This window comes from Trichococcus flocculiformis (genome assembly GCF_900113645.1).
Classification (GTDB): Bacteria; Bacillota; Bacilli; order Lactobacillales; family Aerococcaceae; genus Trichococcus; species Trichococcus flocculiformis.
On record NZ_FOQC01000008.1, the window covers coordinates 1 to 81,481 of the forward strand.

Annotated in this window: 76 protein-coding genes and 2 other annotated features; of the genes, 57 read left to right on the forward strand and 19 right to left on the reverse strand. The window is 43.3% G+C overall.

Going from position 1 to position 81,481, the window contains the following annotated elements; translation table 11 throughout:
* Positions 1-950: 950 nt before the first annotated feature.
* The 9 genes from BMZ71_RS04895 to BMZ71_RS04935 all read left to right on the forward strand — a co-directional run bounded on the left by BMZ71_RS04895 (position 951) and on the right by BMZ71_RS04935 (position 8,767).
* Positions 951-1,742: an amino acid ABC transporter permease gene (locus BMZ71_RS04895; RefSeq protein ID WP_086988798.1), complete on the forward strand. Its 792-nt coding sequence runs from the start codon at positions 951-953 to the stop codon at positions 1,740-1,742.
* A complete protein-coding gene (locus BMZ71_RS04900; protein ID WP_086988797.1) occupies positions 1,739-2,557 on the forward strand; it encodes a transporter substrate-binding domain-containing protein in 819 nt (272 codons plus the stop codon). Before BMZ71_RS04895 ends, BMZ71_RS04900 begins: the two co-directional genes overlap by 4 nt.
* Positions 2,558-2,572: 15 nt before the next feature.
* Positions 2,573-3,283, forward strand: coding sequence for an amino acid ABC transporter permease (locus tag BMZ71_RS04905; RefSeq protein WP_086988796.1), 711 nt, complete (start codon positions 2,573-2,575; stop codon positions 3,281-3,283).
* Positions 3,280-4,026, forward strand: a complete 747-nt coding sequence (locus BMZ71_RS04910; protein ID WP_068561119.1) for an amino acid ABC transporter ATP-binding protein — start codon at positions 3,280-3,282, stop codon at positions 4,024-4,026. The genes BMZ71_RS04905 and BMZ71_RS04910 overlap by 4 nt, the downstream gene beginning before the upstream one ends.
* Before the next feature lie 13 nt (positions 4,027-4,039).
* A complete protein-coding gene (locus BMZ71_RS04915; protein ID WP_068561120.1) occupies positions 4,040-5,260 on the forward strand; it encodes an aminotransferase-like domain-containing protein in 1,221 nt (406 codons plus the stop codon).
* Between the two features lie 11 nt (positions 5,261-5,271).
* Positions 5,272-6,243, forward strand: coding sequence for an NAD(P)-dependent oxidoreductase (locus tag BMZ71_RS04920; protein WP_086988795.1), 972 nt, complete (start codon positions 5,272-5,274; stop codon positions 6,241-6,243).
* Positions 6,244-6,269: 26 nt separating this feature from the next.
* On the forward strand, positions 6,270-7,022 hold the full coding sequence (locus tag BMZ71_RS04925; RefSeq protein WP_086988794.1) for an amino acid ABC transporter ATP-binding protein: 753 nt from the start codon (positions 6,270-6,272) through the stop codon (positions 7,020-7,022).
* Between the two features lie 12 nt (positions 7,023-7,034).
* Entirely contained in the window at positions 7,035-8,228 is a 1,194-nt protein-coding gene (locus BMZ71_RS04930) for an MFS transporter (RefSeq protein ID WP_086988793.1), read from the forward strand.
* A 95-nt stretch (positions 8,229-8,323) separates the two neighbouring features.
* Positions 8,324-8,767 (forward strand): Lrp/AsnC family transcriptional regulator, encoded by a 444-nt coding sequence (locus BMZ71_RS04935; protein WP_068561124.1) that lies wholly within the window; start codon positions 8,324-8,326, stop codon positions 8,765-8,767.
* Between the two features lie 309 nt (positions 8,768-9,076).
* On the opposite strand, the gene BMZ71_RS04940 is transcribed toward BMZ71_RS04935, so the two are convergent.
* Together BMZ71_RS04940 and BMZ71_RS04945 are read right to left on the reverse strand one after the other, a co-directional pair.
* Positions 9,077-9,847 carry a DUF1828 domain-containing protein gene (locus BMZ71_RS04940; RefSeq protein WP_086988792.1) on the reverse strand — a complete coding sequence of 257 codons (771 nt, stop codon included), beginning with the start codon at positions 9,845-9,847 and terminating at the stop codon, positions 9,077-9,079.
* A gap of 22 nt (positions 9,848-9,869) precedes the next feature.
* On the reverse strand, positions 9,870-10,307 hold the full coding sequence (locus BMZ71_RS04945; protein WP_086988791.1) for a DUF6978 family protein: 438 nt from the start codon (positions 10,305-10,307) through the stop codon (positions 9,870-9,872).
* Between the two features lie 408 nt (positions 10,308-10,715).
* Between BMZ71_RS04945 and fic the strand changes: the two genes are divergently transcribed.
* The 5 genes from fic (at position 10,716) to mmuM (ending at position 17,427) form a co-directional block, all read left to right on the forward strand.
* Positions 10,716-11,318, forward strand: coding sequence for a protein adenylyltransferase Fic (gene fic, locus BMZ71_RS04950; protein ID WP_086988790.1), 603 nt, complete (start codon positions 10,716-10,718; stop codon positions 11,316-11,318).
* A gap of 365 nt (positions 11,319-11,683) precedes the next feature.
* A complete protein-coding gene (zwf, locus tag BMZ71_RS04955; RefSeq protein ID WP_086988789.1) occupies positions 11,684-13,222 on the forward strand; it encodes a glucose-6-phosphate dehydrogenase in 1,539 nt (512 codons plus the stop codon).
* A gap of 493 nt (positions 13,223-13,715) precedes the next feature.
* Entirely contained in the window at positions 13,716-14,462 is a 747-nt protein-coding gene (locus BMZ71_RS04960) for an SDR family oxidoreductase (protein ID WP_086988788.1), read from the forward strand.
* Positions 14,463-14,823: 361 nt separating this feature from the next.
* Positions 14,824-15,051: a binding site (T-box leader), on the forward strand.
* A gap of 56 nt (positions 15,052-15,107) precedes the next feature.
* The gene (locus BMZ71_RS04965) at positions 15,108-16,517 is read left to right on the forward strand and encodes an amino acid permease (protein WP_086988787.1); all 1,410 of its coding nucleotides are present in this window, start codon (positions 15,108-15,110) and stop codon (positions 16,515-16,517) included.
* Entirely contained in the window at positions 16,507-17,427 is a 921-nt protein-coding gene (gene mmuM, locus BMZ71_RS04970; protein WP_086988786.1) for a homocysteine S-methyltransferase, read from the forward strand. The genes BMZ71_RS04965 and mmuM overlap by 11 nt, the downstream gene beginning before the upstream one ends.
* A gap of 261 nt (positions 17,428-17,688) precedes the next feature.
* Here mmuM and BMZ71_RS04975 read toward each other — a convergent pair whose 3' ends face one another.
* From BMZ71_RS04975 to BMZ71_RS04990, 4 genes are all read right to left on the reverse strand, one after another.
* On the reverse strand, positions 17,689-17,928 hold the full coding sequence (locus tag BMZ71_RS04975; RefSeq protein WP_086988785.1) for a type II toxin-antitoxin system HicB family antitoxin: 240 nt from the start codon (positions 17,926-17,928) through the stop codon (positions 17,689-17,691).
* Between the two features lie 227 nt (positions 17,929-18,155).
* Positions 18,156-18,545 (reverse strand): type II toxin-antitoxin system HicB family antitoxin, encoded by a 390-nt coding sequence (locus tag BMZ71_RS04980; protein WP_086988784.1) that lies wholly within the window; start codon positions 18,543-18,545, stop codon positions 18,156-18,158.
* A 46-nt stretch (positions 18,546-18,591) separates the two neighbouring features.
* Positions 18,592-18,774 carry a type II toxin-antitoxin system HicA family toxin gene (locus BMZ71_RS04985; RefSeq protein ID WP_086629134.1) on the reverse strand — a complete coding sequence of 61 codons (183 nt, stop codon included), beginning with the start codon at positions 18,772-18,774 and terminating at the stop codon, positions 18,592-18,594.
* A gap of 218 nt (positions 18,775-18,992) precedes the next feature.
* Positions 18,993-19,847 (reverse strand): aldo/keto reductase, encoded by an 855-nt coding sequence (locus tag BMZ71_RS04990; protein ID WP_086988783.1) that lies wholly within the window; start codon positions 19,845-19,847, stop codon positions 18,993-18,995.
* 212 nt (positions 19,848-20,059) lie between these two features.
* On the opposite strand from BMZ71_RS04990, the gene BMZ71_RS04995 reads away from it, so the two are divergent.
* The 11 genes from BMZ71_RS04995 to BMZ71_RS05045 all read left to right on the forward strand — a co-directional run bounded on the left by BMZ71_RS04995 (position 20,060) and on the right by BMZ71_RS05045 (position 32,562).
* The gene (locus BMZ71_RS04995; RefSeq protein ID WP_086988782.1) at positions 20,060-20,560 is read left to right on the forward strand and encodes a hypothetical protein; all 501 of its coding nucleotides are present in this window, start codon (positions 20,060-20,062) and stop codon (positions 20,558-20,560) included.
* 137 nt (positions 20,561-20,697) lie between these two features.
* Positions 20,698-21,369 carry a zeta toxin family protein gene (locus BMZ71_RS05000; protein ID WP_086988781.1) on the forward strand — a complete coding sequence of 224 codons (672 nt, stop codon included), beginning with the start codon at positions 20,698-20,700 and terminating at the stop codon, positions 21,367-21,369.
* Entirely contained in the window at positions 21,362-21,523 is a 162-nt protein-coding gene (locus BMZ71_RS14815) for a hypothetical protein (RefSeq protein ID WP_086988780.1), read from the forward strand. Before BMZ71_RS05000 ends, BMZ71_RS14815 begins: the two co-directional genes overlap by 8 nt.
* A gap of 154 nt (positions 21,524-21,677) precedes the next feature.
* Complete coding sequence (locus BMZ71_RS05010) at positions 21,678-22,439, forward strand: DeoR/GlpR family DNA-binding transcription regulator (RefSeq protein ID WP_086988779.1); 762 nt, start codon at positions 21,678-21,680, stop codon at positions 22,437-22,439.
* Positions 22,436-23,248 carry a Cof-type HAD-IIB family hydrolase gene (locus BMZ71_RS05015; RefSeq protein WP_086988778.1) on the forward strand — a complete coding sequence of 271 codons (813 nt, stop codon included), beginning with the start codon at positions 22,436-22,438 and terminating at the stop codon, positions 23,246-23,248. The genes BMZ71_RS05010 and BMZ71_RS05015 overlap by 4 nt, the downstream gene beginning before the upstream one ends.
* Before the next feature lie 412 nt (positions 23,249-23,660).
* Entirely contained in the window at positions 23,661-26,810 is a 3,150-nt protein-coding gene (locus BMZ71_RS05020) for a DEAD/DEAH box helicase (RefSeq protein ID WP_086988777.1), read from the forward strand.
* 373 nt (positions 26,811-27,183) lie between these two features.
* Positions 27,184-27,876, forward strand: coding sequence for a MerR family transcriptional regulator (locus tag BMZ71_RS05025; RefSeq protein ID WP_245734387.1), 693 nt, complete (start codon positions 27,184-27,186; stop codon positions 27,874-27,876).
* Positions 27,869-28,222, forward strand: coding sequence for a hypothetical protein (locus BMZ71_RS05030; protein ID WP_086988775.1), 354 nt, complete (start codon positions 27,869-27,871; stop codon positions 28,220-28,222). The genes BMZ71_RS05025 and BMZ71_RS05030 overlap by 8 nt, the downstream gene beginning before the upstream one ends.
* A 529-nt stretch (positions 28,223-28,751) precedes the next feature.
* The gene (locus tag BMZ71_RS05035; protein ID WP_086988773.1) at positions 28,752-30,338 is read left to right on the forward strand and encodes a type I restriction-modification system subunit M; all 1,587 of its coding nucleotides are present in this window, start codon (positions 28,752-28,754) and stop codon (positions 30,336-30,338) included.
* The gene (locus BMZ71_RS05040) at positions 30,338-31,549 is read left to right on the forward strand and encodes a restriction endonuclease subunit S (RefSeq protein ID WP_086988772.1); all 1,212 of its coding nucleotides are present in this window, start codon (positions 30,338-30,340) and stop codon (positions 31,547-31,549) included. Before BMZ71_RS05035 ends, BMZ71_RS05040 begins: the two co-directional genes overlap by 1 nt.
* An 83-nt stretch (positions 31,550-31,632) precedes the next feature.
* Entirely contained in the window at positions 31,633-32,562 is a 930-nt protein-coding gene (locus BMZ71_RS05045; protein ID WP_086988771.1) for a site-specific integrase, read from the forward strand.
* A gap of 30 nt (positions 32,563-32,592) precedes the next feature.
* Here BMZ71_RS05045 and BMZ71_RS05050 read toward each other — a convergent pair whose 3' ends face one another.
* Positions 32,593-33,759, reverse strand: coding sequence for a restriction endonuclease subunit S (locus BMZ71_RS05050; RefSeq protein WP_086988770.1), 1,167 nt, complete (start codon positions 33,757-33,759; stop codon positions 32,593-32,595).
* A gap of 86 nt (positions 33,760-33,845) precedes the next feature.
* On the opposite strand from BMZ71_RS05050, the gene BMZ71_RS05055 reads away from it, so the two are divergent.
* The 13 genes from BMZ71_RS05055 (at position 33,846) to BMZ71_RS14820 (ending at position 50,835) form a co-directional block, all read left to right on the forward strand.
* Positions 33,846-37,004: a type I restriction endonuclease subunit R gene (locus tag BMZ71_RS05055; protein ID WP_086988769.1), complete on the forward strand. Its 3,159-nt coding sequence runs from the start codon at positions 33,846-33,848 to the stop codon at positions 37,002-37,004.
* A 35-nt stretch (positions 37,005-37,039) separates the two neighbouring features.
* Positions 37,040-37,792 carry a hypothetical protein gene (locus BMZ71_RS05060; RefSeq protein ID WP_086988768.1) on the forward strand — a complete coding sequence of 251 codons (753 nt, stop codon included), beginning with the start codon at positions 37,040-37,042 and terminating at the stop codon, positions 37,790-37,792.
* A gap of 46 nt (positions 37,793-37,838) precedes the next feature.
* Entirely contained in the window at positions 37,839-39,992 is a 2,154-nt protein-coding gene (locus tag BMZ71_RS05065) for a DEAD/DEAH box helicase (protein WP_086988767.1), read from the forward strand.
* A gap of 34 nt (positions 39,993-40,026) precedes the next feature.
* The gene (locus tag BMZ71_RS05070) at positions 40,027-41,859 is read left to right on the forward strand and encodes an McrB family protein (protein WP_218142767.1); all 1,833 of its coding nucleotides are present in this window, start codon (positions 40,027-40,029) and stop codon (positions 41,857-41,859) included.
* Complete coding sequence (locus BMZ71_RS05075; RefSeq protein ID WP_086988766.1) at positions 41,856-43,160, forward strand: McrC family protein; 1,305 nt, start codon at positions 41,856-41,858, stop codon at positions 43,158-43,160. The genes BMZ71_RS05070 and BMZ71_RS05075 overlap by 4 nt, the downstream gene beginning before the upstream one ends.
* Before the next feature lie 545 nt (positions 43,161-43,705).
* A complete protein-coding gene (locus BMZ71_RS05080; RefSeq protein ID WP_086988765.1) occupies positions 43,706-45,052 on the forward strand; it encodes a reverse transcriptase domain-containing protein in 1,347 nt (448 codons plus the stop codon).
* An 88-nt stretch (positions 45,053-45,140) separates the two neighbouring features.
* Positions 45,141-45,467: a nucleotide pyrophosphohydrolase gene (locus tag BMZ71_RS05085; RefSeq protein ID WP_086988764.1), complete on the forward strand. Its 327-nt coding sequence runs from the start codon at positions 45,141-45,143 to the stop codon at positions 45,465-45,467.
* Between the two features lie 72 nt (positions 45,468-45,539).
* On the forward strand, positions 45,540-46,439 hold the full coding sequence (locus BMZ71_RS05090) for a LysR family transcriptional regulator (RefSeq protein ID WP_086988763.1): 900 nt from the start codon (positions 45,540-45,542) through the stop codon (positions 46,437-46,439).
* 93 nt (positions 46,440-46,532) lie between these two features.
* Positions 46,533-47,498 carry an aldo/keto reductase gene (locus tag BMZ71_RS05095; RefSeq protein WP_086988762.1) on the forward strand — a complete coding sequence of 322 codons (966 nt, stop codon included), beginning with the start codon at positions 46,533-46,535 and terminating at the stop codon, positions 47,496-47,498.
* Between the two features lie 198 nt (positions 47,499-47,696).
* Positions 47,697-48,428 carry a YcjF family protein gene (locus tag BMZ71_RS05100; protein WP_086988761.1) on the forward strand — a complete coding sequence of 244 codons (732 nt, stop codon included), beginning with the start codon at positions 47,697-47,699 and terminating at the stop codon, positions 48,426-48,428.
* A 149-nt stretch (positions 48,429-48,577) separates the two neighbouring features.
* Entirely contained in the window at positions 48,578-49,411 is an 834-nt protein-coding gene (locus tag BMZ71_RS05105; RefSeq protein ID WP_086988760.1) for a dihydrodipicolinate synthase family protein, read from the forward strand.
* 294 nt (positions 49,412-49,705) lie between these two features.
* Positions 49,706-50,371, forward strand: a complete 666-nt coding sequence (locus BMZ71_RS05110) for an NAD(P)H-dependent oxidoreductase (protein ID WP_086988759.1) — start codon at positions 49,706-49,708, stop codon at positions 50,369-50,371.
* A 296-nt stretch (positions 50,372-50,667) separates the two neighbouring features.
* Complete coding sequence (locus BMZ71_RS14820) at positions 50,668-50,835, forward strand: hypothetical protein (protein ID WP_177187497.1); 168 nt, start codon at positions 50,668-50,670, stop codon at positions 50,833-50,835.
* A gap of 228 nt (positions 50,836-51,063) precedes the next feature.
* On the opposite strand, the gene BMZ71_RS05115 is transcribed toward BMZ71_RS14820, so the two are convergent.
* The gene (locus BMZ71_RS05115) at positions 51,064-51,651 is read right to left on the reverse strand and encodes a histidine phosphatase family protein (RefSeq protein WP_086988758.1); all 588 of its coding nucleotides are present in this window, start codon (positions 51,649-51,651) and stop codon (positions 51,064-51,066) included.
* Between the two features lie 170 nt (positions 51,652-51,821).
* On the opposite strand from BMZ71_RS05115, the gene BMZ71_RS05120 reads away from it, so the two are divergent.
* From BMZ71_RS05120 to BMZ71_RS05135, 4 genes are read left to right on the forward strand one after another with little or no spacing between them, the layout of a single operon-like run.
* Positions 51,822-52,868: a GNAT family protein gene (locus tag BMZ71_RS05120; RefSeq protein ID WP_086988757.1), complete on the forward strand. Its 1,047-nt coding sequence runs from the start codon at positions 51,822-51,824 to the stop codon at positions 52,866-52,868.
* On the forward strand, positions 52,846-53,226 hold the full coding sequence (locus tag BMZ71_RS05125) for an ASCH domain-containing protein (protein WP_086988756.1): 381 nt from the start codon (positions 52,846-52,848) through the stop codon (positions 53,224-53,226). Before BMZ71_RS05120 ends, BMZ71_RS05125 begins: the two co-directional genes overlap by 23 nt.
* Positions 53,227-53,234: 8 nt before the next feature.
* The gene (locus tag BMZ71_RS05130) at positions 53,235-53,756 is read left to right on the forward strand and encodes an AAA family ATPase (RefSeq protein ID WP_086988755.1); all 522 of its coding nucleotides are present in this window, start codon (positions 53,235-53,237) and stop codon (positions 53,754-53,756) included.
* Positions 53,757-53,776: 20 nt separating this feature from the next.
* Entirely contained in the window at positions 53,777-54,010 is a 234-nt protein-coding gene (locus BMZ71_RS05135; protein ID WP_086988754.1) for a DUF3850 domain-containing protein, read from the forward strand.
* A 241-nt stretch (positions 54,011-54,251) separates the two neighbouring features.
* Here BMZ71_RS05135 and BMZ71_RS05140 read toward each other — a convergent pair whose 3' ends face one another.
* Complete coding sequence (locus BMZ71_RS05140; RefSeq protein ID WP_086988753.1) at positions 54,252-55,145, reverse strand: MurR/RpiR family transcriptional regulator; 894 nt, start codon at positions 55,143-55,145, stop codon at positions 54,252-54,254.
* 257 nt (positions 55,146-55,402) lie between these two features.
* Between BMZ71_RS05140 and BMZ71_RS05145 the strand changes: the two genes are divergently transcribed.
* From BMZ71_RS05145 to BMZ71_RS05160, 3 genes are all read left to right on the forward strand, one after another.
* Positions 55,403-56,779, forward strand: a complete 1,377-nt coding sequence (locus BMZ71_RS05145; RefSeq protein ID WP_086988752.1) for a 6-phospho-beta-glucosidase — start codon at positions 55,403-55,405, stop codon at positions 56,777-56,779.
* An 87-nt stretch (positions 56,780-56,866) separates the two neighbouring features.
* Positions 56,867-57,108: a binding site (T-box leader), on the forward strand.
* Between the two features lie 58 nt (positions 57,109-57,166).
* Positions 57,167-58,195, forward strand: coding sequence for a 3-deoxy-7-phosphoheptulonate synthase (locus BMZ71_RS05155; RefSeq protein WP_068561166.1), 1,029 nt, complete (start codon positions 57,167-57,169; stop codon positions 58,193-58,195).
* 455 nt (positions 58,196-58,650) lie between these two features.
* Positions 58,651-59,574: an ROK family protein gene (locus BMZ71_RS05160; RefSeq protein ID WP_086988804.1), complete on the forward strand. Its 924-nt coding sequence runs from the start codon at positions 58,651-58,653 to the stop codon at positions 59,572-59,574.
* A 105-nt stretch (positions 59,575-59,679) separates the two neighbouring features.
* Here the strand turns inward: BMZ71_RS05160 and BMZ71_RS05165 are convergent, their stop codons facing one another.
* Entirely contained in the window at positions 59,680-61,872 is a 2,193-nt protein-coding gene (locus BMZ71_RS05165; protein ID WP_177187498.1) for an alpha-galactosidase, read from the reverse strand.
* A complete protein-coding gene (locus BMZ71_RS05170) occupies positions 61,869-62,729 on the reverse strand; it encodes an AraC family transcriptional regulator (protein WP_086988751.1) in 861 nt (286 codons plus the stop codon). The genes BMZ71_RS05165 and BMZ71_RS05170 overlap by 4 nt, the downstream gene beginning before the upstream one ends.
* Before the next feature lie 149 nt (positions 62,730-62,878).
* On the opposite strand from BMZ71_RS05170, the gene BMZ71_RS05175 reads away from it, so the two are divergent.
* From BMZ71_RS05175 to BMZ71_RS05195, 5 genes are all read left to right on the forward strand, one after another.
* On the forward strand, positions 62,879-64,243 hold the full coding sequence (locus BMZ71_RS05175; RefSeq protein ID WP_245734385.1) for a glycoside hydrolase family 32 protein: 1,365 nt from the start codon (positions 62,879-62,881) through the stop codon (positions 64,241-64,243).
* Positions 64,243-65,628: a PTS transporter subunit EIIC gene (locus tag BMZ71_RS05180; protein WP_086988750.1), complete on the forward strand. Its 1,386-nt coding sequence runs from the start codon at positions 64,243-64,245 to the stop codon at positions 65,626-65,628. The genes BMZ71_RS05175 and BMZ71_RS05180 overlap by 1 nt, the downstream gene beginning before the upstream one ends.
* Before the next feature lie 216 nt (positions 65,629-65,844).
* Positions 65,845-66,291, forward strand: a complete 447-nt coding sequence (locus BMZ71_RS05185; protein WP_086988801.1) for a MerR family transcriptional regulator — start codon at positions 65,845-65,847, stop codon at positions 66,289-66,291.
* A gap of 54 nt (positions 66,292-66,345) precedes the next feature.
* The gene (locus tag BMZ71_RS05190) at positions 66,346-67,197 is read left to right on the forward strand and encodes an aldo/keto reductase (protein ID WP_086988749.1); all 852 of its coding nucleotides are present in this window, start codon (positions 66,346-66,348) and stop codon (positions 67,195-67,197) included.
* A 126-nt stretch (positions 67,198-67,323) separates the two neighbouring features.
* Positions 67,324-68,214 (forward strand): alpha/beta hydrolase, encoded by an 891-nt coding sequence (locus tag BMZ71_RS05195; protein WP_086988748.1) that lies wholly within the window; start codon positions 67,324-67,326, stop codon positions 68,212-68,214.
* A 90-nt stretch (positions 68,215-68,304) separates the two neighbouring features.
* Here the strand turns inward: BMZ71_RS05195 and BMZ71_RS05200 are convergent, their stop codons facing one another.
* Complete coding sequence (locus tag BMZ71_RS05200; protein ID WP_177187499.1) at positions 68,305-68,823, reverse strand: CarD family transcriptional regulator; 519 nt, start codon at positions 68,821-68,823, stop codon at positions 68,305-68,307.
* A 364-nt stretch (positions 68,824-69,187) separates the two neighbouring features.
* Positions 69,188-70,645, reverse strand: a complete 1,458-nt coding sequence (locus tag BMZ71_RS05205) for a glycoside hydrolase family 1 protein (RefSeq protein ID WP_086988800.1) — start codon at positions 70,643-70,645, stop codon at positions 69,188-69,190.
* A 212-nt stretch (positions 70,646-70,857) separates the two neighbouring features.
* Here BMZ71_RS05205 and BMZ71_RS05210 point away from each other — a divergent pair, with 212 nt between their 5' ends.
* A complete protein-coding gene (locus tag BMZ71_RS05210; protein WP_086988746.1) occupies positions 70,858-73,080 on the forward strand; it encodes an alpha-galactosidase in 2,223 nt (740 codons plus the stop codon).
* A gap of 16 nt (positions 73,081-73,096) precedes the next feature.
* Here the strand turns inward: BMZ71_RS05210 and BMZ71_RS05215 are convergent, their stop codons facing one another.
* Positions 73,097-73,960 carry an AraC family ligand binding domain-containing protein gene (locus BMZ71_RS05215; protein ID WP_177187500.1) on the reverse strand — a complete coding sequence of 288 codons (864 nt, stop codon included), beginning with the start codon at positions 73,958-73,960 and terminating at the stop codon, positions 73,097-73,099.
* Between the two features lie 116 nt (positions 73,961-74,076).
* Between BMZ71_RS05215 and BMZ71_RS05220 the strand changes: the two genes are divergently transcribed.
* Positions 74,077-74,727, forward strand: a complete 651-nt coding sequence (locus tag BMZ71_RS05220) for a YczE/YyaS/YitT family protein (protein ID WP_143071392.1) — start codon at positions 74,077-74,079, stop codon at positions 74,725-74,727.
* A 114-nt stretch (positions 74,728-74,841) separates the two neighbouring features.
* Here BMZ71_RS05220 and BMZ71_RS05225 read toward each other — a convergent pair whose 3' ends face one another.
* The gene (locus tag BMZ71_RS05225) at positions 74,842-75,465 is read right to left on the reverse strand and encodes a DUF1349 domain-containing protein (protein ID WP_086988743.1); all 624 of its coding nucleotides are present in this window, start codon (positions 75,463-75,465) and stop codon (positions 74,842-74,844) included.
* Between the two features lie 401 nt (positions 75,466-75,866).
* Between BMZ71_RS05225 and BMZ71_RS05230 the strand changes: the two genes are divergently transcribed.
* Positions 75,867-76,196: a DUF2500 domain-containing protein gene (locus tag BMZ71_RS05230; RefSeq protein ID WP_086988742.1), complete on the forward strand. Its 330-nt coding sequence runs from the start codon at positions 75,867-75,869 to the stop codon at positions 76,194-76,196.
* A 240-nt stretch (positions 76,197-76,436) separates the two neighbouring features.
* Here the strand turns inward: BMZ71_RS05230 and BMZ71_RS05235 are convergent, their stop codons facing one another.
* Positions 76,437-77,057, reverse strand: coding sequence for a metal-dependent hydrolase (locus tag BMZ71_RS05235; protein ID WP_086988741.1), 621 nt, complete (start codon positions 77,055-77,057; stop codon positions 76,437-76,439).
* 230 nt (positions 77,058-77,287) lie between these two features.
* Between BMZ71_RS05235 and BMZ71_RS05240 the strand changes: the two genes are divergently transcribed.
* Positions 77,288-77,728: an OsmC family protein gene (locus BMZ71_RS05240; RefSeq protein WP_086988740.1), complete on the forward strand. Its 441-nt coding sequence runs from the start codon at positions 77,288-77,290 to the stop codon at positions 77,726-77,728.
* Between the two features lie 249 nt (positions 77,729-77,977).
* On the opposite strand, the gene BMZ71_RS05245 is transcribed toward BMZ71_RS05240, so the two are convergent.
* On the reverse strand, positions 77,978-78,871 hold the full coding sequence (locus BMZ71_RS05245) for a LysR family transcriptional regulator (RefSeq protein ID WP_086988739.1): 894 nt from the start codon (positions 78,869-78,871) through the stop codon (positions 77,978-77,980).
* Between the two features lie 128 nt (positions 78,872-78,999).
* On the opposite strand from BMZ71_RS05245, the gene BMZ71_RS05250 reads away from it, so the two are divergent.
* Genes BMZ71_RS05250 through BMZ71_RS05260 form a run of 3 tightly spaced genes read left to right on the forward strand, consistent with a single transcriptional unit; the run spans position 79,000 to position 79,972 of the window.
* Complete coding sequence (locus BMZ71_RS05250; RefSeq protein ID WP_218142764.1) at positions 79,000-79,212, forward strand: hypothetical protein; 213 nt, start codon at positions 79,000-79,002, stop codon at positions 79,210-79,212.
* A 24-nt stretch (positions 79,213-79,236) separates the two neighbouring features.
* The gene (locus BMZ71_RS05255; RefSeq protein WP_086988738.1) at positions 79,237-79,476 is read left to right on the forward strand and encodes a SemiSWEET family sugar transporter; all 240 of its coding nucleotides are present in this window, start codon (positions 79,237-79,239) and stop codon (positions 79,474-79,476) included.
* Between the two features lie 55 nt (positions 79,477-79,531).
* Complete coding sequence (locus BMZ71_RS05260; RefSeq protein WP_218142765.1) at positions 79,532-79,972, forward strand: HD domain-containing protein; 441 nt, start codon at positions 79,532-79,534, stop codon at positions 79,970-79,972.
* A gap of 20 nt (positions 79,973-79,992) precedes the next feature.
* Here BMZ71_RS05260 and BMZ71_RS05265 read toward each other — a convergent pair whose 3' ends face one another.
* Together BMZ71_RS05265 and BMZ71_RS05270 are read right to left on the reverse strand one after the other, a co-directional pair.
* Positions 79,993-80,358 carry a YbaN family protein gene (locus BMZ71_RS05265; protein WP_086988736.1) on the reverse strand — a complete coding sequence of 122 codons (366 nt, stop codon included), beginning with the start codon at positions 80,356-80,358 and terminating at the stop codon, positions 79,993-79,995.
* 175 nt (positions 80,359-80,533) lie between these two features.
* A partial coding sequence (locus BMZ71_RS05270; RefSeq protein WP_177187501.1) for an IS4 family transposase occupies positions 80,534-81,481 on the reverse strand: 948 nt, incomplete at its 5' end.

Consider the following 81,481-nt stretch of genomic DNA (forward strand, 5'->3'; position numbering starts at 1 on the left):
TACATTAACCATAACAGATAGGGGTTCTTTTTTCACACCTTTTGGGTGTGAAAGTGAAATAAAGAATACGTTGATAGAACAAGATTTCAAGGTGTTTTCTGAAAACCTATGAATAATTCAGGTAATAGCAAAGTCATTAATTGATTGAACTGAATTTTGACAATACTATTATTAATTATTCAAATATCTTTTCTACCTACTTTTTTGGATACGATATTCTCTAAGTCATGTTTAAAATCAGATAACGTCAAGTAGTGTTAAACATTGATTTGAGCCACGGATAAGTATTGAACGGATATCCTTTTACCTTCTGAAATATCGATTGGAAGTTAGCCAAGGTTAACTCGTGAAAAATTACCGCAAGATAAAAGTACTTATTTAGAACTTATCAAAGAAATTTGGAATCATACGGCAAGAGATTGATTTAGGCTGTTATTACATGTTGACTTGAATTTAAAAGTGAGTATTTCTTGCATTCCTGAATATAATTCACATGGGTAGGTACAAAATAAAGAGTCACAAATGTTGGTTTGTTTACTGACATTTGTGACTCTTTATTTTGCATTTTTAAACATGGGCTGGATGGCTGATGTTATCAAGAACAGAGAGTCGAAAAACACGGCCGCAACTCCTGCCAAGGGCCGTTCCCCCGGAGGAGACGGTCGAAATGTAATCTGATCGCCGGAGTACCCCTACAACTGGAGAAGAGCAGGAAAAACGGACCCGTTCCTCCGGTTACCCTACAAAGATTCACAATCCCGCCTCACTTTTCTTTCAAAATAAAATAACCATGGTTACGCTTCATTTTTTATTTTCATAATCAAAAGCACGATATTTACGAATTAAAGTATCAAGAAGGCACAACATATTGTGGAAGAACGGGACAGTAAGGTATTCTATTGGAAATTCAGAAAGTAATGAATTTAAGAAATGTGGGAGGAGGGAATAAAATGTCAAGTTTCTTTAGTTGGGATCTAGTGTGGGAGTTTTTTCCAAAAATTCTCAGTGCGTTGCCCGTGACGTTGTTGATTGTAGGCATTGCGACTCTTGTAGGCTTGGTGTTAGGAAGTTTTATTGCGTTCATACGGGTGGAAAAAATACCGATACTGAATCAACTAGCTGCAGTATTTGTTTCCTTTATTCGCGGGACGCCGATTCTTGTCCAGCTATACATCGTTTATTACGGTGTGCCCAGCCTCTTACAGGCGATCCAAATGGATGTGTCATCATGGGACAAAATTATTTTCATCTATATTACGTACGGATTGAATACCGCAGCGTTTCAATCAGAGACCATTCGAGCCGCAATCTTGAGTGTACCGACTACGCAGAAGGAAGCCAGCATCGCATGTGGATTGACGAAGTCGCAAATGTACCTGCGTGTTATTCTTCCGCAAGTTGTTGTCGTGGCGTTACCCTCGTTTGGCACAACGACCGTCGCGTTGTTGCAGGATACATCTTTGGCATTTACGATCGGGATCGTGGATGTGGTTGGGAAAGCGCGGGCCATTGGTGCCGTAACCTACCACACATTGGAAGGATATGTAGGCGCGGCAATCCTGTTCATTACGTTGAGCGTTATTCTTGAAAGAGTCTTTGACGTGTTGGAGAAACGGATGAATTTCACCGAAGCAAAAAAATCGTTGTTCCAACTGCCCAGATTATTCCTTAATAAAAATAAAGAGGTTCAATTGAAAAAGGTTCAAAAAATCGAGACAAATTTGAAGGAGGATTTATTATGAAAAAATCAACAGTGGGTTTTGGAGCAAGTTTATTGATGGCAGGGGTTATCTTGGCTGGGTGCGGCAGCGGCTCTGCTGAAACCGAGAGTGCAGCAGACAGCGGGGCAACAGAGATCAAAGTAGGTACAGGGAATGAAGCTCTGCCTTATGCTTATTTGGATGAAAATGGCGAATACGATGGCTATGATGTCGCTGTAGTGAAAGCCATTGATGAAAAACTGACGGAGTACACGTTCACATTTGAAGGAGCGGACTTCCCGACAACTTTGTCGAATCTGGAGAGCGGCAAAGTTGAGATGGCGGCCTATGAATATGAAGTGAACGCAGAGCGCCAAGAAAAATTCGTCTATGGGGATGTCGGTTACGTGGTATGGGATACCTACATCGTTTCGGATCCGGATGCAGGAGCGGTTTATGAGTCCTTCGACGATCTTGCCGGCAAAAAAGTCTACGCCACAACGGCAACGAACCAAGCAGCGATGGCTGAAACCTACTTAGAAGAAAACCCGGGTGCTTTCGAATTGGTTTATGGCGAATATAACAATGAGCAGATTGTCCAAGCAATCACTTCCGGAGCAGTGGACGCGAGCTTAGCGCCGAAATATCAAGTCGACAACTGGAACAAATCCTTCAGCGAAAATTTAGCGATTGGCAGTGAACCAGTCCACAACTCAGATGCATACCTGCTGTTCAACAAAGAAACCGACCAAGCCTTCATTGATGCCGTGAATACAGCGTTAGAGGAATTAAAAGCGGATGGAACCATTAAAGAACTTTCCGAAGAATATCTAGATGGTGATTACGTGCCAGAATAAGAAAGGATGAGGGCCATGAGTTTCAAATTTGAGGTGATGATCCAATCATTGCAAGTAGCAAGCCAATACATTGGCACAACATTATTCATGGCCATCACAGCGATCGTCATCGGCGTTATTTTAGGGTTAGGGATAGCGCTGATCCGGCTGTATCGCATCAAAGGACTGAGCCAGTTTTTCCAAGTGGTTGTCACTTTGTTGAAAGGCATTCCCATGGTATTGATCATTCTCGCGCTTTACCTGATCGCTTCCAAACAGTTTGATGTTTGGTCGGAATCCATGAACTGGTCGCTGCGGTTCAGGGATTTCAACATGGTTTGGATCGCCATTTCCGCACTGAGCCTGTTGGCCACGATCAACAGCAGCGAGATTTTCCGCGGGGCCTTCGCGGCTATCAAAAAAGGCCAGTTCGATGCTGCCAAATCGATGGGCATGACCAACCTGCAGACAATCCGCCGGGTGCTGCTTCCCCAGGCAATCCCGATTTCATTACCGATGTTCAGCAATTTATTGATCAGCTTGATTAAGGCTTCATCCTTAGCCTCGATGGTCAGTGTCGTCGATGTCTTTGCAGCCGCGAAAATCACTGCTCAGCAAAACTACCGGTTCCTGGAAGCCTATGTGGCGGTTGCGGTCATCTACTGGGGCATCAGTCTAGTGATCGAGAAAGGTGCGCAAATGCTTGAACAGCGCATGACCCGTAAATTGAGGAGGGCGATTTTATGATGGAAGTACGCAATATCCACAAACGCTTCGGCAAGCAGGAAGTCCTCAAAGGCATCGATATGGATGTCGCCAAAGGGGAAGTTGTAACCCTTCTGGGGCCAAGCGGTTCCGGCAAAACGACTTTTCTCCGCTGTCTGAATTTTTTGGAACGGGCAGATGAAGGCAGCATTCTCCTGGGAGAGACCGAAACGATCGTTAACAAAGCGAATCCAAAAGAGATTTTGACGCATCAACGCCAAACCGCGATGGTCTTTCAAAATTATGCGTTGTTCCATAACAAGACAGCGCGCGAAAACATCGTGATGCCGCTGTTGCTGACGAAAAAAAGAACCAAGCAGGAAGCGTACGAAGTGGCGGATGCCTTGTTGGAACAAGTGGGACTGACAGAACGCAAAGATTTTTATCCCAGCCAATTATCCGGTGGCCAGCAGCAACGCATCGGAATTGCGCGTGCCTTGGCGCTGAATCCCAAAGTGATCTTGTTCGATGAACCGACCTCAGCGTTGGATCCGGAATTGGTCGGACAAACGCTGACGCTCCTGCGGGACATCGCAGAAACTGGCGCAACGATGGTGCTGGTGACGCATGAGATGAAATTCGCTTATGAAGTCTCGGACAAAATCGTCTTTATGGAAAACGGCCTAGTGGTTGAACAAGGGTCACCCAAAGCAGTGTTTGAACAAACAAAAGAAGAGCGGACCAAAGCCTTTTTGGCCCGTTTCACAACTCAAATGGCTAGATAGAGGAGGAAAACAGATGGGATATCGTTTCGCAAATCGTATGAAGGAACTGAAATCATCCCCTTTACGGGAGAATGCAAGTAAAAACATGGAGCTTAAAGATGTGATTTCATTTGCTTACGGCTTTCCGCCGGTGGAAGCTTTTCCGATGGAGACACTCCAAAAAATTTCGCAAAAATTATACACGGAAGTCGATCCGGAAACATTTTTGCAATATGGCGCGTCCGAAGGCTATCCCTTGTTGCGTAAGCTGGTCAAAGAACGGTTGGCGGCAACCGCTAATCTTCATAACGAAGAACAGGTGTTGATTACATCGGGTTCCACTCAAGCGATGGATATCGCAGTGAAAGTCCTGTGTGATGAGGGAGACGTCGTGTTGTGCGAAGAACAAACCTTTTCAGGGGCGGTGAATGCGATCAAAGGCTACGGAGCCATTCCTGTACCGATCCCGATGAACGTCTCAGAAGAATCCGTCGATTTGGAAGCACTGGAAGAGCTGTTGCGTTTTGATCAGCGCATCAAGTTCATCTACCTCATTCCCACGTTCCAAAATCCATTGGGGACATCGATCCCTCTGGAAAAACGCCAAGCGATCTACAGCTTGGCCCGAAAATATGATGTGCTGATATTCGAAGATGACCCTTACGGAGATCTCCTGTACTACGGCGATCCGATCATGAAGCTGAAGGAAATGGATACGGATGGGCGCGTCATGTACGCGGGTTCGTTTTCCAAAATTTTGGCACCGAGCGCACGCTTAGGATTCATTATGGCGCCGGATGCAATCATGGAAAAACTGGCTTTGGCCAAGCAAGTCTCCGATTCCCACACCAATTTTTACTGGCAAGTGATGTTAGCGGAATTCATGCAGAATCATCAGTTTGAAGAACATGTATCGGAGTTGAAGCTGTATTATAAGGGGAAATTTGAAGCAATGATTGCCGGTCTGGAAGCATTGCCTGAAGACAAAATTCAATTCATAAAACCGACCGGCGGCTATTTTATCTGCTGCAAAATGTCGGACGAATTGGATCCGGAGACATTCTATACGGCATTGGACGAAGCCAAAGTCGCCGTTATCCCGGGAAATATAATGAGCGTGGCGCAGGAAGGCTACGACCGTTATTTCCGCTTGAATTTCACCAAACCGACACTATCGGAAATCGTGGCCGGTGTCAAAGTAATCGGTGAAGCTTTGGAACAAGCGACACCCGCATCGTACAAACAAGTGATTTGAGGAGGTCAAATATGAGACTGATTTATTATGGAGTCAGCGCTGACGAAGAAAAATTCATCAAACGCTGGAGTTTCAGCAACAAAATACCCGTGACCATCATCAATGAAGGCATATCCAGTGAAAATGTCCATTTTGCCGGCCCCCACGATGGGGTCTGCCTGTATCCGAGTCCGGAAATGCGCCAAAGCGAGCTGCTCTACCGCAAGCTGCGGGAGCAAGGCATCCACCAATTGTCGATCAAATCCACAGGGGTGGATGGCGTCAACTTCGAATGGGCGCAGAAATACGGTTTGACCGTGACGAACGTTCCTTCCTACAGCCCCACTTCAGTCGGTCATTTTGCGATCATGTCCATTTTGATGGAGCTGCGGAATATCCCGACCGTGCTGCAAACAAATCCATCCCGCAAAACAACAATCGGTCGGGAACTGCAGGATGTGACGGTCGGCATCCTGGGGACAGGCCGCATCGGTTCTGTGGTCGCGGAAGGGATCCATGCTTTGGGCGGTCGTGTGATCGCCTCAAGCTCAAAAGAAAATCCGCGCTTGAAAGGGAAAGTCAGCTATGTTTCTTTTGAAGAACTGTTGGAAGAGTCGGATGTCCTTTCTATCCACATTCCTTTATCCGAAAATTCCACGCATCTTTTTTCTGAAGATACTTTTGAAAAAATGAAACCTGGTAGTTGCCTTGTGAACACAGCACGCGGAAAAATCGTCGACACCGAAGCGCTTATCCAAGCTTTGGCAACCGGAAAACTGGCGGGTGCGGCCTTGGATGCGTTGGAGGACGAGGAGAAATATTTTTCCATCGGTTGGGAAAAGAACCCGTATTATGCCCGCTTAATGGCCTTCCCGAATGTGCTGATCACACCGCATATTGCCTACCATACAGAATTGGCCGTGCAAGAAATTGTTGAGACCTCTTTGAACAATGCGCGGGATATCATAACAGCAGGAAGTTCGCGCAACACGATTTCACTTTGAGAACCAAAAGGAAGGAGGAGATGACGATGATCCAGGCGCAAATAACAGGACTGAAAAAAAGTTTCGGAAAGAACGTAATATTGAAAAACGTGGGTATGACCATCAATAAAGGCGAAGTTGTCTGCATTATCGGACCGAGCGGATCGGGAAAAACCACCTTCTTGCGTTGTTTGAATCTCTTGGAAAGGCCGGATGCAGGCATGTATGAACTCGGCGACCTTCGATATGACCTCAGTCGTATCGGTTCGCATCAGAGCCGGGAAATAGCCAGAAAAACAGCGATGGTTTTTCAATCCTATGAACTGTTCAGCCATATGACGGTTCTGCAAAATGTGATGGAAGGGTTGGTCACACCCCGGAAAGTCCCCAAGATACTGGCAGAAACAATTGCCACTTCCGTCTTGGAAAAGGTGGGCATGGCGGACAAAGCCGGGATGTATCCCAGTCAACTATCCGGAGGGCAGCAGCAACGGGTCGGCATTGCCCGTGCGATGGCGTTATCTCCAGAACTTCTGTTGTTCGATGAACCCACATCGGCCCTTGATCCAGAACTTGTCGGGGATGTGCTGCATGTGATGCGACAATTGGCCGACACGGGTCAAACGATGATCATCGTCACCCATGAGATGCAATTCGCACAAGAGGTGGCGGACAAAGTTGTTTTCATGGCGGATGGCGTAGTCGTTGAAGCAGGCACACCAGCGGAAGTTTTTGATGATCCTAAACAAGAGCGGACAAAACAATTTTTGATGCAAGTTCGTTTCAAAACAGCAGTCTGAGAGGGATGACAAGTGGAATATACGGAAGTAAAAAGCAAGATTTGGACCAAGGATTTCCTTTTGGTCAACAGCATCACGTTTTTGGCAATGACGGCAATCACGACCCAAATGGGAACGTTACCCCTCTACGTGACTGCCCTGGGTGGGTCTAAAGCGGTTGCCGGAAGCATCGTTGGTATATTAGGCATTTCGGCTTTATTTTTCCGCTTGCCGATCGGGATATTGTTGGACCGATACGGTCGCAGACTGTTGCTCACGATCGGGTTAGGCATTCTTTTCATCGATTTCGCCTTATTGAATGTACTGCAGACGCTCCTGATGCTGTTTTGTCTGCGTTTGATCCAAGGAATCGGCAACAGCATCCAAGCGACAAGCGCAGCGACGATGGCGGCGGATTTGATCCCAAAGGAACAGTTATCCGTCGGCTTAGGCTACTTCAGCATCGCCCAAGCAGTCCCTAGCGCAATCGGACCTTTGCTGGGGTTGGCGGTGGTGGAAACATACGGATTCCAGGCCTTGTTTCGGGTGGCGCTATTGTTGACAAGTGTCGCTTTTGGTTTAAGTTTTTTCTTGAGTGCGGAGTCGCCAAGAACGCTATTTTTTGGAGAAAAAGCAAAGCCGAAGGGCGGAGCTGCTGAAGCACTGTCCCTCATAAAGAATCGGGGCGTTATGTTTCCGAGTCTGATCATGTTTCTGATTTGCTTCGCGAATTCCGGCGTCATCGCCTTTATCGCGCAGTTTGCAATCGAAAAGAATATAAGCGGAGCCGGCTACTACTTTACGGTGATGACGGTCATCACGGTTCTGATCCGTTTTCTCTTCCCCCGTATGATGAATCGCATCAATCAAACGTTTTTGATTTGCGGCAGCATACTCAGTATCAGTGCAGCGTTTGGGATACTTGCTTATGCCGATGATCTTGTCCATCTTCTTTTAGCGGCTACTCTTTATGGAATCGGCTTTGCCAGTTTGCTGCCGGTCATGAATACGATTGTTTTGCAAAGTATTTCAGACCAAGAACGCGGACGCGCGATAGCGATTTTCTCGGCAGCTCTGGATGTAGCGTACGGCGGCGGGGCAATGCTTTGGGGCATCATCGCCAGTGTGTTCGGGTTTCAAGTCATGTACCTCTTCTGTGGAGGATTCGGACTGGCAGCGCTGTTTGTGTACCTATTTTTTGATGGCAGGAAGAAGCAAATGTTATAAAGCATGACACATCTTGTGAGCCCCACCTTGCAACTCTTATCATTTCTTACTAAAATTAAGAAAATGATGAGAATTGTTAGGATGGAGGGGTCATTATGGATGCATTAGATCGGAAAATTTTGAATATCATGCAAAAAAACAGCAGGATTACTGTCAAACAGATTGCAGAGGAATGTTTCATTTCGTCACCTTCCGTATCTGTGCGTTTGCAGAATTTGGAAGGTCTTGGATATATTCGTACCTATCAAGCTATTCTGGACCATCAGAAATTAGGCTTTTTAATCAAGGCATATGTGAATTGTGCAGTCCCGGCAAAGGATAAAAAAGATTTTTACCGTTACATCGAAGAAATCCCCAATGTTGTGGAATGCGACTGCATTACCGGTGACTACTCAATGTTATTGAAAGTCTACTATTCCAACACGATCGAACTTGACGAATTCATTAACGACCTGCAACGCTTCGGCGATACCAAAACGCATATAGTCTTTTCAACAAATGTTGGTCCCCGTGGCCTTCAGATTCAAGTAAACGAATAAGCAAAAACGCCGAGAATCATTTTCGGCGTTTTGCTTATTTTTTTTGTTTTTGGGGGGAGCCGTACCTCCGGGGAGCGACCATCTCGCCGGAGAACAATACCGAAAATCGACATGCATCTCCGATGAAGCCCGTTCCACCGGAGGTGGGCGGGGAAAATGAGGTCTGATCTCCTGAGAGGGCTTCTTCGCCGGCGGACGCCGGTTCAACGGTAACTTTGCCACCTGTTATAAAATTACAAAAAATCCCCAAACGTTGAATTAACAATGTTTAGGGATTTTTATCTTCAGTGGGACTGGTTTTTAATGGAGCTATTTCAATTTCAATAGTTCTTCTTTTTGTGACCAAGGCTGGATATCAATTTGCAATGCTTGTGCTGCTGTAATGGCTTTATCCGGAATTTTGTTATCAATATCATTGGCGACCAAAATATAGCGAACTTGGTTCTTACTGGTTTTTCTTTTTTTATTCAGATCATCGTATATGAAGCCTTCTTTTGTAACGTCCCCGAATGATAGATTGTTAATGAACTGTATCAATATTTCAGGCCGGGATTTTGTAGGCCCGAGACTGTAATCTATTTGATGTTCTAGCCCAGAATCACCAGTCATTTTGATATCAAAATTCCCGCCTAATTCATTGTCGAATAAATACTGTTTGGCTTCTTCGTTGAACAAGCTGATGATGTTCGGTTTTGAAAGGAGAACCATATCATAGATGCGCAAAATTGCTTGAACAAGATTATGTTTTTTTAAAGGAAAATCTTTTATGGTTGCTTCAACGTATAAAATGTCATCGTCCAACTGGATTCCGAAGTTGGATAAGGTATTATGAATTAATTTTTGACGCGTATTAGTCTTGATGTCCAAGCCATACATTGCAAGTTCATTGAAGGTATTTCCATCATCAGAAATTCGGATCGTGTTGTTTGCTTTCAATTCAATGTATAATCTGATTCGATCATTTAAGTGGTTGACAAAAGGAGTGACAATTTCATCAGCGTTTTCCAGTTGTTTGATTGAATATTTGTTTTTGAACCAGTCCACGTAATCGCTTATCAACTGTTGGGATGTGTTGGGCATATTGTCCGACTCCTTTCATTTTCTATGTCAATGGTAGTGTTGTATTTTTTATATCAACGTTATTATATAATAGAAATGCAACTAAACTGTCATGCAGTTCATTTATGATTTCTTCGTCACTAATTTTATTTAGTGGTTCAACCTGGGTGCCATTATAATGATATTCATCAAAAATATGGACGTGAGGCGTGTCTATGTCAATTCCATTCAAACCTACATGCGGGGGCCCGGTCATATCTAGCCTTACCATTAATCCATGTCTTTTTGAACGCATAAGGTAGGTGAGATTGTCGATATTTAAATGGCCTTTTCGATTGATAAGCATATCGAATTTATCGTTTACTAATTCTGGGCTCTTTAAATGATGGTGATTTTGACTACCGATATGAGGGAATTCCAATATCTGTTTTTCCAGTATCTTAAGACAATTAAACAACTCGTTGAAAAGTGCCTGTTCCAAATTCCAGTCATCTCCATCTTGTCAGTGACAATTCGTATTTTTGTGATTAAATGTAAGAGTACTACCAGCTTCAACGTAAATTTCACTATCATGAGCGATTCTTAAGCAAACAAACCCTTAAAAATACTATTCTTCGTTGCAATCATTCATTACGATAACTATATCATTTTCTTCTTCACTTGTCGTTGATGATAAATGAGTTAATCTACCTTTTTAAAGGCAAACATTTTACAGATCAGTTATTTACTTCACTATTATTAAAATACGGAAATACCTGCAAAAGAGTTAGATCGGATTATCATTTGGATTGAATAATGTTATGGGATAAATTTGAATGTTCTCCCCACAAATAAGCAGATCTAAAGGATTTAAACAGAGAAGCATAAGCGATTTGAAAGGAGCCTAAGTATGCTAAACAATAAATTGGGAACTACGAACCTAGTCGAATTAGCAAAAGCGGAAGAACGAATCAGTAAAGCCAATGCTAAACGTTTGTATGATTCTGGCGATATCAATAATCTGGAAATCGGGACATACAAAGGTTTGGCAGATATTCATAACTATTTGTTTGCTGATATTTATGACTTTGCGGGGAAGACCCGTACCGTGAATATTTCGAATGGAAACTTCAGATTTGCACCCGTCATGTACTTGGAGGTTTCTTTGAATCACATTGACAGTATGCCACAATCCGCTATCGAGGAAATCGTGGCGAAATATGTTGAAATGAACATTGCACACCCTTTTCGTGAAGGAAATGGACGCAGCACACGCATCTGGTTGGACTTGATTCTGAAGAAAGAACTGGGAAAGGTTGTAGACTGGAACCTGATCGACAAAGATAATTATCTGTCAGCCATGGAACGCAGCCCCGTCAACGATCTGGAAATCAGATATTTGATCAATAATGCCTTGACTACGTCAATTGATGATAGGGAAGTCTATATGAAAGGTATTGACGTCAGTTATTATTACGAGGGGTGTACGGAATATACTACTGATGATTTATAAAGGAGCATGTGTCCTCATCTCCGATGAAGGTCTACTCGCTGGAGCTGGATGGGAAAGCGGGAATCCGGTTAGTCGACAGATGAGCGGGCTCTCGGGTATTCGGGACACCGTCCTGGGCTGGCCCCCGAGAGAAAAGCATTCTGTCTGTTTTATTGTGTTTTTCGGTATACGATTAGTCGACAGATGAGCGTACTCTCGGATGTTTTGGATACCCTCATGGAAAATGGAAGCTGTCCTCCGGCAAGAGCCTTCTCACCAGAGCAAAATGATTAATCCCGAAAATCCGAAAGAAATAGTAAACTTTTCGATTTTTCTGGTGTTTAAATTCTCCAAGAGTAAAGGAACTTTCTGCTAATCATGGTATTATGGAAATATTAAGTAACGCAGGAGGCGATAGAGTGGTAAAAACAAATCCAGTATTGATTGTTTTATTCGGAGCGACAGGTGATTTAGCTCAAAGAAAGTTATATCCTTCATTTTTCCGATTGTTTCGAAGTGGTGCGTTGGCAGAACGTTTCGCAGTGATCGGGACGGCAAGAAGAGAATGGAGCGACGCGCATTTTCGGGATGTTGTTTCGGATTCTATTCAATCATTCCAGCCGACAGACGCGGAAAAAGCTGCCTTTTTAAGCCACTTTTATTATCGTGCGCATGATGTTTCCGATGTGGAGCATTATGTTCACCTCAAAGAGTTGGCTGACAAATTGGATGACAAGTATGATTTAGAACAGAACCGCATGTATTATTTGGCGATGGCACCGCAATTTTTCGGACCGATCGTGACGCATCTGAAAGGGCAACAAATCGTGACGGACAAAGGTTTCAACCGCGTCGTCATCGAAAAGCCATTCGGGATGGATTATGCATCAGCCGAAAAATTGAACAATGAAATCACAAAAGTGTTCCCGGAAGAGGATATTTTCAGGATCGACCACTATTTGGGCAAAGAAATGATCCAAAATATTTTGGCCGTGCGTTTAACGAATCCGTTCCTTGAACCCTCGTGGAATCGTGAGTACATCGAAAATGTTCAGATCACTTTTTCCGAAGAACTGGGCGTGGAAGAACGCGGTGGCTACTATGACCACAGCGGCGCCCTGAAAGATATGGTCCAAAACCATATTCTGCAAGTACTGTCTTTGTTGGCGATGGAACCATTAGCTTCCGTATCGGATGCAAATATCCAAACAGCGAAGATTAAAGCCCTGAATGATGTGCGTGTCTATTCACCGGAAGAAGTCCGCGAAAACTTCGTGAGAGCGCAGTATGCGGCAGGCCGTTTGGGTGATGATGGATTTGTTGCCTATCAAGAAGAGCCGAATGTCGCAAGCGATTCGAGGACGGAAACGTTTGTAGCCGGGAAGTTCATGGTGGATAATCCACGCTGGAAGGGTGTGCCTTTCTATGTGCGCACCGGCAAACGGATGACGGAAAAAGGAACGCGCGTCAATATCGTTTTCAAAAAAGTTCCCGTTAATCCGTTTGATGCTGAAAAAGATGTCCCGGCGAACGATCTGACCATCTACATCCAACCAACGGAAGGCTTTGCTTTGACCATGAACCGGAAAGAAATCGGTCAAGGATTCAATACGCAGCCGATCAAATTGGAATACCGCCACGACAGCGAAATGATGGAAAATACTCCGGAAGCTTATGAACGTCTGACTTACGATGTTATTTTGGGTGATGCAACCAACTTTGCGCGTTGGGAAGAAGTTGCACAATCCTGGAGAATCATTGACGCAATCCGCGAAACGTGGGACAGCGACAATGAAGAAATTCCGAAGTATGCGGCAAGGACAATGGGACCAAAAGAAGCATTTGATTTGTTGAAAAAAGAAAAGCACGAGTGGGTCTGGACACCGGATGAGTGGTACCGCGAACGCGGATTGTTGAAGGAATAGATCCGGAATCGATGTGGGGCGGGCTCTCCTCCGGTGAAGGGCTGCTTGCCGGAGGAGAACAGAGATACCGGTACCGTTCTGCGGTGTAGACCGGTAAACCGTAGAACAGCATAACGAACGGGATCGCATCTCCGACCAAAGACCCTTCACCGGAGAACAGAGTAGTAAACGATAGTCACCAAGTAACAGAGGAGTGCTCACCAACCAGTTGAGCACTCCTTTTTGTGTTTTCCGGTAATGATGGGTTCAAATATGAAGACGAATTCCCGTCGAGAGCCTGTTTACCGGAGGACACCGCTCAACAGATAGCCAAATTTTCTGAATTTCCAGCTACTGTTTCTTGACTTCACCTCCAGGTTAAGGAGTAAGGTTCTAGTAAGCCTAAAAAAGCACCCGGTGGTATAATAAAAATGGATAAACAGTTGTCGGATGCAGAAAACCGTTTTTCGATTCTTTATTGATACTCCGGGTCAGAATGGAAAGGATGAAGATAATGGCAATCACAGACAAAGTAGTAATCATCACGGGAGCTTCTTCAGGGATCGGCGAGGCGACAGCCCGACTGTTAGCGAGCAAAGGAGCAAAGTTGGTTTTGGGAGCGCGCAGAGAAGACAAATTGCAGACGCTTGTTGATGAAATCGTCCAGGCTGGCGGAGAAGCTGTTTACCACGTTACGGATGTCACCAAAATCGAAGACAACAAAAAACTGGTTGACCTGGCAAAAGAAAAATTCGGCAAAGTGGATGTCATCTTCCTGAATGCCGGCGTGATGCCGAACTCGCCGTTATCGAAGTTAAAAACAAAGGATTGGCATCTGATGGTGGACGTCAACATCAAAGGCGTTCTGAACGGGATCGAAGCGGTCCTCCCAGAATTCACGAAACAAAAATCCGGTCACGTGATCACCACCTCGTCCGTCGCGGGTCTTAAAGCCTATCCGGGCGGAGCGGTTTATGGCGCCACGAAATGGGCAGTCCGCGATCTGATGGAAGTGTTGCGCATGGAATCTGCGATGGAAGGCACCAACATCAGAACAGCCACGATCTATCCGGCCGCCATCAACACTGAATTGCTGGAAACGATCAGCGACGATAAAATGGCCAAAGACATGGGAATCATCTACAAACAATACGGCATCAGCCCGGATCGCGTAGCCAATGTTGTCGCCTTCGCGATCGACCAGCCTGAGGATACGAACGTCAACGAATTTACAATCGGACCGACGATTCAACCTTGGTGATAAAAGTCAGTAACAGCAAGCCTTCTGCGCCCAACTGAAAGGGGTGCGGCAGGCTTGCTTTATAGTTTTTTTCGAATGTTACCGGGGGAACTCTCCTCCGGTGAAAGAATGCTTGGACGGAGGAGAGCGTCAAAAACGACTCTGTTCTCCGTCCAGCGTCTCCCCGCCGGAGCAGAGCGACGTGATCGGTATCGTAGCTCCGGCCACACCCGCCTTGCCGGAGGACAGCGCAAGAACGGACAGCCAATTCCGGCCACCCCCAAAGCTCACACCAACTAAACAACAAGAATGAAAGTAAGCACAAAATATATCACAAAATAATTGACAACCATCCATCATTCTTGTATATTTATTAAAAATATATGAAACTTTGATGAGATAAGTAGCTGGGAAAGGAACCACAGAGAGTCTGCGAATGGTGAGAGCAGATGTTTCGGAATCAGCGAAAATGGTCTTTGAGTTATCACGTGTGAGGGAAACTTAGCAAGTGACGGGTACGCCCGATAGCGCGTGAAGGGATGACAGTCCCTTGCTGAGATAATCTTTTTGATTATGAACAAAGGTGGTAACGCGAGCAATCGCCCTTTCAATAGGGGGAGTGCTTTTTTTTATATATTTTAATACATATTTTGGAGGGGAAAATTTATGGAGCAATCATTTGTAAGGGAAATGACATCAAAACATTTAGTTATGCTTTCATTGGGTGGAGTTATAGGAACCGGAATCTTTTTGAGTTCGGGGTATTTGATTCAAACGACAGGTTCGATCGGAACCATCATTGCGTATTTGATCGGAGCGTTTTTGGTGACGCTGGTCATGATGTGTTTGGGCGAATTGTCGGTCCACGAGCCTAGCACAAGTTCGTTCCACAACTACGCTTCAAAATATATCCATCCCGGAGCAGGCTTTGTGGTGGCATGGCTTTATTGGCTGACGTGGACAGTGGCATTGGGTTCACAATTCATCACCTTGGCGATTTTATCGCAACGCTGGTTCCCTGGCATTCCCGCATGGATTTGGTGCATCTTTTATATCGGCATTATTTTACTTTCCAATATTATTGATGTGCGGTGGTTTTCCGTCAGCGAATTTTGGATGTCATTGATCAAAGTACTCGCACTGGCTATTTTCCTTGTCCTGGGGCTGGGCGGCATTTTTGGATTTATACCGATTCAGGGCAATGAATCAGCACCACTTTTCAGCCATCTGACGGAAAATGGTTGGTTCCCCAAAGGCGCAGGCTCCGTTTTCTTGGCGATACTGTCGGCTAACTTCGCTTTTTCAGGTGCGGAATTGATCGGCGTAGCCGCTGGCGAAACGTCGGACCCCAAGAAAAATATCCCGAAAGCGATCCTGCAGACAATCGTCATTCTGGTAGTCCTTTTCATCGGGACGATTGTTGTGATCGGTGCGCTGCTTCCGGATTCTGCGGCTAATTTGGATGAAAGTCCGGTGACCGTCATCCTGAATGTGATGGGCATCCCATACGCCGCAGATATCATGAACCTCGTCCTGATCACTGTCGTTCTTTCCGGCGCAAACTCCGGGGTCTACGCCGCATCGAGAATGCTGTGGTCATTGGCCAATGCAGGGACGTTGCCGAAACGTTTCGCGAAATTATCCAAACGCGGGTTGCCGATCTACGGGTTGCTTCTGACCATTCTTGGCGGACTCCTCTCCCTGTTTTCCAGCATCTATTCCGCGGACACCGTTTACCTGGCTTTGGTTTCCATCTCAGCATTCGCAGTCGTGGCTGTTTGGTTGAGCATCGCTTGGGCACAACTGAATTTCCGCAAGCACTATCTGAAATCGGGGCATAAGCTCGATGCGTTGGATTACAAAACGCCATTCTACCCGATCGTTCCCTGGCTCGTGATTATCCTTTGCTCCGTTTCGATCATCGGCATCGCTTTTGATCCGAACCAGCGGATTGCCTTGATCATCGGTATTCCATTCACGATTTTGTGCTTCTTTTATTACCAATTATTCTTCAGTAAAAAGGCTTCCGTAGCAATCGAGAATCAAGAAGTAGGTGAGCTTTCCGATGAATTTTAAAGAGTGGCAAAAAGATCAAAAAGTGATCCTTATCGATGGTTCCATGTCCCTGGGGCTTGAAGAGCAAGGGTTGGACCTGAATGATAAGTTATGGACTGCGAAAGCATTAGTGAACGAACCGGATAAAATCGAAAAAGTGCATCAGAACTATTACGATGCCGGGGCAAACATTGCCATCACATCGAGCTACCAAGCGACGGTAACCGGGTTTGAGCGGTTAGGTTACACTACCAAGGAAAGCCGAACTTTGATCAAAAAAACGGTCGAGCTTGCAAAACAGGCACAAGCGAAAAGCCAAGGCACCCAAGAAAAATGGGTGGCAGCTTCGGTCGGGCCATACGGAGCTTACTTGGCAGACGGCTCCGAATACCGGGGCAATTATGGACTGGCGCAAACCGAATTGGTTGATTTCCACCGCGAAAGGCTAGAGTTGCTGCTGGAAGCAGAGCCTGATCTGCTGGCCATCGAAACCATTCCGGACATAACGGAAATTCAGGCCATTATTGAATTGTTGGCCCAACATCCCAAAGCTTCAGCCTGGCTGACGGTAACCTTGAAGGACGCACACCATTTATGTGACGGGACCGATTTGCGTGTTTTCCAGCTATTGGCAGAGTCTTCCGAGCAAATCATTGCCTATGGCGTCAATTGCGTGCAGCCGGATTTAGTTTTTCCGGCCTTGGAATATCTGGAGGAAATTGCGACAAAGTCTTTGGTCGCTTATCCAAACTCGGGAGCGATCTACGATCCCGCCACAAAAGTATGGACGCACAGTCATGCGGTTGATGAAGTATTCTCTAACGAAGCTTTGAAGTGGCACGAGTCAGGATGCAAATGGATCGGCGGCTGTTGCTGCACATCATTCAAAGAAATCAGTCTATTGAAGGAAACCTTTTCCGCAATTCTTTAGTTGGAATAAACATAATAAAATAAACCCATCATCCTTTATGAAAAATAAGAGGATGATGGGTTTTGTGTCTTTTAGTAGTGGGGTGGTCATACCCCGAGTATTTCTTTCAAGCCTTGTTTATGACTTTCGTACTGCTTTCATTTATGGTTTGTTGTATACAAATCAAGTAAAGTGGTGAGTACTGTGAGGAAAATCAAAACAAAGCTTTGAAATGGAACGGCAGCTGTTGCTACACGTCCTCAAAAGAACTCAAGCCGACTGTCAGAAATCGATCTCTATCAGAGTGACTGTTTTATCCGGATACTTTCTCTCCAAGACATCCACCGCAGTTGCTTCAGGAAAATCTTGCTTACCATCTAATGCCAAGCCCAATACTTCTTTCGCCTTGGCGTGTGCTTCTTGGGCAGTTGCACCTTGTGTCATTGCTTCAGGTATATCGGGGAACTGGACGAGTATATAGCCACCGTCTTTTTCGAATGCTGCTGGATATAAAATTTTCATATTTTGCTCCTTCCAGGACATCGGACTAACTGAAATTTTATAACAAAAAAATCCTCGATAATCCACAGAATAAATTCGGTTCGCCAACCAATATTCAGGACTTAGGAGGATTTTTGTCTTGCGACATGAATAGTGTATCAGATTTTTATTTGGGTTGTAAATATCAAATGGCATTAAAGAGAGACCTCATCTCCAACGAGGATTGCTATATACGAACATCCAACTGCTTAATGTATCTGTAATTTCTCCTTCAACACTTCCGTCAATGTTTGCGAAAAATTGATGCCTTCTTTTTCCGCGAGTGCATTGACGTAATTCGGAATCGTCAAAGTTTTCTTGATCATCTTCGTGTTTTCCTTGAGTCTAGCCACTTCGAGATTTGCTTCGATCGGAATCAACAAATCTCCCTTAGAAGGAGAAATTTCATCATATTCGGATGCCGGAGGAAAAGCCTCTTTTTCATCCTCAAGCCAAAGCAGATAGCCTTCCAAAGCATCTTTTGCCATGTGCAGGGCATCGGACATGTCAGCTCCGCTGGTGAACAACTCCGGTAAATCCGGAAACGATATATTGAATTGCGTGCCTTCGGGATTAAAAATAGCATAATACAGTACCATAAGGATACTTCCTTTCTATTGTTGAATAAATTTAGAAGGCGAGGGGTTACTTCAACCCCGCTTGTTTGAGGATGCTATGCACTGTACCTTTAGGTAAATCCTTTTTTGGATGTGGTACTGTAACGCGCCCAGGTTTTAGTAGGTGTCTGAATTGGTGGTGACTGCCTCTTATGTTAACTAATACCCAACCATCATTCATTATTATCGAAATCAATTCCCTTGAGTCCATGGTAAGCCTCTTTCTTCATACGTAATATAGTACGTATTTTTGTTGTTGTCAAATAGAACCTATCCTAAACAGACGAAGTTTACTTCAAATAGATACAGGAAGTGTAGCGGCCCATTCAGTATTAGCGGCTGCATATATAGTCTGAATAAAATAACCCCCCTACAGAAATGCTGGATGGAAGCATTTCTGTAGGGGGGGTTATTAAAAATCTTTAGATATTAATCAGCCGGCAAAAACTGGCCCAATGCTTCTTCTTGTTCTTTAAGCGTCATTGTGAAGTAGCGGAACCCTTTGTCCAGTTGGCGGATTTCGTTCATTTCTTCCTCAGTCAATTCGAAATCGAAGATGTCGATGTTCTCTTTGATGTGCACCGGATTTGATGATTTAGGGAAAACGATGATGCCTTCCTGGATGTGCCAACGCAGGATGATCTGGGCATTCGTTTTCCCGTATTTTTCTGCCAACTTGGTGAAAACGGGCTCCTCAATCAAGGCTGCATCCCCATGTCCCAGCGGATACCAGCTTTCGATGACTGTGTTATAAGGGGCGATCCGTTTCTTCAGATCATTTTGTTGATAGTAAGGGTGGCATTCAACCTGCAGTACAGATGGATGGATCGTTGCGGCAGCGAGTACTTCTTCCAAACGCTCGGATTCGAAGTTGCTCAAGCCGATGCTCTTCACTTTATTTTCAGCGACAGCTTTTTCCATATCTTTCCATGCGCCCAGGTAATCCCCGAACTGTTGATGCAAAAGAAGAAGGTCGATGTAATCCGTCTGCAGACGCTCCAGCATTTTGTCGATGGCTTTTGCCGTCTTGCCTTCACCGTATTCGCTTGGCCAAAGTTTCGATGTGATCCAGATTTCTTCTCTCGGAATGCCGCTTTCTTTTACTGCTTGCCCGACACCGCGCTCGTTTTGATAGGCATGCGCGGTATCGATGTGGCGATAGCCTAATTTGAAGGCTTCCAAACAAGCTTCTTTGGTCTTTTCGTCCCCCGGAATCTGGAAGACGCCCAGTCCGAATTGCGGGATTTTGTTTCCATCGTTCAATGTGATATACGTTTGCTTCATAGTGATTTTCCTCCAGCTATTTATTTGTATAAGCCTACTTTAAACCTTGGAGTGTACTCCAAGTCAAACGTAAAGCGCTATTATTTGAAATTTTATTATGCGTTTACAAAACGAAACGAGCAGCAATATTTACTTAAGTTGCATCCCTTGCAAATTTTCCGGATTAGTCATACAATGATAGCGATTACGACATTATCGAAAGGGCGGATTGTATGACTCAAACAGTGTATACCAACTATTGGCAGAATCGGATCGGCAACATTCGGAAGGAACACGGCAGCTACAAAAGCGAAGAAGAGGCAATTGCGGGAATCAAAGCCTGGTGGGAACTGCATAAGGAAAATCATAAAAATGTGCAGTATAACCGCACCAACAGCGGCGCTCTCGAAATCGTCTACGACGACAAAAACTATGTCTATCGGATCGAGAAACGCACAATCGAAGGCGCCTTGCCCAAACGAACGTACCGACTGAAGAAAGCCGGAGAAGTGGAATCGCTGCGAGGGAAGTACAATCTCAACAAAGAATCGTTCCTGTTCGACGAATTGCCTGAACCAATACGCGACAGGCTCATCCTTGCGATGGCCGACATCAATAAAGCCCGAAGCCATGTCTATGACAAAGAAGGCCGCCTGATCCGCGGGCTTGAAGAAAAAGTCATTTTGAAGAATAGCTCATCTTTAAAAAACAAAATCCCTAATCTGAATATTTGAGAGCCAAACAAGCACCTACGTCAGTTCATAATGAGCGGCGTTTGTGCTTGTTTTTGAATGAATATCGGGGTGTTCGATATTTTGCTTGCAGTGTGCTAATATATGGTTTACAAGTAGTTCACTAAGTGGGTGACAATATGATGGATGATTCTGTGTCGTTTGCTAAGAGTCATAAAAAAGAATTTATCGCTAAGGTTGTGGATGGTCAGATCCCTGCAGCCAAAAAGACAGCCATATTCATGGCTGGGAGTCCTGGTGCTGGTAAAACTGAGGTTGCCACAGCCCTAGAAGAAATGTTGAGCAACATTTGTATGATTGATGCAGATGTTTTTCGCAGTCAATTTCCGGAATATAATGGATCGAATTCAAGTGATTTTCAGGCTGGAGCGTCTCTGTTGGTTGAATATTCCTTGGACTATGTCTTAAAAAAAGGTTATTCATTTATCCTGGATGGAACATTCGCAATCGGCAAATCAATTGAGAATATAGAGAGAGCTTTAAAAAGGGATTACCTTACAACGATATATTATGTATTCCAAGACCCGGTCATTGCTTGGAATTTTACAAAACAGAGAGAAATTTCAGAAGGTAGACATGTTCCAAAAGAGCGGTTCATTAGTGCATTCATAAATTCGAGAGAAAATATTTCCAAAGTAACCAAAAAATTTGGTGATTTGGTTGAAGTTATCATAGTCATAAAAGATTATCGAAATGAGATATCTGAGATAGCGAGTGGTATTGATAACTTGGAACTAATATTACCAAAAACATATTCCTTTAAAGAACTGGAGGCGTTATTAGATGATTGATAAAGAAACGGCCCAAAAAATTCTGGATAAATATGATAGGGACTACGCCACCTTTTCTGAGAAAGCAACTCGTAAGGAGTTTCACACAGTTTTGAAATATGTCGCGGATGAGTCCAACAGAAGACAACGGAAACAAGTCGGGTTGGACAAATAAAGAACAAAACAAATTGAATTGTGATTAGTCCAAGAACCAGCACAAACGCTAAAAACGTTTGTGCTTATTTTTTTTATCCAATTTAACAAATCGCTTAAAATAACTTGAAAATACTTACGATTGCTTATATAATTCAATTAAAGGTGGTGGGAAGATGTACCAAGAAGAGCGCATTCAGCAGATCCAACAGTTGCTGGAGAAGAAAAAAAGACTTTCCAAAAAAGAGATAATGGAAGCATTCCAGATTTCATCTGACACTGCGCGTCGTGATATCCTGGAATTCCTAAAAACAGGAACGGCTGTCCGTACGCATGGAGGCATTATGCTAGCTGAAGACAGAACGAAGATACTCAGTTTTGGGGAGCGGACAGGCATACATAAACCTGAAAAAGAAAAAATGGCTGAGAGAGTTTTGGAAGAAATAACAGAAGACAGTACGCTGTTTTTGGATGTATCGACTACGTTATTGTTGGCAGCGCAGAAATTAAACAAAAAGTGTACGGTCTATACGCACTCGCTGGACAATGCTTTTGCATTGGGAATGAATCCTAAAATAAAGGTTCACCTTTTGGGCGGGGAGTACAATCATGAGGACAGGTTTTTCTTTTCGGTCCGGAGTTTGGAAGAAATCGATTCGATAAAATTTGATATTTGTTTTATCGGCGCCGCAAGTTTGGAGAAAGAAGGCATCTTTTTTAAAGAACCGAACAACGCCTTGATCAAGCAGAAAGTGGTAAAACAAAGCCGGCAAGTGGTGTTGGTTGCTGAAAATCAGAAATTCAGCAAAGAAGCGCAGTACAAAGGCGCAAATTACCAGGACATCGATTGCTTCATTACAGATAAAGGTCCGACAGCAAAGCAGCAGGCTTATTTCGAAGATCAAACAGAGATCATCTTTGAGGAGGAAACGATATGACAAAGGTCGAGTTGGTATTCAGCGATATAGACGGCACGTTGTTGGATTCTAAGCATGAGGTTTCACCCGAAGCAAACCAAATCATCCAGGACTTGGTGAAACAAGGCATGAAAATCATTTTGGCATCCGCCAGACCGCCAGGAGCAATGGTTTCGATTGCCGATGAAGTCCGTTTGTCTTCACCACTGGTCTGCTTCAACGGAGCGCTGATCACACAATATAAAGAAGGATCATTTGATGATCTGTATAGTCTGACTTTGGAGCGACAGGACGCATTACAGCTTTATCAAGCAGTATCCACAAAGTTTCCGGAAATAAGCTTCAATATCTATTCCGGCGAGCGGTGGTACGTTGAACGAGAAGATGAGTGGGTCAAACAGGAAGCGGCCATCACCAAAATGGATCCGGAAGCAATCTCAATGGAATATTTCCTGAATGAGCATTTTCCGGTTCATAAAATACTGTGTATGGGAAATCCGGATGATATTCAAAAACTTGAGGATGAGCTGGCAGGGGCAAACTTATCAAACATTTCCTACTACCTATCAAAAGACACCTATATGGAAATCGTCAATAATCAAGTATCAAAATTAGGAGCCCTTCACTTTTTATGCGAAAAATATGGCGTTGAATTAGCAAATACCTTAGCGATCGGAGACAATTTCAACGATATGCCGATGATCATACACGCAGGCAAAGGAATCGCAATGGGCAATGCCCCTGACGAAGTCAAACAAGCAGCTGATTGCGTAACGGATACGAATGATGAGAATGGGTTTTATAAGGCATTGATGAAGATTTTTGGATAAAATGGAACGGTAGTTTTATGAATTATTTGAAATTAGAATGTTTGGAACGACAATGATCCTTATGCACGCGCTTATTGAATTTAAGACTTCAACATATAGCAAAAGCACAACCGCCTGTTCATAGTGAATAGCGTTTGTGCTTATTTTTGTGACTCTATGTGTTTCCTTGTTTCGCGTGCTTCTCGGAACCGCTCAGAAAATTTTGAGATTAATAATTCCGTGGAATATACGGTAGGATGGTTTTGCATATCGATGATTGCTAATATTGCTATACCTATAGTCTACTTACATTGAATTGTGCAACAAACTTATCTATAATTAAAATTATAATAAATATTTTGCGTAAATACGAAACATTCACCCTAATATATTTTCAAAAATCACAAAAATTCTCTGCAGAAAGTGTGATCCCATGCTCAATCCAGGCTTATACGAACAAGTCATCAATTCACAAATAAAAGCGTTGTTGCAAGAAATTCCAGAGGTCCGTAAATCGGTCGCGCAGATTGATCAGGCGGAAGCATCGAAAGTATTGACGCAATACCTTTCGGAAATCATCCAGAAAGGTTTGGATAATGTTTCGGATAATGGTGGAGGTATGACTGCCCAAGTCGCCCTCATCAATAAAGTCGTCGAGACCATTACTAAGACGACGCAGGAAACGGATTTTGCTCAAATGTCGGTGGACGAACGTGCGGAACAGCTTATGGCACTTTTGGGTGAAAACGACGTGGATATCCATGCCGGAAAAACAGCGGCCAAACTGATTCGTCCCGAGACTTCCATCGCACAAAGCAGTCTTTTTACGGGTGCAATCCACGAGCCACAAATGTTCTCAGAGCTCAAAAAGGAGATCCAATCAGCAGACCGTATCGATATGCTCGTTTCTTTCATTAAGTGGAGCGGGCTGCGCCTCATCATCGATGAACTGCGCGATTTCACCGCGGGAGGCGGAAAACTGCGCATCATCACGACTTCTTATATGGGGGCGACCGATGTAAAGGCAATTGAAGAACTGGGTAAGCTGTCGAATACGGAAATCAAAATTTCCTATGACACAAAAAGGACGCGCCTTCATGCAAAAACATACACTTTTTATCGCGAAACGGGCTTCTCGACGGCTTATGTCGGTTCATCAAATCTATCGAATGCGGCTATTTCTAGCGGTTTGGAATGGAATCTGAAAATTACTGCGAAAGACCAACCGGATACCATCCGTAAAATCGCCGCAACGCTGGAAAGTTATTGGAATTCTTCAGAGTTTGAGTTTTATCAGGATACGGAACGGGAACGTCTCGTGCGTGCCTTGAAGGCTGACCGTTTCATGGGTGACGGAGAGACCCGCCGCTTTGTTTTCGATATCCATCCTTATCCCTACCAACAAGAGATCCTCGATAAACTGCTTGCTGAGCGGGAAGTGCGCGGGTTTTACCGAAACCTTGTCGTAGCAGCTACGGGAACGGGCAAGACCGTGATCTCGGCGTTCGATTACCGGCGTTTTTGCCGCATGAATGCAGCTAGACCATGCAGACTTTTGTTTGTGGCGCATCGAGAAGAAATCTTGAGACAGAGCCAGGAAACTTTTCAAGGTGTTCTGAAAGATCAGAATTTTGGAGAGTTGTTTGTGGGCAACCATAAACCGGAAAGTTTGGATAATTTGTTCGTTTCCATTCAAACGATGAACTCCCAAGCCTTGCATGAAAAATTGCCTGAAGATTATTACGATTTCATCATCGTGGATGAATTCCACCACGCAGCTGCCCCTACTTACCAAACTTTGCTGAATCATTTTAAACCAAGTATTTTGTTAGGCTTGACTGCTACGCCTGAACGGATGGACGGCAAAAGCATTTTGGATTATTTCGATAATCGTATTGCTGCTGAAATCAGACTTCCAGAGGCAATCGATCGCAAATTATTGAGTCCATTCCAATACTTCGGTGTCACCGATGCCATCGATTTGAGCGAGCTGCGCTGGACTCGGGGAGGCTATGATAAATCAGAGTTGAACAAGCTTTACTCGCTGAATCGCGGAGTCGCTTTGCGCCGTTCTAATAACGTGATCCAATCTTTGGATAAATACGTTACGGATATCGAAGAAGTTAAAGGATTAGGCTTCTGCGTTTCAATCGAACATGCCCAATTTATGGCGGAACAGTTCAACAATAATGGCATTCCATCGATTCATTTGACTGGTCAGTCCAACGATCAAGATAGACGTACCGCTCAGAAACGCTTGGTTTCAGGGGAGATCCGCTTTATTTTCGTAGTCGACATTTATAACGAAGGGGTGGACATCCCGGAAGTAAACACAGTTCTCTTTCTGCGTCCGACCGAGTCCTTGACGATTTTCCTGCAACAACTCGGCCGCGGCCTCCGGTTGGCTGAAGGTAAGGAGTGTCTGACCGTACTGGACTTTATTGGACAAGCCAACAGAAAGTACAATTTTGAAGAAAAATTTTCAGCGCTTCTTGCCAATACGACGCACAGTGCTCAAAGTGAACTGAAAAATGGTTTTGTTTCGGCTCCAAAAGGTTGCTACATACAGTTGGAAAAGAAAGCCGCCAAATACGTGCTGGACAACATCAAATCTTCCTTCAGCGCCAAAAATGGTTTGATCAGCCGGATCGCGACCTTTGAAGAAGACAGCGGCCTGCCTTTAGATCTGGCCAATTTCGTTGACTATTATCATTTGGATGTCCGCACGATTTTCTCTAGAGCCAACTTTGCGAGATTATGTGTCTCGGCAGGGGTCCGGGAAGAATTCGAAGAGGAACTGGAAGAAATAATCAACAAAGCGTTGAAACGCATTTGTGCCATCGATTCTCGACGTTGGATTGCTTTTTTGCTGGATATTTTACCGCGTCTGGACAAGGTCGACTTGAAGAAGCTGTCACCGATTCAGCAACGCATGTTCCAGATGTTCTATATCACCGTCTGGCAAAAAGCCATCGAAGATTGGGAAAGTGCAGAAGTCAAAGGAAATTTGGCTTTGCTTTCACGTAATCCTGTGATGTTGGAGGAAATGATGGGACTTCTGCGCTATAACTTCGATCGGATCGACTTTATTGACGAACCTGTCAATTTGGGATTTGAGAGCCCGCTTGATCTGCATTGCACCTATACGCGTGATCAATTGCTGGTGGCAATGGATCACATGAATCCGAGTAATGTCCGAGAAGGCGTCAAATGGTTACCCGAGAAGAAAATCGACGTGCTCTTCGTTACCTTGAATAAGGCGGACAAAGACTACTCCCCAACGACAATGTACAATGATTACTCCATCAACGAAACGCTCTTCCATTGGCAAAGCCAAAGCACGACAGGAGATCATGCTTCAACCGGGCAACGCTACATCAACCACCGGGAGCGCGGCAGCAACGTCCTCCTATTTGTCCGCGAATTCAAGAATGATCGCATCGGTGCAGCCCCATACACCTTCTTGGGACTGGCCAACTATGTCCAACATTCCGGAAGCAAACCAATGAACATCAGCTGGAAATTGGAACGTCCAATCCCGGCGAAGTTTTTGAAGAAGACGAATAAGTTGGTGGTGGGATAGGGAGGACAGGGACTATTTTTGTAAAGCGTATAGTAAAAGAGCGTCATTGTTGGTGCTCTTTTTACTATAGAACAAAAAGGAAAATCAGACGCTTAAAAAACTAACCTAAAAAAAACTGATTACTGAAAGTTCGATCACATGCTAAATCCGAAATTATATGAATAAATGGTTAATTTCAAATTATCGATAGGTTATCGGATTTCTCGGAAGCGCTTAAATAGTCGTAACTATTGATAAAGTTGGAACATTAAAAATTTTGGTGCAGTGTTTTTCAGACATCGAAAAAAGTTGGGAAAATTTTATGAATTCTATTGACTGTAAACTTTGTTCATAGATTATGATACACATATGAAAGGAGGAATCCATCGTGAAAATGAAGGATGTTGAGGAGACGTTAAACATTCCAAGGTCTCATATTCATTATCTGGAGAGAGAAGGATTGTTCACAGCAAGCAGGGGTGAAAATGGCTATCGAGAATTTTCGGAGCAAGACTTACTTAATATCAAAATGGTTCTGATCTTAATGACGGCCGGTGCATCTGCTGAAACTGTTAAAAAACTTCAAGCCCATGACATTACCTTGGATGATGCACTCAAGCAAACAGAAATAGATATGCGGAAAGAGGTCGACGAAATGCTCGGTTCTCTGGAACTGATTCAGCAAATTCGCGCTTCAAATGTATCTTATGATTCTTTACCACGAGACTCGTATTGGGCAGACATCCAGATAAAAGAACAAAACGGCCAGCACTTTCGGGGACATTATGAATTAGAGGTTATAAGTGACTGGGCATCTCCGCAGGTTAGTATGGAGCGTATTGTCAGCTGCCCCTATTGTCATGCAATGAATAGAATAGATCTTGAGGAGTATGTATACGTTGAGGATTCCACTGAAAAATCAATGGGGCAAGAATTGTATCGTTACTTTCAAGCAGATGACTGTCATTGCAGTAAATGCGGCAAAAAATATCAGGTTGTGGGTAGCATTTGTGAGTATCCTTATGGCTCGATTGATTCGGAACAGATAGAAATCAAACCAATAGAAGAGGAGCAACGTTATGAATAGAAAAGAAAAAAATGAAAAGAAAAGAATAATAAGTGAGTACATCGATTTGGGAAATGGTCGGTATAAAGATAGTGAAGTTGATTCTTTACATGAGCTTGCAACTGAACCTGACAAGTACAATGGCAAATCCAAAACGATTAGGAATAAATTCGATGGCGTGTCTTCTGATGGTAAGTACACTCGTGAAGAGGAGACAACTTATACTTTGAGGGGAGACAAGGAAGGCGTTCGGATTGAAAAAAAAAATCAGTATCATGATGATGATGGACAGACGGGGGAAAATGAGACTGTTTATAATACAGGACGAGATATACTTAACCTGTTTAAGTCATTCTTAAACGATTAACTGCCAACAATAAACAGGCTCCCAATTACTGGAAATAATCCAGCGATGAGTAGCCTGTTTTGGTTGTGTTTATACCTGGACTTCCTGAATGCTCTGAAAAGTGAGTCGAAAGCTCGTACTCAAAAGACGCATATACTATTGTACATGAACTTCTATATTGGGTCGAAACCTTGCTATTTTTTGGAAATAAACTCAGCTAAAGTAGTCGAGTATAAGTTTAAGCAGCGTAGATGGTTTGATGGCGTTTGTTTGAGTTGGGTAGAAAACGCCAAAACAATGGTGTCAATTTCTAAGAATAAATCATGAGGCAATTTCGGAATTTACGGAAGCTGAATTTCTACCAAAACGTAGCATTACTGGATCGGTACTTGCCTTTGTCAAAAAAATTCAGGAATTAGCGGGAACATCGCATGGTATACGGTTATTTATAATGCGCCCATTTAAGTGTGCATTTATTCTTTGCTTACGCTTTTCCACATCGTAAGCTATAATAATAAGATGGATAACTATACACTAAAGGGGTTTTAAAATGGGAGCTGAATTAAATCAGAAGCTATTTAGCGCTGCTGACAATCTGCGCAGTAAGATGGATGCGTCTGAATATAAAAATTATTTACTAGGGTTAATTTTCTACAAATATCTCTCAGATAAGCTTTTAGAAAAAGTTGTTGAATTAGCTGGTGAGTCATTGGATGAATTTTCCAATGCGGATAAGCAGACGGTTTTGTATCGTCAGCTACTTGAAGATGAAGATACAAAGAGCGATTTGATCGAAACGTTAGTCGATACTCTTGGCTATGATATTGCAGCGGATCATTTATTCAATGTTTTGACGATGCAAGCAAATCAGAATACATTCCAACTGAACGACTTAAATAAAGCGTTCATTGACTTGTCCACTAAATACAATCAATTTAGCGGGTTATTCGATGATGTGGATCTTAAATCCAAAAAATTGGGTGCAGACGATCAGCAACGCAACGTCACCATCACTGAAGTACTGAAAAAACTCAACGGTATTGATGTGTTGGGTCACAACGGCGACGTTATTGGCGATGCCTATGAATTTTTGATCAGTCAATTTGCCTCCGAAGCAGGGAAGAAAGCTGGAGAATTTTACACGCCCCATGAAGTTTCAGATATGATGGCAAGGATCGCTGCAATTGGGCAAGAAGATAAGAAATTGTTCAGTGTATTTGACCCGACGATGGGATCCGGTTCTTTGATGCTCAACATCCGTAATTATTTGAATTATCCGAAGAGCGTAAAATATCATGGTCAAGAATTGAACACGACCACATTTAACTTAGCAAAAATGAATTTAATTTTGCACGGCGTCGACAATGAGGATATTCGGTTGCGCAACGGCGACACCTTGAATAAGGACTGGCCAACAGACGAACCATACACGTTTGACTCCGTGGTAATGAATCCGCCATATTCTGCTAAATGGTCTTCAGATGACACCTTCTTGGATGATTCGCGATTTAATCGATACGGCAAATTAGCGCCGAAATCAAAAGCAGACTTCGCGTTCTTGTTGCATGGTTTCTACCATTTGAAAGATTCTGGAACGATGGCAATCGTATTGCCGCATGGTGTCCTGTTCCGTGGTGCTGCTGAAGGTGTCATTCGTAAAAAGTTATTGGAGGATGGGAGCATTGATACCGTTATTGGAATGCCAGCGAACTTGTTCTTTGGTACATCGATTCCTACGACCGTTATCATTTTGAAGAAAAACCGGACATCCAGAGACGTTTTATTCATTGACGCCAGCAAGGATTTCATCAAAGGTAAAAATCAGAACAAGCTGTCGCCAGAAAATATCGACAGAATTGTTGAAACCTACAAAAAACGTGAGGATGTTGAGAAGTTTGCGCACGTCGCAAGTTTTGAGGAGATCCAAGAGAATGATTTCAACTTAAATATTCCTCGTTACGTGGATACCTTTGAAGAACAAGAAGAAGTTGATATTGTTGAACTCGGGAAAGAGCTTGTAGCCCTCAATCAGCAAATCAAAGCAGCCGAAAATGACTTCCTTGCTATGCTTGATGAATTAGCGATCACAGATGAAACACGCGAAATCATCGAAGCAACAAAGGCGGTGTTTCGGTGATGTCTGAAGAAACTAAAAAGGCGCCAGCTATACGTTTTCAAGGATTCACTGATGATTGGGAACAGCGTAAGTTGGGAGAGGTAATAGATAATCAGTATAATGGTCAAACTCCTTCCAGAACGAATGCTAGTTTTTGGAATGGAGAAATTAATTGGCTTTCCAGTGGTGAATTAAACAGAGGTGTTGTTTCTGAAACAATTGAAAAAATTACCGAAGATGGAAGAAAAAATGCAAATTTAAAAATTGTTCCTAAAGGTACATTTGTGATGGCTATAACTGGTTTAGAAGCTGCCGGAACTCGTGGAAACTGTGCGAAATTGGGAATAGACACGACTATGAACCAATCATGTATGGCTCTGTTTCCTAAAAAAAAATTACTTGATTCATCGTTCTTGTTTCAATGGTATCGAAAGGTTGGAGAAGAATATGGACTTCAATACACACAAGGAACAAAGCAACAAAGCTATAATGCTGAATTATTAAAAATTCTTCCGATTGTTTTGCCATCTGTGAGTGAGCAAGTATTAATTGCAGATTTTTTTGATAAGATCGATGATACTATCGCTCTTCATCAACGAAAGTTAACCTTATTTAACCAGCTTAAAGAAACTTATTTGAAACAGATGTTCCCGCAAAATGAGGAGAATATGCCAGTACTAAGATTTGCGGATTTTTCCGAACCATGGGAACAGCGTAAGTTGGGAGACACGGTTCAAATTACTATGGGACAATCACCTAACGGAGAAAATTATACTGACAATCCAAGAGATCATATACTTGTGCAAGGAAACGCAGATATGAAAAATGGGCGAGTTTGTCCACGTGTATGGACCACGCAGGTAACTAAGAAAGCTGACCCTGAGGATATTATTTTAAGCGTACGAGCACCAGTAGGTGATGTAGGAAGAACCGATTATACAGTAGTGTTAGGACGAGGAGTTGCTGGTATAAAAGGGAATGCTTTCATCTTTCAGACACTGTCACGCATGAAAGAACAAGGTTTTTGGACAAGATACAGTTCAGGGTCTACCTTTGAGTCTATTAATTCAGCAGACTTAAAAGATGCATTTATTCAAATCTGCCATATTGAAGAGCAGACAAAGATTGGAGACTTCTTCACTAAACTTGACGACACTATCGCTCTTCATCAAAGCAAGCTTCAGAAACTTGCAGAACTAAAGAAAACTCTATTAGCAAAGATGCTCGTGTAGTCAAATTTTTGCAGAAAACAGATAACCTCCTGATAATAAAGTGATGAAATGTTCATCAAATTTATTATCAGGAGGTTTTTATTTTGGTTAGAAAAAGAAAGTCAGATCAGTTGTTTTACGAGTATTTCGAGGAATGGATCGAATTATACAAGGTTGGGGCTGTGCGGTCCGTAACGTTAAGTAAATATAATATGTCCCTCCAACGAGTGTATGAACTAGCGCCCAGTTTAAAGGTTGAGGAGATAGACAGACGGAAATACCAACAGCTGCTGAATGACTATGCACTTACCCACGAAAAACAAACCACAATGGATTTTCACCATCAATTAAAAGGCGCAATACTTGATGCGGTTGACGAGGGACTGATTACTACAAATCCCACGCGAAAAATCATCATCAAAGGCAAAAAACCTAAGGAGAAGCGACCGAAGTTTTTAAACCAATTTGAAATTCAAGCGTTGCTAAGACAACTGGAACTATCCTCTGAAATCAATTGGGATTGGTTTATCTTATTGGTGGCAAAAACAGGGTTGCGTTTTTCTGAAGCTCTTGCACTTACTCCAAATGATTTCGATTTTTCCAAGCAAAAGCTAAGCATTTCAAAAACCTGGAACTATAAAGGTACTACAGGGAACTTTCAACCTACGAAGAATGAATCCTCAAAACGAACGATGCAAATTGATTGGCAAACTGCGATGCAATTTTCGCAGCTGATTAAGAATTTAGATCCTGAAAAACCAATCTTTGTGAAGAACAGGGTATTCAATTCAACAATCAATTATCGTCTAAAGGCCCTTTGTACAAATGCAAATATTCCAATCATTACCATTCATAGCCTCAGACATACGCATGCTTCATTACTATTGTTTGCGGGCGTTTCGATTGCGAGTGTAGCAACAAGATTGGGACATTCCAGCATGACTACCACACAAGAAACGTATCTCCACATTATTCAAGAACTCGAAAATCAAGACAACGACAAGATCATGAAACACTTGGCATTATTGATGTAAGATAAACAAAAAGGCACCTCGTGTGCCTTTTTAAATGAACATTTTGTTGAGTAAAGTACTTTTCAGTGCTTTTAGATGAGCAATCTTTTTTTGATGAAGAGCAATAGTATTGTCTATCTGATTGAAGAAAGTACCTAGTTTAGTTTGTTCTCTCAATGATGGAAGATTTATACCTGTTGAAAGAATGTTGCTGTTGTAAAGTCTCTTAATCGTACTCCCTTCCAAGCCAGACCATTTAACAACTTGATAAAATTGCTTTAAGAACGAATTATCAATTAAAGATTTATCTGTTTTTAGCCAAACAATATTTGAATCCTGATAATAGGCTTTTTCACCTTCATAAACAACGGTTCTACCAATTGTTCCAGAAGCAGACATCAGAATATCTCCAATTTCGGGATATGGATAATTTTTTTTATATTCTTCGAATAAGTCATTTGGAATAAAAGAATCCGGGCTGCCCCCAAAAGTTCCAATTTTATAAAAAGGAATATCGCCAAATGCAGTTGTCTGATCTTTAAAAATCCTCTTGCACATAACAACTGAACCAACCTCACCTAACTTACGCTGTTCCCAAGGTTCGGAATGATCTGTAAACCGGAGTTTTGGAATACTTTCCTTACCTTGTGGGAACATAACTTGCAGATACGTTTGTTTAAGCTGTTCTAGCAAGGTGAGCTTTCGTTGATGAAGAGCGATAGTATCGTCGAGTTGTTTGAAAAATGTAGCAATTCTAATCTGCTCCTCAGTAGTTGGAGTAAAAAATGTAAATTCTCTTATTTTACTCAATCCAAGAAATTTTTGAGTATTTCCAGCATTCTCATTGCGAATATATTTTTCGAAAACTGACGACTTTAACAATTGAATAAGAAATCTGTTTGGAATGTCTCCGCCTTCTTTTATTAAAGCTACATTTTTTATCGCAAAATCACTTCTATCAACAATAACGGGATTTCCGATAGTTCCTATCATTCCAAATAAAATATCGCCATTATCCACTTTCGAACGTTTATTAATCGCTTCAAAATCTGCATCAGAAATAAGTGAAACATCAGTCATATCCAGTCCATAATCATTTAAGTTTTTCGATGTAACTAAGGGGTGTCCTTCTTGATGATATTTTGGAGAATCATGAGTACCATCACGGACATCTTTATCATCGCCTAACTTACGCTGTTCCCAATCGTAATTTCTCATAAATGTCACATTTAATAAAACAATCGTGATATAATTTAATAGATAATTTGTGGGGGAATTAAGTATATAGCTTAGGTGGGAAGATTATGTGCAAAATTCCGAGAAATGATGAGGCAACAATTGAAAAACATCTGATTGACGTTCTGGGTCAAGGACATAATCAGTGGAACTATCGCGAGGATCTTAAATCTGAAGAAGATTTATGGAAGAATCTGCGCCAAAAAATTACTCAAAATAACTTATCTGAAATCAAGGAACATCCGATTACGGATAAAGAATTTGATTCGATTAAAATGGAGTTATTAACGCATACGAAAACGCCTTTTCATGCTGCCAAATGGCTGAAGGGTGAAAATGGCATTGCGCGTATCACAATTGAGCGTGAGGATGCTTCTTTAGGTGCCATGTCTTTGATCTTGTATTCCAATCAAGATATCGGCGGAGGTATTTCCACTTATGAAGTTGTAAATCAGATTGCCAAGAAAAAATCGGATGATGAGCGCGAGCGGCGATTTGACGTAACCTTGTTGATCAACGGGTTGCCGATTGTGCAGATTGAGTTGAAACAAGCTGGTGCAAAAGACGGTTATTTTCAGGCTTTTAATCAAATAAAAAAATATGCTGAAGAAGGGATGTTCCGCAATAATATCTTTTCGACGTTGCAGCTTTTTGTCGTTTCCAATGAAAAGACAACCCGTTATTTTGCGAATGCGCTTCCAAAGGATATGCATAAGAAATTCCTTTTTAGTTGGCGGACGACGGACAATCGCAAGGTGGACAATGTTTATGAATTTTGTAAGCAGGTGTTGAACATCCCGGATGCGCACCGCTTGATCGCGCATTATACGATTGTCAGTGAGGATCATGATAATAGAGCTTTAATGGTGTTGCATCCTTACCAAATTCACGCGATTGAAGCTCTGTTTACATCTGCCATAAAACACGAATCGGGTTATGTTTGGCATGCGACAGGATCAGGGAAAACGTTGACGAGTTTTGTAGCTACAAAATTGCTTGCGCGCAAATCTGGTGTTGATAGAACCATCATGGTCATTGACAGGAAAGACTTGGACAGCCAGACTACATCAGAATTCACAAAGTTTGCCTCGGAATTTAATACAGGTATTTCTTCTGGAAATGTTCGAGCGAACAGTTTGATTGTGGGTACAGGCAGCTCGATTGAACTCAGCCGAGCTTTGTTGTCGGATACGAACAATAATACAGTCATCATCACGACTCGCCAAAAACTGGAGTCCGCATTGCGCCATGCCCAAAAGCAAAAGGAGAAACGAAATGTGGAACGTTTCAAAAAGTTGTTGGGCCAGCATATCGTCTTTGTCGTGGATGAATGTCACCGTGCTTTGAGTGCGGAAAATATGGATGAAATAAAGCAGTTCTTCCCAAATTCCACTTGGTTCGGCTTTACTGGGACACCTATTTTTGAAGAGAATAAAAAGCAAGCCAAAGGGCAATTGGCCAGAACAACGCACGATCAATATGGGGAGAAATTGCATACTTACACGATCAAGGATGCTTTGGACGATGCTGCTGTTTTGGGATTTCAGGTGGAGCATGAGGATACGATTGAACAGACCTCTTTGAATAATCACATTTTCAAAAACCTCCAAGTCAATGAAAAATATGCAAGCTACAGCGTAGATGGAATCAATGACATGATCGATCAGATGCCGCCGGTCGAAAAAGAAGAGTATTTGGATGCAACGATCTATGAACGGGACGAGCATATTCAAAAGGTGCTACATAAAATTTTCCGGCCGGATAACGCCTATATGAAATTTGATTTTCAAAATGGCCGGCCGAGAAAGTCAGCGATTCTGACGACTAGTTCGATCGATATGGCAAAACGGTATTATCATGCAATCAAGGAAATGACGAAGGAACCAGGCTGGATTCAAAGAGAATTTTCTCACCATCCGATCAGGACAGGTCGCACGATTGAAGACCCAGATTTTCCGAGAATAGCGATCACCTATTCTATGCAGGAAAATGAAGTGGATTCAGCCCAAAATCAAAAAGAAATGAAAAAAATAATCAAGGATTACAACGCGTACTACGGTACTGCTTGGGGCATCGATGACATTGGCCGCTATAACGGGGACATCAACAATCGGCTCGCGCGCAAAAAAGGGGAATTCAAAGAATTCGGGAAACAGATTGACTTGGTTATCGTCGTCGATAGATTGCTGACAGGTTTCGATGCGCCGACGATTCAGACCTTATTTGTTGACCGGAATCTTAGCTATGCCAACTTGATTCAAGCCTTTTCGCGTACGAATCGTACCTACCCGGATAAAACGAAAGGCTTGATCGTCACTTTCCGGAAGCCGCACTCCATGGAAAAAAATGTTGCAGATGCAACAAGACTCTATTCCGAAGCTAAAGAAGAAACCAATCTGATTTATCCGACTTATGAAAAATCGAAGAAGAGATTCAATGGCGGTCATAAGAAGTTCACTGGCATCGTTGAAACACATCCGAATATAGATGAGCACTCTCCGTTGGAATTGAGGATTGATTTTGTCAAAGCATTTCAGGAATTCACTAATTCGTTTGAGGCGCTTGTAACTTACGATGATTACAACGATGAGATGGAAAAATCAGGTAGCATGAAAAAACAAGTGATGGTTCTGGAAGAGAATTTAGGATTGTATCAGACGATAAAAGGTTCAATACTTGCAGATTTGCCTGTAGGACCGACGCCCCCAGAAAGTCTGTCAGAAATAGAATTCTATTCAGACAATGCGGTCAAACTGTATGATATCGACGCTACCTACATCGACCAGCTGTTGAACACGTACTCAGCAAACAATAAATCTGTGCGTGAAGACATTGAAAAAGCGATGCAGAAGTTGAACAAAGCAGAGGTTGTAAGGGATGTTTACCGTGCCATCTTGAACGATATCGACTCAAAACGAGTTGATCCAGAGGAAGATATCTTTGTCCTCAAACGGCATTACTTTACTCTAGCCGGAGATCAGGCTATCGCTCATTTTGCGAAGGATTGGTTTGTTTCACCTGATGAATTACACTCCTCGGCAGTACAGTATGTTATCGGAGCAGAACCGATTCCAAATATAGGTGGTATCATCGACAGCAAAAGCTTTGAAAAATACAAGGCGATGCATACAGAAGCCAGACCGCTGCGATACGGTCCAGAAATGAAACGGCAATGGCGAAAGGTATTGGATGAGGTTGTTGTGCCGTTAGATAATGAGTTAAGATGACAATAGGTTTGCGACATTAAAGAGGAGGAAACAGCATGGTTTCAGTCACAAAAAGAATCGAGCAAATTAAACAACCAAGGGGCGGGTATATACCAATCAAATCATTTTCGTCAAAGGAATTGACATCATCCAATGAACTTAAACCTTCAGAAAATATTCCGCCAAATCTAATAGGAATAACCGTAGATTACTTGACTAGACTTATGCTGAATCCCGCTGAAGGCGCACAAGAAGCATTTAACATCTCTTTAATCGGTGCAAATAGAGCGAAAAAATTAATGATTGCAAAAACGTTAGTAGGCCAGATCCATGACTTGGATGATCAATCAATAACCGCTGCAATTAATCTCGTGAAATATGACTCAGTATTGCGAAGCGGCTTCATCCCAGAGGATACTATGCTCGTTCCAAATGAGGATACGCTTTTTAACATCAAAGAAATGGTGACAAGAAGCCTTAACTTTTTTGACGAGTATGGACCAATGACCCTGGATTCTTTTACTTTTCTTGGGGGATATACAGACAAAATAACATCAGGAGATGGCGACTTTCTGACGGCAGATACCTTATGGGATTTTAAAGTTTTAAAGGCTAATATCAAACCTCAACATACGCTTCAGCTGCTTGTTTATTATCTGATGGGAACAAACTCGATTCATGATGAATTTCAATCTCTAAAGAAACTAGGTATCTTTAATCCAAGATTGAATACTGTTTACTCGCTTGAAATCGAAACCATTCCCAAAGAAGTCATCATGGCAGTGAGCAAGGATGTCATAGGTTATTAATGAAGGCTTTAATTCTTTAAAACAGCTATTACGAGGAGGATAATAGATGACCCTCATTAAACCCAAAAAGGCTGATGTTTCAAGAGCGATTGCAAAAGCGAAAGGAATTTATGCTGAAGCCAACGATTTGCAAATGCACTTTAGTCGGAAACAAAACGATTTGAAGAAATGCATTTCAAACGTAAAAGAGGAAACCATCAGAGAAGCGTTCGAAAACACAACAATTGAAAACTTCGCAAATGCGTATCCAGGCATTAAATTGTCTACCTTGCAAAGGAATGGGATAACAAATGTCCGTCAATTACAGAAGCGAATTTCAACCGCTAGAGGAATCGATGGCATCGGCGAGCGAACAGAGTCTGTGATTCATCACTCCCTTAGCAACTATAAAAATGAATTAGCGAAAAGCTTATCCATTCGCTTTGATGTGGAGCGCAAAGATCCATCACATACTAAATTGTTACAATCTGTTTATCCGATAGACAAGGAAAAAGGCATAAGTGAAGAAGCTTTTTCGATTTCGCAATACTTTAATGGATATATAGATGATAAAATCCGAGTCGTCAATCCCAAGTGGAGTTGGCCGCTGGAATGGCTTTTTAAGTCTGCAGATAAAAAAGCTGTTTTTGCAATTAATTTAGAATTAATCCAATCATTCAACCAAAAATACGAGGAACAAACGAAGCAGCTACGTAAAGAACTATCGGAAATTCAATCTTTTTCAGAAGAAGAAATTTGGGACGATTTTAAGAATAATGCAGCACGTTATTATGCGGTTTTAGAACCATACTTCAGTATTGGTCTTGAAAAAAATCATCCAGCGTATTCTTTATCTGCAGAAATTATCGAGAAAATTGAAAATACTGAATTAATGCTAAGTAAATTAAAGGTGAAGCTGCGCGGGTGGCAGGATTTCGGAGCAAAATACGCAATAGTACAAAAAAAAGTCCTTATTGGCGATGAGATGGGGCTAGGGAAAACGATTGAAGCTATTGCTGTTATGGCTCATCTTGCGCATGGAGGTCAAAATACCTTTATAGTTGTATGTCCAGCTAGCATTGTAATCAATTGGGTGCGTGAAATTGAAAAGCATAGCGAATTGAAGCCATTTTTGGTTCATGGTCCTAGTCGAGAACGGGCTTTTGATCAATGGCAAGTTGAAGGCGGCGTAGCCATTACAACGTATGAGACAATACAGCGTTTGAAACATGAGAATTTAGACACAATAGACTTATTAGTTGTAGATGAAGCCCACTACGTGAAAAACCCAGATGCAAAACGATCACAGACTATCTATAGTTTGACTGAAAGAAGTAACAATGTACTTTATTTAACGGGAACACCTTTAGAAAATCGGCTCGCGGAAATGGTTAATTTGGTTGGTAAACTCCAGCCAGATATTACGAAGGAAATGGAGAATAGTGTGCAGTATATAGGATCCAATACTTTCAAAGAAAAAATTGCACCCGTTTATCTGCGCCGAAATAAGGAAGATGTATTAACTGAACTCCCTGAATTGACACAAGTTGAAGAATGGCTGTCATTTGGTCAAGAAGAGGGTCAAATTTATCGTGAAGCAGTCAGAAACGGAGAATTCATGTTGATGCGACGAGCAGGTTGGCAAGGGATAACAAAAAAGAAAAGCCCCAAACTGAATCGGCTCATCGAAATTTGCGATGAAGCTGCTGCAAATGGGAAAAAAGTCATTGTCTTTAGCTTTTTTAAGAGTGTCATTAATACAATATGTTCGGAACTGGGCGATAAAACGCTCACCCCTATAACGGGAGCTGTATCCTCCGCACAGAGACAGGAAATATTAGACATCTTTAAATCTTCAGAACAAAAACATGTGTTGGTTTCGCAAATACAAGCAGGCGGAGTGGGCTTGAATATCCAGTCAGCCAGTATTGTCATTTTTTGTGAACCTCAAATAAAACCCACACTTGAGACACAAGCCATTGCAAGAGCCTACCGGATGGGTCAGACCCAAAAAGTATTTGTTTATCGACTATTGACCGAAAACAGTATCGATGAGCGAATGATGGAGATGTTAGATACTAAGCAACAAGTATTTGATGATTATGCAAAGGATTCATACATTACCGATCATACCGCTGCCGCGAAAGACATTTCTGAAAAATCCATGGTCAAAAAAATCGTTGATATGGAAAGAGAAAGACTTCAGGTCGATGCTGTTTAGATTCACTAATTCCCAACGGAAGAAGGTTTTAAATTTGGAGCTAATTTTAAAAAAGAACAAACCATTAATTGAGAATTATGAAGACCTAAAAAATAGAAAACTATTACAGTTTACTATTAATGGGAACGAATTTTCAGCCGAAAATACAAAAAGATTTTCATGGAAACGTCTTTCAGAGGAGGCGGCGCTCCAATATTGGACTGAAGAAGTGACACCGTCGCTAATAACGATCAAAGACGTATATCCGAATGCTTCAGAAAAAAAGCCAGAAAGTGAAATCAAAAATGCAATTGGTTTTTATGAAAGCCGAGAAGATATCAAAAATGAGACAAAAAGAAGACATTCAACTCCTCGGATTAATATCAGAGAAATAGAAAAATTTGGCGAGATAATCTGCTATGGAAGTTTTGCGGGCATTGATGACGTTATGTTGGCACAAGGGCTGTTAAATTTATATGGTAGTCCAAGTGACGAAATAATAATTCAATATTCAGAACAACAAAAAAATAGACACAAGAGAACACATCCAAAAGACAACTCGCAAAAAGTAGAACCTAACCAGGAAGATTTTCAGATAATTGGATTAAATACGATTCTATACGGTCCTCCTGGAACTGGTAAGACATACGAAGTGAAAACTTACAAAGATACTTTGCTTTTGAATCAATCAGCGTCGGAACGGCTTTACAATTTTGAAGGGTTATCCTGGAGAGAGGCCATTTACTTGGCTTATAAGGAAAGAAATTTTGAAGCGTTGTCAGTTAAGGAAATTGAGAATACTGAAGTGGTTCGTGCATATGCCAAAACTAAAAAAAGCAAATCGATTTACGGCACACTCAGTACTACAGTGATCGAGCATGCTACAGAGGATTCAACAACATCAACTTATCGAAATGGGAGAGATCTTTTCGAGCGAATCAAAGACAGATGGGCTTTGACAGAAGCCGGAAAGATTGAGGCTGAAGAAGTTTTTTCGAATGCTAAAGAAGAAATAGGTCAGAAAAAGGATTATTACTACCAGTTCGTAACCTTTCATCAATCATATGGGTATGAAGATTTCATAGAAGGAATTCGTGCTGAAACTGTGGATGGTAGTATCCAGTATGAAGTGAAAAAAGGCGTGTTCCGGAATTTCTGTGAAAGAGCAGAAGAGGATCTGGAAAATGGAACTGATAATAATTTCTTGTTCGTGATTGATGAAATCAACCGCGGGAATATCAGCAAAATTTTCGGTGAATTGATTACCTTGATTGAACCTGAGAAAAGGATTGGTGCAGCTGAGGAAATTAAGGTAACATTGCCTTATTCTGGAGATCAGTTTGGAATCCCTAAAAATGTGTACATTTTGGGAACGATGAATACCGCTGATCGATCACTTGCGATGATGGATACCGCTTTGCGTCGTCGATTTGATTTTGTTGAAATGATGCCAAACAGCGGTTTGATCCGTAAAGAGGTAGGAGATTCTGGAAGCATCGAAGGATTCAATTTGGCTGACATTTTGGATGCATTAAATGAACGGATTGAATATCTTTATGACCGGGAGCATACGCTGGGACACGCTTTCTTCATGAACAACAACACTCTTGCTGATGTGAAAAGGACTTTTGAGAATAAGATCATTCCGTTGTTGCAAGAATATTTTTACGATGATTTCCGAAAAATAAGAGCAATTCTGAATGATAAGAATGGGATCTACATTGTTGAAAAGGAAATCTCGCCGAACAAACTGTTCGATAATAAGCTGGCCGATGGTTTCTTCAGCAATAATGAAAATAAGTATGCTCTGAAAGCTACTGCAAGTGATGAGGATTTTAAAAAGTTTCTATCAGGAGTCCTTATCCATAAAGAAGTGAATGAATTATGAAGAATCGAGTCGTTACAATCACTGAATATGGTCGCCTATATGCAGGGGCTGACTATGCAGGTGTAAAGGTGACAAAAAGAGATATCGAAGAGCTGAAGACTTTCATTGATGAGGGCAATACCGTTTGTGATGATGGGACGGATTCTGCGATCAATAATTTTCTCAGACCGATCCGCCTAGGTGTGCAAGCGAATAATTATGTCGGTGTCCTGCAAACGAAATCTGGCTTGACGATTGAAATTTTGCCCAAAATCCATGGGAAGCATGGGGCTAGCAAAAAGGATAACGATGTCCGGATGCTTTTTCTGAAGATGTTGGGTGCGGTCAAAAATATTGACGGCAGAACTTTTACCATGGCACATCTGGATACTGCTAATACCAACATGTTTGAGGTTTTTATCCGGATGTTCTTGGGTGAAGTAGACAGCATCATTAAGCAGGGGCTTAAGTCTGCATATATTGGTGTGGAAGAGAATGAGGCATTCCTAAAAGGGAAATTGCTGATGAAGCAGCAGATCCAACATAACCTGGTTAACAAAGCACGCTTCTACAATCATCACGATGAATTCATGATTAATTGTCCGGAAAATCGATTGATCCGTACAGCGTTAGAATATCTGCTGCATATTTCGTCAGATTTCAATAATCAGCGTCTGATCCGTGAACAGCTCATTTACTTCAATCAAGTGACGATTCTGCATGACGTGGACCAAGGTTTCCAGCGAATCAAACTTGACCGAAACTTTCAATACTACACTCAGGCACTGCTATGGTGTGAAATCATACTAGCAAAGCAATCCTTCACTTCGTTTAAAGGCAGCAGCATGGCCTTTGCTTTGCTTTTCCCTATGGATAAAATTTTTGAGGCCTACGTGTCTGATTTGGTACGCAAAACGTTAAGTGACTACAATGTTTCGCTGCAGGATAGGAAAATTTGGTTATTTGATGAGCATGGGAAACAGAGTAGTTCCTATCGTTTGCGACCAGACATTGTCATTCGATCTGATGAATCAACTGTGATTGCGGACACGAAATGGAAAGTACTGAAGGCAGATGGTCCAACTCAAGCAGACTTGTATCAGATGTATGCGTATCATACAAGGTACAGCCATAAAGGAGAAAAGGTTCAAAAGGTAGTTTTGCTTTACCCTTACAGCAAAGAATTTCTGCAGACTGAATTTCACAGTTTAACTGACATACCTGACACTAATGGTGTGCAGGTTGCAGTGCGGCATCTTGATTTATACGGGGATGTTGAGGGGCAAATTCGGGATTTGTTTATAAAAGAACATACTGAATAGAGAACTGATTAATCAAATTCCATACTTTTTAGTATGAAACCTGTAACCAAGAAAGTATACCTAGATGATATGATATCGAAATATAAAAAATTCATAAATTTATAGGTTAATACGGTTAATGCTATTGCTTAATACTATTCAATCAAAATAAAAAGAAATATAATGATGTTTTATATAATAAGTGATATAATAAGAAAGCCTACTATTATCATGTTAGTAGAATTATATGTTTGTAACAGTCAAGTAGTAACTCACTGAACAGCTCAGTAAAGTTCTGCTTTGAGTTAATTTCAAGGAATATTAATATTAATAATCCTCGAATTAACAAGATTGTGATGCAGGTCGACGTAGGTAGAGCGGTATTCATCAGACTTGGGCCTCCTAAGATCTCCTCAATAACATTATAAACGATTAGTTGAATCACTCTGGTGTGCTACAGAAAAGAAATGGGTCAATACTGTAGTTCTATGGCCTAGCGCTGCAGAAGGAATATTTGCCAGAAACCAGATCTGCAATTCCTTCCGCTCCAAAAAAAGAGGTGTAATATGTTAGATTCTACAAAATACAGATCGAAACGTTATCTACACTTTGATCATAGAGTTAAAATTGAAAAGATTGAAAGCTATGTAACAGATCCCAAAAGGATTGCGGTGCATAGCTTTTTACCATTTATTCACTATGTAACTTCATTCGATAAAAATATCGGATGTAAAAATCCGGAAATGAATAACCGCCCAATAAAAACAAAAAATAGGGACATTATGTATGCCGGACATCTTGATAATTACATTTATAAATATTATGCAGAGACATTAAATGACAATTATAATGAATGGGTCCTCGTTCATGAAGTGGATGAATGTTCAACTGCCTATCGGAACAATAAAAAGGGAAAATCAAACATTGATTTTGCGGCTGAAATTATCAATAGAATTTCTTATTTAGAAGAAGCCTATATTTTGGTGGGAGATTTCACTAACTTTTTTGATAACATTGACCATAGAATAATGAAAAAGAATCTACTAAGGATACATCAAAAACAAAAGCTGAGTAGTGATTGGTTTAACGTATATAAATCTGTAACAAAGTACGGGTATTATGAAAAAGACTTATTAATCAAAATATTTGGCACTGATAAAGAAATTAGAAATGCCAAAAAAGCGAGTTATTTCCCTCAAATGAAAGACTTTCGAAATTTTCAGAGAAAGCACTCAATTAGTAAAAATGAACAAAAATATGGGATTCCACAAGGTACTGCAATAAGTGCAGTGTTTGCAAATGTCTATTCGATTGAATTTGATGTTTGCATGAAGAATTTGGCAGATCAACACCTCGGAATGTATCGAAGATATTCCGATGATTTTATATTGGTCATTCCCAAAAAACAAATCAGCGGTGTAGTCTCTCAAACTCAAATTGAAGCAATTGAAAAAAGAGTTAGAGCGTTAGCCGAGGAATATAAAATTGAAATACAAGAGACTAAAACAGGGTTATTTGATTATAGTGAAAATAGGATAACCAATCTAAAAGAGAAAAAAGTTTCTCATATTGATTATTTAGGTTTTGTATTCGACGGAAAAAGAGTCCGAATGCGAGGGAAAAGTCCATATAAATTTTATCGCAAGGCATATAAGCTGATTGATAGCTCTAAAAAGGTGAGAGAAAGAAAAAACATACAAGAATTACCTTATCGAAAAATGATATATAGTTTATACACGGATCTTGGCATAAATAGAGGAGATTTTGGGAATTTTATAGCCTATGCTCAAAGAGCGCAAGATACTTTTGATCAATTATCTCCCAATACTGAAAATTTAATGATGCAACAAATAAAGAATAGGAAAAAGAACCTTGAAAAAAGACTTGGAATTAAGATTCATACTCAAGTTTAAACATCTTTGACCATTAAGGAAAACATTCAACAGAAAATATTGAAGGCCAGCAACGAGCACTAAAGGCTGCAAGAAAGGGATGACACACATGAACACAATGGACAAAATCAATCAATTCCGCGATGACCGCGATTGGCGCCAATTCCATAACGAAAAGGACCTTGCCATCTCGATTTCGTTGGAGGCCGCAGAACTGCTGGAGCTCTTCCAATGGAAATCTCCCGAGGAAGTCAGAGAGAACAGCATCGAACGGATCAAGGAGGAACTAGCGGATGTGTTGATCTATTCGCATATGCTGGCAAGCAACCTAGATTTGGATATCGATGAAATAATTGAGGCAAAGCTGGAGAAGAACAACATCAAGTATCCGGTGGACAAGAGTAGAGGGAATAAAGAAAAGTATACAGAGCTGTAACGTGCGTGAGTAAAGCTGAGAAGCGATTTGATCTTCAGCCTATTGCCAGGATACAGGCGGGAGGTTGATTTAATGTACAATCATCAATTGGATACATTCATAAAAGTTGCCGATTCAGGCAGTTTCAATAAAGCGTCCGAAGAACTATTTGTATCACCAAATGCTGTCATGAAACAAATCAATCTTCTGGAAAACAGTTTGGGATTTGATTTGTTTGTCAGGACGCATCGGGGTGTCCAATTGACAGTTGCGGGCGAATCCTTGTACCGGGATGCAAAATATCTTATCCAGTATGCCAAAGATTCGATCGCACGGGCTGAAAAAATGGTGGCCGAGCCGAAACACGTCCTGCGGATCGGGACTTCATTGACGACGCCTGTCCAGTTTTTGGTCAGTCTGTGGCCCCAGATCCGCCAACATAATCCGGATCTGAAATTCGAACTTGTTTCATTTGAAAACACTCCGGAGAATGCGCGGGAAATCATGAATCATTTCGGCAGGAACATCGATCTAGTCGCGGGCATCTACAGCGAGAACATATTGAACGAGCGGAATTGTTCGGCCTTGAAATTGTATGATACACCCCTTTGTGCGGCGGTCCCGCTCCATCATCGCTTGGCAGCAAATGATGAAATAGCGATTGAGGATCTGTTCGATGAGAAGGTCATGCTCATCAAACGCGGCTATATGAGTGCGTTTGATGAAGTCAGGGATAATCTGGCAGAAAACTATCCGAGGATTCAGATTGAAGATTTTTCATTTTTCGATGTGAATGTCTTCAACAAATGTGAAAATGACAATGCGGTTCTGATCGGTGTGAAGGAATGGGGAAATGTCCATCCTTTGCTGAAAATCATTCCGATCAGCTGGAAGCATACGATTCCGATGGGGATCCTGCATTCAAACACGCCATCCAAGGATGTCAAAAAATTCCTGCAAATCATCAGTCGGATATACGAGGCCCAGTCCTAACCTTTGGGTTGCAACTTGTGAGCCAAGAGAGACTTCTTAATAGTCTCTTTTTTACTATACTGAAGAGGTAATAGTAAGAAGGGGGAAACAGAGATGAAAACAAGAGTATTGGGACAAGGGTTGGAAGTATCGGCAATCGGGCTGGGCTGCATGGGGATGGATCATGCCTACGGTGCGCCGGCTGACAGGGAAGAAATGATCAAGCTGATCAGACGCGCTGTCGAATTGGGCTGCAATTTCTTTGATACTGCGGTTGTCTACGGCGAAGCGAATGAAGTGTTGTTGGGCAAAGCCTTGGAAATCTACAACCGTGAAGACGTGATCATCGCCACCAAATTCGGCATCTACGGGCAGAAAATGGTTGATGGCAAACCTGAAAATGATCTGAACAGCAAGCCGGATTCCATCAGGGAACAGCTGGAAGGGTCCTTGGAACGATTGGGCGTTGATTATATCGATCTGTATTATCAACACCGTGTCGATCCCGAGGTTGAACCGGAAGTGGTTGCCGGGGTAATGAAGGAATTGCTGGCTGAAGGGAAAATCAAGCATTGGGGCTTGTCCAACGCACCTTTGGATTATCTGAGAAGGGCCCATGCAGTCTGCCCGGTTACCTGCATCGAAAATCAATATTCGATGGTTTTCAGAGAGCCGGAAGACGAAATATTTAAAGTATGCGAAGAATTGGGCATCGGCTTTGTCGCGTATTCCCCACTCGGAAATGGTTTCTTGAGCGGAAAATATGATGCGAACACGGTATATCCGGAAGGGGACTTCCGCAACAAGATGGGCAGATTCAGCCCTGAAGTGATGCAAAAAAATCAAGTGCTGTTGGACTTATTGAAAGAAATCGCCGACAGCAAGAACGCCACGAGCGCGCAAATCGTTTTGGCTTGGGAACTGGCACAAAAACCGTGGATCGTCCCGATTCCCGGCACAACGAAAATGCACCGTCTGGAAGAAAATTTAGGTGGGGTGGATATAGAGCTGAGTCCAGAGGAATTGAAGGGTATCAACGCAGCCTTGGATGCCCTTGATATCGATGAAACGCATTTCTGATCAGAGCCTGCCGTATATCTGCACCATAATAATTTGTACTTCAAGCAATAATGGTTAATTATACTTGAACCCTCACAAAAATTGGCCGCTAAATAATGCGCTGGTTTTGTGGGGTTTTCTTTTCTTTGGGGATTCTGGCACTCTGGTGTATGATTAGATTAGAGACTATGATGATTAACTAAAAGAGGTGGGATTATCATGAAAAAAATGTTCAGAAAAAAGACGAATATCGGGGAAACAGGAGATCCAGAAAAAGAGGAGCTAGCGGAAGTACAGGTTGAATCAGAACTTCCTGCCAGTGAACTGAAGCAAGAAGATAAAGAATTTGAATCTTTCTTCTCTGAAGTGCTAAAAAAATTACCGCAAAAGACATCAGCCAGTGTCCTAAACGCTTATGACAAGTCAAAAGAGCAGGCTGAAAAAATCCTCGACAAAAGTAAAAATCAATTTGATGGGATATTCGACGAATTTTTGAATGGTGTCGATGAAGAAAAACGCAAGAAATGTCATAAGACTGTTCACGCTGCGTCTCTGACAGCAGCCATAATCGGTTGCTCGCCAATCCCGTTTTCAGATGCTTTTTTGCTGGTTCCCGTTCAATTAACCATGATGTCTCGTCTGCACAAGATATTCGGTCAATCATGGTCCGAAAGCCTTGGAAAAAGCCTATCCAGGGAATTGATCGTTGTTGGTTTTGGGAGAGCTGCAGTCGGTAATATCCTGAAATTGGTTCCTGCGGTAGGCACTGTTGCAGGTGCCGCAATTAACGGTGCCGTTGCCAGCACTATCACAGAATCCTTAGGTTGGGTAACCGTGAAAATGTTGAATGACGGTGAAGATATTTTCGACCAAGCCATGTCGTTCAAAGGACAATTCGATACATTGTTCAAAACACTTCAGAACTCCAATAAATCATCAAATAAAAAATGAATTTCATGACAGATAAATTCGCTAGGGGCAAAGTAGCAGTTGCTTTGTCTTTTTTTAAACTGCATCATTGAGGGGCCTTTAATGGATGAAGTATTTTGGAAGCCAGTGATATAATAGTTTCTATAATCACTGTTGAAGGGGAGAGGCACATGCATGATTTAGTGAATGAATACCATATCGCGGTCCCTACCGCGTTTTACGATAACGAGGATCTGAATACGGAAGCAACTTTGCAGCATATCCGGAATCTCTATGACCAGGGTGTGAAATCGGTCATGGTATGCGGCACGACCGGGGAGCAACATAGCCTGACGTTGGCGGAGAAATTGCAGCTGTTGAAAAGCATCGATGCGGCCACTTTCCTGCCGGATGACCTGGAGATCATCTTCGGAGTGGCTAGCATCAGGCAGAAGGAAGCACTGCAGCTGGCTGAGAAAGTCAACGCGAGCGCTAAAATCAATGGCGTACTTCTGGGTTTTTCACCCTATATTTTGCCTTCGCAAAAAGAAGCGAGGCTCTATGTGGAAGCTATCGCCAAAGTTATTGAAAAGCCCATCATCCTCTACAACAATCCGCGGCGTACGGGGTTCAATCCGGAGCTGGACACTTTTGCTGAATTGATCAGGCTGCCCAACATTATCGGCATCAAAGATGCGGGGGACAGCGCGCGCATCCCCGAATTGATTTCCGTTGCGGACAAAAAGATCTACGTCTATGCCGGCGGGGAGATCGACTTGGATAAAAAAATCGCATTGGGCGCAAACCGCTTGTCCTCGATGGCGGGTAATCTGTATCCTAGCGAGGTAGAAGCATATTTCACGGATTTGTTGCGCGGGCGCGCGGACAAAACAAAAAACGCCGGAATCGAAGAGAAGATTCACAACGTTTTTGCGGATAACCCGATCATTTACATTAAGAATGAAATCACGAAGCACACACAGATCGATATGGGCATTGCACGTTCGCCGCTGGGAAATCTGTAACAACTCAGTTCTATGTAAAAGGCTGAACTCCGGTCAGAGGCGCTTCGCCGGATGAAATAGTCATTCAAACATCGGCATCTCCTGTGAGCGAGCTTTCACAGGAGAATAGAATTGAAATATGATCTCAAGCTCCGTCGAGGGACCCTTCGCCGGAGCTGCATTAAGAGTGTACTGTGTTCCGATTGTTGGGTTCAGCGGAAGGCATCTCCCTTGCCGTATGTTCCATAAAAAAGTAGTATATTGAATATATAGTTTATTTGAGAATGTTATCATGAAAAGTGAGGAGATCCATTTATGTCGACACCTGAGTTAAGAGCACAAATCATCGAAGCACACCAAAGCCGCTATGCCACCAAATCCTTCGATCCCACGAAAAAAATTGCCGTGGAAGATTGGGAAACGATTATTGAATCGGCACGCTTATCGCCGAGTTCCTTCGGGTATGAACCTTGGAAATTCTTGTTGGTGAACAATGCAGAGATCAAAGAGGGATTGAAAGGGATCGCCGCTGGTGCTGTCAATAGCCTCAATGGCGCTAGCCATTTCGTCATCGCATTGGCCAGAAAAAATGTGACCATCGAAAGTGATCATGTACGGCACATCGTGGAGGATGTGCTCGGCGCGGAATTTGCGATTGACTCGCCGCGTAGCCAGTACTTCGACAACTTCCAGAAGAACAATCAGCAGTTGACGGACGAGCGTACCTTGTACGATTGGGCCTCCAAGCAGACATACATCGCGATGGCCAACATGATGACCACCGCAGCTCTTTTAGGAATCGACAGCTGTCCGATCGAGGGCTTCAATAAAGTTAATGTTGAGAAATACCTGGCGGAAAAAGGTCTGGTCGACCTTAACGAGTTCGGGGTTTCCTATATGCTCGGGTTGGGTTACCGCAATGAACCTATTACGCCGAAGAAAAGACAGTCCTTGGATGAAATCCTTGAAGTGATCGACTGAGCATTTCGACGGTGAATTGGTTCCCAAATTTACGGTGACTGCTTCAAAGTGCACCAGAAAAACAACAAAGACAGCAGGAAAACAATCCTATCAAGTGTAGGGCTATCTTCCTGTTTTTTTGCATTATATAGACTGAAATGGATATTTGGAACAATATTGGCTGAGCAGTATTATTGACTTAAAGACCATATCAGGGTATAAATGATATACATCTCATCAGAAATATGCCTGTTGATCTCGCTTCGGCCAAACAGTCTGTTACATTACATAAGTTTTTACACAAGGAGGAACCTAATATGAAAAATTACGTTAATTTGAACGATATGACTTTACAGGAATGCGAACATTTCAAAGTTGAAATGGAAATGAAGAAAAACTACTACGGCGCTTTTATGAGCAACGTACTTACGGATGAAATGACCGAAAAAATGGAAAGTATCTGCGGTTGTGAATCGAATCAATAATTGCCGGTCAGCGGGGAGTTCTGCAGCTGATCAAACGATTGCCGATTCGCGAGTAGCCAAAAGCGGCCGATTGGTACTGATGAGATGCAGAAAGAAACTGAGTGATTCCCTGCAGTGGAGCACTTAGGTAGAAGCATACTGAAACGAGAACAGCCGGAGACGTCAACTGACGTCTTCCGGCTGTTTTTTCGTGTTGTGGCTTTGCATGGATTTTATGGGGCCAAGTTGTTATTGGATTTGACTGAAATCATGGTTGATGATGTCGACCAAATGAAACTCGTCCGCTTTGTAGATGAATTTCAGGATGCAACAATTCTTCAATCTTGACTTTTGATCTACCTGTTGATTTTGAGCCCAACTTCTCATGAAACCTCTGCAGGCTGCGCCGTGCGATACTGCCAAAACGGTTTGATGATCAGCAGAGTCCATGATCGTTTTTAGGGTGTTTGCGAGGCGTTCCCGCATTTGTTCTTCGCATTCGCCGCCGAATTTTTCAAAAAAATCGCCATAGGGGATAGGCGGATTCAGATGTTCACTTTCCCCTTCGAAAGCGCCGAAGTTCCATTCTTTCAGGCCCTTCAGACGTCGGTAAGGTATCTGATTGTCGGTCACGATTTCGAGGGTATCTGAAGCGCGTTCCGATGTGGAAGAATAGGCATGATCTATTTCGATTTGATTATTTGAAAAGAAGGTTCCGGCTATTTTTGCCTGTTGGATGCCGATTTCTGTCAGCGGGGAATCGCACCAGCCCTGGATCTTTTTCCGCACATTGAATTCTGTTTCGCCATGACGCATCAGATATAATATTTTTTCCATAGTATTCCTCCAGATTTAGTTCAGTCTATTGTAAACCTTGGAGTGGACTTCATGTCAAGGGACGTAAACAAATCCTAAAAAGTTAAAGATTAAAGATTAATTGCCTATCTATAAATTAACTGGTATGTTAAAATAAAAAAGAACATACGTTTGATAGGGAGGTTTTAGCAATGCAAAATGATGTTATCCAAAAGGTGAAAATTTCAGAAATAGACATTGATGACCCTTTTTTTCAGTCGTTAAAAGAAGATTATGATGGTTTTGAGGGTTGGTTTAGCAGGAAATCTAATGAAGATGCATACATCTTTCGAGAAAACGCTAATTTGGCCGGGTTTTTATACTTAAAAGATGAGGATGAGGAAGATTTCAGTGTATCACCCATTTTTGAAAAACAAAGAAGATTAAAAATTGGCACATTTAAAATTGAGTCTCATGGTACAGTTTTGGGTCAAAGATTTTTGAGTATTATTTTAAGGAAAATGTTTAATGAGGAGCATAATTTCACTTATGTTACACTCTTTGAAAAGCAACAAGGATTAATACGATTATTTGAAAAGTTTGGTTTTCGTAAGTGGGGAACAAAAGGCAATGGAGAGCTAGTATATTATAGGGATATCGAAGTATTCAATGATGAATATAAAGATTTCCCCTTAATAAACACTAGAAATAACCCGCGGAAATTTTTACTTTCAATCTATCCAATATTTCACACAAAACTATTTCCTGATTCAAAATTACATACTGAACGCAATCATATTGTTGAAGACCTCTCATTCACTAACACTGTAGAAAAAATTTATATATGTGCAATTCCGAACGTCATGGAAATGAAGAAAGGCGATTTAATTGTCATTTATCGTACCGCAGAATACGGTAAACCTGCTGAATTTAGCTCAGTCGCTTCTTCAATTTGTACTGTTATTGAAGTAAGGAACATCAATTCCTTTTCAACTTTGGATGATTTTTTATACTATAGCGGAAAAGGATCTATCTTCTCTAAAGATGAATTAATTAGTTTTTGGAACACAAAAAAATATCCGTACATAATAAAAATGTTGTATAATGTCCCATTGACCAATCGTGTTATAAGAAAAAAACTGATAGACGAAGTTGGATTGTCTCGAGATCAACGATGGAGTTGCATCGAATTACAAGATATGCAATTCAATAAATTATTGGAGATAGGTGAGGTTCATGAAGGTTTTATTATCGATTAAACCTGAATTTGTAGAGGAAATAATTGAGGGCAGAAAAAAATTCGAATACAGAAAAAGTATTTTTACTAGAACTGATGTCTCTTCTGTTGTAGTGTACGCAACTAAGCCATTTGGCAAAGTGGTCGGAGAATTTGAAATTGGAAGTATTATTCGAGATCGACCATCGAATATTTGGAATGAAACCAAGAATTATTCAGGGATTTCTCAAAAGTTCTTTAATGAGTATTTTGAGGGAAGGGATGTTGGATTTGCTATCCCTATAAAAAAATTCATTAAGTATGATAAGCCTATGGAATTAAATAATTTTAACGAGAATATCAAGGCTGCACCACAATCATTTTGTTACATTGAGGAGTAGATGTAAAAATGGAATATATATTTTTAGCGGGAGTGCATGGTGTAGGGAAATCGACTCTACTACATAGAATTAATGCGGACTGTCCGATAGTGTATGCATCTGTTAGCGACTTAATCAGAAAAGCGGGTAAGAAAATAGCTGCTTCAAATAAGTTAACAGATGGGATTGATGAGAACCAACAACTTTGGAAAAGCGAATTATTTAATTTATCCGTTCCTGAATCAAAAATACTTATTTTAGATGGTCATTTTTCCCTAATTAATAAAGATAATGCTGTCGAGAGGCTATCATTTGATACTTTTGCAGGGACTAATATGAATAAAATAATACTGAAAAGAGAAAGTCCCCTTATCATTAAAGAGAGACTAGAAAAAAGAGATAATGTGAAATGGGATATAAATAAAATTATGGAGTTTCAAAAAATTGAAGAAGAACAAGCTGTCAGCTATTCAATTCAAAAAGGGATTCCCATTTTTATTTTTGATCAAGAAAAAATGTACCAAGAGTTAATTGATTTTATAACGGTATAATGTAAAGAGGTGATGCTATTATGATACATGAACTCAAAATTGATGAACAATATTTTGATGCTGTATTTGAAGGAATCAAAAATTTTGAGATTAGGTACAACGATAGAAAATTTGAAGTTGGCGATAGTATCCTTCTACATGAAATAGATAGTAAAAGAAGATATACAGGAAGGAAAGTATCAGGGACAATAACTTATATTACTGATTATCAGCAAAAAGAAGGATTTGTTGTCTTTAGTTTCAAAAAAAATTAATAAACACAAAACAATGATCACGGTCATGTTGTTACCAAACTATGTTAAATGGCTTATATCGCATTCATAAACTCCTCAAGCAAAAGTTCCGATTAACTTTTCTTGAGGAGTTTATTGCGAATGAATTGGGATATCTGTAAATACCAATGGCTAAGTTATATTATTGCTTAAATTTCCAATTCTCTACAACAGTACGCTGTAGTTTCAATAACTTTACGGTATGAGTGCCAATATTTAATCATTAAGATTTTCCCGCACCAGTATCCTCCTGCATGATATCCGAACTGGTCTTCCTTTTGTCGGCTATTTTGCCCAAGCGGATGATATGGGCCAGGTTCTCCTCGTATTTTTCGGCAAACACGATCGAATACAGGACATCCAGCAGATAAATGACGGAAAGGTTGACCGTGAAGTTGCCGATCTTTGAATATAGTTTCTCGCGCGTCGTAATCGGTAGATAGCAGTCCACCACCCGCGAGAGGTAGTTGTCGCCGATGCTCGTGATTCCGATCGTGGGGATGCCCTCAGATTTCAATATATTCGCGATCTGTTTCATTGCGTTGCTTTCGCCGGTATAGGAAATCAAGATGGCGCAGGTGCCCTCGGGACAGTTGTAGGCTGTGTAGACGTCTTCGCCTTTGATGGTAGAGATGGCTGTGTGATGCTTGATCCGGTTCATCTTCAAGGCAAAGTCCTGTGGGATGAGCATATTGGCATTGGTGGCGAAGATTTGAATATGCTTTGCCTTCACCAGCATCTGCTTCGCTTGCTGCAGCGTATCGTGGTGGATCAGCGAGAGCGTGTCCTCAATAGTTGATTGTCCGAGAGAGGCCATCTTTTTACTGATCGTCATGATCGAGTCGTTGGCTTTGAACGGCAGGTTGGCATCGATGTCGACGAAATTGCGGGTCAGATAGTCGTGCTCCTCCTGGTAAGCCTTTTTGCATTCCACCCATCCGGCAAAACCCAATTTTTTGGCGATGCGGATCAGTGTGGAAGGCTGCGTATAGGTTTCCGCTGCGATCTCCTGCATCGTCTTTTCATCCAACACTTCCGGATAACGCAGTAGGTAGTCCACGACTTCTTTTTCAGCCGGAGAAAACTTGATCGTTTCCATTTTTTCGCGTATCAGCATGATTTGCATACCTCCTTAATCAGGGCTAAACGAACCCGTTCAGCCTTTCTTTCTATTTACAAAAATTATAAATTAATGTAAATGACATGTAAACGATATTATGCTCAAAAAAGGTCAAAAAGCGAAAAAGATTTGAATATTTAGGCGGATTTTGCGTGAATTTTGTAAAAAGGTTTTGAAGTGTACCCAGAACCCTTGTTATCGGTATTTACATGATGGATAATAACCTTGTAAACGAAACGAGGAGGAATATACATATGACAAAAGGCGTTAAAATTGTAACAATCGGCGGAGGAAGCAGCTACACACCTGAATTAATGGAAGGTTTCATTAAACGTTACGATGAACTGCCTATCCGCGAAATCTGGTTAGTGGATATCGAAGCAGGGAAAGAAAAATTAGAAATCGTGGGTACAATGGCGCAACGTATGTGGGATGCTTCCCCTTACGACGTGAAGATCCATATGACTTTGGACCGCAGAGAAGCTTTGAAGGATGCTGACTTCGTAACGACGCAATTCCGTGTCGGTTTACTGAATGCTCGCGTCAAAGATGAGCGCATTCCTTTCTCCTATGGCATGCTGGGGCAAGAAACGAACGGCGCTGGCGGTATGTTCAAAGCGTTCCGTACAATCCCTGTCATTCTGGAAATTGTTGAAGACATGAAAGAACTTTGCCCGAATGCTTGGTTGGTCAACTTCACAAATCCAAGCGGTATGGTAACAGAAGCAGTCGTCCGCTACGGCAAATGGGACAGAGTAATGGGCTTGTGCAACGTTCCGGTTATGGCTACCATGACTGAGCCGAAAGCATTAGGCGTTGAAAAAGAGGATCTGATTTACAAATTTGCCGGCTTGAACCACTTCCACTGGCATAAAGTCGCTGACAAAAAAGGCAATGATGTTACTTACAAAGTGATCGATGCCATGTTCGACAAAGATGCGGGCCTTCCGAAAAACATCCATGATATTCCGTTCTACAGAGAACAATTGGAACAAATGGGCATGATCCCTTGCGGCTACCACCGTTACTACTACCGTGAAGAAGAGATGCTGGAACACGGTCTGGAAGAGTTCAATGGCGTAGGCACGCGTGCGCAACAAGTGAAAGAGACAGAAGCTGAATTGTTCGAATTATACAAAGATCCGAACTTGGATCACAAACCGGAACAATTGCAAAAACGTGGCGGAGCGTACTACTCCGATGCTGCCTGTGAGACAATCGCAGCCATCTACGCCAACAAAGACACGCAAATCGTTGTATCGACCAAAAACAATGGCGCTGTTCCTGACTTGCCAGCTGACTGCGTAGTCGAAGTAACAGCTTACGTTGGTGCACAAGGCGCTCGTAACGTTGCTTTCGGTGAATTGCCGACTGCTGAAAAAGGCTGGTTGCAAGTGATGAAAGCGATGGAGTTGTTGACGATCGAAGCGGCTGTAACAGGCGACTACGGTACAGCATTGCAAGCATTCACAATCAACCCGTTGATCCGTTCAGGTAACACTGCGAAACGCATCATGGATGAATTGTTCATCGCGCATAAAAAACACTTGCCGCAATTCGCTGAAACGATCGCTCGTTTGGAAGCGGAAGGCGTGACCGTCAAAGACGAAATCGCAAAAGACTTGGACTAATTACGACAAGAAAACCCTATCATTCACTTTTTTTCAAAAAACCATTTGACATTTCCTTGAAAAATGAGTATATTCTGAGAAACAACATAAAAAGTGATGATAAGAAGTAGTACGTTATTGAGCTGACCAGAAAGGTGCCGGTCGATGCGAGGCACACATGCGAGATAGCCGAATTCATCTTTGAACTTCGCACTGAATCAAGTAGGCTGCGACGGGTGATAGCGTTCGTTATTTCGCTAGGGTATTATAATGTACCTATCGAGGTAGACTTGCGCGAGTGGTCTATGAACAAAGGTGGTAACACGAGTCTATACGGCTTCGTCCTTTCCAATGAAAATTTGGAATGGACGAAGCTTTTTTTGTTGAAGAGAAAATGGAGGGATTACTATGAGTTTCAAAGCATTGAGTGAAAAAATCGATTTTGAATTAGTCAAAGAATTATCCAAGCTGACGCCTGAGCAAGCAGCGATGAAGGCAGCACGCGATAAAGAGTTGCACGACATCATTGAAGGCAAAGACGATCGCATCCTTTTGGTCATCGGACCTTGTTCCGCTCACGATGAAGAAGCGGTAATGGAATATGTGCGTCGTTTGGCGAAATTGCAGGAACAAGTCAAAGATAAAGTATTCATGGTTCCCCGTATCTACACAAACAAACCGCGTACGACCGGCGATGGCTACAAAGGCTTGTTGCATAAACAAGATCCTACCGGAAAGAGCAACCTGATCCAAGGAATCGCTGCTGTGCGCAGCCTGCACAACCGCGTCATCACAGAAACAGGCCTGACGACAGCCGACGAAATGCTGTACCCTGAAAACCTGGATTTTGTTGATGATCTTGTCAGCTACCACGCAATCGGCGCGCGCTCCGTTGAGGACCAACAGCACCGTTTCGTTGCCAGCGGAATCGATCACCCGGCCGGCATGAAAAACCCAACCAGCGGCAATCTGAAAGTGTTGTTCAATTCCGTTTACGCTGCCCAACAAAAACAAAAATTCATCCACAACGGCGTGGAAGTCCAGTCCAGCTCCAATCCGTTGGCGCACGTTGTCTTGCGCGGCGGCACGAACGATTACGGCGAAAACATCCCGAACTACCATTACGAAGATCTTGTCAAAGTCGTGAAAGCATACGAAGGCGGCGATTACAAAAACCCGTTCATCATGATCGACACGAACCATGACAACTCCGGCAAAAAACACATGGAACAAATCCGCATCGTCAAAGAAACGCTGTTCAACCGTTCTTGGAACGATGACATCAAAAAACTTGCGCGCGGCTTCATGATCGAGAGCTATCTAGTAGGCGGCCGTCAAGAAGACGACGGAACAGTCTTCGGCCAATCCATTACTGATCCATGCCTAGGCTGGGAAGATACAGAAGAATTGGTTAAATACATCGCGGATAACGCGTAAGAGCATAAATGCATAAATGTGGGGCCAGGAGAAATCCTGGCCTTTTTGTGTTTGCTGTTTCGAAGGTCGGCCCGCCGAAGGAAACCGTCAGCTCCGACGAGGGAATATTGGCCCGAGGTGGCTGTATTTGTGGCGACTGTACTCCGGCGAAGCCGCTATGGTCGGAGGTAATCATTTTTTGGCTAATCTCCTCCGGCGAGAGAATTGCTCTCTGGCAGTGCCATCAGTGCGGTAAATGTGGCCTACATTTACGTCCCGTTGGCACTGACAGCGGTTTCGTTAATTTTCGTCTACCTCTATAAATTGGACAAAGAATATGATAATATTATAAAAGACTTAGATGAACGAAAACTGGAAAAATAATAGTGTTCAGGGTGAGGCGGGTTAACTCGCCGCGCCCTGATTTTTGTATTGAAGAGCGGATGTATTCATAAATGAGCGAAGGCGGGACTGACATGAAGAAAAACTACTTAAGCATCGACATCGGTGGAACGAACATCAAATTGGCTCTGATCGACCATTCCGGTCAGATCCAGTCCAAGAAACAAGTGCGCACGCCGCACGAATACGGCGCATTCATCGCCACATTGGAAAATGAAATCGAACTTGTTCTGGATGAGATTCGCGGGATCGCCTTCAGTTGTCCGGGGAAAATCGACACGGAAACAGGCATGATTTCCTTCGGCGGAGCGTTGCCTTTTCTGGACGGCATTTCCTTCATCGACGAATTTCAGCCGAAATTTGCTTTGCCGATTTCTGTCATCAATGACGGTAAGGCTGCAGCTTTGTCCGAACTGTGGCTCGGCAACCTCAATGGCATCGAAAACGGTCTGGCACTTGTGCTCGGGACCGGCATAGGCGGCGGGCTGATTCTTGACGGGAAGCTCTATCAGGGCAAAAATTTCCAGGCCGGCGAATTGAGCTTCATGATGAAGCCGTCTGATAAGCCTAGTTTCGATGATACGTACGGTAAGACGGGCTCGGCGGTCGGGCTAGTTAAAAGCGTGAATCGGGTGTTGGGGACAGAGGATCTGAAGGACGGGGCAGCTGCTTTCGAAGCGATCAACCAAAAAGACCCGAACGTCTATCCGATTTTCGAAGCCTTCGCCAGGGAAATCGCCTATATGATCTGCAACATCCAAGCCATCCTAGATCTCGAAAAGATCGTCATCGGCGGAGGGATCAGCGCGCAACCAATCGTAACCGAAGAAATCCGCAAACAATACCGCGCCATCCGCGCCGGGCTGCCTTTCGTGGAAATCACATTGACGGAAGTCGAAATCGACAGCTGCCGCTTCCTGAATGATGCAAACCTGTTGGGAGCCCTGTATCAGCTTTTGCTGAATGCGGATGAAGAACTGTCAATGCCATCTATCTGATTGGACACAACTAATCAATCTGGAATATAAAAAAATAGAAATAACCTCCAACGAGCAAGCAATACTGCTCTATGTGGAGGTTATTTTCATTTTTAAAACGTATTCTTAACACTTTTCAAAATCCAATCTCAAAGCTAGGTGGTCGCCGATCGGGTTCTCCAATGCAATGCCGCAATTAGCAAGTTCCGATCCGGAATACTGTGTCTGGCTGCTGACCTCGACGTAGTTTGCTTTCAGATCAATAAAGGGAATCTTGATCAGTAAAGATAACTCGGAAACATCATAGGTATTGCGGAAGACGTAAACGATAATTTTATTCCGGGCCTCATCAGTGAACATCCAGGTACAGTGGTTGGTGTCGAAGGGTGATTCCAATCGATAAAATTCACTTGCCATCAAGAAGTCCCGATCTTCCTTGTAGCCTTCGACATGGTCTTTGACGACAGCTTTTTCGTGGTCGCTGAGCTGCATGATGTCCATCTCATAGCCCATATTCGTGAAGGAAGCGAGATGCTTCCGCGTTTCAAAATCTATCACGCGTCCCGTTTGATGATTCGGTACGGATGAAACATGACCAGTCAAGGAATAAGGCGGAAACAGGTAGGAAGCGCCGTATTGGATCCGCTGTCTGTCCAAGCCATCGGTGTTATCGCTGGCCCAAGTTTGGGGCATGAAGTATAACATTCCCGGATCCAATCTTCCGCCGCCGCTTGAGCAATTCTCAAAAAGGACTTCAGGGAAAAGAGTCGTTATAGTATCGAGTATGCGGTAAAGCCCCAGCATGTAACGGTGCGAGTACTCGTTCGCGTGAGTTCGATTCGGTAAGTTGGAAGCCGGGTCAGTCATATGGCGGTTCATGTCCCATTTGATATAACTGACACCGAAATCTTCGATGCTTCGTGTCAGCAGGTCGATAATGAAAGTCTGAACTTCTGCGTTTGTAAGGTCCAGAATGTACTGGCTCCTTCCCAGCAAGGGTTCGTATTCCGCGGTGCGCATGACCCAGTCCGGATGGCTCTTGACTAAATCGCTGTTTGGCGAAATCATTTCCGGCTCGAACCAGATGCCGAATTGCAGGCCCTGTTCCTTTGCATAATCAACAAGTGGTTTGATGCCGTTCGGGAATTTGTTTGCATCTACTTGCCAGTCGCCAAGTGAAGTCTTGCTGCTGGTCCGTTCCCCGAACCACCCGTCGTCCAGCACAACAGTCTCAAAACCCATTTCCTTAGCTGAGTCGATCAGATCCTTCATTATTTTTTCTGAAACGTCGAAATAACTCATTTCCCAGCTGTTCACCAAGACAGGCCGCGGTTTCTTGGCCCAGGTTTGTGGGATCAGATGCTTATTGAAAAATTGGTGGAATGCATTCGAATTTCCGTTGTAGCCTTTGTCGCTATAGCTCAACACAGCTTGGGGGCTCTGAAAGGATTCATCAGGGCCAAGTTGCCATGCGAACGCATCCGGGTTCAAACCAATCTGTAAGCGCAAGTGATTATACTGATCCCTTTCAAGATTACTCAGATGGTTGCCGCTATAGATCAAGGTCATTGCGTGTACGTCACCGGCAAATTCTGTGGCGTCTTTAGAAATCGAGAGATACGGCGGGTATTGAGGTCCACTTGCGCCGCGGTTGCTGCCGACAGAAAACTTCCCGTGGCTGATCGGTTGATGGTTCAATTGATATTCTTTTTGGTGTGTCCCATAAAAAGTGGTGCTCAACTGACCATCGTACCGCATATCAATTGAGGCACTGAACAGCTTTTCGATCATCACACTTGAACGGCTCTCGTTGATGATGTTGCTTGAACGGATGATGATGTCTACATCCTCAAAAATCGTATAAAACAGCAACAAGCGAATGTTTGAAATGGAATCGACCAAATGGATGGTCAGTGTCTGCGCGTGTGATTCGGGGATGTCTCTTGCATGCGGAAAAGCAGTGAATTCAGGTGCCCCGTCTGAAATTTCGAATTTTTCATAGGCGAATCGGCTGACGGTATAGCCATTGCCCATTCTTATCTGGACGGAAGGTTCACGATAATCGCCTTGGTTAGGGAAACTCACTTCCAGTGGCACGTATTCAAGGGAAAATTCAGGACGCTCGGGAACAGTCATCGCTGCAAATGTCCGTTTTTTTAATGTCGATTTATTCGATAGGGAATAGGATTCAATTCTTTTGCCCCAATGACGATGCGCCAAGTAGGTATCCTCAACGATCTCAAAGACATAGCTTATATTGTCGTTCATAAGGTGGAAGACTTGTCGTTGATTATCGTATAAAATCATCTGTTTGTTCATTTTTTGTAATCCTTTCGATATTGGGATGGTGACAGGCTTGTTTCTTTTCTGAAGAATTTTGAGAATGAAAGGGCATCGCTGAAACCTACGGAGCTGCCGATGATGTTGATGGGATCTTCCGTAGCTATCAGCAACTCTTTGGCTTTGTTGATCTTTAAATTTGTCAGGTATTTTTTTGGACTGATTCCCATTTCGGATTTGAAGACTCCCGCCAGATAGCTCGGATGAATGCCCGCAAAGGCAGCGATATCAGAAATATGGATATCGTCATGATAATGTAAATCCATATATCTCACTGCTTTCGATGAAACAGATGAGGAGTAGCTGGTGTTTGAATGTTTGATGCATTCTTCGAGCAAGGTTCCGATGATGTCATACATGATTCCGTTGATCTTTAAGAAAGAAGCGGTGCTGTCATCGCTGGACATTTCGATGATCTTCATTATTTTGGTTTCATACAATTCAGCATCCGCGCAGTCCAAAACAAAGTGTTCTTCAGTTGACTGCAAAAGCATTTGGACATAATTATGCGATTGGATACCCAAAAAGCCTATCCAGGAATATTTCCATGGCGAATCCATTGCGGCGGTATAGGTAGAAATTTCGCCTGCAGGGACAATAAAGAGTTGATTCTCATGAACCTCAAACTTTTTATCATTGATTTCCAGTGAGCCTTTGCCCTCCTTAACAAAATGAATAAAGTGATAATCTCTGCGCTTTGGTCCATAGCTGTACCCAGCTTCACAATATTCAATCCCACTGTTGTAAAGAATGAAGTCAGAGATGCTCTTTTTTGAAAAATCTGTGAACTTATCGGTGTACTCTCTGATATTTTTATCCATGGTTTCATTATACATACATCTCTCCCGATGGCTATCTTGATATTAGAATTTTCCATATACCTCTGTATTTTTTCCATATTCTATTCGGGACAAGCTCTGGTATTATGTATCTAACAAGGACGAATGAAAGCGCATAATTTCAGTTTGTTAATTTGATTAGAGGAGTGATTATCATTAAGGAAAATCCACATCGGAATCTCTTTCATCTTGAACCTGATCGAGGACTCTTGAACGATCCGAATGGGCTTGTTCAATTTCAAGGGAGATATTATTTTTTCCATCAATGGAATAGGTTTGGTTTGGATCACGGCTACAAGGAATGGGGAGCATTTGTTTCATCGGATTTGAATAACTGGGAGCATTTGGGTTCAGCACTGCTGCCCGACAGCAAGGAAGATAGCGAGGGCGTTTATTCCGGAAGCGCGATTGAACATGACAATAAACTGTATGTTTTTTATACTGGCAATACAAAGAACAATGGAACACGCAAAAGCTATCAAAGAATGGCCTGCTCCTCAAATGGCTGTACGTTCACCAAGAGCGAAAAGGTAATTGAAACACCAAATGGTTTTACAGAGCATCACAGAGACCCAAAAGTATGGCAATCAGATGGAAAGTGGTGGATGATTGTAGGAGCGCAGACAATTGATCAAGTTGGTGCCGTCAATTTGTTCAGCGCAACTGATTTAGGCGAATGGGAATATGAAGGGGTGTTCTACTCGGCGCAAACGCTGGATCAAATGTGCGAATGTCCGGATTACTTCCAATTGGACGATGCTGAAATTTTGGTGGTCTGTCCCCAGAAAAGGACTTCGATAGCAGATGGGAATGAAAATATTTCCAGCTATGCGGGCTATATTGTGGGAACATTTGAAAAAAAAGATAAGCGTTTTCGTCCAGAGAGCGATATTATTTTGTTGGATGATGGGTTTGATTTTTACGCTCCACAGTCTTTTGTCGATGAAAAAAACAGAAGAATTGTGGTGGGATGGATGTCCCGGATGGATGAAGCAGAAGAACTGGCTTGTCCAACTGCAGCTTTCAATTACTTGCATTGCCTTACGATCCCAAGGGAATTATTTTGGGAAAACGATCGTCTTTATCAACGGCCGTTGGAAGAATTAAAAATGCTGAGGAAGAAACGAAATAGGTTAACCGAAAGCAGTGCTGCTTTTGTTTCTGACAGCGGGGCTTATGAGTTGCATATACAACTCGTGAATCAAATAACGCCATTAGAAATATCCATGAATAATGGAAACACTGTCATCCATTATGATGGCAGATCAAAATTGGTCATCAGTCGCATCAACTGGGTTTCCGGCCAACGTGAACAAAAGGAACTGCACGTTCCCGAACTATTTGAAATTCAAATATTCAACGATACGTCAGCTATGGAAATTTTTATGAATAAAGGTGAAAAAGTATTCTCCATGCGTTACTTTTGTGAAGAAGAACAGCGCGATATTTCTTATAAGGGTCTACAAGGAAACGGCTCAATCGATTATTATTCGTATCAGGAGGAAGTCTAATGAATAACAAAGAACTTGCAGAAAAAATACTGGCACTTGTTGGGGGAAGACAAAATGTGAAGTCGGTTGAGCATTGTGCAACGAGACTTCGCATCATAATAAACGACAAAGAGGCAATCGATGTAGAAGGGATCGAGTCCCTCGAAAAAGTCAAAGGCAGTTTCTATAATTCGGGTCAATATCAGATCATCCTGGGGACCGGGCTTGTGAACAAGGTCTACGACGAATTTGCGCCTTTAGTTGAAAATTCTGGAAGCCAGGCGTCAGCTGATTCGCAAGAAGATCAAAAGATGACTCTTCAAGGCGCTATTCGGATTTTTGGGGATGTGTTCGTGCCGATCATCCCTGTATTGGTAGCAACAGGATTATTCATGGGGCTCAGAGGATTAGTGACACAGGAAGCAATCCTGGGACTTATCGGCTTAACCCCAAGCGATATTCCGCAGCAATTTTTATTGTTCACACAAATTTTGACGGATACAGCTTTTGCTTTCCTGCCTGCTTTGGTGGCCTGGTCGACGTTCAGAATATTCGGCGGAACGCCCATATTGGGGATCGTTCTCGGTTTGATGTTAGTCAGTTCCGTACTGCCGAATGCTTATGAGGTAGGACAACAAGCAGCTGAGCCTCTGGTGTTTTTCGGTTTCATAAAAGTTGTCGGCTATCAGGGATCCGTATTGCCGGCTTTTGTCACGGGCATCATCGGTTCAAAAATTGAACGTGCTTTAAAACGGAAAATTCCGGATTCTTTGGACTTGATCCTCACTCCATTTTTGACGTTGCTTCTTGGATTGATTATTGCGCTGTTCTTCATTGGCCCGATATTCCATGAAGTTGAATTGGGTGTATTGCATGTAGTAGAAGCCTTGTTGACACTACCTTTCGGAATTGGCGGATTGATATACGGAAGCTTCGGACAATTGCTCGGCATTTTCGGTATCCATCATATTCTGAATTTTCTGGAAATAAATATGTTGAGTCAAACTGGCTGGAACATGCTTAATCCTATCGGAACTTGCGGAAATATTGCGCAGGCTGGCGCGGTCTTGGCAGTAGCGATCAAAACTACTTCCCCAAGAATCAAACAGATTGCTTATCCTTCAGCTTTTTCAGCCGCACTAGGGATTACAGAACCAGCTGTTTTCGGTGTGACGTTGCGATTGGTAAGGCCGTTTGTGATGTCGATGATCGGTGGTGGTGTGGGTGGTTTCTTGGCTTCACTATTGAATCTGCGCGCAACCGGAATGGCATTGACTGGCATCCCTGGAACCTTGCTATATTTGAATGAACAATTGCCTTACTATATACTTGTAAATCTGGTAGCATTCAGCGTCTCCTTCGCATTAACTTGGTTCTTTGGCTACAAGAAAGACGATACGTTCTAAAAAAAAGTTTATTGATGGCTGAAAAGTGAAAATAACCCCTGCTTCTGATTGTACGCATGATGCGTGTACAATTTGAGGCGGGGATTTTTTTTGGAATGATCTGCAGCGGGATTGAGAATGATGCCTGCTGGTCCTTCAATCACGCGATTTGACCTGAAGTGCACTCCATGGTTTATAATGGATGCATAGACAAAGTACAAGAGAGAAGTGAAGATGATGAACAGTAAAGAAGTAGCGCTGATGTTCGACCTGCCGATCGATACGATCAGATATTATGAACGGGTGGGTGTGATTCCGCCGATAACGCGCGACAAAAATGGCTACCGCATCTATGCCAAACGGGACCTCAATTGGATTTTTCTGGCGAAGAGTTTGCGCAAGGCGGGCTTGTCGATCGAGTCGCTGATCGAGTTCGCAACCTTGGCGCAATCGAAGGAGAATGTTCGGGCAGCCCAAAAACAGATTCTGCAGGATCAGTTGACAGAGATCAATGCCAAGCTGGAGGAGATGATGCACGCAAGGGATCTGCTGGAGTACAAGATCGAGACGTTTGATGATCATGTCGCTAAAATCAATGCCGGTGAACTGAGTGATGACGAGGTTGAAGAGCTCTGGACAATGAAACATTTCAAAAAACAGGAAATACCGCTTGCTGTGGAGTAAACTCCATAGTATAGAGTAAACATTGTAGTAAATATTCCAATTGGAGGTTATGATATGCAAACAGTAAAATTAAACAACGGTGTTGAGATTCCAGTTTTGGGCTTCGGTACTTTTCAGATTACCGATCCTGTTGAGGCAGAACAATCCGTCATTGCAGCAATCAAAGCGGGCTACCGCCATATCGATACAGCCCAGTCGTACATGAACGAAGAAGCGGTCGGACGCGGCATCGCAAATTCCGGCGTGCCGCGCGAAGAGCTTTTTGTGACAACCAAAGTTTGGGTGGAAAATGTTTCCTATGAAGGCGTAAAAGCTTCATTCGAGCGCTCGCTCAAGCGTCTGGGGTTGGACTACCTCGATATGCTGTTGATCCACCAGCCATACAGCGATGTCCATGGAGCTTGGAGAGCAATGGAGGAATTGCAGGAACAAGGCAAAGTGCGCGCAATCGGTGTTTCCAACTTCGCCGTTGACCGTGCGGTGGATTTGGCGACCTTCAATAAAGTCGTACCGCAGATGAACCAGATTGAAATCAATCCGTTCCACCAACGCATCGAAGTCATCGCAGCGTTGAAAGAAGAAGGCATCATGCCGGAAGCTTGGGCTCCTTTTGCGGAAGGCAAAAATGACATCTTCAACAACGAAGTGCTGGTCGCCATCGGGAAAAAATACAACAAATCAGTGGCGCAAGTCATCACCCGCTGGTTGGTGGAGCAAGACATCGTTGTCTTGGCAAAATCGACCAAACCGGAACGGATGGCTGAAAACCTGGATGTGTTCGACTTCGCTTTGACGGATGAAGACAAAGCGCAGATCGCGACTCTTGATGAGGGCGAAAGCCAATTCTTCTCGCATGCCGATCCTAAGATCATCAAATGGTTGGCGGAAAGAAAAATGGGCGTTTAAAAGAAAATCAGAAGGCAACGCCAGTTGTAAACATAAAATCATACACATGTGGAAGCGGCTGATTCAATTTAGCCGCTTTTCTTGTTCAATAGGGAGCACATTTCAAGACAGAAAGGATGACCAGCGATGACAAAAGGAACTTCATACCTCACCAGAAACGATACGCTCGGAACAATGGTTGCTAACCCGGCTTTCCGTGGATTCGGCCACTTGCTGCTGCCGTGGAACGACAGGGCGGATTTTGATCTGCCGTTATCGAGGATCGCCAGGCTTTTGCCGTATCACAGCCAGGTGGATGTGGATACAGTCGTGCAGGCGCTCAATCGGATGATCGCTGCCGTGGATGCGGGCGAACAGATTTTCTTTGATATTTATTCGGAAGAAGAGAAAGCCAAGGATCTTGAAAAAAGGCAGACCGGCTTGTTCTGCTTTCGCGGCAAAGCCGGATCGCCTTTTGCAGTGATCGCTCCCGGAGGCGGCTTTGCTTATGTCGAGTCCGTCCATGAAGGTTTCCCGTTTGCCGCGAAAATCGCCGAGCATGGTTATCATGCGTTTGTGCTCCGCTACCGTCTGGGGAACCGGAAGGCAACCGAAGACATGGCTGCGGCCATCGATTTCATCGAAGGGCATGCAGCCGAGTTGGGTATCGATAGACAGAACTATTCGCTCTGGGGCGGTTCAGCCGGAGCCCGCATCGTTGCCAACATCAGTGCTAATGGTGCGCGTGCTTATGGAGGGGGAACAGTCATTAGGCCGCGAGCAGTGGTTATGGCCTACACCGGGCATGCGGGCTATTCGGAAAATGATGCGCCGACTTTCAGCATCGTCGGTGCGAACGACTACATTGGCGACCCGGAAGTCATGCGCAGAAGAGCGCAGAAAATGAAAGGGCTAGGGATACCGGTCGCTTTCAATGTGGTTGCAGGATTGGGGCATGGCTTCGGACTGGGAACCGGCACGAAGGCTGAAGGCTGGATCGATGAGGCGGTCCGTTTTTGGGAAAAACAAATGGAATAGGGCACGTGCATGTACGTGTGCAAAGAGACGAATGCGAGAGAAAAAAACAGAAATCCTTTATCCGGATTTCTGTTTTTCATTTAAAGTGTTTTATTTGATTAAGCTTAGTTCAATTGCCGCCACTTTTTCTTCGACATAAGCTTTTACGTCGTTTTTTGGCATCTCAAGCACGACCGCGAATTCACCGTAAAGCATATCTTCTGCTTTTTTCATGTAGCGTCTGTCGGTTTCGGAGACTTTTTTATTCTTTGTGGCTGCGATCTGGTTCTTGAGGTAAACTGTTTTGATCACTTGGATCAGGTACTTGCAATCATGCCGTTCCATGGCTTTATCATAATGATCGGAAAGAAGATTTGCGCTGCTGTATAAGACATCCGTTTCGATTGACGGAATTTGTTCGATGATTTCTTGCGCGTCATCAGCCGATATAACGGGACGCATAAATACTTTCGTATCAACGGGTGTGAATACTGTTCCGTTACGATACAGTGGCTTCAAAACATAATATAGACGATCATTTGCGACAGCAGTGACATTCATAACTTCGATCGCTTCGACTTTGCAGACCCCTTCGTTACCATACACTATCAAATCATTTACTTTGTACATTTTTTCCTCCATATCTTTTCCAAAAGCAACAAAAAAAGCGTGCAGATTTTTGACAACAGGACTTACGTTCGTCAAAACAACACGTTGTATACATATTATACCAAATATTGACTGTTTTTGTAAGGGGTGATTTCAAATAAAGTTTTTGATACATGGCTTTCATTGTAAAATGTCGTTCAAAAAGAAAATAAGAGGAAATCCACGATCACGTTTTGCTCACAGATTTGTTCGAAAAAAGCGGACCGGAATTCCCAGTGAGGGTCCGTTCACCGGGAAATAGATGACAAAGTACAGCAAAATACCCGATGAAACCCTCTCCATCGGGTATTTTGCGCTATTCTATGATTTTTGGAATGAGGGACTGTCACTCGAACAGCGTTTTTCCATCGCTGGCGATGACGTCCTTGTACCAGAAGTAGCTATCCTTCTTGTAGCGCTTAAGGGAAGGTTCGACGGCTTCTTCGTACTGGTCGACATAGACGAAGCCGTAGCGTTTTTGGTACCCGTTCAGCCAGCTGAGCAGATCGGTGAACGACCATGTGCAGTAGGCGAGCACTTCCGAGCCTTCTTCGATCGCCAGTTTGATTTCCTTGAGGTGTTCCGATAGATAGGCGATCCGGTAAGGGTCATGGATGCTGCCGTCCTCCTCGAGTGTGTCGAAAGCGCCGAGGCCGTTTTCGGAAATGATGATCGGCAAGTCATAGCGGCTCGTGATGTCGCGGCAGCCGACACGGATGCCGATAGGATCGATGGTCCAATCCCAATCGGTCGTCGGCAGATTCGGATTCAGCGGATTTTTGTACAAGCCAGGAACGCCCGGAACAGTCATCGATCCTTTTTCGCCGGTCGTGTTGAACACGCTGCTGCTATCAACGCCGTCCAACGGGTTGTACTCGACCGTATCGCTGCGGTAATAGTTGACGCCCATGAAGTCGACGTGCTTGGCCGCTTCAGCCAACAATTCCGCATCGCCCGGCTCTAATTCAGGTGCCACGCCTTTAGTCTGGAGATACTTCATGGCTGCTTTCGGATAGCGCCCATGCGCGTAAACATCCATCCACCAATAGTTTTTCAGATCGTCGTAATCCATCTTTGCTACAACATTTTCCGGCTTGCAGTCGATGGCGTAGCTCGGATGCAGCGCGAAGCTCGCACCAATCATGCCGTCCGGAACCAGATCCTGGAAGGCGAGCACGGCCTCGGCATGCGCCAAGAACACGTTATGGTTGACCTGGTAATAGAGTTTTTCTTCGCCGCTCATTTTCGGCGGATGCTGCGCCGTCAGCCAGCCCATCCGTGTGAAGATGTTCTGCTCGTTGATCGTGATCCAATATTTCACCTTGCTGCCGTACGCCTCGAACAAAGTCACAACGTATTTCTTGAAGTCGGTAATGACTTCCCGACTTTCCCAACCGCGGTATTTTTCCTGCAGGAACTGCGGCAGATCCCAGTGATAGATCGTCACCATCGGCTCGATGCCGTTTTCGAGGCACAGATCGATCAGCTTGTGATAGAAATCCAAGCCCTTTTGGTTCACCTCATCCATGGAAGTCGGGAAAATCCGTGCCCAGGCGATGGAGAAACGATAGGTTTTCAGGCCCATTTCCGCCATCAAGCGGATATCTTCCTCCACGCGATGGTAATGGTCGACCGCGACATCCCCGTTTGTGTTTTTGAAGGTGGTGCCGGGTACTTTCACGAATTCATCCCAGATCGAAGGGCCTTTGCCGTCCTCGTTCCATGCGCCTTCCACTTGATAAGCTGCTGAAGCGCTACCCCAGAGAAAATCCTTCGGGAAAGCATTCTTGTTTGCTTGCATCATAGTTTTGAACACTCCTTTTTCTGCATGATCCATTCCAAATGCTATTTCCACTCTATTTTAACATGCTTAATGTAGAAAACGCATGGCATAAGGTAGCGTTTGCAGTAATTCAGTTTATTTCCAACATTTTGACTGATTAAACAGACGCTATCCTCTCCGGTTCTTGCGAAAAAGGGGTTACAATCCAGTTACACCATAAAGGAGGCGATTCCATGCCAATTCATATTCATCAACAAGGGAAATTATTTCATCTGACCAATCAGAAAATCAGCTACATCATGCAGGTACTGGAGGATGGCAGTCTGGGGAATCTATATTTCGGAAAAAAGGTAGCCGACAGGACGGATTTCAGCCATCTGATCGAATCGGCGTATCGCCCGAACACAGCCTATGCCAGCCAAAAGGACTACTCGTTTTCGAGGGAGCATATACGCCAGGAATTTCCGGTCTACGGGACGACTGATTTCCGCCATCCGGCCATCAGCGTGCTGCACGAGAACGGCAGCCGCGTGTCCGCTTTCCAAGTGAAAGGACACGCGGTCCATTCGGGTAAGAAAATGCTTGTCGGATTGCCGGCCACCTATGTCGAATCTCCGGAAGAGGCGACTACTTTGGAAATCACTTTGGAGGATTCCTTGGCAGGGGTGGTCGTCGTGCTGAGCTACACACTCTATGAAGATCGTCCTGTCGTGACGAGATCCGTGTGTGTGCGGAATGATGGACAGAATAATGTGCAGCTGGAACGTTTGCTGAGCATGAACCTGGATCTGCCCGATGCTGAATACGAACTGCTGCAGTTGTCGGGAGCTTGGGGACGGGAACGCCATCCGTACTTCCGTCGATTGGTTCCGGGTATCCAAAGTGTCGAAAGCGCAAGAGGATCATCCAGCCACTACCAAAATCCGTTCATTGCTTTGAAAAGACCGGATGCCACCGAACAAACCGGAGAGGTACTGGGATTCAGTTTCGTGTATTCCGGTAATTTCTTGGCGCAGGTGGAGGTGGATACCTACAATGTTTCGCGCGTCAGTATGGGAATCAATCCGTTCGGCTTCAGCTGGTTGCTTGAACCGGGGGAAACTTTCCAGGCACCGGAAGTCGTGATGGTGCACAGCGGGAATGGTTTGAACGGCATGAGCCAAACTTTCCACAGCCTCTACCGAAAACGGTTGGCAAGAGGAACGTGGCGCGATAAGGAACGTCCGATTTTGATCAATAACTGGGAAGCGACCGGGATGGATTTCACGGAACAGCAATTGCTGGATTTTGCCGAAACAGCTTATCAAGACGGGGTGGAACTGTTCGTTCTGGATGATGGCTGGTTCGGTGGCCGGCGTCATGAACAAGCTGGGCTGGGAGATTGGTTCGTCAATAGGGAACTGCTGCCGGAGGGGATTGACGGCTTGGCTGAAAAAATCGAAGCGATCGGCTTGCAGTTCGGGCTATGGTTCGAGCCGGAAATGGTGAACGCGGATAGTGATCTTTTCCGGGCCCATCCGGATTGGATCATCCATACACCTGGAAGACCGGTTTCCCACGGGCGCCACCAATATGTCCTTGATTTCACCCGCTCGGAAGTAGTCGATCATATTTACGCCATGATTTCCAAGATATTGCGCCAAGCCAAAATTTCTTATGTGAAATGGGATATGAACCGCTGCATCACAGAGGCTTATTCGCCTAGCCTTCCTGCCGGGAGACAGGGTGAGGTGTTCCATCGCTACATGCTGGGCGTCTATGACCTGTATGAACGTCTGACATCCGAGTTTCCGGAAATTCTTTTTGAATTTTGCGCTTCCGGGGGAGGTCGCTTTGATCCTGGGATGATCTATTATTCTCCGCAAGGATGGACCAGCGATGATACGGATGCAGTTGAGCGATTGAAAATCCAGTACGGCACTTCTTTTGTTTACCCCTTGAGCTCGATGGGAGCGCATGTTTCCGCAGCTCCTAACGAACAGCTTCATCGTTATACACCGTTGGAGACACGCGGGAATGTTTCGGCATTCGGCTCATTCGGGTATGAATTGGATCTGAACAGATTGACGGAACAGGAAAGGGCAATCGTCAAGGAACAGATTACGTTCATCAAAAAGTACCGCAAAATCATCCATAGCGGCACTTTCTACCGCCTCATGAGCCCGTTCGACGGGAACTATTGTGCATGGATGGTCGTTTCCGAAGATAAACGGACGGTGCTGGTGGGCCAATATAAAATTCTGAATGAGGTCAATGCGCCTTTCAGAAGACTGCATTTGATTGGATTGGATCCTTCAATCGAGTACGTCGAAATTTCCGATGGGAAGGGCTATTACGGGGATGAACTGATGCATATTGGCTTGGTGACAAGTGACGCTTCCTGCGGTCAGGTTCTCGACGGAAGAAAACCTTCTTGTGACTTCGATTCAAAAATTTATATATTCGAAGCAAAATGAAAAAAACGGTGCATCGTCAGAAGCGATGCGCCGTTTTTTCGTTGTATTGCTCCCGCTTTTCGTATTCCGCCTTTCTGTAGGTGGTCGGTGTGACTGCGTACTTTCTTTTGAAAGCTTTGGAAAAGACCAGGGTATCGCGGTAGCCGCTGTATTCCGCGATCTCGTCGATTGAAAAGTTGTTCAAACCCAAGAGTTCCGCAGCCCTTGTCAGACGATGATCCGTCAAATATTGCTGCAGCGTCACACCCATCTCCTGCTTGAAAATGCTGGAAAGATAGCTACGGTTCAAACACAATGCTTCCGCAAGGCTCTGAATGGTCATCGGTGTGGCATAATAGCTCCTGATGTAGGCGATCGCTTCCCGGATGTGCGGGTTCCTTAGCTGACCTCTGGTGATGGAGTGTTCCGTTGTCTGTTTAAACAAGGCCAAAAATTCATACAGTCGGGCCGAAAGCATCAATTCGGAAAAAAGAGAAACTTGATCCTCGGAAAAGGATTCTTCTATGATTTGGATGATGCGTTCCGTATTTTCGGTTTGGAAAACCGGATGGTGGCCCGAACACCCCAGTGCATCCAGGTAGAACCCGGCGAGATCACCCTCGAATCCGATCCAATAGTAGCTCCATGGGTCTTCTTTGTCGGCTTGATAAAAAGTTCTGGTATCCGGCGGAATAATGAAACCTTGGCCTGCCGTCACTTCATAGGACTCATTATCCAGCTGATAGCGGCCTTTGCCTTTCGTCACGATATGGATGATGTAATTGGGCCGGACTGCCGGCCCGAAACTGTAAAGCGACTCGCAGACCGCTTTTCCGGAGAAAAGAATCTTGACGTCTTTTTGATTGTTGAAAAAGTAAGATTTGAAATAAGAAGTTTCCATCATTACCTCCTAACATTTTGACTGCATTTTAGAACATTATAATCTATAGGATGCGTTTCCAGCAACCTATAATTAAATGGGTTAAGCGCGAACCGACAACGAGAGGGGTTATTACAATGAACGTACCATCTATAGAAAGAAAGAGCAACATACTGTTTCGGGGTGGCATCACGTTTCTCGGAGCAAGTCTCATCAGTTGTGGCATAGCTTGGATGCGTTTCAGCGGAATGGGTACAGATCCGTTTGTGACGATGAATATCGGCATCAGTGAATTTATTGGAATGGACTTCGGAACGATACAGATGCTGGCAAATATTGCGGTTCTGTTGGTGATGCTTCGGTTCCGGCCGAGGTTGATCCATTTAGGGACGGTATTGGGAATCTTCTTCGTTGGCTATTTTTCGGACTTTTTGTTGGGAATGTTGCAGAATCTGCCCGACACGCTGACGATGCGCATGCTGGGATTGCTCATCGGGCTCATCGCGTGTTGTTTCGGGGTGGCCGTCTACATGACTGCTGATATGGGCATTGCTCCTTATGACGCCTTGGGAATCATTCTGCTGGAAAAATTGCCTCTCCGATTAACTTACCGGGAAATCAGGATTATGACGGACCTCAGTTGTGTTGCAGTTGGCTTGATCTTGGGTGCCAAAATCGGTATCGGAACAATCATCACAGCCTTTTTCACCGGTCCCTTGATCAACTATTTCAAGAAGAAAGTGGAACTATTTTTGGCAAGACCGCATTTCCAAAAAACAGCCAGTTAGCATATATTCAAAAAGAGAGGCTCTCCCATCATTTTGTGGGAGCCTCTCTTTTTGAACGATTATTGCGCCCCAAATATCCGCAATATAATCTGATTATCAAATTGAAATTTCTCTCTATACATTTCCATCTGAGGCTTGCCCATCATGAGCCAGCCATTTGCAATCTGTTATCTCCATATTTGTAAATGTTGCTTTAAACGATGAATTTTCTGGACTACAAGCATAGATACCAAATTGAATGGCGCCATTACCTTTCCACATATGGAATATCCGCATCTGACTATAATGAATTCCATCGATCGATGATTCTATACAATAATCATTCTCCCTCCGACTAAATCTATACCACATAGATTTAATCGATGCATCAATAACTGTCGTAGCCCAATCAGAATAGCCACTATTCGTAACAACACTTCCTAAATGTTGAAAATCTTCATTTTCATATTCAATAGAGCATTTAAACCAATTTTCGCTATCTAAATACATAACAACTCCACATTGGTCAAAACGATGATTGCTTTCAAATTCAGTTTTTACTATAAAGGAAAAGTATTTTTTATCCGTATTAATTTGCAAAACAGGCGCATTATCATTCCTAAAATTGTAATAGGTTCTTTGCCATAAGTCAGTATGAGGCTCTGTTACAATTTCTATTTTGTTTTCGGTAATGCTATAGTTTTTAGGTTCCCTTATCCATTTTAAATCTTTACTATTAAATTCCGTATTTTTCCTCATCTATTAAACCTCCGTAACTATTTATGCTGATATTATAACCTTAATCAATAATGGAAGGAGACATAAGTGTTCAGACACAAAGACAAAGAGGATAATGACAGTGAATAAAGCATTTCCGGAAACATGTCTATGGGGCGGTGCAACCGCCGCGAACCAATACGAGGGCGGTATGGATTTAGGATCAAAATAGCCGAATAGACGTTATGTATTCGACAAACTCGTTCTGCAAAGGAGTCAGATTGTCGAATGCTAGGCAGTATTCGACAATTTCGCCCAAAACTGGAATGAACTTGTCGAATGTTAGTCCGATATTCGGCAAACCCGACTCTTATATTAGACGGTGATTGCTTTTAATATTCCGCTAAAAAGTGCTATCCTGTTAACAAGGAGTGTGATGTCGAATGGGTGAGAATTTTGAGTTGATAATGACTCTGGTGAGTATCGGAATCATCAGTGTATTTGGATATCTGATCATAAATATGGTTTTGAATCTGACTGCCGTTGAGGTTACCGAAAAAGCTACATTGATTGGGAAAGATACGGAGAACGCGAGCCACATGAACGGTGATTCTATGGTTACGACAACAACCTACGTGTTGACATTCGAAGTGGACGGCGGCGAACGCATCACTTTCCGTGTTGGCAGAGGGGTATACCGCAAGTATGTCATCGGTGATTATGGGCGGCTGACGTACAAAAGAAAATGGTTCAGACAATTCGAACGGATTTGAGAGGACTGCATAGAGGGATTCCAGTTCCGACGAAAGCAGATTTCGCCGAAGAACAGCAAAGTTAAAGCGTCTTAACGCCTGCAAAGACCGCTTAACCGGAGGAAGGGGGTATCCGGAATTCCACCTCCGACCAAGACTAATCTCACGGGAGTACGGAGCAACTCTGCGGACGGTCATGAACAAAAACACAAGCATCCCGGCTAAACTGTTGCCGGAATACTTGTGTTTTTTAGTTTAGAGCTATGAAAAGAATGCCAATCCCATTCTGCCGATCAGCAGGACTATTTCGATGACGACTACCAGACTGCCGATTTTGAACAACCAGTCGTTCACGATGCCGTTCGCGCTGCACAAGCCGAGGCGGATGCCGCCGGGCAGCGGATAGAATAGCTTCACGCGTTTGTGGTTCAGCGTGTCGATCGCAATATGGGATGCCATCGCAACCGCAAAATAAGGGACCAACAGCGGAGACAGAATATAGACAGCCATGCTCAGCAAGGCCAGTCCAAGGAAGGAATGAAGAAACGACCGATGCGGCTGTTCTTTTCCGAAGATGCAGATACCCAAGAAAATGACGGTCCCGAAAAAAATCCGAGAGTAGGAGCTATCGTTCAAGACGGCTGAGAAAATCCCGAGTGACCATCTCGACTCCGCGAATGCCAACAGGACCGATACCGCCAGTATCAAACCAAGTATCCAGTCCAGTGTCTGATGGGATTCTGAGGTGCTGACATCGATGTCGCTGATGACGGACCCGACGATCGCGACGCCGAGACAGATGAATAATTCCTTCAGCGTGGAGGGTTGCGTAACCAGCAAGCTGGCGGCAGTCCCTACCGCTAGGTGTGTTTTTCCAGTCATGTTGAATCCTCTCAAAAACAAAATAAGCGAGAACGTTTGTTCCTGCCATTCTAATCATATCTGATTCAGCGTAAAAAAGAAACAAAAACCTTACATAGTCCGATGACCGATTTTCTGCATGGGTTCATTCGATTTTGCCTATCAAATGTGTTCGATTTTGCATGTTATCCAAACTCCATGGAAGATGGTACTCTTTCCTTATCAAATTTGAATAAACAGGGGGAACAGAAATGCCGAATCAACTATTTAAAGTGACATCGACAAGTTTGCACGAAAATTACCAGGTGATCAATAAAGCCCGAGGCAAGTCTATCGTGTTGGATGAACCGGAAGCATTCGGAGGTACTGACATCGGATTGAGCCCGGTGGAGGCATTGCTTGCCGGATTAGGCAGCTGTAAAGCCATCGCCGGAAGAATGTTTGCCGAAAAGCTCGGCATCAAACTTCATGAACTGGAAATTGAAGTGAGCGGAAACCTGAACACGGACGGATTTTTGGGTGATGAGAACGTCAAAATCGGTTTCACTGACATTCACGCGACATATCGCGTCAAAGCTGATAACACCGAAGAGGAGATCCATCATTTCGTAGAGTTTGTTGAATCACATTGCCCAGTTGGCGATACCTTGATCAATCCTGCCAGCATCAGTTTTGATACCACCATCATTTGATTCACTAAAAAAATAAAAAGCCCAAGTCGCAATAGATAGACTTGGGCTTTTTATTTTTGACCGAATAGGCTGCGTGGGGTTCTTTACCACCGGCGAGGCAAGGCTCCAGCGGTGGTAAGACATGAAATAAGTATGCAACTCCGGCGAATGATGGCTGAGGGGAGCTGGCCAATTGATCACAGCCTTCACCTACGCTAAGGATACTCGTCGCCGGAGCTGGCGAAATCAATCAGACAAATCATCCGAAAATCAACGGTCGACTTGTCTCTGAGCCTCTTCCTGCACCAACCTTAAGAAATAGTCCGAGGCTTTTGAAAACACTTGATATTTCTTCCATACAAAATGAAGCCCGACCTCAAGCCGCGGTTCCAACGGACGGAAGCACAAATCGCTGCTCTCACCGGTATGGATGATGCCATCCAAGCACAGCGCATAATGACTGTTTTCCTCCACGAGCAAGGAGGCATTATAGAGAAGGTTATAGGATGTGACGATATTCAGGCTGCGTTCATTGCCACCGAGCCAGCCGGCGATTTCATTTTTCACCAGAAGCTGGTTCGAACAGATGACCGGCTTATCCCTCAGATCCTTCGGTGTGATGCTTTCCAAAACAGCCATTGGACTCTCTTTCCTCATCAGGACACCCCAGATATCTTTTGTCGGCAGTTTGATGAAATCATATTTGGACATGTTCGTTGGCTCCACAAGAACCCCAAAATCCAGTAAACCTTTATCCAAACGGTCCGTGACATCCTCGGCATTACCACTGAACAGATGAAATTTGAGCAGCGGGTGCTCCGATTGGGCTTTGCTGATTGCACGCATAATGATCCGCATGCCTTTGGTTTCGCCACCGCCGATATAAATGTCGCCACTGAATTCAGTAGTGTCCGCATTCATTTCCGACTCGGTTTTCTCCACAAGCTGGATGATTTCCTCAGCCCGTTTTCTCAGCAACATGCCGTCATCCGTCAAAGTGATCTTCCGGTTACCCCTGATGAAAAGCTGCTTACCGAGTTCCTCTTCCAGTTCCTTCATTTGTCTGGAAAGGGTCGGTTGCGTAATATGCAAAAATTCTGCCGCTCCTGAAATGCTCTGTTCCCTTGCGATTGTCAAAAAATACTGCAGCACTCTGATTTCCATATCCTCAACTCCTTCACCACCATTTTAGTGTTTTTTGCTATGCCTTTCAAGTATATCAAGTTATCTGATATAGGTATTTGATATTCACCCTGATTCGATATATTCTATTCACATGAGGAGGGAGACGAGTGGACATAACTGAAGAAATGCTGATCACAAATCTGAAGGATGCCGGTTGCACGAAGGAAACCATCGCTGCTTTCCTTTACTATCGGAAAAAGAACGAGCAACTAAAACAGATAGAGATACTGAAAAAACATAGGCATGGCTTGTTGGATAAGATCCATGAGGACCAGAAGGCAATCGATTGTCTGGACTACTTGCTCTACAAACTAAAATAAACATACAAATCAGGGGGAAAAAACATGATTGGATCAATCGCAGGCGTATTAACGACATTGGCTTTTTTGCCGCAGGTAATCAAAGTTTTGCAGACAAAGGACACGAAGGCCATTTCGCTGGGGATGTACCTCATGTCAGTGATAGGTATCTTCTTGTGGATGGTGCACGGCTACAGAATCGGTGATATGGCGCTTTTCATCGCAAACGTCGTCACTTTCTGCTTGGCTTTGGTCATTTTGATCTCAAAATTGAAATATAAATAAGAATTCGGATCAGTTCACGCTGATCCTTTTTTGTTTTTCAACAAAGTCGCTTATAATGGATGAGAAGGGTGGTGCCATCATGTTGGAAGAATTGGCGTTTGAAATAGCGAAAACGGCGCATGCCGGACAGACGGATAAAGCCGGGCTTGATTATATTCTGCATCCGTTGCAAGTGGCCGCAGAGATGGCGACGGATGAAGAGAAGGCTGTCGCCTTGCTGCATGATATCATTGAGGACACGGATGTGACAGCCGATGAGTTGTTGGCTAAGGGGCTATCGGTTGCGGTAGTCGAAGCTGTTGAAGCATTGACCAAAAAAACGGACCAGAACTATGCCGATTATTTGGCAGAGGTTAAAAAGAACGGATTGGCTACTGCCGTGAAGTTGGCGGATCTGAAGCACAATTCGGATCTGACCAGGCTGGAAACCATTACCCAAAAGGATAGGGATCGGGAAGAGAAATACCGCAAGGCAATTGAATATTTATCGAAGTGAATTGCTGGCGTCACATTTTTTTACGATTTCCTGAAGCGCAGATGCCAGGTCAAACCGATCAGGTGGGCCAAATATACGATTATCAGTACGATGCGCAGCAATGTGCTGTCGGTCAGCGTAAAGGGGATCGCAAAGACAAAGAGCATCATCACGAACATCCGGCCCAACCCTTTGTTCGTGATGTTTTTTTTCACTAACGGGTCGTCGATGTATTGTTTGTATTTTTCCGATTCGACGAATTGCTTATGCAAACGGTCCGAACTGTGTATCCAGAAGAAGCCGGTCAGCAGATAGAAGACAGTTGTAGGCAAGAACGGCAGGAATATCCCGACAGTCCCGAGACCGAACGTCAAGAAACCCATGCCCATGTATAAGTATTTTTTCAAATGGTTAGTCTCCTTCAAATCTGGCAGGAACCAGATGATTTTTGTTGCTTATAGTTAACAATATCCTCGTAATGCAGATTGTTTGTGATATACTATTCAGATAGTATATTACTCAACTTTCGCACACTAAAAAAGACCATATAGACTTGATACATCAACATTTCCAGCTATAATATTATGCCGCTAAAGCACTTGGAAGCTGCTTTTCCGGTTGTGGGAATGCTCGTTTCAAGAAAGTTGGTAAGTTATCGAAAACTCTATCCAGAAGTGACTCCACCATTTCTTCGGACAGGACAGGTTCTTCTGTCAGGGAAGCCTTCAGACAGTCAAATACCAATAGAATCGCCTCTGCAAAGCGGATGTCCTCCAGTTCATCACAACACAAGAAGAACAGCTGACCGATGGTCCTGGGATCCTGCTCTTCGCGTGTACGAAGGGCGAGCATGATGTAACGGGTGAAGACAATTGTCGTGTGGGCTACCATCGCATCGTAACTGCGGCACTGGAACTCTTTTCCTAGCGCCAGATGTGACTTTGCCACCTTGAAGAAACACTCGATATCCCAGCGTTTGCCATAGAGACGCACAATTTCTTCTTCAGGCAGATTGATATCCGTGGACAAGATTGCAAGCCAATTTTTGGAGCGATTTCGGTCACGCACGAAGACAATACGGGCCTGAATTTCTTTTTCATTATCGTCCAGTCCCAAGCTGACGACAACAGATGCGAGGATCTTGGCACGACCACGTTTTTTGCGCACAACTTGATACAACTGGGTCAGTGTATACTTTTGCCCTTCATACGTGTAGTAGACGCGGTGCATACGTTTCAGCATACAGACTACCTCGAGTGGATACTCCGAAACCACGCGCTTGATTACTTTTGGAAATGCGAACCAACTATCGAAAAGTAACGTTCGAGCGCAGAGTTGGAGCGGATTTATATCATCAAGCAAGTCGAACAGCGCTTCTGTTGACTTTTTGACGGCTTCCTTCCGACGCTTGTAACCCACGGTGCGCTTATCTATGGTCGGGTTGATTTCCTGGAAACGGTTCGATTGTTTTTCTGAGCTCAATAAAGAGAACGCAAGCGGCACGAAAGTGTTCCCATCCGACCAACCCAA

Bases quoted from the DNA above. Each gene is read 5' to 3' on its own strand.
- BMZ71_RS04895 (WP_086988798.1), top strand. From the start codon at position 951: ATGTCAAGTTTCTTTAGTTGGGATCTAGTGTGGGAGTTTTTTCCAAAA.
- BMZ71_RS04900 (WP_086988797.1), top strand. From the start codon at position 1,739: ATGAAAAAATCAACAGTGGGTTTTGGAGCAAGTTTATTGATGGCAGGG.
- BMZ71_RS04905 (WP_086988796.1), top strand. From the start codon at position 2,573: ATGAGTTTCAAATTTGAGGTGATGATCCAATCATTGCAAGTAGCAAGC.
- BMZ71_RS04910 (WP_068561119.1), top strand. From the start codon at position 3,280: ATGATGGAAGTACGCAATATCCACAAACGCTTCGGCAAGCAGGAAGTC.
- BMZ71_RS04915 (WP_068561120.1), top strand. From the start codon at position 4,040: ATGGGATATCGTTTCGCAAATCGTATGAAGGAACTGAAATCATCCCCT.
- BMZ71_RS04920 (WP_086988795.1), top strand. From the start codon at position 5,272: ATGAGACTGATTTATTATGGAGTCAGCGCTGACGAAGAAAAATTCATC.
- BMZ71_RS04925 (WP_086988794.1), top strand. From the start codon at position 6,270: ATGATCCAGGCGCAAATAACAGGACTGAAAAAAAGTTTCGGAAAGAAC.
- BMZ71_RS04935 (WP_068561124.1), top strand. From the start codon at position 8,324: ATGGATGCATTAGATCGGAAAATTTTGAATATCATGCAAAAAAACAGC.
- BMZ71_RS04940 (WP_086988792.1), bottom strand. From the start codon at position 9,847: ATGCCCAACACATCCCAACAGTTGATAAGCGATTACGTGGACTGGTTC.
- fic (WP_086988790.1), top strand. From the start codon at position 10,716: ATGCTAAACAATAAATTGGGAACTACGAACCTAGTCGAATTAGCAAAA.
- zwf (WP_086988789.1), top strand. From the start codon at position 11,684: ATGGAAATATTAAGTAACGCAGGAGGCGATAGAGTGGTAAAAACAAAT.
- BMZ71_RS04960 (WP_086988788.1), top strand. From the start codon at position 13,716: ATGGCAATCACAGACAAAGTAGTAATCATCACGGGAGCTTCTTCAGGG.
- BMZ71_RS04965 (WP_086988787.1), top strand. From the start codon at position 15,108: ATGGAGCAATCATTTGTAAGGGAAATGACATCAAAACATTTAGTTATG.
- mmuM (WP_086988786.1), top strand. From the start codon at position 16,507: ATGAATTTTAAAGAGTGGCAAAAAGATCAAAAAGTGATCCTTATCGAT.
- BMZ71_RS04975 (WP_086988785.1), bottom strand. From the start codon at position 17,928: ATGAAAATTTTATATCCAGCAGCATTCGAAAAAGACGGTGGCTATATA.
- BMZ71_RS04980 (WP_086988784.1), bottom strand. From the start codon at position 18,545: ATGGTACTGTATTATGCTATTTTTAATCCCGAAGGCACGCAATTCAAT.
- BMZ71_RS04985 (WP_086629134.1), bottom strand. From the start codon at position 18,774: ATGGACTCAAGGGAATTGATTTCGATAATAATGAATGATGGTTGGGTA.
- BMZ71_RS04990 (WP_086988783.1), bottom strand. From the start codon at position 19,847: ATGAAGCAAACGTATATCACATTGAACGATGGAAACAAAATCCCGCAA.
- BMZ71_RS04995 (WP_086988782.1), top strand. From the start codon at position 20,060: ATGACTCAAACAGTGTATACCAACTATTGGCAGAATCGGATCGGCAAC.
- BMZ71_RS05000 (WP_086988781.1), top strand. From the start codon at position 20,698: ATGATGGATGATTCTGTGTCGTTTGCTAAGAGTCATAAAAAAGAATTT.
- BMZ71_RS14815 (WP_086988780.1), top strand. From the start codon at position 21,362: ATGATTGATAAAGAAACGGCCCAAAAAATTCTGGATAAATATGATAGG.
- BMZ71_RS05010 (WP_086988779.1), top strand. From the start codon at position 21,678: ATGTACCAAGAAGAGCGCATTCAGCAGATCCAACAGTTGCTGGAGAAG.
- BMZ71_RS05015 (WP_086988778.1), top strand. From the start codon at position 22,436: ATGACAAAGGTCGAGTTGGTATTCAGCGATATAGACGGCACGTTGTTG.
- BMZ71_RS05020 (WP_086988777.1), top strand. From the start codon at position 23,661: ATGCTCAATCCAGGCTTATACGAACAAGTCATCAATTCACAAATAAAA.
- BMZ71_RS05025 (WP_245734387.1), top strand. From the start codon at position 27,184: ATGAAGGATGTTGAGGAGACGTTAAACATTCCAAGGTCTCATATTCAT.
- BMZ71_RS05030 (WP_086988775.1), top strand. From the start codon at position 27,869: ATGAATAGAAAAGAAAAAAATGAAAAGAAAAGAATAATAAGTGAGTAC.
- BMZ71_RS05035 (WP_086988773.1), top strand. From the start codon at position 28,752: ATGGGAGCTGAATTAAATCAGAAGCTATTTAGCGCTGCTGACAATCTG.
- BMZ71_RS05040 (WP_086988772.1), top strand. From the start codon at position 30,338: ATGTCTGAAGAAACTAAAAAGGCGCCAGCTATACGTTTTCAAGGATTC.
- BMZ71_RS05050 (WP_086988770.1), bottom strand. From the start codon at position 33,759: ATGAGAAATTACGATTGGGAACAGCGTAAGTTAGGCGATGATAAAGAT.
- BMZ71_RS05055 (WP_086988769.1), top strand. From the start codon at position 33,846: ATGTGCAAAATTCCGAGAAATGATGAGGCAACAATTGAAAAACATCTG.
- BMZ71_RS05060 (WP_086988768.1), top strand. From the start codon at position 37,040: ATGGTTTCAGTCACAAAAAGAATCGAGCAAATTAAACAACCAAGGGGC.
- BMZ71_RS05065 (WP_086988767.1), top strand. From the start codon at position 37,839: ATGACCCTCATTAAACCCAAAAAGGCTGATGTTTCAAGAGCGATTGCA.
- BMZ71_RS05075 (WP_086988766.1), top strand. From the start codon at position 41,856: ATGAAGAATCGAGTCGTTACAATCACTGAATATGGTCGCCTATATGCA.
- BMZ71_RS05080 (WP_086988765.1), top strand. From the start codon at position 43,706: ATGTTAGATTCTACAAAATACAGATCGAAACGTTATCTACACTTTGAT.
- BMZ71_RS05085 (WP_086988764.1), top strand. From the start codon at position 45,141: ATGAACACAATGGACAAAATCAATCAATTCCGCGATGACCGCGATTGG.
- BMZ71_RS05090 (WP_086988763.1), top strand. From the start codon at position 45,540: ATGTACAATCATCAATTGGATACATTCATAAAAGTTGCCGATTCAGGC.
- BMZ71_RS05095 (WP_086988762.1), top strand. From the start codon at position 46,533: ATGAAAACAAGAGTATTGGGACAAGGGTTGGAAGTATCGGCAATCGGG.
- BMZ71_RS05100 (WP_086988761.1), top strand. From the start codon at position 47,697: ATGAAAAAAATGTTCAGAAAAAAGACGAATATCGGGGAAACAGGAGAT.
- BMZ71_RS05105 (WP_086988760.1), top strand. From the start codon at position 48,578: ATGCATGATTTAGTGAATGAATACCATATCGCGGTCCCTACCGCGTTT.
- BMZ71_RS05110 (WP_086988759.1), top strand. From the start codon at position 49,706: ATGTCGACACCTGAGTTAAGAGCACAAATCATCGAAGCACACCAAAGC.
- BMZ71_RS14820 (WP_177187497.1), top strand. From the start codon at position 50,668: ATGAAAAATTACGTTAATTTGAACGATATGACTTTACAGGAATGCGAA.
- BMZ71_RS05115 (WP_086988758.1), bottom strand. From the start codon at position 51,651: ATGGAAAAAATATTATATCTGATGCGTCATGGCGAAACAGAATTCAAT.
- BMZ71_RS05120 (WP_086988757.1), top strand. From the start codon at position 51,822: ATGCAAAATGATGTTATCCAAAAGGTGAAAATTTCAGAAATAGACATT.
- BMZ71_RS05125 (WP_086988756.1), top strand. From the start codon at position 52,846: ATGAAGGTTTTATTATCGATTAAACCTGAATTTGTAGAGGAAATAATT.
- BMZ71_RS05130 (WP_086988755.1), top strand. From the start codon at position 53,235: ATGGAATATATATTTTTAGCGGGAGTGCATGGTGTAGGGAAATCGACT.
- BMZ71_RS05135 (WP_086988754.1), top strand. From the start codon at position 53,777: ATGATACATGAACTCAAAATTGATGAACAATATTTTGATGCTGTATTT.
- BMZ71_RS05140 (WP_086988753.1), bottom strand. From the start codon at position 55,145: ATGCTGATACGCGAAAAAATGGAAACGATCAAGTTTTCTCCGGCTGAA.
- BMZ71_RS05145 (WP_086988752.1), top strand. From the start codon at position 55,403: ATGACAAAAGGCGTTAAAATTGTAACAATCGGCGGAGGAAGCAGCTAC.
- BMZ71_RS05155 (WP_068561166.1), top strand. From the start codon at position 57,167: ATGAGTTTCAAAGCATTGAGTGAAAAAATCGATTTTGAATTAGTCAAA.
- BMZ71_RS05160 (WP_086988804.1), top strand. From the start codon at position 58,651: ATGAAGAAAAACTACTTAAGCATCGACATCGGTGGAACGAACATCAAA.
- BMZ71_RS05165 (WP_177187498.1), bottom strand. From the start codon at position 61,872: ATGAACAAACAGATGATTTTATACGATAATCAACGACAAGTCTTCCAC.
- BMZ71_RS05170 (WP_086988751.1), bottom strand. From the start codon at position 62,729: ATGTATAATGAAACCATGGATAAAAATATCAGAGAGTACACCGATAAG.
- BMZ71_RS05180 (WP_086988750.1), top strand. From the start codon at position 64,243: ATGAATAACAAAGAACTTGCAGAAAAAATACTGGCACTTGTTGGGGGA.
- BMZ71_RS05185 (WP_086988801.1), top strand. From the start codon at position 65,845: ATGAACAGTAAAGAAGTAGCGCTGATGTTCGACCTGCCGATCGATACG.
- BMZ71_RS05190 (WP_086988749.1), top strand. From the start codon at position 66,346: ATGCAAACAGTAAAATTAAACAACGGTGTTGAGATTCCAGTTTTGGGC.
- BMZ71_RS05195 (WP_086988748.1), top strand. From the start codon at position 67,324: ATGACAAAAGGAACTTCATACCTCACCAGAAACGATACGCTCGGAACA.
- BMZ71_RS05200 (WP_177187499.1), bottom strand. From the start codon at position 68,823: ATGTACAAAGTAAATGATTTGATAGTGTATGGTAACGAAGGGGTCTGC.
- BMZ71_RS05205 (WP_086988800.1), bottom strand. From the start codon at position 70,645: ATGATGCAAGCAAACAAGAATGCTTTCCCGAAGGATTTTCTCTGGGGT.
- BMZ71_RS05210 (WP_086988746.1), top strand. From the start codon at position 70,858: ATGCCAATTCATATTCATCAACAAGGGAAATTATTTCATCTGACCAAT.
- BMZ71_RS05215 (WP_177187500.1), bottom strand. From the start codon at position 73,960: ATGGAAACTTCTTATTTCAAATCTTACTTTTTCAACAATCAAAAAGAC.
- BMZ71_RS05220 (WP_143071392.1), top strand. From the start codon at position 74,077: ATGAACGTACCATCTATAGAAAGAAAGAGCAACATACTGTTTCGGGGT.
- BMZ71_RS05225 (WP_086988743.1), bottom strand. From the start codon at position 75,465: ATGAGGAAAAATACGGAATTTAATAGTAAAGATTTAAAATGGATAAGG.
- BMZ71_RS05230 (WP_086988742.1), top strand. From the start codon at position 75,867: ATGGGTGAGAATTTTGAGTTGATAATGACTCTGGTGAGTATCGGAATC.
- BMZ71_RS05235 (WP_086988741.1), bottom strand. From the start codon at position 77,057: ATGACTGGAAAAACACACCTAGCGGTAGGGACTGCCGCCAGCTTGCTG.
- BMZ71_RS05240 (WP_086988740.1), top strand. From the start codon at position 77,288: ATGCCGAATCAACTATTTAAAGTGACATCGACAAGTTTGCACGAAAAT.
- BMZ71_RS05245 (WP_086988739.1), bottom strand. From the start codon at position 78,871: ATGGAAATCAGAGTGCTGCAGTATTTTTTGACAATCGCAAGGGAACAG.
- BMZ71_RS05255 (WP_086988738.1), top strand. From the start codon at position 79,237: ATGATTGGATCAATCGCAGGCGTATTAACGACATTGGCTTTTTTGCCG.
- BMZ71_RS05260 (WP_218142765.1), top strand. From the start codon at position 79,532: ATGGATGAGAAGGGTGGTGCCATCATGTTGGAAGAATTGGCGTTTGAA.